Here is a 115343-nt window from a genome sequence, read left to right on the forward strand (position 1 = left end):
ATCAAAATTAAGGTGTTACAATATAAGGTTCCATTTCTTTATAATTTGCATAAGTTGGTCTGGGATCTGCTATTCGGATTGCTTCTCTCGTCCAAGCATAATGTAAATATTTACGAGAAATATTATTTTTTCTCAAATACTCTTTGAATTGCTCATTGTTATCATGAGCTATATCAAAGTCTGTTTGTCCGTGGTAAGCACCTAATCCCCAAACTTTCCCCGCTCTAACATCTTTTGCTTTTTGTTCTAAAACCTTATAGTTACCTGCCTGATAGTTAGCACTGGTTGAGTTATAGTGAGGTCCACCTAACATAGGAGGGTGGCTTCCTGATGTGTTTACACCATTTCTTGTATAATCTTGCATAAAGTGCTTATCAAAGTAAATAGCAAAAGGATTATCAGCTATCAAAAGTGGAATCTGAGAGTTGTGTCCAAATATAGAAGGTACTCCACAAGGAACATCTGCACAAAAGTAATATCTCTTTGTTAGGTAATCAGTAGGTAAAAAAGGTTTAAACTCATCTATAAACTCTTTTTCATTAGGGTGAAATCCTTTAGTTGTAGCATCAAACAATGCTTTCAAGTTAGCTTCTCTCTCTGCTTGAGTTTTCACGTGATGATTTGCTCCCACAGGTCCAAAGTACTTAGCCATTTCCTTTACGAAGTTAGCAATGTTTTCGTAGTTATTATCAGGAATCATCAAAGGAGTTCCTTCTTCACTTACACTTCCGTGATCACCACAAGTTTCCCAATCTACATCATATCCATCTATTCCTAAAGCAATAATATAGCGTGAAAGTTCACGTGCATATATTTGAGGCCATTGGCTATAATTTTCTTTGAAAGGATATTTTTCGCGAAAATAAGTATATCCGTTACTATCCTTATCTCCTTTTTTACCTGGTAAAGCAGTTCCTACGGTTGGTGTTTGCCAACACATAAGTATTTTGCTACCTTTTTTATGAAAAATCTCAAGGTCTTTTTTCATATTTTCGGTAATTTCGTTTGGACGTTTTCCTCCAAGTCCTCCCCAGAAAGAAATACAAGATACTGAGTCAGGTATAGATTGTAGCCAAGTTTTAGCTACCCCTTTTTGAGCAGTCCAAAAATTCCCCGAGAACCAAAAGTAAACCATAGGCTTTTGTCCCACTGCTTCACCTCCATTAAGCCAAGTTTTCTCTTTATACTCTCTGAGTTGAGCCCAATAAACTTCCAAAGCCTTTTTGTTTTCTTCGGTTCTTTCTGCTTCAGCAATCCACTTGAAACCATCTCGTTTTTCTTTTAAGTCACTAAGAGCGACCTCTTCAAATTCAGAAGCCTTTGATTCTGTTTCTGTCCACTCTTTATTGCAAGATGTAAAAGCGATAGAAGCGACAGCTAAAATAGTTATATACTTTTTCATACACATTATTTTTTAGATTTTTTGTCCCACCAAACATTCGTTGCAGCATCATCGTTTCCTCCTAACAAGGCTTTTGCTGCATTCACATTGTCACTATTCAAACGATACTCATTAAGAGGGAAAGGCAAGCGACGCATTCCTCCATCTGTTCCCGATGCGTTAATATCTTTTGCAGATACGTTTGAATTGTTTACAGGCACCTTGAACATGCGAGGATATCCTGTTCTTCTCCATTCAGTCCAAGCTTCTTGACCATCAGGGTATATTGCCAGATATTTTTGAGTAATAATTTGCTCTAACTTTTCTTCTTCTGAATAACTTTTATTCCATTTTTTGTCAACAGTACTTACAGCATCTGCGTTGTAACTATTATTTTTGGAATCTGTATAGTTTGCTGGAGTACCAGATGTAGAGGTGTACAAGTCCACAGGTAATTCATTTTCTTGGAAAGAAAGTGCAATTCCTTTGTTATAAAACTCTTCAGCATCCCCAGAAATAATTCCAAAAAGAGCAGCTTCTGCCAACAAGAATTGTACTTCCGATGCTTTCATCCAGTAAGTAGGAGTACTTTCCTGTATGTTAGGGTTAGAAAAGTCTTTGTAGCGGTTATCTGTAATTTTTGTAATTCCTGAACGTACTGCATAGTAATCTTCTTTGTTACTATCAACTCCTTTTTGGAAATATTTAGCAATACGAGGATCAGAGTACCCTTTCAAATAAGAATAAATGGTAGCTCCCATTTTTACTTCACCATATGTTTTCCATAATAACTCTACAGAGTTGAAGTAAATAAATTTGCCATTTGTTTGCAATTTAGCAATATCCTCTTTTCCTGCCAATAGGCCTCCCTGATTTTCATACGCCTTTTTGATATATTCTTGGGCTAAGGCCGCATCAGCATAACGAACACGCATTGCCAAACGCAACATCAAAGAGTTTCCTAATTTAATCCATTTAGCAGTGTTTCCTTGATAAACAGGGTCGTAATCTGCAATAATTTTCGAACCTCCTGAAGCAAAGTATTCATTCAATGTAGTTACCGCTTCATCTAATTCTTTTAAAAACGAACGATATACATCTTCTTGAGAATCATAAGGAACTGTTAATCTTCCTGCACCAATTTTGCTATAAGGAACTGGTCCAAACATATCTGTAGTTCTATGATATGCCATTATTTTAATGATTTGGGCAACAGAGAAAACACTCTGACTTGCTAAATCTTTCTTATGATATATCAATGACTTATCTTCTGCAATCTCTACATCGTGCATTGCGGCCTTAATCTCCATAAATGGATTAATTATTCTCTCCACCATTGTACTAAATGCATAGTTTGACCATCCATCTATAACATAGTAGTTTGTGTAATTTTTACTGTCATTCCAAGTACTATTTCCTGGAGAAAAATACCCAGACCAGTTGTCACCAGCCAAATTTAAAGCTACTTGATATCTGTTAGGTAAGTCAGTATCTTGCCCTGGACTACGAGTAGGAATTACATTTTGAATGAATCCTGGAAAAAGCCCACCTGAAGCTAATCCATCAAGTGTTTTTTGATGTCCGTCAGGTAGTAATTGATTTGTATTTACTTCTGCAAAATCCTTTGTACAAGAAGAAAGCAGAACCATTGACGATATAGATGATAGTAAAATTGTTCTATATCTATTTATATTTATCATTTTCATCTTCTTTATTTAATTAAAATTGCAATTTAACGCTAAATCCATATGTTTTCATACTTGGGATTTGGAAGAATTCAGTTGCTGCATACGTTCCTGTTCCACTTGTAAGTTGAGGATCGAAAGGAGCTTTATTGTAAATCATCCATAAGTTTGTTCCTGTTAATGAAAACGTTAATCTTTTTATTTTATCATTAAGGATTTTTCCATCTAATGAATAGCTTAAAGAAGCCTCTTGTAAGCGAACGTTTGTTGCATCATAAGTGTAATAACCTAATAAAGCTTCTTCTCCTCCAATACTTTCATAATATTTTTGTGCTGGGTATTTAACTCCATTTACAAGAACTCCCTCATTGTCTCTTGCATCACCAGAAGCTTTAGATACTCCAAAAGCATCTAACATTGGTTGAGTACCAGAAAGAACTACACCACCAAAGTTTCCGTTGAATAAGAAACTAAAGTCGAAGTTTTTGTAAGAAAAAGAGTTTCTCCAACCCATTGAAAAATCAGGAGTTGAGCGTCCTACTTTTATCTCTTGGGTTTTGTCAACTTCGTATTTGCCAGAATTGTTTTCGATTAGTCTTCCGTTAACGTCACGTAATAAAACTCCTGAAACGGTTACATCAGACATACTTCCTCCTTCTTTCAATAAGAATCCTCCTCTTCGTGTTTCTGTGAAATTCATCAACTCTCCAGTGAAAGGGTTTTTGTAATCACGTACTAACTCAATGATTTCATTCACGTTTCTAGTATAGGTAAGTGATGTATTCCAATTGAAATCTTTAACAATGTCTTTATTGAAGTTTACACCTAATTCAACTCCTCTATTTTCAACATTACCAGCTTGTAAGAAGAATTTAGTAAATCCTGAAGAAGCTGATAATTCTTGCTCGAAGAACTGATTATATGTATTAGATTTATAGAGAGTTAAATCAAATCCTAAAGCTCCTCCGAAGAATTTGGCATTCAACCCAGCCTCCAAAGAGCGTGTTCTTTCAGCTTTAAATTCAGGATAAGGATACGTTGAATTTGATTGTAATCCAGCAGCAGTTAACTGATAGGTAATAGTACCAGGAGTAAGACCTGTTCTACTGATAGGAGAACCTACTTCAGTATAAGAAGCACGTGCTTTCAAGTAAGTAATAAATTCAGGAAGTGAAACCATCTCTGAAATTACGCCTGAAAGACCTACTGAAGGATAGAAGAAAGAAGGCTCTACAGAATTTACCAACTGAGAAGACCAGTCATTACGTCCTGTTAATGATAGGTATAACATACCTTTATAGCCTAACTCCGCACTTGCAAAAATAGCAACGTTTTTATTTCTGTCATAAGTTTGCCCTTGACCTGGTTTAGAAGGGTCTAAGTTGTTGGCTGAGAATAAATTAGGAACATACAACAAAGGGCCTCCGATTGAAATTCCGTGGTTGTATCTGTCATTATAACTTGCTCCTAAGTTAGCTGTTAAATTGAAGTTTTCCCCAAAATTTCTGTTCGCATTCAAAATAACATCAGCATAAGTTTGGTCATATTTTAAACTTGAATTAGCATATCGTCCTTTTTCTGAAATAGCCAAAAGAGGAGTAGTACTTGCATATATTTTTTCCTCCAAAGTGTTTTCAGAATTATCAATACGAACGCGTCCAGAAATGTTTAACCAATCCAAAATGTCATATTTCAAACTAGCTGAGAACATATAACGTTTTCTATTAGATAGGAATAGCTCTCTGTTAACAATCCAGTAAGGATTTTCAGCAAAAAGACTTCCTATTTTATCGTTTTCGTCCGTGTAAGGATTTTTGTACTTCTCGTAAATTCCTCTTGATGGATTGTAACGCTCGTAAACTTCAAAATCTCTGTAATCCAAACTTCTAGGCATTAAGTAAAGAGCAAATAGAGGGTTGTAGTACCCACCACCATTTATCATATTACGATCACCTTGTCGGATATAATTCGCACTAATATCTAAATGCAACTTGTCGTTTAAGAAAGAAGAGGTATTTCTAGCACCCACATTGTAACGGTAGTATGCATTGTTAGGGACAATACCTGCTGCATCTGTTTGTGAAAGAGAAACAAAAGTTTGATTTTGTTTATTCCCTGTAGAAAGTGTAAATGAATTATTTATGTTAGTCCCTGTTCTAAAAAACTTCAAGGGGTCGTAACTAGAAGGTGTAGCTAACTTTTCTCCCCAGCTTGATGATGAACCAGAAGCACTTCCATAAGTAGTTTGAAATTCAGGAACAACACCTGTAGTCATAAATTCTACACCACTTGAAAGGTTAACTTCCATTTTACCATCTTTACCTTTTTTAGTGTTGATTAGGATGACACCATTAGCTGCTTCACTACCATAAAGTGCTGCCGCAGAAGGTCCTGTAAGTACGTTAATACTTTCGATATCATCTGGATTAATATCTGAGATACCTTCACCCCCTGTTGGTTTAGCGAATTTTCCATCACCACCTTTTCTTGATTGGAAGTTAAACATCGGCACACCATCAATTACATAAAGCACTCCATTGTTACCATCAAGTGATTTAGAACCTCGCATTACCACTTTGGTAGCACCACCAACACCAGATGCACTCCTTTGAATATTAACCCCAGCAACTTTACCATTCAAACTATTAACAAAGTTTGTTTCCTTAACTTTGGTTAAGTCATCGGATTTTATTTGCTGAACGTTGTAGCTCAAAGCTTTTTCTTGGCGTTTGATACCTAAGGCAGTTACCACGGTACCTTCTAATTCCATAACATCCTCTTGCAGAACAATTTTCAATCCTGATTGTGACTTACTTACTTTGATTGTTTGTTCTTTGAACCCAATGTATGAGAACAATAATTCTGTTTTGTCCTCAGGAACATTAACCTCAAAGTTACCATCAAAATCAGTAGCCACACCAATACTTGTTCCCTTTACTAAAACACTAACTCCTGGTAGAGGAACACCAGAAGCATCAGTTACGACACCGCTAACTTTTTTTGTTTGCTGTTGAACAAGAATGTCTGTTAAAGGAGCCTCAATTTTTTCAGAGGCAGAAACTGTCCAAAATCCTTGTGTGAGTAACGCAAGCAAAATCCATCGCGTACCAGTACGTCCAGATTTTCTTAACAAATTTACCATATCTACGTCTTTAAATTAATAATTTTATTCTTAAAATTTTAAGTTTTTCTTAATTGAATAAGCTTTTATAGTCTTTATTTTTTGTTTCCAAATGTTTTTTCTCGCTTTTTTTATTAAAAACCTAAAATAAGCGGACTACAAATGTACGACATATAAAATCAAAAAACAATTTATTTTTATATATTTTTTTACACATATTTAACGTGTGTTTAGTTATCAATAAGTTAAAGAAAATTTATATTAATGATTACGATTTGTTGCACTTTTCTTTTGTTATATTTTCTTTTGAATGATACAACAACGTGTATGATTTTACAATTTCAGACTTTTCAGTCACTTCATATTCAAGAAATTTTCTAACCATTTTTAAATGTATTTATATTGGGTTGTATTACTTTTGATTTTTTACTCTTAACCAATAGATTTGTAAATACTTATAAAAAAATTTGTCGCTGTTAAAGAATAAATCTAAATTTGCAATCTATAAGATTTAACACTTAAAGAAAAATTTTGATGCTTAGAATCAGAAGATTTGGTAGAATATTATTTCGGTTTGTATGGATTACGCTCCTGATTTTAGGAGTGGTTGCTTTGTTATTAACGTTACCTGTAACTCAAACGTTTATTGCCAAAAAGGTAGTGAATTGGCTCAACACGGACTATGATGTGGACATACAGATAGAGAAGATACATCTGAAAATAAATGGTAAAGTATCTATTAAAGAATTGTTAATCAATGATTTTAGAAAAGATACTTTGATTGCCGCAAAGGAGTTGGAAACGTCAATTTTGAATTTTAAACAACTCACAGAAGGAAATTTGTATTTTGGTAAACTTCAGGCTGATAGGCTGATTTTCAATATGAAAACTCACAAGGGAGATACAATATCAAATTTGGATGTATTTGTTTCCAAATTTGATTCAGATAAGCCCAGTACAGGAGGTTTTGTAATGAAAGCCAAGTCTATTAACTTGACCAATAGTAACTGTTATATTTCTGATGAAAATAAAGAGAATCCTTCTGTTGTAAGAGTTGAAAATATGAATATTAACTTGAAAGATTTCAAGATTTTAGATTCAGAAATATTTTTTGATGTTCAAAAGGCAAACTTCATATATGATAAAAATCTGTATGTTACTAATTTAGAAACAAATTTTGCTTTTACAGATTCACTTATGAGTGTTGAAAATTTAGTTTTTGAAACCGATAAATCATCACTTGAAGGGTATGTAAAGTTATTTCCCACCGAAGAAGGATTTGATGACTTTGAGAATAAGGTTCTTCTTGATGCTAAAATTTCAAAAGCAAGTTTGGAAACCACGGATTTGAATACCTTTTACAATGGGTTTGGGTTGGGTAAGTCATTGAATATAAAAAATTTATCAATAAAAGGTGTTTTAAATGATTTGAAAGTCTCTGAAGGAGAAATTGCTTATCAAAACACAATTGTTGAGGGTAATTTTGCTTTTAAAAATTTACTTGACGACAGAAAAAAAATCATCATAAGAGGAAAAGATGTTTATTTGGAAACCATTTACAATGATTTGGCTACGTTGATGCCTGTGTTGTTGGGGCAAAATATTCCGTCAGAGGTGCAGCGTTTGGAAATGTTTTCTGTTCACGGCGACCTTTTGTACACAACCTCGGCTTTGGAAGCAAATTTGGAATTACGTTCCAACAAAGGAAATGCTTCTGTTGATGGAATGCTCGAAAATTTGGAAGATATAAATAATATGGGATACAAAGGAACCATAGTAACACAAGGGCTTGATTTTGGTGCCTTACTTGCTGATCGTTCTTTTGGAAAATTAACAGCTCATATGACTGTGAAAGGAAGTGGGGTTGATTTGGCTTCTTTGAAAATGCAAGCATACGGAAAAGCAGAAACCTTCCAATTTAATGGGTATGAGTACAATAATATTTCAGTAGATGGAGAGTTTAAAAATAAAGTTTTTAACGGAAGAATTTCAGCCAATGATATAAATCTTAAAATGGATTTTAGTGGTTTGGCAGATTTTTCAAAAAATAATTCGAAGTTTGATTTTCAAGCTAATGTTGATGTAGCAGATTTGTATGCACTCAAGTTTATGGAGTCAGATTCAATTTCTAAACTCAAAGGAAGTATTGTTTTTGATATTCAAGGAAATAACTTAGACGATATTGTTGGAACCATAAGTTTCAAAAATGCACAATATACCAATTCTGCTGATGTGTTTTCGTTTAGTGATTTTGAGGTAACTTCCTCAATTTCAAAGGAAGGAATTAAGAAAATTACCATCAATTCACCTGATATAATCAGTGGTAAATTGGAAGGAAGATTTAAAATGGCAGAAGCTAAAAGAATTCTGCAAAATGCCTTAGGTAGTATTTATACGCATTATAATCCATATAAAATATCTGAAAACCAATATATTGATTTTAATTTTAATATATACAATAAGATAGTTGAGGTGTTTGTTCCTAAAGTTAAAATTGGGAAGAATACAACGCTGAAAGGGAAAATAGTCGCTGATGAAGGAAGTTTTAAAATGCAGCTAAAATCTCCTGATATTAATGCGTATGATTATCAAATTGATAACGTAAACTTGCAAATAGATAATAAAAATCCGCTTTACAATACTTTTTTTGAGGTAGAAAAAGTGGATTTAGGAATGTACACCATAAGTGATTTTAATTTAATTAACGCGACAATTAAGGATACGCTATTTTTCCGTACAGAATTTAAGGGAGGAGACACAGGAAAAGACGTTTACGAACTTAATTTCTATCATACACTTAACAAAAAACAAGAATCTATAATTGGTTTAAAAAAATCCTTATTTAACTTTAAGGAAAGTGCTTGGTTTATCAATCGGGATAATTCCAACAAGCAAAATAAAATTATAATCAATCGTACTGCTGATACTATCAAAATTGATAATTTCAGAATGGCTCACCGCAACCAACATATCAATTTGAGCGGAATAGTGACCAAAAATGATTATAAAAATATTCATATTGTAGCTAATAATGTTTCGTTAGAAAAAGTTACACCCGAAATGAAGGGATTAGATTTGAGGGGAACAATGCACGGACATTTATCATTAGTTCAAAAAGGTAAATTGTTCTATCCATCATCTGATTTGTTTATTCGTTATTTCCGTTTGAATGGATATGATTATGGTGATTTAGAGGCAAGTATCTTCGGAAATGATGATTTATCTTCTTTCGATGTTTCTGCTCATTTTGTCAATGGAAAAACGAGAGGTTTCCAAATGGGAGGCAAAATTAATCTTGACGGAAAAGAAGGAACATTGTTAGATTTGAAAGCTAATTTCCACGATTTTAATTTAGCTCCTTTTAATCCGTTTGCAGAAGGAATTTTATTTGATTTAAGAGGTTGGCTTTCAGGAGGAATTGATATAAAAGGGAAAATTGAAAATCCTAAAATGGACGGAGAGCTTTCAATTCAAAAAGGAGGAATGGGAATCACATATTTAAATTTGAATGCTGATTTTCAGGATAATGCTAAAATAAAAGTTAATAATCAAACTTTTGAACTCAGAAATTGGACTCTTACCGATACGGCTTTCAAAACTCAAGCTTTATTTGATGGTTCGATACGGCACAACAATCTGTCTGATTGGTTTTTTGATTTAACTTTAAAGTCATTAGGGAAGCGATTTTTAGTTTTAAATACGAAATACACCGATGACGCACTTTTCTACGGAACAGGATTTATACAAGGAGAAGCTACAGTTAAAGGAGCTATAGATGAGTTAGTTATATCAGTAGATGCTAAAACGGAGGAAGGAACAGCTTTCAAAATTCCGCTTGCCGATTCAGAAGGGGTAGGAGATGATTCCTTTATAACATTCATTGAAAAAGGAAATAAAAACATTAAGGTAGAACGCACTCTGGAATCGGTTAAAGGATTGGAACTTAAGTTCAATATGGACGTGATGCCTAATGCTGAAGTTGAAATTATTATGGATAAGAAAACAGGTAGTAATCTTGTTGGTCGTGGAGAGGGAACACTTCTTATTGAGATTAATACTAACGGAAAATTCAATATGTGGGGTGACTTTATCACGTATTCAGGGTACTATAATTTTAAGTATGAAAATATTATAGATAAAAGGTTTACGGTTCTTCCTGGTGGTTCTATTTCTTGGAGTGGCGACCCACTAAAGGCGACATTGCGTGATTTGAAAGCGGCTTACACTTTGAATGCCAATCCGTCAGTGTTGTTGGAATCATCACAATATAATCGAAAAATTCCTACACAGGTAGTTATTAAGCTTGAAGGAGAATTGTTGCAACCTGAAACATTATTTGACATTACATTTCCAGATAGCAACCCGAGCTTGGTTTCCGAATTGAATTATCGAATGGCAGACGAAGACCGAAAACGATTACAAGCTTTTTCGTTATTGGCCCAAGGCTCGTTTATGAGTGAGCGAAATACAGATAATCGTTTGGTGGCACATAATCTTTTTGAGACAGCTGCGGGGCTTTTCAATCAATTACTTTCAGATGAAGATAACAAACTAAATTTAGGGGTTTCATACGAGGCTGGAACGATAGATAGTGCTTCGGAAATAAATAATAGCGACCGTTTAGGGTTTACCTTTTCTACACAAATTACAGAATGGGCTTCTGTAAATGCTAAGGTGGGAATTCCTGTTGGGGGTGTAACTCGAACGGCTGTGGCAGGAAATGCAGAGGTTGTACTTCGTTTGACGGAAACAGGAAACCTCACAGCAAAATTCTTCTTCAGAGAGAATGAGTGGCAACAATATTTATTGGACAGAATAGGCTATACTCAAGGTGCAGGTATTACTTATTCAGTTGATTTTAGTACTTTTAAAGAATTGATGCATAAAGTTTTTGGCAAGGGAGGTAAAATTATAGAAGAGCCTTCAACCGAAAATAAATAGAAAAACAAAAAAGCTCAAAAATCATCAGATTTTTGAGCTTTTTTTAATGAGTAATATTCTAAATTACTTGTGTTTAGCGAATAATTCAGCTACTTTTTCCCAATTAATTACATTAAAGAATGCTTGGATATAGTCAGGACGACGATTTTGGTAATTCAGATAATAGGCGTGTTCCCAAACATCTAATCCAAGAATTGGCTTTCCTCCACAACCTGTGTCAGGCATCAAAGGATTATCCTGATTTGGGGTAGAACAAACCTCCAATTTCCCACCTTTGTGTACACAAAGCCAAGCCCATCCCGAACCAAAACGAGTAGCAGCCGCTTTGGCAAATTCTTCTTTAAAAGCATCAAAACTTCCAAATTTTTCGTCAATGGCTTTAGCTAAATCTCCTGTTGGTTTTCCGCCTCCACTAGGGGACATTACTTCCCAAAATAGATTATGATTATAAAAACCACCTCCATTGTTGCGCACGGCTCCGTTACTCATATCCAAATTTTTAAGGATTTCCTCAATGGTTTTTCCTTCCAAATTGGTGCCTGTAATAGCTGTGTTTAAATTAGTTGTATAAGCATTATGATGCTTAGTATGATGGATTTCCATTGTACGAGCATCGATATGAGGCTCTAAAGCATCATAAGCATAAGGTAATTTCGGTAATGTAAATGACATAGTCTTAATTTTTTAGGTTAAAGCACAAATATAAGGAAAAAAATTAAAAATCAAAGTCGAAGTCGTTTAAAGCCTCTAACTTCGAGGTTTCATCTTCCGTTAATTCAGCTTGTAGAGTTTCGGCTGTTGCTTCAGAACCAGTCCCCCAGAGGTCACCCAGTAACTCTGCGATGCTATTTTTTTGATTAGGTTCAAAGTCGGCAAAAGCTCTACGAAGAAATACCGCTGAACGGAGAAATTCATCATCGTCTAATTGCTGTATGTACAAATCGAGTTCTTTCCAAAGTGATATTCTTGAAAGAAGAGCATAACGATTTCTGCCCGAAAGCCCTTCGAACCAACTTGCTCCCAAATCAGCAGGGACTCCAATGGACAGTCTTCGTGAAACTTCCTTTGCACAATCCTCCTCTGAAACTATATTGTGTTCCAATAAGATAGAAAAAGCAACTCCCGAAAGCCGAGTATTTAAATCATCTCTCCAAGCAAGATGTGAAAGTTCTTTTTGCCAAGTTTCAACATCTACTAAATCGTATTGTTGTTGTGAAATGAGCTCCATCGTGTTAATTGCTTGTGCTACATTTTTTGATGCTTTTTCATCACAAGATGAAGCGTCTACTAACAAAAGAGAAGCTCTTAGAAATAATTGTTGCAGTACAGGTTTCAACGGTTCTAAGTCAAATTGCCGAAGGTCGTCATATTGTATTAGTATGGCTAATTCGTGTGCAGCATTTGCAACTTCTGTAAAGCTGTTCGAATCAATGAGTAAATGTTGAAGTGTGCTGAGAGCGTTTTCAAATAAATTTGTAAGATGACACTCACACGCCTGTCGAACAATGGAAGCCACAGTTGAGATATCTTCTGATTCGTTTAGTAGTTCCTTAAGATGAAAAGCTGTTGCAATTTCAATAGTTTCTCCTTTTAAATTGGCCTCAACAATTTGGATTTCCACTTCAGGAGACCATTGTAATGTCCACTTTTCAGCCCAAGTCGCACTATCTTGCGATGTTTTTTGTTTTTCTGCAAAAAGAATTCCCAAAACACTTAAACGATGCAAAAAAATAGAACGATTAAGGTCGATAAAAGCCGCTTCTTTGGTTTTCACTTTCAGATTTTCTCGAAGATCGAGCACCAATTCCTGAGCAACGGCTGATTTATATTGTGTTAGTTTTAGACGTTTTAATTCTTGATTTACATTCTCTTGCACAGGAGTTTGACCAACACCTTCAGGCAAACTTCCGATGGCTGTCCCAATATCAACCCTATTGATGGCTTCTGCAACAGAAAATAATTCTCCTGCTCCAAAACACGTAGTTACAGCATCGTGCAAGTCTTTCAGAACGGGCATTGTACCACCACGCATTGAAGTTAAGGCATTCGCCAAACGAATGGCTTCGATTACACTTGCTGATGAGGCATTATCTCCTTTTTTTCGTAATTCTGAGGCTACTTTAGAAAGATAAATAGCGGACAAATTGCTTAATTCTCCATTTTGCATTGCCTGCCACATTAATTCAAAGTAGTGTGGAGCCTTATTTCCTGCTCCGTATCCCGTTCGGCTACTCAAACGCAAGTAGGAGTAGGGCATAAGGGTAATTTTTGAATTAGCTCGAGGTAGTTTTTTGAGTTCTTCATCGGTCATAGCAGGTAAATTGCTACGGATACCAGCCAAATGATACGCTCCGACAATTACTGCAATTTCTTCAGGTTTGTAATGAATTAGTGCTTTTTGAATTTCTCGTTTCATATAGGATTCCCGAATCATATTGTAGGAAAAATCATAAGGAACCGACTCGTATTCTTTTTCCATGACAAGCTCCCTGATTTGTTCAGATTGATAGTCCAATCCTTGACGAAAAATATCTTCATTTAGGTTGTGTTCAAAATTTCGTTCCCAATAACTTTCATAGTCTGTTTCTTCATATTTTTCAGCAAGTTGGTCGTATAATTTGTTGTGAAAAGAGTAATAATCAGCAGCTTTCTCATCATTTTTTTCGTAAGTACGCTCTTGTTGAAGTTTTAGCATAATTTCCGAAGGCAAATCAATGAAACGAACATCAATTTTTCTTTTTACTCCCCAACAGATTGCTTGATACTCTGGAGAATAACTTGCAAAAGGATATAAAACAGTTTCAATAGGTAGTTCCGTAGTATATCCCAGCATCGCAATAGGAGGCTTTACGTCTTTTTGAGCGATATGTGTAATGAGGGCTGTAGCATCAGAAGGACCTTCAATCAAAATGCATTTTGGTTTGTGTTTTTCCAAAAATTTCAGAAGATGGAAAGAAGCTCCAGGTGATAAATGACGAACTCCAAAAGTATTCATATTGAATTACTTATTATAATTTGTGATTGAAAAATTATCTTGTGAATACAAAATTCTTTAAAAGAAAGTGATTTTTTTATCCATTGATTTCAGTACAATGATTGTAAAGTTCTCGCCACGAAGCTCCTCGTTTTTTCATTACATTTTCGAGATATTCTTTCCAGACGAGTTTGTCTTTATCTTCATCTTTTACGATAGCTCCCTGCAGTCCTGAAGCTAAATCTTCATCTGTTACTGAGCCATTTCCAAAACTTCCTGCAAGAGCCATACTATTGGTGATGAGCGATATGGCTTCTGCTGTGGAAATAACGCCACTTGGAGATTTTAATTTTTGTTTTTCATCAAGAGTCATTCCTTTTCGCAATTCTCTGAAGATAGTAACAATTTTTTCAATGGCTTCATTGGTTGGCAAACTTGCTTTTAACTGATAATTATTAGAAATTTCTGCAACACGTTTTGTAACAATAGATACTTCGGTTTCGAGCGTTGCTGGAGAAGGTAACACAATGATATTGAAACGTCTTTTCAAGGCAGATGACATTTCATTTACGCCTCTGTCACGTGTGTTTGCTGTTGCTATGATAGAAAATCCACGTTGTGCAGAGAGTTCTGTTCCAAGTTCGGGAATTGCAATTGTTTTTTCGGACATAATTGAAATTAAAGCGTCTTGCACCTCTGATGCACATCGCGAAATTTCTTCGAATCGGGCTACGGAACCTGTTTCCATCGCCTTGTAAATAGGACTTTTTATAAGTGCTTCGTTAGAAGGACCATTTGCCAGTAACATTGCATAATTCCACGAATAGCGAATATGCTCCTCACTAGTCCCAGCTGTACCCTGAATTACTTTGTTGGAGTCACCACAGATTGCAGCAGTAAGATTCTCAGAGAGCCACGATTTGGCTGTTCCAGGTTCACCAATAAGCAAAAGGGAGCGGTCAGTAAGTAAGGTAGCAATGGCAATTTCAACCAAGCGATTATGACCAATGTACTTAGGAGTGATGTCTACACCATTTGCTTTTCCTCCGATTATAAATTTTAGTACTGCTTTGGGTGAAAGCTGCCAACCTAAGGGCTTTTCTTCGTTTTTATCTTCTATTTTGAGTGCTTCCAATTCGTGAGCGTATAGCAATTCGGCAGGAAGCCGTAGCACATTTTCTTTCTTATCTGACATATGAATAATTATTTTTTAGTTGATTGATTTAACTTCATCAGGAAAAGGAACTTGTTTCCCAGTTTTCTTATTAATAGGCATTTGTGCATCTACATTTCGTAAATAATCTGAAAGAATTTTTGATAATTCTTTTGTTTTTTCAGGATTTTTGACTGAAATATCATTCTTCTCTCCGATATCAGTAGCTAAATTATAAAGCATTTTCTGTTGTGTGTTATGATAATAGATAAGCTTGTAATCACCCTCACGTACAGCACTTGAAGGAGCAATTGAAAGCTCCATATTGGTATCGAACCATTTGTTAGGCAGATGCCAAAATAAGGGTTTGTTACTAAGAGTTTTAGGTTCTTTTTCAGATAAAATAGGTAACAAACTCTTTCCGTCAATTTTTTGAATTGTTTTGTAATCGTATATTTTTGCGATTTCCAAAATCGTAGGAAAAAGGTCTTCTATAATTACATTTTCGTGAGAAGTTTTGATTCTTATTTCTCCATTCTGTGAAGAAATAATTAAAGGAATTCGTATTCCTCCCTCACGAAGCGTTCCCTTTCCACTGGATAGAGGAGCATTACAACTATTTGGGGGAAGTCCTCTGGCTAGAATATCTAACCCTCCGTTGTCTGAAAGAAAAATAATGATTGTATTTTTATCAAGTTTATTCTTTTCTAAATAATTCATTAAATCGCCGAGACTTTTGTCTACTCCCTCAATTAAAGTTGCATATTGAGCTTCAGTAAGATGCATTTTTTTGTCGAGATATTTCTGCAAAAAACGTTTGTCGCCCATAATAGGTACGTGAACGGCATAATGCGATAAGTGAAGGAAAAAAGGTTTGTCTTTAGGACGTTTGTCCAGAGCCTTTAGAGCTTTTTGAGTGAGGGCTTCTGTTATGAAAATGTCTTTTCCGTAGAATTCTTGAAGTCCTGGAACAGCAAAGTAACTTGATTTATATGGAATATTACCGAAATTGGATTCTCCTTCGTATGATTGCAATCCTCCAGCAGCGTGTCCAGCGATATTCACATCAAATCCGATATTTAGAGGGTCAGCCCCAGGAGTTCCCATTGATGCAAAATGAGCTTTACCAACGTGAATGGTATGATAATTAGCTTGTTGTAAAATTTCAGGAAGTGATGTTGCGTAAAATGTATTTGGGATGTTAGGCTCTGTGGCAAATCCGTTTATATTCCAATTAGGAAATTGTAGGTCTTCGTCCTTTGCGTCAGTGGATTTGTTATATTCTAACGTCCAGTTAGTTACCCGATGACGAGCCATATTGCTTCCCGTTAAAAGGCTAATTCGTGAAGGAGAACAAATAGGCGTAGCGTATGCTTGTGTAAATTTAACTCCTTGATTTGCTAATCGTTCCATATTTGGAGTATGGTATGTATTGTTCAAAGAAGTTTTTTCTTTTGCAAAAGGTACAGAAGTATCTTGCCATCCCATATCATCTACAATAAAAAGAACAATATTTGGAGGTTGTTGTTTGTGCGTAAAATTTTCCTTAGCGGCAGAGCAACCCAAAAGTACAAAGCATAAAAGGAAAAGCCAACGCATAATGAAATCGATTAAAAAGTGTATGTTTGTTTTGCAAAAGTACATTTTTATTTAATTTTGCCTATATAAACTTTTCAGAAATTGAATTTTTTAGCACACATTTATTTATCGGGAAATGACGATTTACTAAAGATAGGAAACTTCATTGCTGATACCATCAGAGGAAAGCAATATTTGGAATACCCAGAAATGATGCAAAAAGGCATTTTACTTCATCGGAAAATTGATACTTTTACAGATGAACATCTCATTTTCAGAAGAAGTAAAAAACGTTTGATTGCTGAGTTTGGGCATTATTCTGGGGTGATTGTTGATATTTTTTACGATTATTTTTTAGCTAAGAATTGGCAAAAATATTCCGAAGAGCCTTTAAATGAGTATGTTCAGGATTTTTATATGTTGTTGCAGCAGCATAAACATTTGCTTAACGAACGTGCTAACTATTTGATTTTTTATATGATAAAGGAAAATTGGTTGGAAAGTTACCAAACTTTGGAAGGGATCGAAAAAATATTCTATCAGATGGATAGACGTACCGACTTCCGTTCCAAAATGCGACTTGCTCCACAATTTTTACAAAATAATGAAACCGATTTTGAACAAGATTTTTTTCAGTTCTTTTCGGATATTTCAAAGGAAATCAATGTTTTATTAACCGATAAGTAAAGAATCTTGAAAAGAAGAAAAAGTCAAATTGGAATTCCAATTTGGCTTTTTTCATTATCTATTTTTGATTTTCAATTTCTTCTGCAATTTCGTTATATACTTCCATTTTTGTTTTCTCGTACAAATTCCTGAATTTCTCGGCGTATTCTTTCGGAAATTGAGTCCAAAAACCAACGTCTTTTATTCTGGAAAAAGCGTAAACGTAAGTATTTTTTGGCACTTTTTCAATAGAATCATAAATCATTTTGAATTTATCTTTAAAATCTTGTTCCATTATGATTTCATACAATGGGACTCGTGCATCGTGTGGCACTTTTGGGAGTACAATTTCAATCAAATCACGCATTTTTTCTTTATCATACTCCATTTTATTAACAATAAAAAGAGCTTGGAGATATGAATAATCCCATTTTTTGATATTTTTAATGTAATTTGAAAAGATTTCTATCCATCTTGGGTCTGTTTTATCTGTGTAAACTTCCAATTCGTTGTAGCCAAAGTTTGCATTATTTGTGAAAAGTCCGTAGAGGTTGCTCATTGAAATGCTCTTTTCAAATTGCGGACTGAATATATCAAAAATCTTTTCTTTTGTATAGAAATTTACAGCCTTACTGAAATAATTATACCAAGCCGAATAATACCAATTCTTTGAAGGTAGATTATTGATATTTCTTTCATAGAAGCTGAGTACTCTGTAAGTATCAAATGTATTAAGAGCTTCAATGATTTTCGAGCGAATTGTGTCATCATAATGATGTAATTTCGCTTTTTTGATAAGCTCTGTGTAAGTTTTATCAGTAAAAATACGCTCAAAGAAGTCATAAACTTCAGGATAATCCTTATTTTTGAATAGTTCCATATCTGTACAGAATCTATCCATTGCATTATCAAGCGCTTTTTTATCGGATTTGTCTATATTTAGTAACTCTTCAAAGTGAATTAACACCAAATTATAAGTTTGTTTGAAGAAAAACGGAATTTTTCCAATAGCAAGAGCTTCTGCCAAAAGTGTTTGATTGGTTTTATTCTTGTTATTGGCGTACAGATTGTATAATTTTTCCAAACTTGAATGCGTACCAATTTTTGCCAATGCACGATAAGCGGCACCTCTGATAGTTTTATTTTTATCGCTTGTCAGATTTGTTATAAATTCCTCATTTTTAGAATCATTACTCAAGATGTTAATCGCTTCTGATTGTAGGTTTGGCAAGTTTTCCTCGAAAATCTTTTCAATTATCATAGCGATTTGGTCATATCCAAAGTGATTTAACAATCGTAGGCGACGTACGTTTTCTGTTTTGTCTTCATATTTGAAACCTTCTACCAAAAAAGGAATAATTGCTTTGCCAACAGACGGAATAATTGTATTTTCGATGTAGTCACATAAATTGGAATATTTATCAGCCAATGCAATATTCAAATAAGGAAACGTGCGTGAATCTTTGAAGATGTTACGTTCAAAAGCATCTGTCAGAATTTCCAAACGACCTGAATTACTTGTGGTTAAAGCCTGAATAACAGGTTTTAATTGTAGGTAAGAGAATTCTGTATTGATTTGTGAAAGAGGAATATTTGGAATTTGCTCTTTTTGTGTTTTATTAGCCTCAATAGTCTGTCCCTGAGTGTATAAGATAGAATACAAAAGTGTTGAAATTTCCATCAATTTTTCTGCCGATTGTTGGCTATCTGTTTGGAGGAGCTGTTCAATATCCTTTGCTAATTTGGTAAACACAGGAGCTTTTTCTCCTAATTTGTTGAGTGTTGGTATGTGCTTTTGCAAACGAGGGTCTGCTTTTGCAAATTTGCTTCCCGCGATGAATAGTCGATTGATTTCCTGTTGTAAATTGTATAATATTTCCATTGTTTCATTTTTTGAGTTTAGTATAACAATCGGATAATTTTATCATTCGTTATTAATGCCATTGGTTGTGCTGAAAGTAGTCCGCTTTGCACATCATTGTTCATCATAATTGTAAGAGCAAAACCTTCTGTATTTGAGGGCAAAATGGCTTTCAGATTTGTTGCTGATGATATTTTTTGATTTTCAATATCTTTGATTGTTAGTTTGTTGCCTATTTTGTCTTCTACAACTAAATTTTCTCCATTCAGATAACATTTGCTTATAGAAATTAATGTTACGGGGTGTTTGTCCATTAACGGATTTTTTATTGTGTTTTTCACTGACTTAATCATATCAGCGTAGTTTTCAGAGGATAACGATACGATAGTTTTAAGGTCTTCGGTTGTTATTTTTCTTTCTGTAACTCCGTCATTTTCCCAGCGAATACGCGGATTTTGATCACCTGGATAAATGTATAAATCTCTGATTTGTAACACATCAAACTGGCTATTATCTTCTTTGATATATTTTGAAGCCTTGTACGGACGATAATTTTTCGTTTTATATATTTTTCCTGTTTTCAAATTTAGCCAAATACCTTCGTCAACGTACTCTCGTCTGGCTTCGTTGTCATAACTATTGAAAGAAAGTTGCACTAACTGAGCATTTTCCTCGTACAATCCGTATTGCATCAATTCCACCAGTTTCCAAACATACCCAATTTGCTCCTCAATGGCAGAGTCCAATTCAGGGTTTCCTTCAGGATTTTCTTTTCGTTTGTTGAGATAATCGGTAGCCTTTTTCAGAAGAGCGAACAAATAATTTATTTGATTTACTACCGATGTATATTCCTCATTAACAATATTTTCTAATTCTAAAAGTAAATCATTGAAAGCCGATTGAATGCCTCCGATATAGTAGTTACCAAGCTCTTTTATTTGAGTTTGTAAGGTGCGGTGTAATTTTGCATCAATTGATGAGAGCCCTGTTTGAACGATATCTTTTAGTATTTTTTGTCCTAATTGAATGCCTGTGAGTTGTGTATCTATCTTCTTTATGATAGAGTTTTTGTTGATTTTCTTTGGTTTTTCGGCTTTTTCTTTGATAGATTCTTTCTCTTGAGCTTTCTTTTCTTGTTTTTTTTCTATTTTTTCTCGTTTTGAAAGAATATCTTCAGGAATTTCAGCAGAAACAAACGCTTTATTATCTGATTCATAGCAATAAAGCAACCCGATGGTGTGTTTGCAAGGAAATTGCCTACTAGGGCAATTACAACGAAATACAGGATTGTTAGCATCAATATAATCTGCTGAACAATAATACGGATTTTTTCCGCTTCCTGCACATTCTCCCCAAATTAGGTTCTTTTCTACTGAAATTTTCAGGTTCGAAAATTTATTCTTTTTTGCCAAATCTCGCCCCTTTTTGGCTGCTTCAGCATTAGGAGCAAGTTCTTCTATTTTTTTCTGTGTAATTTCCATAATTTATGTCGAATTACGATAGTGTTTATTATTTATAAATTTAGTTAGAAATATTGAATTTTATTAAAAATAATTACAATAAATGCTCAGACAATACACGCTCAAGCCTTTGGGTATCTGAGTATGTTCTGAAAAGAATTTTTCCTTCAGGTGAAATCAGTGTGAGTATTGGAAACATTCGTAATCGGTAAACTTCAAGTGCTTTTAAATTTTTTTCATCATCGGTAAAAACCAAATTCCAAGGTTTGTTAAAAGGAGGATCAAGGTATTTTTCTTTCATACCTTCTTCTTTAAAAAAATCAGCTTGCTGTTCTAAAAGTGTTTCTTTTGGTGATGGTGTGATTGAAAGTATGTCTAATTGTTTGGTATATTTTTCATAAATTGCGTCTATTTTGGGGCGTGTGGATATACAAGCCCCACACAGTGGAGCCCAATAGTACATAAGCAGATATTTCCCTTTGTAATCCGAAAGAGAAACTTTTTTCCCAGTTGAGGAAGTTAATGCAAATTTTGGAGCTTGTACACCAGCACTCACTTTTTGTTCTTTTTTTAGAATCTGTGCAAAAAGCTTTCCGTAGTACGAAGATTTTGCTTTGGGATGCAACTGCTGGTAATGTGAATTTCCTTGCTGGTAATTCCAAGAATAACTAACACTTAAATACATAAGTACGGCAAACTCATCATCTTTAACGTTTTTAGCAATGGAATCCATCAAGTTGTGATAGCTAAAATCATTTTGTAATTTGCTGTATTCTTCGTATAACCTATTAGCTGTTTCATCATCATTATTTTTGATTGCCTCTTTTATTTTCTTTAAAACATTATCTTCTTTGTATCCCTTCAAGAAGAAAAGATTAGCTAATCGAGCATACAGAGGACTATCGTAAACACCTCCTTTAATTGAAGAATGAGCTTCTTTTTCCTTTGTTAAGGAAATAGTATCTCCAGGCTTTGCAAAAAAAGAAAAACTATGACTTTCGTTGTCGTTTTTTGATGAAAAAGTCAATCCGTAATATTGCGAGTGCTTTGTAGGAATTGTAAAAGAGAATGTATTTTCTTGATTAGAGATGAGCGTTCTGTGTTCATCTTCTTTTTCGAATTCGGATATTGTAATAGGATAAAGTGACAGAGTATCACCTTTTTGGAGATTTTCAATTTTCCCTTTCAACACAAAAGAATTTTTGTTTTGAGCAAAAGCTCCAAAGCTTAATAAGGTAATGATAATCAGTAAAAAATAATTTTTCATACGTGATATGTTTAATTTAAATTACAGCTTGAAAATAATGGGATATGTAAAAGTCAAAGGTACGTTTTTTCCGTCTTGTTTTGCAGGAATTAACTTAGGGATATAGGAAAAAATCCGACGTGCCTCATATTCAAATACTTTGTGGCGAGTATAGACGTGAAGAATGGTAATGCTTCCGTCTGTGTTGATGCGAAAAGTTACATTTACACGCCCCTGAATTTTTGCTTCAAGAGCTTCTTTAGGATATTTGAAGTAAAATTCAACAGTTTTGTCCAAATTTCTTTTGAAACACTGTACTTCTTCATTCTTTGGGATATTTTTACAAGAAGGAAATAGAACAAAACTATCCAAAGGTCTTGTTTCATCATAAACTTTTTCTTCCTTTTCTTTCGATGCTAAAGCTGACGTTTCCTGAGTGTACAATTCTTGAAATGAGGTAATTAATAAAGCAACAATGTACAAAAAAATTTTCATAAACACATGGTATTAATTATTAAATAAATAACTTTATCGCTTGAGCAAAGTTAATAATTTTTTACAAAATTAATAAAAAAGAAGACCAAAACTTCAGCTAAATAAATTTTCGATGTTACAAATGATAAAAGATAAAAAATCAATTCTGATTTGTAGTTTTTTTACTAATAGACTAATTTTGCTTTTTGAAAAAAGGAAATCTATGACACAAAAAAGTGATTTTTTAAAATATCAGGCTCAAACCTCACCTTCACCGATGTTGCTGGAAGTTTCTCACGCTAGTGGTAGTTACATTTATACTACAGATGGAAAAAAATATCTTGATTTTGTGGCGGGAGTTTCGGCGTGTACACTTGGGCATTGTCACCCTAAAGTAGTAAAAGCTATTCAAAATCAGGTAGAAACCTATATGCACGTGATGGTTTATGGAGAATATGTTCAGAAACCTGCGGTAGATTTTTGTAAGTTATTAGCTGAAAATCTACCTGAAAATCTGGATACTACATATTTAGTGAATTCAGGAACAGAAGCCATTGAAGGTTCGGTGAAATTGGCAAAACGAGCCACTGGACGCACACAAATAATAGCAGCAAAAAATGCTTATCACGGCAATACGCAAGGCTCAATGAGCTTGATGGGATATGAGGAGCGTAAACAGCCCTTTCGTCCGCTTATTCCTGATGTAGATTTTATTGAATTTAATAACGAAGTTGATATCCAGAAAATTACGCATCGTACAGCAGGTGTGGTTTTGGAGAGCATTCAGGGAGGAGCTGGATTTATTGAACCGCAGAACGATTATCTTTTAAAAGTCAAAAAACGATGTGAGGAAGTTGGAGCATTGCTCATCATTGATGAAATTCAGCCTGGATTCGGAAGAACAGGAAAACTATTTGGTTTTCAGAATTATGGTTTTGTGCCAGATATCATTGCAATCGGAAAAGGAATGGCAAGTGGAATGCCTGTGGGAGCTTTTATTTCATCACATAAATTGATGAAATTGCTTTCTCACTCTCCAAAATTAGGACATATCACAACTTTTGGAGGAAATCCTGTAATCGCTGCAGCGTCGTTGGCAACTTTGCAGGAACTTTTATCTACCAATTTGATGGAACAAACATTAGAGAAAGAAAAATTATTCCGAAAGTATCTGCAACATCCACTTATTGAGAGTATTAACGGAAAGGGATTGATGTTAGCTGTTATCGTAAAATCGGCAGAAATTGCTAATCACGTTGTACTTTACTCTCAAGATAAAGGTCTGATTGTGTATTGGTTACTTTTTGAAACACGTGCCGTTCGTCTATCACCACCATTAACTTTAAGTGAAGAAGAAATTAAAGAAGGCTGTGATATTATCATTGAAGCTTTGAATGATTGGCAAAGTAACAACTCATAAATATCTGATTAATAACAAAAAAGATTGAAGTTGATATACAAACTTCAATCTTTTGTTTTTTTTGAGTAATTTTCTATCAAAATTATCTTTCGGTTTTCATCAAGTATTTTTTTGGAGTAATTCCATACTTTTTTTTGAAAGCAGCAATAAAATGACTTGGTGTGCTGTATCCTACTTTTGTGCTTACTTCATTGATATTCAGTTCTTTGCTTTCTAACATTTTTCTAGCAACTTCCATTTTGTAATCAAACAAAAAGGCATAAACAGAGTCGCCATAAATTTGTTTAAAACCTTCTTTCAGTTTCTTGATGTTTAATCCTATTTCATTAGCCAGTTCTTGTAAACTTGGTGGTTCAGCCATTCTATTGATAATTATCTCTTTAGCTCGATGGATTTTTGAAATACTTTCTTCATCAGCCAAAAAAGGACATTGTTCAATATCAGCTTCATTGGAACGATTGAAATAGAGGGCTAACAGCTCATATACCTTGGCTTTTATGTAAAGAGGTTGCAAGTTTTTTTGAAAATTTGCACGTAACATCTGATGCAAAACCACCATCATTGCAGGTGAAATGCTATCTTCATTGTAGTATTTTTTGTCTTTGTTTTCCAAACTCAAAAAATCAATGTATCCAGCTTCATTTGAAAATAAGGAATGGAATTTATGAATTGAAATTAAAAGAGATGCAGTTTGTGATTTTGGAGTCGTGATTTGATGCAAAGGAAGAGCTCTTTGAGGGTTGTAGAGTAACAACATTCGCTCGGTATTTAGTGGTATTTTATAATGTCCTTCGTTGAATAAGAATTGCGATAATCCCTTGACATTGAAGTGTATTTGAATATAATTTTGATTAATGTCTTTTTTTAATTCAAAATTTTCCTGAGTGTCATTTTCCGTTTTGATGAAGATAATATCCTTATCAATGATGAGTACATCTGAGGGACTTTCTGCGGTATTTTTTGAAAATAAAAGCTCTAAATTTTCCATATAAATTTATTTAGATTTATTCTATATTTCATTGTGTGTTTTTTGCGTATTCTTCTGATAATTATGAAGATATGTGCAAATATAAAACAAAAAAATGAAAGACAAACACAAGACGACAAAAAAAGTTCTTTTAGCGTTATTTTTATTTTCCGTATGTCATTATTTTTGCCATTGAAAACGGGAAAAATAGTTATGAATCAGTACAGTGTTTCTAAAAATAAAAGTTTCTATTGCATCGGGTTAAGTTATAAAAAAGCTGACGCTTCAATGCGTGGATTATTTAGCTTATCTGCTGAAAATAAGGAACTTCTATTGGATAAGGCAAAAAACGAAAACATTGAGGAACTTTTGGTTATCTCAACTTGTAATCGTACTGAGTTGTATGGATATGCCGAACATCCTTTCCAATTGATTCAGTTACTTTGTGAGTTTTCGAATGGTTCAGTTGATGATTTCCAAAATGTAGGCTTTGTATTTAAAAACAGAGATGCAGTACAGCATTTGTTTCAGGTAGGAACAGGGTTGGATAGCCAAATATTGGGTGATTTTGAGATTATAGGTCAAATAAAGCAAAGTTTTTCACTTTCAAGAAAGAAAGGATTGGCCAATTCTTTTTTGGAGCGTCTTCTCAATAGCGTGATTAATGCCAGTAAACGAATTAAAAATGAAACAATGCTTTCCTCTGGTGCGGCTTCTGTCTCTTTTGCTGCCGTTCAGTATATTTTAAGGAATGTTCCTGATGTTTCAAATAAGAATATATTGCTTTTTGGAGTGGGTAAAATTGGTAGAAATACGTGTGAGAATCTAATAAAACATACTCATAATAAGCATATTACACTTATAAATAGAACTAAAGAAAAAGCCGAACAATTGGCAGGAAAATTTGATTTGCTTGTAAAAAGTTACGATGATTTAAAGTCCGAAATCGAGAAAACTGATGTACTTGTAGTTGCTACAGGAGCACCACAACCCACTGTTTATAAAGAACTTATTCCCGAAGATAAAGAAATACTTATTTTAGATTTATCCGTTCCTAAAAATGTAAATGAAGATGTCGAGGGAATTTCAGGGGTAACTTTGGTTCATATGGATGCTCTTTCAAAACTTACAGATGAGGCTCTTGAGCGAAGGAAAGAAGCCATACCCGATGCTCTAAATATTATTGAGGAGGTAAAATCTGAGTTTTTCCAATGGCTTGATGGCAGAAAGTTTGCACCAACTATTCAGGCTTTAAAGTCGAAACTGGAAAGTTTAAAATTGGCAGAGTTGGATTTTCAACGCAAAAAAATTCAGAATTTTGATGAGCAACAAGCTGAGATAATTAGTAGTCGTATTATTCAAAAGATAACTACACATTTTGTAAACCATTTAAAAGATTCACAGGCTTCAGAAGAAAGTATTAATTGGATGCAACAAGTGTTTCAATTAGAGGTGGTTGAATAAAAAAATAATAGAATGACAAAAGTAATCCGTATTGGAACTCGTGATAGTGAGCTTGCCCTTTGGCAGGCTCATACTGTTAAAAATAAATTGGAAAATTTAGGATATCAGACGGAAATAATTTCGGTGAAATCTGATGGCGATTTGGTGTTGGATAAGCCCTTGTATGAAATGGGAATTACGGGAATTTTTACCAAAACCTTGGATGTCGCAATGATAACCGGAAAAGTTGATATTGCTGTACATAGTATGAAAGACGTACCAACTTCATTACCAATGGGAATTGTGCAAAAAGCTGTTTTAAAACGTGCTAATGTTCACGATATTTTGGTATATAAAGATAATTTAGATTTTCTGCAAACAGAAGCAATAATTGCCACTGGAAGCCTACGTAGAAAGGCTCAGTGGTTACATAAATTTCCAGAGCATAAAGTAGAAAATTTGAGAGGAAATGTAAATACTCGCCTACAGAAACTACACGAAAATGATTGGAACGGAGCTATTTTTGCCGCGGCAGGATTAGAACGAATTGATAAAAAACCTCAAAATAACATTGTTTTAGATTGGATGATTCCAGCTCCAGCACAGGGGGCTATGGTTGTGGTTGTGAATGAAAAAGATGCTTTTTCTTGTGAAGCAGTTTCTAAATTAAACGACTTGCATACAGATATTTGCACACATATAGAACGAGAATTTTTGAAAACACTCGAAGGAGGATGTACAGCTCCAATTGGTGCATTTGCTCAAATTAAGGAAGGTGAAATCTTGTTTGAGGGAGCCTTATTTTCGTTAGATGGAAGAAAAAAAGTGTATATTTCTGAAAAAACAAATGAGAATAACTTTGAAGAGTTTGGTAAAAAATGTGCTGAAAAAGTTCTTAATTCGGGAGGCAAAGAAATAATGCAGGAACTATCTAATAAAGGTTTGTAATAGTGAAATATATAAAAAAAACTCGCAAAGAAATTGCGAGTTTTTTTATTATAACGAATTGATTATTCTTCCTTAAAGGCTTTTAATTTTTGAATTAATTTTGGAACTACTTCAAAAGCATCTCCAACTATACCGTAATCGGCAGCTTTGAAAAAAGGAGCGTTTTCATCAGTATTGATAACGACTTTTACCTTTGAAGCGTTCACACCTGCTAAATGTTGTATAGCTCCTGAAATTCCGATGGCAATGTACAAATTGGCAGCAATTGGTTTTCCTGTTTGTCCCACGTGTTCTTCGTGAGGTCGCCAATCCATATCAGCAACAGGTTTTGAACAAGCGGTTGCAGCTCCCAGAACTTCAGCTAATTCCTCAATCATTCCCCAGTTTTCAGGTCCTTTTAATCCTCTTCCTCCTGAAACAACAATAGATGCATCATCTAAGGAAACTTTCCCGCTATTTTTTTCAACACCATTTATCGTAATATTGAAATCATTTTCTGTCAATGAAGGAGAAAAATCTTCTACAGAAATAGTTACAGGATTTTCTTTTAGTCCGTAAGCGTTTCCAGCCAAACTAATTACTTTTTTAGCCGTAGTGATTTTTGTCGCTCCAATGGCTTTGTTAGAGAAAATATTACTTCGTACGATAAAATTATCAACATCTTCAGGAAGTGAAATCACATTTGAGATATAACCTGCTTTAAGTGCAACAGCTAAAAAGGGGGCTATTGATTTTGAATTTGAAGAAGAACTCAGCACAATAATTTGGCTATTCTCTTTTTCTGCAACTTGTTTTAAAACAGATGAATAGGCTTTTGAGGAAAAGTGATTTAATTTTTCATCTTTAATGCGTATTACTTTATCCACGCCATAATTTCCTAAAAGAGCTGTATCGTCAGTATTTACCACAACGGCTGTGACAGATGTACTTTGTTTATCAGCAATGGCTTTCGCGTATGAAGCTACCTCAAAGGCAGATTTTTTTAACTTTCCGTTTTCGGAATCGGCATATATTAATATTGACATTTTCTTACTTTTTTAGTTTTTAAATTTTAATATTCTGTAAGTCAATCTGATTGAGGTTATATTACTTTTGCTTCGTTATGCAGAAGATTGATTAACTCATCTAAATTGTCAGGAGAAATCATTTTCACAGGTTGCTTCGCTGGAAGTTTTTCAAAACCAATCGTTTCAGTTTTATTATCAGAATTTTCTGGTTCTAAAATTGTGATTTGCTTAGTTCGGGCAGCCATAAGATTTCTCATATTCGGGATACGCAAATCCTTATCTTGTACTAAACCTTTTTGTCCTGCAATAACAATAGGAAGTTGTGTAGAGATTTTTTCTTTTCCACCATCAATTTCACGTTCAGCAGATACTGAATTTCCATCAATTTCTAAATTGATACATTTGTTAATAAAAGGATAATCCAGAAGTGCTGCAACCATTCCTCCAACCATTCCTCCATTGTAGTCGATAGATTCTTTTCCTGTGATAATCAAGTCATAATTACCTTCTTTGGCAATTTTAGCTATTTGTGAGGCTACAAAAAATCCGTCAGAAGCAACAGTATTGATACGTATAATATCATCAGCACCAAGGGCAAAAGCTTTTCGTAAGGTTGGCTCCGTTTCAGCAGTTCCTACATTGATTAGGGTGATAGATGCTCCGAATTTTTCTTTTAAAATAATGGCTTTGGTAAGTCCGTATTCATCGTTAGGGTTTATGATGAACTGAACACCATTGGAATCAAACTTGCGATTTTCGTCAGTGAAATTTATTTTTGAAGTAGTGTCAGGGACGCTACTTATGCATACTAATATCTTCATAATACTCAAGTAAATTAAATTGAAATACGACAAAGGTCATAAAAAAATAGATATTACACAAGTATTTTCGGTAAGAAAAAGGTTTTCAGACTTGTTTACTCTTGGGATTTTTTGTAGTTGATTTGTGTATTTATTTGCTTTTCGCGTTCTTTGTGAGAAAAATACAGATAATATTTACAAAATCAGTTTGTTTAGTTTCTGAATTTTAAATTCATATATTCTGTATTGTTGGTGTTTTTGTTTAAAAATCAGTTAGTTATGGCTACTAATAAGAATGCACTTATCCGATATAAAACTATTGATGAATGTTTGAGAAATACTGGAAGACGTTGGACTTTGGAGGATTTGATTAATGCCTGTTCTGATGCCCTTTATGAGTATGAAGGTAAAGATGATATGGTGAGCAAACGTACAATTCAGTTGGATATTCAAAATATGAGAAGCGATAAAATGGGATATAATGCTCCTATTGAAGTGTTTGAAAATAAGTATTATAGATATTCCGACCCAGATTATAGCATCAAGAACACTCCAATATCGCAGAATGATATCAAATTGATGGGAGATGCGATACAATTGTTGAAAGAATTTAAAGATTTTTCTTTCTTTAAAGATATGAACGGAATTATTCATCGTTTGGAAGATTCTGTTTTTGGGAAAGACAGCCAAAATTCTACAATAATTCATTTGGATAAGAATGAACTTTTGAAAGGGTTGGAGTACATTGACCCTATTTATAGAGCTATACAACGAAAGAAAGTATTAGAGGTTGATTATAAGTCATTTAAATCTCGGAGAGTAAATGTTTTAGAAGTACACCCACAATTTCTTAAGGAATTTAACAATCGTTGGTTTGTAGTTTGTCACCATAAAACGACATTACTTACATTGGCTTTAGATCGAATAGAAAACTTAAAAGAGATTGATACTAAGTATGTTAGTAGAAATCTCAATCCTGATGAATATTTCAAAGATATTGTGGGAGTGACAGTTTCAGAGGGAAATCCAGTGGAGGAGGTTGTCTTTTTTATAGATAAAGAAAATGCAAACTACGTCAAAACCAAGCCCTTCCACCATTCACAAATTGTTTTAGAAGAGAAGGAAAACGGAACGATATTTAAAATTAAAGTTCGTCATAATTTTGAGTTGGAACGTTTGTTTTTAGGATTCGGAAATTCAATAGAAGTGATTAGCCCTCGTAGATTTCGTCGAAAAATACTTTCTGTTTTGAAAAAAGCAATTGAAAATTATTCTTCTGAAAATCAGTGAATTGTTTTTGTAAACGAAAAATTCCCATACAAAAATAGACTACAATTTCTGTATGAGAATTCTTAAGATTTCTAAAGAAGTTAAATTAAACCTTCTTGTACCAAATTATGCAGATGGATTACACCTATGTATGTATTGTTCTCAGTAACCAATAGTTGGGTGATTTTGTTTGCTTCCATAACATCAAGAGCATCAATAGCTAAGGTGTTCGCTTCAATCGTTTTGGGATTTGCAGTCATAATATCTTTTGCCGTTAGCCCTGTTATGGTATCAGTTTTGCTCAGCATTCTTCGTATATCTCCATCTGTAACCACACCGATGATATCTTGCCCATCAACTACAGCGGTGGCTCCGAGCATTTTTTCTGAAATCTCTACAATTACTTTTTTGATGTCAGTTTCAGGTGAAACTTGTGGTTTTTGGTTATTTGCTACGATGTCTGATACTTTCAAATATAAACGCTTACCTAAAGCTCCGCCAGGGTGATATTTCGCAAAATCACTACTTCCAAATTGCTTCATTTCTAATAGACATATTGCCAGAGCATCTCCTAAAACTAATTGAGCTGTGGTACTTGTGGTAGGAGCTAAGTTGTTTGGACAAGCTTCTTTTTCAACGTGAGCGTACAAAACGCAATCTGCTTGTTGTCCCAAAACTGAATTTTTATTTGATGTGATAGCAATTAACTTATTATTGCCTCTTTTTAGCAGAGGAACGAGTACTTTTATTTCAGGAGTATTTCCACTTTTTGAAATACAAATGACAACATCATCTTTTTGAATGATTCCCAAATCGCCGTGAATGGCATCAGCTGCGTGCATAAAGATGGCAGGAGTACCCGTTGAGTTCATTGTAGCTACAATTTTACTGGCAATAATAGCACTTTTCCCAATTCCAGTGATAACAACTCTTCCTTGTGAATTTAGTATATAATTAACTGATTTTGTAAAATTATCATCTATAAAATCGATTAATTTTAAGATTGCTTTCGATTCTTCCTCAACTGTTTTTTTGGCAATTTCTATGATTTTTTTAGCTTCCATCAATTTTTTTACTTTTTTTATTGTCAATTAAAAAAAATGTTATACTTTTATGTTCGCAAAGTTAGATAAAATATAGATATAATTTAGATGGAAACGGCTAAAAATGATTTACAGAATGCTTTGAAGCACTACTTCGGTTTTGATAGCTTTAAGGGGCATCAACAGGAAATTATACAAAGCGTTATCAAAGGAAAAGATACATTTGTTATTATGCCAACAGGAGGAGGAAAATCGTTATGTTATCAGCTTCCTGCATTGGTTCTGAAAGGCACGGCTATTGTTATATCTCCACTGATTGCACTGATGAAAAATCAGGTAGATGCAATGCGTGGGATTTCATCAACAGATAGTGTTGCACACGTTTTAAATTCATCACTTACCAAAAGCGAGATTCGTGAGGTAATGGATGACATTAGTAATGAAAAAACAAAATTATTATATGTAGCACCTGAATCTTTGATTAAAGATGAATATGCTAACTTTTTGAAAACAATTCCTATATCGTTCGTAGCTGTTGATGAAGCACATTGTATTTCGGAGTGGGGGCACGATTTCCGTCCGGAATATCGTAATATACGAACCATTATCGACCGATTGGGAGAAGATATTCCTGTTGTTGCGTTAACTGCAACAGCCACACCAAAGGTTCAGGAGGATATTCTAAAAAATTTAGGAATGTCCGATGCGAATGTTTTTAAATCTTCATTTAATCGTCCTAATCTATATTATGAAGTACGTCCGAAAACGAAAAATGTAGATGCTGATATCATTCGTTTTGTGAAGCAAAATAGCAAAAAATCTGGGATTATTTATTGTTTAAGTCGAAAAAAAGTAGAGGAACTTGCTCAAACACTGCAAGTTAATGGAATAACAGCAGTTCCATATCACGCAGGTTTGGACGCTAAAACTCGAGCCAAACATCAAGATATGTTTCTTATGGAAGAGGTTGATGTAGTTGTTGCTACGATTGCCTTTGGTATGGGAATTGACAAGCCCGATGTACGATTCGTAATTCATCACGATATTCCAAAAAGTATTGAAAGTTACTATCAGGAAACAGGACGTGCGGGACGTGATGGAGGAGAAGGGCATTGTTTGGCTTTCTACTCTTACAAAGATGTGGAGAAACTGGAGAAATTTATGGTTGGAAAGCCCATTGCTGAGCAAGAAATTGGTCAAGCTTTATTGCAGGATATCGTTGCATATGCTGAAACTTCAAGTTCCCGTCGTAAATTTATACTACATTATTTTGGAGAAGAATTTGATGAAGTAAATGGTGAAGGTGCTGATATGGACGATAATGTCCGACATCCCAAAACTAAAATTGAAGCTAAAGATGATGTTGTTAAGTTGTTGAATGTCATAATATCTACTAAGCAGAAATTTAAAGCAAAAGAGATTGTAAATACGTTGGTAGGAAAAGTAACAGCCCTGATAAAGTCACACAAAATTGATGAACAGCCTTTCTTTGGTATTGGTAAAGAAAAAGACGATTTGTACTGGATGGCATTGCTTCGTCAAGTTATGGTTAATGGGTTGATTCGTAAGGATATAGAAACCTATGGGGTGATGTTTATTACGGATAAAGGACGTAAGTTTCTTGAAAACGTGACATCGTTTATGATGACCGAAGACCACGTTTATGAAGAAGATGTTGAAGATATGAACACTTCAGGGGGAGGTGTTGCCGATGAAGTCCTTTTAGGAATGCTAAAAGATTTACGAAAAAAAGTTGCAAAGAAAAAAGGTGTTCCCCCGTTTGTTGTTTTTCAAGATCCTTCTTTGGAGGATATGGCTTTGAAATATCCTATTACAATTTCGGAACTTACGAATGTTCACGGAGTTGGGGAAGGAAAAGCTAAAAAATACGGAAGTGAATTTATTGAATTGATAGGCAGATATGTAGAGGAAAATGATATTCTTCGTGCTGAAGATTTGATAGTGAAAACAACAGGTTCCAATTCTTCATTGAAATTATATATTATTCAGAATGTAGACAGAAAATTACCTCTACCAGACATTGCCAAAGCCAAAGGTTTGGAAATGGATGAGTTTTTGAAAGAATTGGAACAAATTGTTTATAGCGGTACAAGATTGGATATCAGTTACTATATAGATGAAATTTTTGATGAAGAGCAACAAGAGGAACTCCACGACTATTTTATGGAGGCTGAAACAGACAAAATTTCGGTAGCCTCTAAAGAATTTGATGGAGATTATGAAGATGACGAGCTTCGTATGTATCGTATCAAATTTATCAGTGAAGTGGCTAATTAGTTTATTTTTAGTTGTTTGATGAATTTTGATTGTATTTCTAAAAGAAAATAACAAACTATATTTATAAAAAGGAGTTAAATTTTAAGAAGAAAGATTATTTGTATTTGTGATAACAACCCCTACAAGATAGTATAATTTTTAAAAATTAGCTCAATAAAATAGTGTTAAAAAATAAAAAAAGTTTTTTAATAGTTGTGTAAGTGATATTTTTTTTAGACTTTTGTGGCAACAATGTTAACATATAAATACTAACAAAAAATAAGATTTTATGGAAGAGAAAGAGTTTTTAGACAATGAAGAAATCTTCTCAAAAGTTCTGAGAGCAGGTAGAAGAACTTATTTTTTTGATGTGAGAGCTACACGTGCGAAAGATTATTATCTTACGATAACGGAAAGTAAAAAATTCACTCACGAAGATGGGTCGTTCCATTACAAAAAACATAAAATTTACTTATACAAAGAAGATTTTGAATTGTTTAAGGAAATTTTGAATGAGATGACTAACTATGTTTTCGAAGAAAAGGGAGAGGAAGTTATCTCGGAACGCCATCAAAAAGATTTTAAAAAGACTTTTCATAAAGAAGAAATAGGAGTTGGAGGCTCATTCAAAAACTTCAATTTTGAAGATATAAATTAAAAGTTTTTTGTCTTTTTAATGATTTTTGTAAAGGAGAATTTTTCGCTGAGAGATGTTCTCCTTTACATTGGGTTCATTTTTTGTCGAGGGTGAAATTTTGTAAGCATTTCCCTTAAGTGAGAATTCTCCACGTGAACGTAAATCTCTGTGGTTGTTATGCTTTCGTGACCTAGCATTGTTTGGATAGCACGTAAGTTTGCTCCATTTTCAAGTAAATGTGTCGCAAATGAGTGTCGAAAAGTGTGGGGACTTATCTTCTTTTTCAGGCCTGTATTTTCTGCGACTTGTCTAACAATAGTAAAAATCATTGCTCTTGTTAGTTGTTTTCCTCTTCTGTTTAGAAAAATAAAATCTTCGTGACCTTTAACAACTTTTAGTTTTTTCCGTTGGTGGTTTATGTAATTTTCGATTTGTTTTTGTGTAAATTTTCCAATTGGGATAAGACGTTGTTTATTCCCTTTTCCCATAACTCGAATAAAATCTTCTTCAAAAAACAAGTCAGACAAACGCAATGATATAAGTTCTGATACACGAAGTCCGCAACCATAAAGTGTTTCGATGATAGCTTTATTTCGGTGTCCTTCATCTGTGCTTAAGTCTATTGAAATCAGTAAATTATCAATTTCTTCTAAAGAAAGTGTGTCAGGAAGTTTTAATCCAATTTTTGGACTTTCGATTAGGTTCATCGGGAAATCTTCTCTGCCTTTTTCTGATGTTATAAATTTAAAAAAACTTTTCAAAGCTGAAATAAGACGTGCTTGTGAGCGAGTGTTTAATTCCTTTGAAACTTCGTAGATGAATTGACGTAATGTATCTACCGAAATAGTAATAGGAGTTTCATTTATTCCGTATTTTTCAAGGTAAGATATGAGTTTTTCAATATCCAACCCATATGAAGTAACAGAATTTTTTGACATTCCTCTTTGAAATCGTAAAAAATACTGATATTCAGTTAGGGTAGTACGCCATTTCATAGTTTTTTACAATTTTGAAGTATAAATTTTTATTTTTGAGTTTATTTCGTAGTAAAATTATAGTTTTTCTTTCATTTTTTCTACAACTTTATAAGCTATAGGACAAATTTCCGTGTTTTTTATAGTTAAATTTGCTATTTGATAGATTTTTTTTCGGTCAGTATGTGGATATTCACGACAAGCTTTGGGGCGAACATCATAGATTAAACAATAATTATCTGAAGCCAAAAAAGGACAAGGCATCGACTGAAAGATATAGTCATTTTCTTCATCAATTTTTAAATATTTGGTTATAAAATCTGAAGGTTTTAGTCGTAAGTATTTGGAAATACGTTCAATATCTATATTTGTTAAAAGAGGTCCCGTAGTTTTGCAACAATTGGCACAAGTTAAACAATCTATTTCATTTGTTACTTCATCGTGAATTTCTTGCACTTTATAATCAAGATTTTTTGGAGGCTTCTTTTTCAGTTGAGTAAAGAATCGTTTATTTTCATCTTTCTTTTCTTTGGCAAGTTTTTGTAGTTTGTTAATCTCCATTTTCTTCCATTTTTATCGAAAGTTCAAACCAACGTTCTGTTTTCTCTTCCAAATCACGTATTATTTCCTCCAATTCAGCCGATTTTTTATAAATTTCTTCAGAATTTAAGCTTTCTTCAGAAAATAATGTTTCTAATTGTGTTTTTTTCTCTTCCAATTGAGGAATTTCTTTTTCTAATCTGTTAAATTCTTTTTGTTCGTTGAAAGAAAGTCCTTTTAAGCCATCTTTTCGCCACGTATTTTTGGTAGTTTCTTTCTTTTCAGGAGCTTCTTCTGCAGGAGGTGTACTTTCCTCATACACGCGAAAATCTGTATAATTTCCAGGAAAATCTTCAATCACGCCATTACCTCGAAAAACGAACAAATGATCAACAATTTTATCCATAAAATAACGGTCGTGCGATACAACTAAAAGGCAACCTGGATAATCTAACAAGAAATTTTCTAAAACATTCAGCGTTACAATGTCCAAATCATTGGTAGGCTCATCTAAAATCAGAAAATTGGGATTTTGAATTAAAATAGTGCATAAATACAACCTTTTCAGTTCACCTCCACTCAATTTTTCAACATAATCATATTGTTTTTTACGATCGAACAAGAAACGCTCTAATAATTGGGCTGCTGAAAGTGTTTTCCCTTTGAGCAAGGGAATGTATTCACCGAATTTTTGAATTACTTCTATGACTTTTTCTCCTTCCTTTACTTCAATGCCTGATTGAGTGTAATATCCGAACTTAATTGTATCACCAATAACAATTTTTCCACTATCTGGCTGTATCTTTTGTGTTAAAAGATTTAAAAAAGTCGATTTTCCTGTGCCATTTTTGCCAATGATGCCAATACGTTCGCCACGGATGAAGTTGTAGTCGAACTTATTTAGAATCGTAAGTTCATCAAACTTTTTACTTACATTATGAAACTCTACAATTTTGCTCCCCAATCGTTTCATATTGATTTCCAGTTGAATAACGTGTTCTTTTCTGCGTTTGTGAGCCTGTTCTTTGATTATGTAGAAGTCATCAATACGTGATTTTGATTTGGTAGTTCGAGCTTTGGGTTGCCTTCGCATCCAATCTAATTCTTTAACGTATAAGTTTTTAGCTTTTTCTACACTTGCTTGTTCCTGAGCTAATCGAAGTTCCTTCTTTTCAAGAAAATATGAGTAATTTCCTTTGTAAGTGAAAAGTTCTCCGTTGTCCAATTCTATAATTTCATTACAAACACGTTCCAGAAAATAACGATCGTGAGTTACCAAAAAAAGTGTGATATTTTCTTTAGCAAAAAATTGCTCAAGCCACTCAATCATTTCTAAATCAAGGTGATTGGTTGGCTCGTCTAATATTAATAAATCGGGTTTGCTAATAAGTACATTGGCTAAAGCCAACCGTTTTTTTTGTCCACCTGAAAGGCTTTTTATTTTTAGTTGCAGATTGTCAAGCTTCAGTCGAGAGAGAATTTGCTTGTATTGTGTTTCAAAATCCCAAGCGTTGTACAGCTCCATTTTTTCAAAGGCTTTTTGATAGGCAGTTTCATTTTCAGGATTTTGTAAAGCATTTTCATATTGCTGAATTACTTTCAGAATAGGATTTTCAATTGAAAAAATAGATTGTTCGATGGTTAAATCTTCGTCAAATTCAGGATTTTGCGATAAAAAAGCGATGTGTATGCCATTTCTGGAGACTACTTTTCCGCTGTCAGGTTGGTCTTTACCTGCAATAATATTCAAAAGTGTTGTTTTTCCCGTTCCATTTTTGGCTACAAATGCAATTTTTTGGTCTTTATTGATACCAAACGAAATATTTTGAAATAAAACACGTTCTCCAAATGATTTTGAAATATTTTCTACAGATAATAAATTCATTGATAACAGATTATATTTGATAAAGATACATAACTAAAAGTAAGCAAAGTTTCTAAATACACAGAAAATATTCGGATTATTATTGTTGAAAAATGAAATTTCGAAATATTTTGGTATTCGGATAGCTTTTAAGAGTGTTGGAATAAAGAGAATTATTTTTTTATAAGTCGTTTGTTAATATCTTTAATGAGTTTTGGTCCCTCGTAAATAAATCCTGTGTAAAGTTGAATAAGTGATGCACCTGCCTCAAGCTTTTCTAACGCATCTTCCACAGAATGAATACCTCCAACGCCAATAATAGGAAAAGATTTTCCACTCCTTTCACTTAAAAAGCGGATAACCTCTGTAGAACGTTTTGTTAAAGGTTTGCCACTGAGCCCACCAATTTCATTTTTATCAGGTGATAACAAACCTTCGCGTGAAATGGTTGTATTTGTGGCTATTACACCTGCGATTTTAGTATCTTTAACAATATCAATAATATCTAAAAGTTGTTCATCAGTTAAATCGGGTGCTATTTTTAGTAAAATTGGTTTTTGCTTTTCTTTCTGCAAGTTTAATTTCTGTAAACTATTTAACAGAAGTGTAAGAGGTTCTTTTTCTTGTAAAGTCCTTAAATTAGGAGTGTTAGGAGAGCTCACATTCACCACGAAGTAATCTACATAAGGGAAAAGCTTTTCAAAACATATACTATAATCGTTTGCTGCTTCCTCATTTGGTGTAATTTTATTCTTACCAATATTTCCTCCGATGATTACATTTTTATTTTTTTTAAGTTGCTTAATAGCTTCTTCAACTCCTTGATTATTAAAGCCCATACGGTTGATGATTGCTTTATCCGCTTTGAGTCGGAATAATCGTTTTTTGGGATTTCCAGGCTGTCCCTTTGGGGTAATGGTACCAATTTCAATGAACCCGAAGCCTAAATTGGACAATTCTTTGTATAGTTTTGCTTCTTTGTCCAAACCTGCCGCTAATCCCACAGGATTTTTAAACTTTATTCCAAAAACTTCTCGCTCTAACGAATCGTGCTCAACTTTATATATGGAACGGATAAGAGTCGGGATTCCAGGTATTTTGTGAATAAATTTTAGCCAAGAGAATGTTAAATGATGTGCTTTTTCTGGGTCTAAAGAAAAAAGAATTGGTTGAATAAGCTGTTTGTACATAGTTTCAAAACATATTTTTTCAGATACTCTGCAAAAATAATCACTTTTTTGCAAAATATATTATATAAAAAAAGAGATTTTCATAATTGAAAATCTCTTTCTTGTGGGAAGAGCAGGATTCGAACCTGCGAAGACATAGTCAGCAGATTTACAGTCTGCCCTCGTTGGCCACTTGAGTATCTTCCCAAATGCGGGTGCAAATATACATATATTTTTTTAAAATAAAAGCTTTTTGTGAAAAAAAATATTTATTGATTGAAAGTGAATGGATTAAAAATTATGGAAATAATAATTGTAGTAAATATAATTGTCAATATGATAATTTTATTATGTGTATATTAAAAAAAAGATAATATTTGTTGTTAAGGATAGAATAAAATTAGTACCTTTGCACCCGAAAAAATTTAAAAAACTTTAACATATGGATTGGATAGTAAACCTATTTTCAAACCACGAAAGCGTGGCTTACACAGTGATTATTTACAGTATTGTCATTGCATTAGGAGTAGCTCTGGGAAAGATTCGTTTTTGGGGTATTTCTTTCGGAATTGCTTGTGTTCTTTTCGCAGGAATTGCTGTAGCTCATTTTGGCTTTACGGTAGATGGTCACATTCAGCATTTTGTAAAGGAATTCGGACTTATTTTATTTGTTTATACGATTGGTTTACAGGTAGGACCAGGCTTCTTTGCTTCATTTCAGCAAGGAGGAATTAAGTTGAACAGCTTAGCCGTACTTTCGGTAATTGCCTGTGTTCTTACAGTAATTGGTTTGCATTATGCAACAGGTACAAGAATGGCAGAATTGGTAGGGATTATGTCGGGAGCTGTTACCAACACTCCTGGGTTAGGAGCTGCTCAACAAGCAATTGTTGATGTTTCATTAGAAAGGGGCGTGTCGCAAGAAGCTATTAATGGTATATTATCTAACGTATCTAACGGTTACGCTGTAGCATATCCTTTTGGAGTTCTAGGAATTATTTTAGTGATGATGGTTCTGAAATATGCTTTGAAAGTGAACTTAGACGCAGAAAAGAGATTAAATCAATGGAAAATCAATAAAAATAATTCAACAGTTGATAAGATAGCTGTATATGTTGAAAATCCAATTTTATTCAATAAGCATATTGCTATTATTAAGCAAACTTTAGGAATGGATTTCGTTGTTTCACGTCTGTATCGCGGGGATAACATACTTTTGGTTGATAAGGATACACTCCTTAAAGAAGGTGATATTTTGCTTTTGGTAGGTAATCCGAAAGATTTCGAACGTCTTTCTACTTTGGTAGGGAAGAAAGCTAACTTATCGTTATTTGAGGGTGAGGCAACAAATATCATTTCACGCCGAATGAACGTAACGAACAAACAAGCTTATACAAAAAAATTAGGTGAGATTAATGTTCGTGAAAAGTATGGTGTTACCATCAGTCGTGTGTATCGTGCAGGGATTGAATTTGTTCCAACAAAGGAAACAAAATTGCAATTCGGTGATACTATTACGGTTGTAGGAGATGAGGAACATATCAAATTGATTGAAAAAGTATTTGGAAACTCTAAAAAGCGTTTGCAACATCCGCACATTGCTGAACTTTTCTTCGGAATTGTACTTGGGGTGATTTTAGGTTCTATACCTTTGTACATACCTGGAATGTCTTCACCTGTGAAACTTGGTTTGGCGGGAGGTCCGCTTATCGTTGCGATTTTAATTAGTCGTTACGGAGGTCGTTTTTCAGTTACACACTATGTATCGCATAGTGCTAATCTAATGGTTCGTGAAATTGGTATTGTGCTTTTCTTGGCAAGTGTTGGTTTAGGAGCAGGGCAAGGATTCATTAAAACACTTTCGGAAGGAGATGGAATTCAGTGGATGTTGATGGGTGTTGCCATAACACTTATTCCGCTAATTGTTGTTGCATTAACAGCTCGTTTTTATTTTAAATTGAACTTCCTTGAAATTTGCGGGTTGCTTTCAGGTTCACAAACTGACCCACCTGCTTTGGCTTTTGCTCACGACGTTACAGGGTCAGATGCTCCAGCCGTGACGTATGCAGCTGTTTATCCATTAACGACCTTTATGAGGATTATGGTGGCTCAGTTACTAATTGTTCTCTTTTTATAAGAATTTATCGGAAATAAAATGTTATAATAAAAAACTCAAGATATAATATCTTGAGTTTTTTTGTAAGAGTTATTCATCTAATAATTCAGTAAAACTTCTATTTTCTCTAAACTTTCTTCTAAAGATAAATTATCCATAGTAATAATATAATTTGCTTTTGTGTAGAATATATTTCGCTCAAAGAGGTGTTTTCTGATGAAATCTTCTAAATCTTCATCTTTTAAATCTGAAATTAAAGGGCGATATTCTTTTTCCAAGAGTAAACGTTCTGTTAATGATTTAGGAATATACTTTAAATAAAAGGTGTTTTTAGTTGATTTGGATACTAGGTGCATATTATTTCCAAAGCAAGGCGTTCCACCACCTAAAGCCAAAACAAAATCCTTTTCGGAAAGAAGTAACTCATTCAAATAAAAGGACTCTCTCTTACGGAAGTAAATTTCTCCTTTTGTGTCAAAAATTTCTTTGATAGAAGTGTTTTCTTTCTCTTCAATATATGTGTCTAAATCGATAAATTGGAGATTTTTTCTCTGTGCAAGGGCTTTTCCTAATGTAGATTTTCCACTTCCCATATAACCTAATAAAATTATTTTCATATGTAACTTTTTGTTTATTAGTATTTTTGATAGAAAAATAAAAATATGATGCAAAAATAATTAATTTTTTGTTGCTAAATAAAAAAAAAAGCTATACATTTGCACCCGCATTCAAGAAATGAATGATGACTTGGTAGCTCAGTTGGTAGAGCACAACACTTTTAATGTTGGGGTCCTGGGTTCGAGCCCCAGCCAGGTCACAGGGTTATACAATTTGTTTTTTTATTTTTTAATGACTTGGTAGCTCAGTTGGTAGAGCACAACACTTTTAATGTTGGGGTCCTGGGTTCGAGCCCCAGCCAGGTCACAGAAAAAGTTAAGTTTTTGCTTAACTTTTTTTGTATTAATATGGTTTTGATGCCTACGTGGAGAAATTGGTAGACTCGCCATCTTGAGGGGGTGGTGCTTTCGGGCGTGCTGGTTCGAATCCAGTCGTAGGCACAGAAAATAACCGACTAATAGTAGTCGGTTATTTTTTTGATTATTCAGCCTTAATCATTCTGGTGTTTCCTAACAAATCATTTTTTAGTTCCACTTTTTCAAATCCTTCTTTTATAATTGTATTTTTGGTTTCTTCTGCTAAATACTGGTTGATTTCAAAGAATAATTTTCCTCCTTCATTGAGTGATAATTTTGCCAGTTGAGCGATTTTTTTATAGAAAATCAGAGGCTTTTCATTTGATACGAACAAGGCTAAGTGAGGCTCGTAGTTTAGTACATTGTTACGAACCTCTTTTTTTTCTAATTCTCGTACGTAAGGCGGATTTGAAACAATAATATCATATTTTTCTGGTAGAAAATCGACTTCCAAAATGTTTTTTTTAAGAAAGTGAATGTTTACATTGTTTTCAATTGCATTTTTTTGTGCTATTGCAATAGCCTTTTCTGAGACATCCAAGGCAGTTACTCTGGCGTCGGGTAAAGCTTTAGCAAGGGAAATTGAAATACAGCCACTTCCACACCCAATATCTAAAATACTTATTGGTTTATTGTGAGTTGTTTCAGAAATAATCCAATCGACTAATTCTTCAGTTTCTTGGCGAGGTATCAGCACATTTTCATCAACAAAAAATCGATTTGAAAAAAACTCTGTTTCTCCCAATATATATTGTATAGGTTTTTCGGATTTTAGTTCGTTTACTGCATTTAAAATATTTATTTCCAAAGAGCTATCTAAATCTTTTTCTGAGTAAAGAAGTATGTCTGTCTTGGAAAGATTTCCGTAGAAATTCAACAACATAAAATAAAAAACCTGAATTTCTTCCTTTGGATAAAGAAAATTCAGGTTTTGATATAAATAATTTTTTAAGTCTTTTATTTTCAAAATGTCAGTTTAATTGTAATTTTTGACCTACTTTTATTTCATTACTTGTTTTCTCATTCAAATTATTAAGTTTCATAATTTGCTGAATGGAAACTTGTTGTTCTCTGGCGATTTTGTAAAGTGTATCACCCGATTTTACTATATAATATTTTGTTTTATTCTGATTTTCAGTTGATTTAGGAATTTCTGTAATGTTGGGTTTAGGAGTGCTTGTTACTAGAACTTCTGCTTTTGAAGTTTCTATTGGCGTATTTGTTTTCGGAATACTAGCAACTTTTCCATTAGGATTTAAAACTTGTTGGTCATACTCATATAATTTATGTTTTTTGATGAGCTGAATTAGTTTTTTGGCGTATCCAGGATCTGTTGCGTATCCCGCCTTTTTTAAGCCGTGAGCCCAACCAACGTAATCATCAGGTTCTAAGTCAAATAGAAAAGCATATCGGTTGCGATTTACTAAAAAAGTAGAATGATCTTCAAACGATTCAAAAGCATACTTATATCGACGGAAACATTCCCCTTTTTCATCATCGTCGTGTGTCATCGTTTTACCTTGCCAAGATGAATGGCATTTGATTCCGAAGTGGTTATTGCCGTGTCTTGCCAATTTTCCTTGTCCAGAACCACTTTCCAAAATTGCTTGAGCCAGTGTAATACTCGCCGGAATTTTATAGCGTTGCATTTCCACCATAGCAATTTCTTTATAATCATCGATATATTTTTGCGTTACGGAAGGAGTTACCTGAACAGCAGGAGGGATTTCGTGGTAATATTCTTCTGAATTATGATACTTTTTCGGATTTACGACAGCCGTATTTTTTTTAGGAATTGTATTTGTTGAAGGTCGTTGCCCACGATAGGTTACTCTCTTCGGATTTTTCTTATTTTTATAATATTTTGAAGAACAAGAAGAAAGAACAAATATTGCAAGTAAAAATATGCCGATTTTTTTAATCATAGTTTAATGTTTCTTGATTTTTTTTAGCTCTTTTTTGATTTATCCCTTGAATACCTTGCAAACCACCTGTGTGGATAGCCAATATTTTGGTATTGGGTTTAAAAAAGTTTTTATTTGAAAGTGCAAAAATAGCAAAAATCATTTTACCTGTGTAAATTGGGTCTAATGAAATTCCCGTTTTTTTGTTAAAGTTATTCAAAAAAGATATTAGTTCGTCAGAAACCTTAGCATATCCACCAAAATTATAGTCGTGAATTAGTCGCCAATTGGTTTTGGAGGTATATTGCTTTATCACATCAGAGAGAAACTCGCCTTTCAGAGCAGGGAAACCTAACACTATTTGGTGGGCAAAACTTGAATTGATAAGCCCTGAAATAGTTCCTCCTGTTCCTACAGCCGAACAAATTACGTCAAATTTGCTATCTTGTTCGGTTAAAATTTCTTCACAACCTTTTACAGCAAACTCATTTGTACCACCTTCAGGAACGATGTAGGTATCTGAACCATAATGCTTTTTAAGTTGATGTAAGAATTCATTAGTGTGTTTTAGGCGATAGTTCTCACGAGAAATGAATTGAAAGTCCATTCCGCATTTTTGAGCAAAACTTAATGTTGGATTTTCATCTATTTTTGAGCGTAATTCTTCTCCTCGAATGATGCCAATGGTTTTTAATCCCATTAATTGTCCTGCTGCTGCGGTGGCTGCAATGTGGTTAGAATAAGCCCCTCCAAAGGTTAGTAATTGTGTTTTACCTTCTTTTTGTGCTTGTAGAATGTTGTATTTTAACTTTCTGAGTTTATTTCCTGATACAAAGTGATGGTTTTTGTCTTCTCGTTTGATATGAAGTGAAATTCCATTAGGTAAGGCAATATTTACAAGCTGATTTTCAATATGTAGATTTTTAAATTTAAGAGGCTCCATTGTGATAGAGTTAGGGTTTGTTAATCGCACAAAGGTAGAAAATAATTACAGATTTTTGGTTAGACGACGCTATTTTGTCTGTTAAATTCCACTTCTTACAACTTGAGGTATATCTTCTTCTGTCATTTTGTCAGATTTCTTCCTTTGGCACAATCATTGACTATTAGAAGCACGAAGCCCAAAGCGGAGCATTTCCGCCTAAGGTGATAAATAAATGTTGAATTAAAAATAAATTAAGAATATGAGCAAAATTATTGGAATAGACTTAGGAACAACCAACTCGTGTGTTTCTGTAATGGAAGGTAATGACCCTGTGGTAATTACCAATGCCGAAGGTAAAAGAACCACTCCTTCTGTAGTAGCTTTTGTGGAAGGAGGCGAAATAAAAGTAGGTGATGCTGCCAAACGTCAGGCGGTTACCAACCCAAATAAAACGGTTTACTCAATCAAACGTTTTATGGGGAACAAATTTTCAGAGTCAGATAAAGAGGTAGGTCGCGTACCTTACAAAGTGGTAAAAGGCGATAACGATACGCCACGTGTGGATATCGATGGAAGATTGTACACTCCGCAAGAAATTTCAGCAATGATTCTTCAAAAAATGAAAAAAACTGCCGAAGATTTCTTAGGACAAACGGTAACCGAAGCCGTTATCACCGTTCCTGCATACTTTAATGATGCACAGCGTCAGGCAACCAAAGAAGCAGGAGAGATTGCAGGACTTAAAGTTCGTCGTATCATCAACGAGCCTACCGCTGCTGCTTTGGCTTACGGATTGGACAAAAAGCATAACGACCAAAAAATCGTGGTATTTGACTTCGGTGGTGGTACGCACGACGTATCTATCTTGGAGTTAGGCGATGGCGTATTCGAAGTACTTGCAACTGACGGAGATACACATCTTGGAGGTGACGATGTAGATGAAAAAATCATCAATTGGTTAGCCGAAGAGTTTCAGGCAGAAGAGCAAATGGATTTGCGTAAAGACCCAATGGCGTTGCAACGTCTTAAAGAAGCTGCGGAAAAAGCGAAAATTGAGCTTTCTTCTTCTACACAAACTGAAATCAACTTGCCATACATCACAGCTACGGCAACAGGTCCAAAACACTTGGTACGTACCCTTACTCGTGCAAAATTTGAGCAATTGATTGACGATTTGGTAAAAAGAACCATCGAGCCTTGTCGTACAGCTCTTAAAAATGCAGGACTTTCAACAAGCGATATTGACGAAGTGATTTTAGTAGGAGGTTCTACACGTATCCCTGCGGTGCAAGAAGCGGTAGAAAAATTCTTCGGAAAGAAACCAAACAAGAGTGTTAACCCTGATGAAGTGGTAGCTGTTGGTGCGGCTATTCAAGGGGGAGTTTTGACAGGAGATGTAAAAGATGTATTGCTTTTGGACGTAACTCCACTTTCACTCGGTATCGAAACAATGGGAGGAGTGATGACCAAACTTATCGAGGCCAATACTACCATTCCGACCAAGAAATCACAAGTGTTTTCAACCGCTGCTGACAATCAGCCAAGTGTAGAAATCCACGTGTTGCAAGGAGAACGACCAATGGCAAACGATAACAAAACGATAGGACGTTTCCACTTAGATGGTATTCCACCAGCACCGCGTGGCGTTCCTCAAATCGAAGTAACTTTTGATATCGACGCTAACGGAATTATCAAAGTTTCGGCAACCGATAAAGGAACCGGCAAATCGCACGACATCCGAATTGAAGCCTCATCAGGACTTTCACAAGAGGAAATCGAGAAAATGAAACGCGAAGCCGAAGCCAACGCCGAAGCCGACAAAAAAGCCAAAGAAAAAGCCGATAAAATCAACGAGGCAGACTCAATGATTTTCCAAACTGAAAAACAACTGAAAGAATTTGGCGACAAACTTCCGGCAGATAAGAAATCAGGCATTGAGTCTGCTTTGGAAGAGTTGAAAAAAGCACACCAAAGCCAAGATTTGGGACAAATTCAACCTGCTTTGGACAGAATCAACGAAGCGTGGAAACAAGCCTCCGAAGACCTTTACAAAGCACAACAAGCCCAAAGCGAACCACAACCTAACACAGGCGGTCAGCAACAACAAAACGGCGACAACGTGCAAGATGTAGATTTTGAAGAAGTGAAATAGTCCGTAGCACGGACGGGCATTCACTTTAAAAATGAAGTCACAAATATTTTATATAAAACACGCTCCATACGGAGCGTGTTTTTTTATGGTATAAAGTTATTTTAATTATGGTTCAAGTGATATAACAAAAGTATAATGTTATACAAGTCAAATCACTACTGAAATAGATAAAATAAGATGTTACACGAATTACTTCAGCAGTGAGACAAATAAAATAAAAAGTTTACAGAGGTTTCAAATCATCTAAACTATTAACAGAACCTGATTCTTCATATACTGAATTTACTTTTATTTGAATTATTTTTCTATCTGCTCTAAAACGAATTTCAGTTATAAAACTCAAAGTTTCTAATACTTGTAAATTATCTTTGTCTAAATTATTAGCATATATATTTTTTAATTTTTCATTTTTAGGTAAGTTAATATCTATTATGGAAGCATATATTTTATAATTTTTATCAATTTCTTCTAAATGAAATTTCTCTTTTTCTTCTTCTTTAATATCTTTAAAAGTAAATTTAGGTAAATCTTTTTCTTCTAATATAAAAATTAAATTTCTTAAATCAGTTGAAGGCAAATATATAATTTTGTCTTTATATTTACTTTGCTTAATACTTTGAATAATTTCACATCCTAAATTAAAAGCAATGATACATACATTTTCCTTTTCATCAACAATTTTATTGATTCCTTTAATTAAATCATCTTTACTTAGCAAGTAGCTTTGTGTTCTTGCCATAAGAAAAGCATTAGGAATATATTTTTTTAAATTCCATTGTACTATGCCGTGTGCAAATACACTATCACAATTAACACAAGGAGTATCTCCGTCTGTAAATGATGATTTTGGTGAAAGAGTTTGACTTCCACGTATGAAAGCCTTTACATCTTTATCTGTATTATCAAATCCTTCTTTGTTTCTTATATTTTCATATTGTTTAAATCCATCACCTAATATTTTACTTGATGATTTATAAAATTGCAACTCTTTACTCTTTGAAATTTTTGCATTTTCCTTTTCATTTTGTATAATTGTTTTAATACTTTCTTCTAATTCTATTAAAAAATTATTTATTTCACTTTCTTTTTCAACAAACATTTGTTGCAGATTAAGTCTTCGTAACGCTTCTTCATCTTCTAAAACTTTATTTAAGCAAAATCTGAAATACTCTAAACTTTTTTGCCAATTATATAACTTTTTTAACTCTTGAGGAAGATTAGGTTGTTTAGTAGGATTGTGATAGTGTAATGTTTCAGGAATAGAAAATTGTCTTAAAAATAAAATACAAATATATTTACAAATTTCAAACACTACATATGGTTTATTCCCTAAGTTGTCCAGCTCAGGAAAAGGATATTTTACTAAACCTATAAAGTTACCTAAATGATTATTTTCATTATAAAACCATTCAAACCACTCAAAAATATCAATCATCGAATATGGTAGTAGTTCATATTTTGGTGGTTGAGTTTGTGAAAAAGTAAACATATAATTTAATGCCTCATAATTTTTACTATAAAGCATTAACCCTCCAAAAGCATAATGAAATTCTAAAAATCTGTTTCGTTCTTCCTCTCTTTGTTCGCTAATATCTTTATTTGCATCAATTATTTCACCATTTTCATTCCATTGAGGATTTGGATAAATTTGTCCCAATTCAAAACTAAAGTATTGAGAAGAGTTTTTCCAAAATTCAGCAACAAAATTATAATTATGTCGTATCAAAGTAACATTATACCATAACCACTCATAAGTTTCTTTTGATATTTTTATTTGTTGAAAGTCATTTGGAATAAGAAGACTTCCATTAATAGCACTATGTCTAAGCGGTAATAGATGTTTATGATTTCTTTCTACACATTCATCTACTAAACTACTTACTAAATTATAAAATTCATCATCATATGTAACAGTATTTTTTTTTAAATTATTTCTAAAATTAATAACATATTCAGTATAAAACTTTAGTAGTTTAATTTGTAAATCAACATCTTTTGTGTTAATTGCGTAAATAGCAATATCATTTATTGTCATTAGAGATATTTTTTTTATACTATCTTCCTTTGTTTTTTTATATTTTTCTATTATATGATTTAAAAGATTATCAATATTACCAATATATTTACGTATTTCATTTAACCATTTAAAAAATATAATAATTAGACTGATAGTTAATAATATTGTGATTATTTTCGCTGAATTATTTATTACACAATGATTCCAGCCAAAAAGAGGTTGAAATTTAGTTATATGAAAAAGTAATGATACTAAAGCAGAAATAAGACTTATTTGAAAAATATTTGATTTAAAAAATCTTTTTTTTTGATAATATTCATTATCAAATAAAACTAATAAATATTTAGAGTTATATTTAGCTCCTATTTTAGATATTTGTTCTAAAATAATTGGATAAGCTAAACCGAAGATTGCAACTATTAAGGGCACACATATTGCTATAATATCATTTTCTTTTATATCGTATAAAAAATTACAGTAAATTTCTGAAATATCAATCATTTTTTCCATAAGTAAAAATTCATAATGAACAAAGTGCGAAATTACAAATAAAATTGTGTATAATCTATTTCATCAGTGATTTACCAAAAATAAAATCATACACAACCCATTTCACTCGTGTTTTACTAAAAATACAATTATACATAACCCATTTCATCAGTGATTTACTAAAAATATAATTGTACACAACCCATTTCATTAGTGATTTACCAAAAATACAATTGTACACGGTGTATTTCAGCGATTAGTAAAATAAAAAAATATTTTATATAAAACGCTTTAAGCATAAATTCATTTTGTTTTTTTGAAATGTTAAAATAAATCTAAATCATTGATTATTAAAAACAAATTACATAGCTTTGTAACATCAGTACAAATCTTAAAAACAAAATTAGTTATGTTAAAAATCTTAAAACCTTCCGTTCGCATCACTGAAATGGCAGATACCGCCAAGCAATTGGTGATGCTCTACAAAAGCATTACAAATTTTCTACTTCCCATACAAGTTCTTCATTTGTGGAAAGTGAGCCTTTAAGTTTTTGGTCTTTTTTTAACTTTCCAGATAGAATCATACGTGAAATAGGTCTTCTGAGGTAATTTCGTATAGTACCTGCCACCTGACGAGCTCCATATTTAGGCGTAAATCCTTTGAAAGCCAACATTTTTTTAGCTTGATCTGTAAGTGTTATATCCATTGATTGAGCTTGTAGCAATTTGCGAAATCCTTTAAATTGAATGTCAAAAATTTGCATCAACATTTCTTCTTTGATAGGAGAAAAAGGTACAATTTCGGACAAACGTGCTAAAAATTCAGGACGGAAATAATTTCCCATTATTTCCATCATTTGTATGGTTGTTGGTTGTCTTCCTTCGTTCATCTCCTTGGCAATCCATTCACTTCCCACATTTGAAGTGAAAATAACGATTGCATTTGAAAAATCTCCCTCTTTTCCCAATCGGTCGTGAAGTTTTCCTTCGTCCATTATTTGTAGAAAAATATCATATACAGAAGAATGTGCTTTCTCTATTTCATCAAAAAGGACTACCGAATAAGGCTGTTGACGAATTTTATTAACTAAGAGCCCTCCCTCTTCATATCCTACATAGCCAGGAGGAGCACCATAGAGCAGTGCAGCAGAGTGCTCTTCTTTAAATTCAGACATATCAAAACGTATCATTGCTTTTTCATCATTGAATAACGCTTCAGCTAAGGATTTAGTAAGCTCTGTTTTTCCTGTCCCTGTTGGACCTAAAAAGAAAAATGACCCAATAGGCTGTCCTTGTTTGTTCATTCCGCTTCGGGACTCCAATATGGCATCAACCAATGATTTTATGGCGTGGTTCTGTCCAACAACACGTTTTTGCAATTGGCTTTCCATTTTTAGAAGTCGTTCTTTTTCACCTTCCTGAATTTTTCCTACGGGAATATTCGTTTTGGCAGCTACTACACACGCGAGATGATCTTCGTCAACCTGTTTTATTGGATTTTTTGTAAAATGATGTAATTTATCAACAACTTCGTTTAATAAAGTAAAGACTGCGGAACCAGTAGTGTTTTCATCTATTTTAACTTCTTGATTAATATGTCCTTGTATTATAGGATTCAAATGTGATGAAAAATCTTTCCAAAGTAGCGATACCTTATTTGAAAAGTCTTCTTCCGAAAATTCTAACCGATTTTCCTCTAGTTTACTCAAATTTTCTAGTAGTGAGATATGATCTGAATTAGCTGTTTCATTAGTCATTTTCACGGCAGACATTGTTCTATCTAGCAAATCAATTGCGGAATCGGGCAATCGACGATCTTTTACGTAACGTTTTGCCATTAATACGCATTTTTTCAAAGCTTCCTCACTAACTTCCAATTGATGAAAACCTTTATATTTTTCAAGAACAAATTGTACCATTAATGTAGCATTATCAGTTGTGGGTTCTTCTATTTGCAATACTTCAAATCTACGACTAAAAGCGTGATCGGGCTCAATTAATTTTCGGTATTCGTCAATAGTTGTTACTCCAATAACTGTTAAATTTCCTTTGGAAAGCTCGGGTTTTAAAATATTTGCAGCTCCGGCATTACCTTGTTTAGGATCTAACAAAGTGTGTATTTCATCTATAAATAAAATAACTTTATCCATTTGACGAAGTTCCTTAATGATGTTTTTAAGTCGGTCCTCTATTTCTCCTTTGTAGGTTGCTCCCGCAATTAAAGCTCCATTATCAAGCTCCCAAATGGTTGTTCCAGATAAAAAGGATGGTACTTTTTCATTGATTATATCATATACTAAGCCATCTACCATAGCCGTTTTACCTACACCAGAATCTCCAATAATCATTACATTGGGCTTACTATGTCGTCCTAAAATCTCTAACATTTGTCTATTTTCTTTAGAACGACAAACAATCGGAAATATTTTATTTTCCATCGCCTGAGCTGTTTTATCGATGCAATATTTCAGAAGATTGGTAAGAGGTTTCACAGATGTTTTTTCTATGTCTTGTCCTTCAGCTTGGTGTAGAGAGTGTAGTTGCAAGTTATCTCCCTGCAAGAAAAAATCTAAAATATCTCTTTCTCTAATAGGAAAAGATTTTAATTGATCAGAGGAAAAGCCTACTTCGGGTTTGGCGATAGCCCCTAGTGTACAGATAGGATTTATTTGTAGTAATCCTAACTTCAGTCGTATGTTATCCGCTTCCTCAAAAACTTTATGTATTTTTTTATCCGCTTCTATTTCAGTAATTCCTGAAAATTTCTCACAGTCTTCTATACGGATTTCAGCCCATTCTTCCAAAAATAAAGCATCTTTCCCTAAAGCTGTGACAAAACTTCCTATCCCTACTTCTTTGTGAAGAAGGGCTTTTAGTAAGTGTGCAGGAGTGTAATATTTATTACCGTACTCTCGAGCTATTGACTTAGCTATTTTGATAGCAGATTGAACAGATTCATCTAAATTTAAAAATTCCATTTTGATTTTTGTTTGTGATAGTAATTACCGTTTATTTAGATATATTTTTGTATGTAGATGTTTTGAAGTTTATGGTGTTATGTTAATAAATCTTTGAGCCATTGAAAATGTTTTTTACACAACATCACAATATTCTTCATATAAAATTCATTTTACTTTTTTAGAGCACCTGTGAGCAAATATACAATAAATTTTTAAACTATTTATGTTAAAATGAATTACATTAGTCCAAACGTATGAAATTTTCTAACGCTATTCTTATGAATCTAATAAGTTATTTTTAGGGTTTCGAAGTTTTGTATTTTAATCAGAATCTGTAACTTACTAAAGATTAGAGCAGAAGGAATGGCTGTTTTTAGAGTTTTGATTTTGAGATAGTCCAGAAATAACTATGTAGTTTTAAAAATGCTAATTTTTATTAAATTTTATTGAGATAATTAACTTACATTTGTGATTTAAAAATTTATAGTTTATGGAAAGATTATCTATTTACGAATTGCTCTCCTTTGTAGTTCTGGGAGTCATTATGATTGAGCTAATGAATTTCTCAGCGGAATATGTTTTTGGGAAAGCCCCACTCATTACAGCAGGAAACCTTAGCGATAGTCTGTTGTTTTTTGCCATTGCCCTATTTATAGGATGCCTTATTCATATCATTACATTTCGGTTGATAAAGAGAAAGTGGTACCAAAAATTGGCTTGTACGCCTATGGACAAAATGAAAAACGACGAGTACATCACTGAAATTCTTCCTCATTTAAAAGAGATTTATAGGGCAAATAAAGGAATTTCGGCAACAGAAAATATCAGTAATGGAAGTGTCTTTGATACAGCGTATTATTATTTAGAGGCACAAGGCAAAATATCCCAAGCAAAAAATTTTCAGAGTATTTATTTCTTGTTTCGGAACATTGTAACGCTTTCGCTATTTGTACTTCCCGTGAGTGTTATCTTTTTATTAGCTTCCTTTTTTATGAACGATTGTACGCTGAGTAGCAAAATCATTACAATTGTGATAGGGACTTTGGTTATAGGCGGAATTTCGTCTGTTATAGCCCAATGGTTTCGGGTAAAAATGACAGACAGAATCTTCGGACTTTATTATGCAGAATTAACACATCACAAAAAATAAAAACTAACTATGGAAAATAAAACATCTTTAGGGAATAATATTTATTACAACTCTTTTAAACCACAGGATAAATCTTATTTTGCGGGTTATCTCAATGCAGCAATGGAAAATATGGATAGTGTATTTAGAGAATTGGGAAAAAGATTAAAAGGCAAAGAATACACTTCAGAGAATTTTTTTGATGCTATCTTTAAGGAAAATATTTCATTAGTGGAATACGAAAGGTATGTGAAATTGCTTTCGGATTATTTCCCTATGGTTCGTCTTTTGGATAAAAAAGAAGTTCCTATAAAAGAACGAAAAGAAAATTTTAAAAAGAATTTCAAAGGCATTATAAAAGCCGTAAGGGATTTAAGAAACTTTTATACACATAAGGAACACGGGAAGGTAGAAATTCCAGATGAAATATTTGCTGTATTAGATGAAATGCTGAAAAGCACGGTTTTAACGGTGAAAAAGAAAAAAGTAAAAACCGATAAAACAAAAGAAATTCTGAAGAAAAGCATAGAAAAACAATTGGATATTTTATGCCAAAAGAAATTAAACTATCTAAGAGAAACAGCAGAAAAAATAGAGGAAAAGCGTAGAAACCAAAGAGAAAGAGGAGAGAGAAAATTGGTGCCTCCATTCAAATACAGCGACAAAAGGGATGATTTAATAGCAGCGATTTATAATGATGCTTTTGATTTTTATATCAATAAGAAAAAAGATAGCCTAAAAGAATCGAGCAAAACAAAATACAATACTGAAAGTTATCCTCAGCAAGAAAAAGGTGATTTGGAAATTCCAATTTCAAAAAACGGAGTAGTCTTCCTGCTTTCTTTGTTTCTTACCAAACAAGAAATACACGCATTCAAATCGAAAATAGCAGGATTTAAGGCAACCGTTATCGATGAAGCAACAGTATCTGAAGCAACGGTGAGCCATAGAAAAAACAGCATTTGTTTTATGGCTACGCACGAAATTTTCTCGCATTTGGCTTACAAAAAATTGAAGCGAAAAGTAAGAACGGCTGAAATCAATTATGGTGAGGCAGAAAATGCTGAACAGCTTTCCATTTACGCCAAAGAAACTCTAATGATGCAGATGCTCGATGAATTGAGCAAAGTACCCGATGTGGTCTATCAAAATTTGAGCGAAGATGTACAAAAAACTTTCATCGAAGATTGGAACGAATACCTAAAAGAAAACAATAGCGATGTAGGGACAATGGAAGAAGAGCAGGTAATTCATCCAATGATTCGCAAGCGTTACGAAGATAAATTCAATTATTTTGCCATTCGATTTTTAGATGAGTTTGCTCAGTTCCCTACGCTTCGTTTTCAGGTACATTTAGGGGATTATCTTCACGATTCTCGCCCTAAAGAACATCTGATTTCCGACCGAAGAATAAAAGAAAAAATTACCGTTTTCGGCAGGCTTTCGGAATTGGAACATAAAAAAGCATTGTTTATAAAAAATACCGAAACCAATGAAGATAGAGAACACTATTGGGAAGTTTTTCCTAACCCCAATTATGATTTTCCAAAGGAAAATATTTCCGTTAATGATAAAGATTTTCCTATTGCAGGTAGCATTTTGGATAGAGAGAAACAGCCTACAGCAGGGAAGATAGGGATAAAAGTGAAATTGCTTAACCAAAAATACATTTCAGAAGTAGATAAAGCCGTAAAAGCCAATCAGCTCAAGCAAAGAAAAGCCAACAAGCCGTCTATCCAGAACATTATAGAAGAAATAGTTCCAATCAATGGAAATAATCAAGAAGAAATTATTGTTTTCGGTGGGCAACCCACGGCTTATCTGAGTATGAATGACATTCATTCCATTCTGTATGAGTTTTTCGATAAATGGGAGGAAAAGAAAGAAAAGTTAGAAAAGAAAGGTGAAAAAGAATTAAGAAAGGAAATTGGAAAAGAGTTAGAAGAGAAAATCGTAGGAAAAATTCAAACTCAAATTCAGCAAATCATAGATAAAGATATCAATGCCAAGATATTAAAACCTTATCAAGACGATAATTCTACTGTTATTGATAAAGAGAAATTGATAAAAGATTTGAAGCAAGAGCAAAGCGTTCTACAAAAATTAAAAGACGAACAAACGGTTCGTGAAAAAGAATATAAAGAATGTATTGCTTATCAAGATAAAAATAGGGAGATAAACAAAGTCAGAGATAGAAATCATAAACAATACTTGAGAAATCAACTTAGAAGAAAATACCCTGAAGTTCCTGCACGAAAAGAAGTTCTTTATTATCGAGAAAAAGGAAAAGTAGCGGTTTGGTTGGCGAATGACATCAAACGCTTTATGCCTACCGATTTCAAAAACGAATGGAAAGGGGAACAGCACAGCTTGTTGCAAAAATCATTGGCGTACTATGAACAATGTAAAGAGGAGTTGAGAACTCTTTTGCCTCAAGAAAAAGTATTTAAGCATTTACCTTTTGAGTTGGGGGGACATTTTCAGCAAAAATATTTGTACCAATTTTACACTCGTTATTTAGATAAACGATTGGAGCATATCAGTGGGCTGGTGCAACAAGCCGAAAACTTTAAAAACGAAAATAAAGTCTTCAAAAAGGTAGAAAATGAGTGTTTTAAATTTTTGAAAAAACAAAATTATATTCACAAAGAATTAGATGCTCAGGTTCAGTCCATATTGGGATATCCGATTTTTTTAAAAAGAGGATTTATGAATGAAAAACCTACGATAATTAAAGGAAAAACTTTTAAAGGAAATGAAGCTCTTTTTGCTCATTGGTTTAAGTATTATAAAGAATATCAGAATTTTCAGACATTTTATGATACTGAAAATTATCCGCTTGTAAAGTTGGAAAAAAAACAAGCAGACCGAAAACGAAAAACCAAAATCTACCAACAAAAGAAAAACGATGTGTTTACACTTTTGATGGCGAAACATATTTTCAAATCAGTGTTTAAACAAGATAGCATCGATCGGTTTTCGTTAGAAGACTTGTATCAGTCTCGGGAGGAACGCTTAGAAAATCAGGAGAAAGCCAAGCAAACGGGTGAGCGAAATACCAACTATATTTGGAACAAAACCGTTGATTTAAACTTGTGTGACGGAAAAATTACGGTAGAAAATGTAAAGCTGAAAAATGTGGGTAATTTCATAAAATATGAATACGACCAAAGGGTTCAAGCTTTCTTAACATATGAGGAAAATATAAAATGGCAGGCGTTTCTAATCAAAGAAAGTAAGGAAGAGGAAAATTATCCGTATGTAGTGGAAAGAGAAATAGAACAGTATGAAAAAGTAAGAAGAGAAGAACTGCTGAAGGAAGTCCACCTTATAGAGGAATATATTTTAGAAAAGGTAAAAGATAAGGAAATATTAAAAAAAGGGGATAATCAAAATTTCAAATACTACATTCTCAACGGACTTTTAAAGCAATTTAAAAATGAAAATGTGGATGGTTATAAGGTATTCAACTTAGATACTAAACCTGAAGATGTGGACATTAACCAACTAAAACAAGAAGCAACCGATTTAGAACAAAAAGCCTTTGTTTTAACCTATATTCGTAATAAATTTGCACACAACCAATTGCCTAAAAAAGAATTTTGGGACTATTGCCAAGAAAAATGTGGCAAGATAGCAAAAGGAAAAACCTATGCCGAGTACTTTGCAGAAGTATTTAAAAGGGAAAAAGAAGCACTGATGAAGTAAAATATATGATATTACACTCCTGATTGACAGTTTTATACACTCATTTTTTAGCATTGAGGTTGGAACTGCTCTCATTTTGGAGGGTAATCACAACAAAGCCCCTAAAATCGTGTAAATGTAAATCGTTGGAACTGCTCTCATTTTGGAGGGTAATCACAACACAATAAGCTGATAATAAACATATACAGGTTGTTGGAACTGCTCTCATTTTGGAGGGCAATCACAACACCCAAACCATTGTGTTTCGATAAAAGTTGGTTGGAACTGCTCTCATTTTGGAGGGTAATCACAACGAATATTCTATTAACTAATTCGTTGTTAAAGTTGGAACTGCTCTCATTTTGGAGGGTAATCACAACGAATATTCTATTAACTAATTCGTTGTTAAAGTTGGAACTGCTCTCATTTTGGAGGGTAATCACAACAGAAGCATTTACGATAATTTCTTGAAAAGCGTTGGAACTGCTCTCATTTTGGAGGGTAATCACAACGAACTCGCCACAAAAGTCCTCAAAGCAACCGTTGGAACTGCTCTCATTTTGGAGGGTAATCACAACATAGCGTGTTTCTATGGGTTCATCTGTTCTGTTGGAACTGCTCTCATTTTATTCGTGAGTTTTTATTGTTTTTCAAAAGAACTCATGAATACGAAGTATTTGGAGGGTAATCACAACAAGGGAATGAATATTCATAAATTGCTAATAGTTGGAACTGCTCTCATTTTGGAGGGTAATCACAACTCTGAAATTCTCATAAAAATTGTACTTTTGGTTGGAACTGCTCTCATATTGGAGGGTAATCACAACATTGTATTTAACGCAAAACCTCCCGATGTACTTTATCGGGAGGTCTTTATTTTTCTGTTTTTGTGTGAAAAGTGTTGCAAATTATGTTTTTGGGTTGTATTATTGGGACAACACGTGTGGAAATTAGCAAGAATTTTTTTTGTAATTATTTGATTTTTAGTGTTTTGAGTAAGATGTAACTTGAAGTTTTTAACTCAAAAGTTTAGTTCTGAGCCAATCTGAAAAATTAAAGCCATAAATGTGGGAAAAATATGAAGAATTTGGGGAAGAAATAAGAAATCATTCGATATTTTTGGGTGTAAAAAAGGGTGTAAATCTCGTAACTACTTGATTTATACCCTTTACTGCGGAGAGAGAGGGATTCGAACCCCCGGACCTGTTACAGTCAACGGTTTTCAAGACCGCCGCATTCGACCGCTCTGCCATCTCTCCAATAATGCATCAGTTATTTCACTTATGCGGTTGCAAATGTACAACAATTTCTGACATCTGCAAATTATTTTTTAAAATTTTTATTTCTTTTTTTATGATTCTTATTCAAAAAATTGTAAATCAATGATGTAAAATAATACATTGATGTTTTTTCAAGAATAATCAATTCAATAAAGATGAGAATTATTCGTTTGTATCTGAATAAATCAGGTCATCAAATACAATAAAATTGATTTTCTTATCGTCGTTAATCTGATATTTAATGAGTAATTCTCCCCAGTTTTCACCATCAGAGAAATCACAAATAAGCCACTTATTGTTTAAAACTTTAACTTTGTTTATCTGAAACGAATCATTTTGAGACTTAAACCGAATTAAAGAATGTTGTTTTTTATCTGTGTTTGTTTTCAAAATGGCTGAGGTTACTAACTCCGTCGGATTTTTTATTCCCATTTTTGCAAAATAATCTCGAGCGTAGGTATTATCGTCAAGATTGAAGTACTTTAATTCGCTTTTTTCGATAGTTAATTTTCGGATAGAATCAATCAAAATTTCTTTTTCTTTTAAGGAAAGAGGTTTTTCTAAGTGATTTTCCGATGTTTGTACTTGTTCATTCGTTTTTTTCTGTTTCGTTGTAAGTAAAATCAGGTTCAAAATTGCTGAAAGCACGAATAGTACAATAAAAATATTTTTATTCATTATTGAAAGTTTTTTGTTTATCAAGATTTATGATTTTCAATACGTTGTGATTTCTCAAATAAGAATGCAAAATATGTCTGTTTATCAGTGAATTGGGTAGGGGAGTTATCAAATTTTCTATGATTTCCAATTGTGAAAGCTGATAATTTAGGTTGAAAAAACCATATCCTTTGATATTTCCATCGAGGATAAGAATTATGCTTCTCTCTCCAGTATTTCTTCCCTTATCAACAATAGCAATATTCTGATTTACAAAACCATATTTTTTTAAAACGTTTTTTGCTCTTTCATTATATTGTTCAACAGGTTCAAGTTCCACACAAGCTCCGAAACACTTTCCCACAGTGTAGTTGTAACAATTTTTTCGTGCTTGTGAAAGATTTTGGAATTTAGGACACAATTGAAACTCCTCAGTTATTTGATACAGAAAATTTTGAGCCTGATGTTGTGTTTCAAAAGTGGTAATGAAGTTATCATTGGTTTCAAGCAATTTCGTTGAGAAACAAAGGTAACCCGCTTTGTTAAGATGTGTTGTTAAGATGTAGTTGATATTATCTGTTTTGTACTTATTTCTTCGATTGAATTTTGGGTTGTTTTGCCGAATTTCTTCGATTTCTTTAAGTATTGCAATTAGCTCATTTCCAGTTTCCTCGTATGTTACAGAATACGTGTTTCGTTGTAAAAATTGATTTTTTTTGGTTGCAGAAGTAAATATTTGATTTACTCGTTTTTTTATATTTTTGTGTTTTCCAATGTAAATGATTTTTCCCTCCTTATTGTGCATATAGTACACCCCAATACGTTCAGGTAGTTCGTTTATAATGCGAATATGTCTGGAAGTCATTTCCTGCTGAAAATCATTTCTTAATGAGCTGGTTATGATATTTTTTTTCGAGTCTTTTTCCAGAAGATATTTAAAGAGCTTTATTGTAGCCAAAGCATCTCCCGAAGCTCTATGTTGTTCACTCACAGGAATTCCTAACGAACGAGTCAGCTTTCCCAAACTATAGGATTCTTTTCCTGGAATAATTTGTTGAGAGAGTTCCACCGTGCATAAAGAAGTTCTCGAAAATTCATATCCTAATCGGCGAAATTCGGTTTGCAGTATACGATAATCAAAACTAGCATTGTGGGCTACAATGGTGCAATTCTCTGTGATTTCTACAATTCTTTTGGCAATTTCGTAAAATTTGGGAGCATTTTGTAACATTTTGTTGTTAATTCCTGTAAGTTTTGTAACAAAAGGCTGAATTTCTCTTTCAGGGTTAACTAAGGAAATGAACTGGTCAACCACCTTATGACCATCATAACGATAAATGGCAATTTCTGTAATGCCTTCTTCGTTGTATTTTCCTCCCGTGGTTTCTATGTCCAGAATTGCGTACAAAGATTTGTGAAGATTTCTTGAAATTTAAAAGTTAGTTATTTTAATTACAAAAAGTACGTGCAAATATAGGTAAAAATATTGAAAATGCAGTATTTTGAGGGTTTAGTGGTATTTTTTCATTTTTTAAAGAATTTACTCCATCTTCCATAAAAAATTTTAGATAACAAAAAAGAGCAAGATTTTGTTCTTGCTCTTTGCGTTATTTCTATAGTACGTATTATCTAATTTCTTTAATACGAGCTTTTTTACCAGTAAGTCCTCTGAAGTAATAGATTCTAGCACGTCTAACTTTTCCTCTTTTATTAACTTCAATTTTTTGAAGAGCAGGCATATTGAAAGGGAAGATACGTTCAACCCCAACTGTTCCTGACATTTTACGAATGGTAAAAGTTTCAGTTGCTCCACTTCCTTTGCGTTGAATTACAACTCCTTTAAAAAACTGTGTACGCTTTTTGTCTCCCTCTTTAATTTCATAATACACTGTAATAGTGTCTCCTGTTGAAAATTCAGGAAAATCCTTCTTTGCTACAAAGTTATCCTGTACATACTTTAATAAAGATTCCATAAAAAAATAAAAATATTATTAGTTAACATTGGGCAACATATCACGTCTTTCGCCAGAGGTTACTCCAAATCGGGTGCAAATTTAGATATTATTTTCGGAAAAACAAGTCTTTCTGATTATTTAACTTCTTTAATTTCCATATTTTCGTACTTAACGATGTAAACTCCCTGATTTTCATATCCTCCACCTCTGTAAGGATTTCGCAGATAAGCAAATTTGTTCTCAAGAAAAGAAGTTTCGCCCAATTGATTGTTCGAATCGTTGAAATTGCCCGTAACTCCCAATCTCAGGATAGTGTCCATTGTAATATCAAACCCTCGAATAGCATATTTATTTGGTAAAATTCCATATGTTTTTAAATATCTTTTTGAAAAAGTGTCACCACCATTGGAATATTTGTTGAAAGTAGGAAATGTGAATTGCAGGTCAGATAATTGATTGTTTGACAAACTATTAGAGTCGTAAACACTTCCTTTGTCGGTTGTCATAAGGGTGATTTTGGGAGAAATATTATCCTTTTTGTTTTGCATTATATTATGCAAAACTCTCACCGCATTGGAAACAAAACCAATTTCGTTAGATTGAATAATAGCAATATTTTCACGTGAATAGTCTAACGCATTTGGAATAGAATTCACTGTAATCTCTGTAACTACTTTGGCATGAGGGAAACTTTGTTCCAATTTCTCACGAACAGAAGCATTGTTTGCGTCTGCCAAAATTAAAATATTTGCATTGGCATAATTCTGTGAGATAAATTGTATCATTTTACTTTGTTGAACACTTTCCGTGGGCAAGGTTTGATAAACGTTTGGCTTTAGCTCTATATTTTTGTTAGAAAGTGGAGCCAAAATAGCCACATTGGGGTTTGAAATTGAAGCAGAAATTGCATTGAAAGATTTTGCTGAGAAAGGACCAATAATAACCTGCGATTTTTGGATGTTTTCATTCAAAGCCATTCTTTGTATCTCTTTTTCAGTTTTTTCACTATCAAAAACATTTACACGGAATTTATAGCCCTTTTTTTGCAATGAATCAATGGCAATTAAGGCGCCTGAATAAAAATCTGTAGCAATAGGGGTTACTCTATTATCACTCAAACGTCCTTTCAAGGTAGCCATTTTATCAGCTTCACCAACGATATCAGAAATTCTAAAAGGCAAAATGAAAGAAATTTCCTTTACGTTTTCAGCCGATGAAATGGAAAATATTTTCTGGGTAGAATCTTCAAATAATTGACTTTCCATAGTAAGAATTTCTCCCTGTTTGTATCTTTCAAAATTCGCTTTCGGAATCCAGATTTGAGAATCAGATTTTAACCCATCTTTTAACTCTGGATTAAGTTTGATGATTTCCGCTTCCGAAATTCCAAATTTGCGTTCCAAACTATAAAAACCTTCTGCTTTTTCAACAGAATACAGGACAAGGTCTTGATTGTTAGTGCTTTTTGGAAGAGAAGGAGTGTGTGTTTCCGATGCTGGAACCCAAATCTCTTGTCCTTCACGCAAATTTTCGGCAGTAACTCCAGGATTCATTCGTTCAAGTTCCTCTTGGCTTATGTTGTGATTTTTTGAGATTCTCCAGATTGTTTCTTGAGGCTTTACTACATATTTTTTTTGTCCTTGAATTCCCTTTTGAATCATCTGTGAGGCTTTCTCGAAAATAGGAATGGAAATAGTTTCTCCTTCCAACAATCCTCTGTTGTAAAGGTCGAAATTATAACGTTTTAGGTCATCAATTGAGATATTGTATTTTTGTGACAAACCGAAAAAAGTTTCTTTTGGAGCCACTGTATGTGACTTATATCCCAATGGCTTTTGTGTACTGTAATATTTCACTTTTCCCGATGGAATATAGATAACCATATCTTTCTTCAAGCCGTTTTTTAGCTCAGGATTTTTCTTGATAATGTCAGAAGGTGAAACTCGATACGTTTTTGCAATACTTTCAATATCTTCATTTTCTTTGACATTGTGAGTTTGTTGCTGGGCAAATCCTATACCAAATAAAAAAATAAATCCTAATATCAATAAATTCTTCATAAAGAGCTTATAATTAAATTTTTATGTGTTATTTTTGATTTGAAAAAACAAATAATCCGAACCACAAATATACTAATTAATTGTAAATAGAAGTACTTATCTAAAAAAATAGCATATTTTTAAGTTTTCTGAAGATATAATAAAAAAATAAAAATGAAGGAAAATATTGTTAGTTTTCCTTCATTTTTATTGAAAATTCATTTATTCCCATTCAATTGTTGCTGGTGGTTTCGAGCTGATGTCATAAACTACTCGGTTTACGCCTTTTACTTTGTTTATAATTTCGTTTGAAATTTTCTGTAAGAATTTGTACGGCAAGTCAACCCAGTCAGCAGTCATTCCATCAACACTTTCCACCGCACGTAAGGCTACCACTTTCTCATATGTACGTTCATCACCCATTACACCTACACTATTGATAGGTAGTAAGATAGCTCCAGCTTGCCATACTTTGTCGTACAAACCGTTTTCCTTAAGTCCGTTGATGAAAATTGCATCTACTTCTTGTAAGATACTTACTTTTTCAGGGGTAATATCTCCCAAAATACGAATAGCTAATCCAGGTCCTGGGAAAGGGTGTCTACCCAATAATTCATCATCTATGCCAAGTGCTCTTCCCACACGGCGTACCTCGTCTTTGAAAAGCATACGTAGGGGTTCTACAACTTTAAGTTTCATAAAATCAGGTAATCCACCTACATTATGATGCGATTTGATAGTTGCCGAAGGACCTTTTACAGATAAGGACTCAATTACATCAGGATAAATTGTTCCCTGTCCTAGCCATTTCGCATCTTCTATTTTATGTGCTTCATCATCAAATACTTCTATGAATACACGTCCAATTATTTTTCGTTTTTCTTCTGGGTCAGATTTTCCGGCTAAGGCATTTAAGAAACGCTCAGAGGCATCAACTCCTTTTACGTTCAAGCCCATACCCTCATATTGTTTTAGAACATTCTGGAATTCATTTTTACGAAGTAGTCCATTATTTACAAAAATACAATGCAATTGATTTCCAATTGCTTTGTTTAGCAAAACAGCAGCAACTGTCGAGTCCACCCCCCCTGAAAGCCCCAAAACAACTTTTTCATTACCAACTTGTTCCTTTAAGGATTTTACGGTCATTTCTACGAAATTATCAGAAGTCCAAGTGGGTTTTATTTTTGCAATTTTAATCAAAAAGTTTTCCAAAAGTTTTTTTCCATCAATGGAGTGTGATACTTCGGGGTGAAATTGAATTGCGTAAGTATCTTCGCCTTCAATTCGATAGGAAGCATTTTTTACATCGGCTGTACTTGCTAAGCAAATTCCACCAGTAGGAAGCTCCTTAATTGTGTCGCTATGACTCATCCAAACTTGGCTTCCTTGTGAAATTCCTTCGAAAAGAGGTTCATTCCCTTCAATGAAAGATAAATTTGCTCGTCCGTATTCACGTATTTTTGAGGGAGTTACACTTCCGCCATTGAAGTGTGCCAAATATTGTGCTCCATAGCAAACGGCTAAGAGAGGTTTCTTTCCTCTGATTTGTGATAAATCAGGATGAAGAGCGTCTTCACTTCTTACAGAATAAGGTGAACCCGAAAGAATTACAGCTGAAAATTCGTCTAAATTCTCAGGTAAATGATTAAAAGGGTGGATTTCACAAAAGATGTTAAGTTCTCTTACTCTTCGTGCAATCAATTGTGTATATTGCGAACCAAAATCTAAAATTAAAACACTATTATTCATTGAGTTATAACTTGTCTGTTAAATGTAATTCAGTTAAAATATCGGCAAAAGTATGAATTAATGTTGAATTATGGTAATATCAGACTATTTATTTGTGAGATACTTTCAAGAATGAATGGGATAAATTTTACTTTGAAATAATTTTTGTTTACTTAAAGTGTGTAAAGTTTACACGTTAAAAAATGTTTTATACATTTTTTTACACAGGTGTGTAATTTTTTCGAAAACTTAAAATATTTTATTTTGTTCTGATTATCAGTTTTTTGTGTGTTAATTGTTGAGTTATATCAAAAATGGCACATTATTTTCTATAATGAGAGCGTAACTTTGTTATGATAATGTGAGTTACAACAAAAAATTATAAAACTAAATTATAAATTGCTATAAGAAACATTGTTTAGATGAGATTATTCATTAAAACATAGTTATGAAAAAACAATTACTTTAGGTAAAATCATTTATTAAACTATTCAAAGTCATTAGGACTGAATTTTATGAAAAAAACTTACTTTTTTGAATAGTTAAATGATTAAATGTAAATAACTTTGGAGTTAGTAGTAGTATTTATATGCATTGTGAAAAAGGACTTTTTCGTGAGAAAAAGTCTTTTTCGTTTTAACATACTTTTTGCTTTGAAAGTTGTATATTTGCCTCCAATTAAAAGTCAGAAACTTATAGCAAATTTTTCACACTTAAAAATTTAATGAATATGAATCCTATTCTTTTGGTTGAGGATGATATTACGTTTGCAAAAATGTTAACTCGCTTTTTGGAACGAAATGGATACAAAGTGGAAGAATGTGGCACTTTGGAAGAGGCTAAGAAAAAAATAAGTCCTTTTACAAAAATGGTTTTCACGGATTTGCGTCTTCCTGACGGAGATGGAATTGTTCTGCTCAAAGAAATTAAAGCCTCCTATCCTGAGATTCCCGTGATTGTAATGACAGGATATGCTGAAGTTTCTACCGCTGTTGAAGCTATGAAATTAGGGGCTTTTGACTACATTTCAAAACCTTTTCAACAAGAAGATGTATTAAATGTAATTAAGAATGCAGATAAGTCAAAATCTCCAAAAATAATAACTCCTTCTGTACCGAAAATCAAAGAAGAAAAAGAATTAAAAACTCCTGAAAGAGAAACTTCTTTTGTGAAAGGAGTTAGCCTTGCATCGAAAAAATTAAACGAATTTATCAGTTTGGTTGCTCCCACAGATATGTCAGTTTTGATTACAGGAGAAAGTGGAACAGGAAAAGAGGTTGTTGCAAAGTCAATTCATCTTAAAAGTGAAAGAGCAAACAAGCCTTTTATTGCAGTTGATTGTGGAGCTATCCCTAAAGAAATCGCATCAAGTGAATTTTTCGGACATATAAAAGGTTCATTCACAGGTGCTATTAGTGATAAAAAAGGACATTTTGAGGAAGCCAATGGTGGAACAATTTTCCTTGATGAAGTTGGAAATTTAAGCTATGAAAATCAAATTCAACTATTAAGAGCCTTACAAGAAAGAAGAATAAAACCAATAGGAAGCTCCAAAGAAATTGAAGTAGATATCAGGGTTTTAGCAGCAACAAATGAAGATTTACTCACAGCCGTTGAAAAAGGACAATTCCGTGAAGATTTGTATCACCGATTGAATGAATTTTCCATAAAAGTACCTTCGTTACAAGAGCGTAAGGACGATTTGATGATTTTTGCTTCTCACTTTCTGGAAGTTGCAAATCAAAAATTACGCAAACAAATCTATGGATTTTCTGAAAAAGCAGTGCAAAGAATGCTTTTGTACCCTTGGAATGGAAATTTGCGAGAATTGTCCAATGTGATAAAAAGAGCTACATTACTGGCACAGGGAAATTATATCACAGAAGATGACTTACCAGAAGAAATAGTTTCGGAAACGCATAATGTTATCGCTGAAAAAATATCTTTTTCGACAAAGGACAATGAGAAAGAGTTAATCATAAGTGCATTGAAGGAGTCACAAAATAACAAAACAGAAGCAGCCAAATTGTTAAATATTACTCGTAAGACACTCTATAACAAGCTTAAAGCATACGATATAGATTTATAATGATATAAAATTTAATTCGTGGCATTATTTTTGATAGAGGAGGATTATTATTAATTTGTTTAACTATTTTTTAGAACACTATGATTAAAAAAATTATTGCAATTGCAGCTTTTGTTTTGATAAATGTTAATTTGTTATCTGCTCAAGAAATAAAATGGATGACTTTTAATGAAGCTATTGCAGCTCAGAAAAAGAATCCTAAGAAGATTTTTATGGATGTTTACACAGTTTGGTGCGGACCTTGCCAACAGTTGGAAAAGAAAACCTTTAATAACAAAGATGTAGCAAAGTATATCAACGAGAATTACTATGCAGTTAAATTCAATGGCGAAGGAAATGAAGTAGTAAATTATAAAGGTCAAAAGTTTGAAAATAAAGGATATGACCCCGCTAAAGCTCAACGTAGAAACGCACCTCACCCATTTGCAAGTTATTTGCAAGTTCAGGCGTACCCAACAATGATGTTTTTTGATGAAAAAGGTGAATTTCTTCAGCCTCTTATGGGGTATTTTTCACCAACTCAAATAGAAATGTTCTTGAAGTTGTTTGCTAAAGATGATTTTAAAAACATCAAATCTCAAGAGGATTTCCAAAATTATCAATCCAACTTTAAAGGCACATTTAAAGAATAAATACTTTTTCATAGTTTATTGCAAAAGCCCTTGAACAATTTCGTTTAGGGGCTTTTTTTAAAAATAAAAATCATATACGTTGAAAAAATAGTTTTAATTATCAATATATTGAAATTTTTTTTATCTTTCGCAAAAAAATAGATAGTAGTAGAATATGCCTAAAATATTAATAATTGAAGATGAACCAGCTATCAGAAGAGTACTAAAGAAAATTCTGTTAGATGAGAACAAAGAGTACGAGGTAGAAGAAGCCCCTGATGGAGTAGAAGGTTTGGAAAAAATCAAAAAAGAAGACTTTGACTTAGTTTTGTGCGATATAAAAATGCCAAAATTAGATGGAATGGAGGTACTCACTTCCACAAAGAAAATTAAACCTGAAATTCCGTTTGTAATGATTTCAGGACACGGAGATTTAGAAACTGCCGTCAATACAATGAAGTTAGGAGCATATGATTATATTTCGAAACCGCCAGATTTGAATCGTTTGTTGAATACGGTTCGTAATGCGTTAGATAGAAAAGAGTTAGTTGTTGAAAACAAACGCTTGAAAAAGAAGATAAATAAAAATTATGAAATGATTGGTGAAAGTGATGCTTTGCAACAAATTCGCCAAATTATTGAAAAAGTAGCTCCTACTGAGGCTCGTGTATTGATAACGGGTTCTAACGGGACTGGTAAGGAATTAGTGGCACACGCTTTACACGAAAAAAGTGAGCGTGCGTCTGCTCCAATGGTTGAGGTCAATTGTGCGGCAATTCCTTCTGAATTAATTGAAAGTGAGTTGTTTGGTCACATAAAAGGAGCGTTTACATCAGCTATAAAGGATCGTGCAGGAAAGTTTGAAGCAGCTCATAACGGAACTATTTTTTTAGATGAAATTGGTGATATGAGTTTATCAGCACAGGCTAAAGTGTTGAGGGCTTTGCAAGAAAATAAAATTTCACGTGTTGGAAGTGATAAGGATATCAATGTAGATGTTCGTGTGATTGCTGCTACAAACAAGGATTTGAAAAAAGAAATTTCAGAGGGGCGTTTTCGGGAGGATTTATACCATCGACTTGCTGTTATTTTAATAAAAGTTCCTTCATTGAATGAGAGACGTGATGATATTCCTCTCCTGATAACTCATTTTTCAGAAAAAATCTCTCAAGAACAAGGAATTTCTCCTAAAAAATTCAATAAAAAAGCAATTGAGTTGTTACAAAAACAAGATTGGACGGGAAATATTCGTGAACTTCGAAATGTTGTTGAACGTTTGATAATTCTTGGAGGTAAGGAAATTTCGGAAGATGATGTGAAAAGTTTTGCTGGAAAATAGCCAAAAGTTAGTTTTTCAAAAAGCACAGAATTTTAAAAGTCTTTTAAAATTCTGTGCTTTTTTGATTTATCACTACCAATTATAAATTCGATTGGCATCTAATCTTAGGAAAATAAATAACAAAATCGTAAAAGCCCATAATCCAGAACCACCGTAACTGAAAAATGGAAGAGGAATTCCGATAGTGGGAATCAGACCTATAACCATTCCAACATTCACGCAAAAATGGACAAATAAGATAGAAACTACGCAATAACCATAAATCCTGCTGAAACTTGATTTTTGTCTTTCTGCCAAAAAGATAAGTCGTAAGAGCAAAAATGTGAATAAAGCAATTACAGTTAATGTGCCTACCAATCCCCATTCTTCTCCTAAAGTGGTGAAAATGTAGTCAGTATGTTGTTCAGGAACAAAACTTCCTTTAGTGCGAGTTCCCTCCAAAAATCCTTTTCCAAAGATTCCTCCAGAGGTAATTGCCGATTCTGACATATAAGTATTGTATCCAAAATCTCTCCGCATTTGGCTGATTTTATGTGGGTCTTGTTCCAAACGCAACCATAGACTTAATCTATTTCGATGATGTTGTTTCAGGACATTATCGAAAATAGGTTTCGTTGATAATGAAGTGATTAAGCAAATTAATGATAAAATAAATATATTTTGAAATGGAATTCTGTTGGTATGCTTTTTATGCCAAAATCCGTATAACCAAATTAGTAAAACAGAGGCAATAATAACAAAAATACTTCCAAATTTGAGTGTAGCAACAAAAATTAAAGCAGTGATACTTAGATAAAAAAGCAATGAAGAAGGCATTCCTTCGCGATAAAGAACAAAGACTAATGAGAAGAAAACCAGTAAACTACCAACATCGGGTTGTAGCAAGATTAATATAGCGGGTACAATAAGTATGAGTAAGGCACGAAACAGGTCTTTAACTTGCTTAATATCAGTATGAATATCGCTCAAATATTTAGAAAAAAACAAAGCTGTGGCTACTTTGGCAAATTCGCTTGGCTGAATTGTTACTGAACCTATGGCATACCAGGATTTTGCTCCGTTAGTTTCCTTCCCAAAAACGAACAATCCTGCAAGTATCACAAGACTAGATATGTAAAAAACAATTGAAAAGTTTTCGTAAAATTTTGGGTCGATTGCCAAAATAAATATAATTAGCAAAAAACTAAGCCCTATGAAGAGGAATTGTTTGCCATAGAATTGATTGATGTCAAAAAGAGAAGTAGTATTAATCTCATTATAAGTTGTTGAAAAAATGGCAACCCAACCAATACAAACCAAAAGTAAATAGCACAAAATGGATAACCAATCCAGATTTTTTATAAGGCTTCGCTTCATTATTTGAATTGAAAAATTATATATTGTTTATAATGCAGAAAATTTGATGATTTGAAAAAGTTTAGTTTTCAAACCATCAAATTATTGTTTTAAAAGTTATTATTTATTATCGTTTTCTTCTTAGTAAAAAATATATTGCATAATTCACAATCAGGTTTATCCATCTTGTTTTGGGATTCAAAAAAGAAAAACCTATGTTGGTGAATGTATTTGAAACAATATTTTTTACGGAAAGATTATCCTTAAAATCCGAAACATTGTTCTTCAGATACAATCCATCGATTTGTTTTTTTAGTTTCAGGATTTTAAGGTCGGTTTCAATCTCTTCAAATGATTGATATTTTTTATTCTTCGTAATCATCTTCGTCATCCGATTTAAAATAAGCCTCTGAAAGTCTGTTAAGTAAAGGTTTTTCAATAAGATTTTTCTTAAAAATGAATGCGATAAATGCTACTAAGGAATAAAAAGCTCCCATAGCAAGAAACCCTAACGCAAAACTTTCCAACCAACTCCCGATTGCAAAAGCTGCCGCAAATGATAGGAAAAAAAGTACAAGTAAACTTACCAGACCTATCAAAAAAATATTAATCAAACCATAAGACGACTTCGCTATAAACCTGAAAGCAAATAGCTTATAGTATGATACGTTAGAGTCCAGAGCCTCGCCAGTTCTTGTTGAAATTTCTCTGAAACTTTCTTTGATACTGTTTTTAGACATAATTTATATTTTACTTCTTACAAAGCTCACTGATTGCACAAAAAAATTATGTGAAACTTACTTTCAAAAGTACAATCAGTGAAATGTATGCAAGAATTTTAATTATTTCTGTAATTTAGCGTTTGCTTCTTTTAATGCAGCTAATTTTTTTTCTAAAACAGTAATAACATCTTCAGCTTTGTGGCTTGATTTGGATACTAAGTTCTCAACTTTGTCTTCCAAAGTGCCCTTGAACTCTGAAGATTTTTCTTTCATCTCTTGACTTAAAACGTCGATTTTATATTTCAATTTTGAAGTAGTTTCATCAATAGAATCCTTGATTTTTCTACGAGTATTTTTCCCTTTGTCTGGTGCGAACAAAATTCCAGCTCCAGCCCCGATAGCAACTCCTGTGACTAACGCTAATAAAACATTTCCTGTTTTTGCCATAATTCTGATTTTTTTAGTTTGATAATTTTAATAATAAATGTGAAATTGATAATTAAATCCTTAATTTTTAAGATTTAATATTTTTCTTTAAATCGTTTAGTTTTTTGTCCAAAAGATTGATAACTTCTTCTGTTTTGTATTCTGATTTAGCTAACAAACTTTCGATATTATCTTCTAAAGTACCTTTTATTTCAGAAGATTTTCCTTTCACTTCACGAGCTAACTTGTCCATTTTCTTTTTCAGTTTTGAAGTTTTTTCATCAACTGAATCTTTAATTTTTTGACGAGTATCCTCACCTCTGTTAGGAGCGAATAAAATTCCAGCCCCAGCTCCAATAGCAACTCCTGTTACCAACGCCAATAAAACATTTCCTGTTTTTGCCATAATCTTGATTTTTAATTTAATAATTTAATAATGTTTGAAATTTTAATAAGTCAATCCTTTAGAATTTAGGATTTAACTGTTTTTTTTAAATCGTTTAGTTTTTTGTCCAAAAGTTTAATAACTTCATCTTTTTTGTATTCTGACGTAGCCAACAAGCTTTCGATATTTTCTTCTAAAGAGCCTTTTATTTCAGAAGATTTTCCCTTCACTTCACGAGCCAACTTGTCCATTTTCTTTTTCAATTTTGAAGTTTTTTCATCAACTGAATTTTTAATTTTTTTGCGAGTGTCCTTTCCTTTGTCTGGAGCAAATAAAACTCCAATTCCCGTTCCAATAGCAACTCCTGTTGCTAACGCTAACAAAATGTTTCCTGTTTTTGTCATAATATTACTTATTTTTATGTTTAATAGTTTGATTGTATCCGAATAATTCTTTTTTCATAATGATTTCCGCAACTCCCTCAGGAAGTAACTCTTGCCAACCCGAATCTCCTTTTTCAATCATTGAAAGTATTTCTTTTGAAAATATATTAAGGTGTGTTTCATCATAATCCTTAATATCCACAACTTTTCCGTTAAATTTGAAAAATTTGTACAATTCTTTCATACGTGGGTGAACTTTCAAATTTTCGCTATTTATTATTTCTCCAGTATTCGGGTCTTTCATCGGGAATAGGTAAATCTTTATATCCCGATAGAACAGCTTCCCGAAAGCTTCTAAGATTCCACCACTCAAATGTCGGTAATATTTCTCGTCAAAGATCGCAATTAAGTTGCTCACTCCCATTGCCAATCCCATTCGGGAATTGGTATAATTTGAAAAATATTCAACTACACGATAATATTCTTTAAAATTGGAAATCAGTACCTTTTGTCCCAAAGAGCATAACAATCTGGCTCTGTCCATAAAATCCTGCTCATCAAGTTCGCCTCCAGAAATAAGATTAGAAAGTGTAATTTCAAAGATAACCTCAGTACGTGCTGGATTTACTTTATTCTCACTAAGGAACATTTCTAAGGATTTTTGGTACATATCCATATTCACCTTAGTTACAGGTCTGAAACTACCTCGCAAGGTAAGGATATTTTTCTTGTAAAGTTGTTCCGCTGGGAGAATATTTTTGCCATCAGGACCGAACATCACAGCCTCCGTCATCCCATTTTTAATGAGTTGTAGGCTAATTAACCTATTATCAACATCTTTAAAGTCAGGGCCAGAGAAATTAACCATATCGATTTCAATCAAATCTTTATCGATGTGGTCATATAAATATTTCAATATTTTTTCAGGCTTTGAGGTTTTATAAAAAGCCCCATAAATTAAATTTACACCTAAAATTCCGAGAGTTTCCTGCTGAGCTCGAGCTTCATTCTGATGAAAACGAATGTGGATAATTATTTCATTATATTCACCTTGCGGTTGCGTCTGAAAACGTATCCCAACCCATCCGTGTCCTTTTTTTCGTTTTGAAAAATCAATCGTAGTTACAGTATTGGCGTATGAAAAAAAAACTTTATTAGGGTGATTTTTTCTTGTTAGGCGAGTTTCTATCAACTTGATTTCATAGTCAAGCATCTTCTTTAACCTACTTTCAGTAACGTATCTGCCGTCTTTTTCAATTCCATAGACCGCATCACTTACCTCTTTATCGTAAGCACTCATCGCCTTGGCAATAGTACCAGAGGCTGCACCTGCTCTGAAAAAATGCCGCACGGTCTCTTGACCAGCTCCAATTTCAGCAAAAGTGCCGTATATATTTTCATTTAGATTGATTCTTAAGGCTTTTGCTAAGGTCGAAGGAACATCTTCAATAGGAATATCTCTATCTCCTTGGATAATGACGCTCATAGTGGAATGTTTCGTATTTCGGAAAAAAATTTTTACAAATATAAGCTTTTATTTTTTAAAATCCTAATTTTGCAGAAAAAAAATACTTTGAAAATCACTTTTTTAGGTACAGGAACATCTCAAGGAGTTCCAGTTATAGGGAGTAATCATCCTGTGAGTTTGAGTAAAGATAAGAAAGACAGTAGATTACGTACTTCAGTATTAATTTCGTGGGAAAATACAAATTTGGTTATAGATTGTGGTCCTGATTTTCGTCAGCAAATGCTAACGAACAAGGTTAATCATCTTGAAGCAATTTTGTTTACTCACGAACACGCTGACCACACCGCTGGGATTGATGACATCAGACCTTTCGTATATCAGCAGGGTGATATGCCTATTTATGCGTTGCCTCGCGTAATATCTGAACTCAAAAAACGATTTGAATATATTTTTAGAACAGAAAATCGTTATTTGGGGGCGCCTTCCGTTATTATTAATGAAGTAGAGTGTGAAAGTTTTGACCTTTTCGGAAAGAAAGTTATACCAATTCAGGTGATGCACGGAGAGCTTCCTATACTAGGCTATCGTATTGAAGATATGGCATACATCACTGATGCAAAAACAATCCCAGAAAGTGAGTTCGTTAAACTAAAGAACTTAGATGTATTGGTGCTGAATTGCCTACGTGAGCAAGTCCATCCGACGCATTTGAACCTTGAAGAGGCTCTTGACATTGTAGAAAAAGTAAAGCCGAGGTGTACTTTCTTTACGCACATAAGTCAAACTTTTGGATTTCACGAGGAAGTTTCCAAGAGGCTACCCTCCAATGTTTTTTTGGCATACGACAACTTAGTAATTGATATTCCATAACTTTTGTAGCTGGTTTATCGAATAAAATACATAATTATTTTTTTAAGTAGATTAAACCTTTTAGATGTTTTGACGTCTTAGAGGAATTACAAATAGATTTATACAATACATTATACAGATTTCAAACTATAAAAATCATAATAAAGATGAATAGAATACTATTTTCAATAATTATAGCTGGTTTATTGACAGCGTGTAAGGATTCAAAACAACAAGCACCACAGGGAGTGAAGTCTTATCCTGTAATTACGATAAGCGAGGGTGAAGCAACTTCCTATTTGTCATATCCTACAAATATTGAAGGTAAGGTAAACAGCCCTGTACAAGCAAAAGTTACGGGTTACATCACGCAAGTATTAGTTGATGAAGGGCAATTTGTGACTAAAGGGCAACCTCTTTTCAGGTTGGAGACGCAAACACTCAACCAAACTGCACAAGCTGCCAAAGCCTTAGTAGAAGTAGCTCAGGTGGAGGTAAACAAGCTCCTTCCATTAGTGGAAAAAAACATTGTAAGCCCTGTACAGCTCGAAACAGCTAAGGCAAATCTGCAAAGAGCTAAAGCAGCTTATAGTGAAGTGACATCTAATATGGATTTTGCTATAGTAAAGGCTCCTGTAAGCGGGGTAGTGGGGGCGATACGCTTTCGAGAGGGGGCGTTAGTAACGGCAGGAAATACGATGCTTACCAGCGTTTCTGATGTGAGTGAAGTGTACGCTTATTTTTCTATGAACGAGAAAGAATACATAACCTTTTTGGAGCGTGTGCCTGGAAAAACTACAGCTGATAAGCTCAAAAGTTTTCCGCAGGTGGAGCTGACATTAGCTAACGGAGCTACATACTCCCAAAAGGGTACTATACAAGCCGCTACGGGGCAAATTGATGCTTCTACAGGGAGTATTCGGTTCAGGGCTACATTCCCTAATCCTGATGGGTTATTAACTAATGGCAATAGTGGGACTATACGAATTCCGCAACACTTTAGCGATGCGATTATCATTCCGGAAGTAGCTGCCTTTGAGCAACAAGGAAAAGTATTTGTATATAAAGTTGAAAAGGACACCATAAAGCAATCTGTCGTGAAAGTACGCAACCGAAGTGCTAATGCAATGGTAGTTGAAAGCGGACTAAAAGCAGGAGAAGTTATCGTAGTTCAGGGGATTAATGGGCTTCGTTCAGGAATGGTTATCAAACCAGAAGCTGTACAAATGGATAGCATCATCAAACAGATACAACCTATCTTTTAGAGGATAACTAATACATCACAGAGCTTAATCAGTGTATGATTTTTTATAACTAAAATGAAAGAAATCTATTGAAATTATATCTTTATAATTCTTTTTTAAGTTACGTATCTTTTTTAAAAGTAAATTAACAATGAACATATTTAAAATAATAGGAATTGCGACCACTATGGCACTGCTAACTTCGTGTGCGGCTCGTAAATCGTATGAGAGACCACAGGTGGTAGATAGTAAATTGTTCCGAAGTGAGAACATTTCAGCAGATAGCCTCAGTTCGGCGGTGGTGTCGTGGAAGAACATTTTTACCGACCAAGTGTTGCAGCAACATATTAGCAAGGCTTTGACCAGCAATTTGGATATTAGAGTGGCTATGCAGAATGTAGTTTCAGCACAATCCTATTTAAAACAAAGCAAAAGTGCCTTCTTGCCGTCAATTTCAGCATCAGGAAGCTATACGCATAGCACAGCATCACTCAATGCAAATCCATTGCTAAGGGAAAGAACCTATAACGATTTGTGGGACTTAACAGCCAATGCCTCTTGGGAAGCCGATATATGGGGAAAATTGAATGCACAAGCTAAGGCAAGTTATGCTTCGTACTTGGCTACAACTTCAGCACATCAGGCGGTACAATCCGAAGTAGTGGCTACCTTAGCGACAGCTTATTATCAATTGCTGATGTATGATAAGCAACATAAAATACTTCAGGAAACTATTAAGCTGCGTGAAGCCAGTTTGCAAACTACTCAAGCTCTTAAAGATGCAGGAATTACCACAGAAGTAGCTGTGCAACAAACACAAGCCTTATTATACAATGCACAATCGCAATTAGTTACTATAAAGAATGCTATCTGGGCTTTGGAAAATAGCATAGCTGTGCTACTGGCAGAAAGTCCACAGACTATTGAAAGAACAAGTCTGGAAGAACAGCAGTTTCCTACAGATTTTAAACAAGGATATGCCATCAGTTTACTTGAAAACAGACCCGACGTGAAACGTGCGGAGTACAATTTGATAAATGCCTTTGAGCTAACCAATGTAGCACGTGCAGGATTTTATCCGTCGTTTACCCTTACAGCTCGTGCAGGTATTACAAGTACTGATATTGAGCAATGGTTTTCTGTCAAGTCCATATTCGCAAACTTTATTGCAGGGCTTACGCAACCCATACTCAATCGCCGACAAGTACGCACACAATACGAAGTGAGTGAAGCTAACAGACAAATAGCTTTATTAGGATTTCAAAAAATATTACTTACAGCAGGAAAGGAAGTTTCAGATGCTATGCAGAATTTTACTTCACAAGATGCCTTTATACACCTAAAGCAAAAAGAAATGGAGGCTTACCAGAAGGCAACGGACTATTCAAAAGAATTATTCAATAGTGGAATGGCAAGTTATTTGGAGGTGATAACAGCTGAGGTTAATCGATTGAATGCTGAACTTGCCCTTGCAAATGCTCAGTTTATGCGAATGCAGTACGGAATAGCTCTTTATAAAGCTCTGGGTGGTGGTTGGCGATAGATTTCATAAGTAAATAGATTTGAAATTATAATATCGATATTGCGTAGGAAATGCTAAATAAATTTAGTTAGTGTAGTTAGGTCTTTCTTATAGGTTCAAATTTTTAAAGTTGGTATATTGAGGTCATTTTTACTGGTTTTTTATTTTTTAGTTATTGTATTGAGGTCTTTATGGTAGATGTAAGTTTTTGAAATTATAGTAAAGAGTAATCTATCATAACTCAAAAAATAAAAATTTGTTGTATTGACCTATATCTATCAGCTAAAAATATTTGAAAGTATTGTAAATAGTAATATATATTGATTTTGATTATCAAAAATGAATTGATATAGAAATAATTTATAAATTTTGCTTTTTAGGAAGATATAAACTACATTTGTTTCAGTGAATAATAATTTTAAAAATAGATAGTTATGAGCGTATTAATGGACATTTCGTTGCCGAATCTTGTTAAGTTAAACAATGATGAGTATGCCCAATTTATAAAAGGGGTAGTGAATTTGATAGATGAAAGTGCTTTGGATAAACTGGCTGTAAAGCAAGAGCTATTTGCGTCTATTCAAAAGAATTTGGATTTGCTAACAGAGGCATCTCGCCAAAGTCGTTCAAGCAAAGAGTCTGAAAGTATCAATCGATTGGACAAACAGCGTACCGAGTTGCTATCCTACATAACGTCATCTTTCAGGTTGGCAAGAAAAAGCTCGATGGACTCGCATAAGGAATCAGCTCAGGTGCTTAGCAAGGAGTTTAAAAACTACTCGGGTGTAGCATCATTGCCTACGCGTCAGAAGTCACAAGCTATCGATGCACTGCTTAAAGATTTGGAAAAGGCTGAAATTGCAAAGCATTTGAAGGTTTTGAGCTTATCACACGCGGTCTCTACACTGAAAGAAGTTAATGCAAAATATCAGGAGCTGATAGGAGTGAGGGCAGAAACACAGGCTACAACACCGCTAATCAATGTGAAGAAGGTGCGTAAGGAAACTCATTTGCTTTACAGGGAGTTGGTCAGATATGCTTTCTCCAACAATGTGATTAATCCGTCTGACGAAAGCCAAAGTTTCATCAGGTTGCTTAATAAATTGATGGACGACACGATGAATGCCTATAAACAACGTTTAGGACAGCTTAATGCTAACAAAAATACATCTGCTAAGGAGGAAAATAAACCTGTAATGTAACAGAATGTATTAGTTTTATGATTTATTAGCTTACCGATTTGCATAAAGTTGGTAAGTAGTATTTTTTTGGCTCATTAAAAATAGTACTATCTACTAAATTAAATAGAAAAAAGTTATTGTAAAGTTTGTAATATGAATAGGTTGGCTATTCTTATTCTATAGAAAAATAAAAATTGTTATGCTATGATAATCAAAAACTATTAAAAATAGTTGTGCATTATGATTACATAATGATTTATATATTAGGAATTAAAAAATATGATAAAAAAGTTTATTGACAGACCTGTACTATCAACAGTTATCTCCATCTTGATAGTCATTTTAGGTATTTTAGGGATAATTGCACTACCTGTATCCCAATATCCTGATATTGCACCGGTAACGGTAACAGTTTCGGCAAATTATACTGGTGCAAATGCGGAAACGGTACTAAAATCTGTTGTTATTCCTCTGGAGGAGCAGATAAATGGTGTAGAGAATATGGATTATATCAGCTCTACAGCTAACAATAGTGGTTCTGCGAATATTTCAGTTTACTTTAAGCAAGGAACTGACCCAGATATTGCTGTGGTTAATGTGCAGAATAGGGTTGCACGAGCCAATGCCATATTACCTTCGGAGGTTACGCAATCGGGAGTTATCACTCAAAAACAAAACTCGGGGGCGTTGATGTTCCTAACGTTCTACTCTGAAAATCCTGAGCTTGATGATATCTTCATTCAGAACTATATGAACATTAATGTAGTTCCTGCCATTAAGCGTATCAACGGGGTAGGAGATGCTTCAGTATTCGGAGCGAAGGATTACTCAATGCGGATATGGCTCGACCCTCAGAAACTTTCAGCGTATAAACTAAATCCGTCCGAAGTTATCTCTGCAATTACTAGCCAGAGTAGGGAAGCAGCAGCCGGAACCTTAGGTCAAAATAGTGGAAGCATCTATGAATATACAATTAAGTACAAAGGAAAGTTCAACGAGGTAAGCGAATATGAAAATATAGTCATCAAAGCGATAGATGGTGGTAGGGTACTACGCTTGAAAGATGTTGCAAAGATAGAGTTAGGGGCACTTTCTTATACTGGGTTTGCTAAGAATAACGGAAATCCTGCCGTTTCGATGGGTATTTTCCAGACGCCTGGCTCCAATGCACAGAATATTATCAATGATATTAAGGAATATCTGCAAAATGCACAGCCTACTTTCCCTGAAGGGATAACTTATACTATCAATTACGACACCAATGAGTTCTTGGAAGCCTCCATATCAAAGGTACTTACTACCCTTTTGGAAGCCTTCTTGCTGGTGTTTTTAGTTGTTTATATCTTCTTGCAGGATTTCCGTTCTACGTTAATTCCTGCTATTGCAGTGCCTGTATCTATTGTAGGTACGTTCTTCTTCCTAAATCTGTTTGGTTACTCGATTAATATGCTTACGCTCTTTGCCTTGGTACTGGCTATCGGTATTGTTGTGGACGATGCGATTATCGTTGTAGAGGCTGTTCACGCTAAAATGGAGAATACTGGACGTAAAGCAAGGAATGCAACCATTGAGGCGATGCACGAGATTTCAGGAGCGATTATCTCAGTTACTTTAGTGATGGCAGCGGTGTTCATTCCAGTGACCTTCATAGGAGGAACAACGGGTGTATTCTATAAGCAATTTGGGATTACGCTCATTGTAGCTATTGCAATATCGGCAGTCAATGCCCTTACGCTTAGTCCTGTGTTATGTGCTTTGTTCCTAAAAACACATCAGCATAAAGAATATCAGGATAAATCTTTCGTACAGAAGTTCTTTCATAAGTTCAACATTGCTTTCGATGCAGCTACCAAACGATATGGGCAAACGTTTACTTTCTTTCTACGCCATAAGTGGGTAACTTTAGTATTATTTGCCATAGCTGGAGTAGGGTTTTACACGGCTAATACTAAAATGAAGACTGGTTTTGTACCTACGGAAGATAACGGATTGTTGTTCATAGATGCACAATTGATACCAGGAGCATCAATGGAACGCACAGCAGCTGTAATGAATGAAGCACAGGAGAAGCTACGAAAAATTCCAGGGGTTAGTTCTGTTACAGCTATTACAGGTAGAAGTTTTATTTCAGGGGCAGGAAGTAACTATGGTATGGGCTTTTTGCGATTAAAGCCTTTTGAAGAACGTTTGTCAGACCCTAATCAGTCAATACAAGCTATCACAGCTCAGGCTTTCAGAGCGGTATCGGATATTCCAGAGGCTCGTGTTATCTTTTTCCAACCACCAGCAGTTCCTGGATTTGGTATGAGTTCAGGTTTTTCGATGGTATTGCTTGACAGAGCAGGAGGAGAGATTAAAGATTTGGAGCGAGTATCGCAGGAGTTTATAGGAAAGCTAATGCAACGACCCGAAATACAATATGTACAGACTTCATTCAATGCAAATTACCCACAATATCAAATGACGCTTAATGTAGAACGTGCAGTACAGGCGGGAGTGAATGTAAGTAGTATTCTATCTTCTCTTCAAAGCTATATAGGAGGTGTTTATGCTACTGATTTCACCAAGTACGGAAAGCAATTTCGTGTGATGGTTCAGGCACTTCCTGATGATAGAAAGGATATAAGTAACTTAAATGGGTTGATGGTAAAAACAGCGTCAGGTGAAATGACTCCTATTTCACAATTTGTGAGCTTGGAAAGGACTTTCGGACCTCAGAGCTTAAACCGTTACAATCTTTTTACTGCTGTGAATCTTTCAGGAGCTAATGCCGAAGGATATAGTACAGGTGATGCTCTTCGTGCTGTGGAGGAAGTAGCTGCTGAGAGTCTTGGTGCTAATTACAGCATTGATTACACAGGAATTACAAGGGAAGAGCAAGGTTCTGGCTCACAAACGGCAATCATTTTTGTACTTAGTTTGATATTTACCTATTTCATTCTTTCAGCTCAGTATGAGAGTTATATTCTTCCTTTGGGGGTTATCTTCTCGCTACCCTTTGGAATAATGGGAGCTTATCTGGGACAATGGTTGTTTGGCTTGGAGAATAATATTTATTTCCAGATTTCGCTCATTATGCTAGTTGGACTTTTGGCTAAGAATGCTATCTTGATTATTGAGTTCGCTGAGCAACGCAGACATCATGGCGAAAGCCTGTCGCGTTCGGCTATCAATGCAGCGATGGCACGTTTGCGACCTATTTTGATGACCTCATTTGCTTTCATTGTAGGATTATTACCCTTGGTATTTGCATCAGGCATTGGAGCAGCTGGTAATCGTTCGGTAGCAACAGGGGCGGTGAGTGGTTTGCTTATTGGAACTTTCTTAGGACTGATAGTAATTCCAGTTTTGTTTGTAATCTTCCAGTATTTACAGGAAAGGTTTGTAGGAAGAAAAGTACGATTGTAGTCGTTTCGTATAGCTATTGTTTATTTAAATAGATATAAAGACCTAACTATTATAAATAAAAATCCCAGTAATTAGTGTATTACTGGGATTTTATTAATTTTGGATAGTTGGTTAGAACTTCAATCCAACTCCAACTTGAATTTGTTGTGTTTTAGCTTTTTCCTTTCCAAAGTCGCTAATATCATAGAATCCCCAGACGTAGCGTCCGTAAATGAAAAAAGGCCTTAAGTTAATTTCAGCTCCTGTAACGAAAGAAAAATCAGAGCTTTTGAAAAGTTTTTCTCCATTTTGCCACAAATTATCATTGCTGTTTGTTAAGATACTGAATTGCGGTCCTGCTAACAATGAAATAAATCCATTTTGATTGAATTTTAATAGGATAGGAACATTTAAATAATTAAGTTTCTTTCCTTTATCGAACTTATCATTCCAGATGGAAGTATAAGAATCCTCAAGAGTGGTATTTGTTTGATCGAATAAAATTTCTCCTTGTATTGCCAGTTTATCAAGAAGCCCAACGCTCACGAAACCACCTAATTGATACCCTAATTTGAATTGGTCTTTATAGGCTACACCATCAATTTTACCCAAATTGGCTCCAGCTTTTACACCAATGTTAACTTGTGAAAATGCATTTGCAGAGAAAAGCAAAGCAAAAATGACTGAAAATGTTAAAATTGTTTTTTTCATTTCTGTAAAATTTAAAATTTCCGAAAACGATAGGGCAATAACCATACCAAACTATAAAGCTTGTTATCTGAAAAAGAAAGTCAAAAATATTTATATGTTATAAAATGTAGTTTTTATTTACAAAAAATAAAATTTTAATGTAAAACTTTCATAATATAATATTATCTTGTACTTTTGTATCCCTTTTGTAGAATTAACTTAATAAACAAATAATATATGAACAAACGAGTTTTATGTTTACTTGTGTTACTTGTAGTGAGTTTTCCTCTTTTTGCACAAGTAAAAACCGTAACAGGTACTGTTACAGATGAAGCGGGTAGTCCGTTACCTGGAGTAAGCGTTCTGATACAAGGAACGAAAAAGGGTACATCCACTGATTTTGATGGAAATTATACCTTGCAGGTTAATGAAGGAGGTGTTCTTGAGTTTTCCTATATTGGATTTACAACTCAAACTAAAAAAGTAACAGGAGCTGGTAATTCTTTGAAAATTAATGTGGTAATGAAAGAAGAAGCTCAACAACTTGGAGAGGTTGTGGTTACAGCTTTGGGAATCAAGCGGGAAACTAAAAAACTAGGGTACGCTATGACCGAAATGAAGGGTGAAGAACTCGCTAAGGTTAATACAGTAAATCCTGTATCGGCTTTGCAAGGAGAATCGGCAGGGGTAAGTATTGGAAGCTCTGATGGGGGATTGTTCGGAAATGCAAAAATACAAGTACGTGGTGTTTCTTCATTGAATTCTAACAATAACCAACCTATCTTTGTTATTGACGGTGTGATTTTGGAGAATAATACTTCTGGGGCAAGTGCCGATTGGGAATCAAATGCTAATGATTTTGGTAATATCTTGAAAAATCTAAATCCAGATGATTACAAAAGTGTTTCTGTTTTAAAAGGAGCCGCAGCAACAGCTCTTTATGGTTCACGTGGGATTAATGGAGTGGTCTTGATTGAAACTAAAAATGGTTCGGGAGCAAAAGGACTTGGGGTATCTGTAAAACATTCTTTGGGAGTTGACCACGTGTATGCTACCCCTGAGCTACAAACCGAATACGGGCAAGGAATTATGGCAGGATATATCGACTATGGAAAAACTGATGCTAATGGACGATATTTTCGATTTGATACTGAGCAGTTTTATTACGATGCCAACGGAAATCCATCACGTGTGAATCATCCAAAAGAGGGGTTAGGATACGGACCTAGATTCAATGAAAATACAATGATTGTGGATTATGATGGAAAATTAGTACCTTATCGTCCTTACAAAAATAATCTACTCAAAGCATATAATTTAGGGGTTAGTAATACCACTTCGGTATCCTTAACTGGAGGTAACGAAAAAGGGAATTTTTATCTTTCTGATTCATACAACCAACGCACAGGAGTGCTTCCCAATAATGGATTTTCACGAAATTCACTTTTATTTTCAGGAGCTTATAATCTTGCTACTTGGTTAAAAGCTGAAGCATCAGTCTCTTATACTTCTTCAGAAGGTAAGAATCCACGAAGTGATTTGGCTACTAATTTTTTGACTGGCGTTTGGACTAATGAATACGATGTAGAAAAATATAAACAAAATCAGTATTGGCAAGCAAAACACGGAGGACTTCCAAATTCGAATTATGGTGATGAATATGCGTATGTACCAGGAAATGGTATTTGGTTTGCTTACAACAAAAATAACCAAGTGCGTAATGAAAATGTGGTTCGTCCCATTGTTAAATTATCTGCTGAAATTTTGAAAGGATTGAATGTGCGTTTGGAAGGAAATCTTAATTACTATACCATAAAGCAAGAAAATAAAGAATTGGGTAATGGGTATGCCAATGAGGGGGGCTATTATGCTCTTTACCATTATAGAGATGTAAGTCAAACTGGAAAAATTTCGTTAGATTATACCAAAGATATTACACAAGGTCTTTCTGCTTATGTCGTTGTTGGAGGAGAAATTTGGAATCAGGAAAAGTCTGAAACTCGCGTAAGAACCGATGGAGGATTGGTGGTTCCAGGGCGTTATTATTTGAAAAATTCGAAAAAAACACCTATAGCCGATGCAGGTAGAGTCTTTGGAACAAAGCAGATTAATTCACTCTATTTTTTAACATCATTTTCGTTGAAAGACCAATTATTTTTAGATATAACCGGACGTAATGACTGGTCATCAGCTTTGGTTTATACTGATGGAACAGGTAATTATTCCTACTTTTATCCATCGGTAAGTTCTTCTTGGGTGTTTAGTCAAACTCTTGGGCTTCCGTCTTGGGTTTCTTTTGGGAAACTTCGAGCTTCGTGGGCACAAGTGGGTAGTGATACCGATCCTTATTCTATAAACAAAGGATATTCGCTTGGTTCTTACGAGATGAATGGCGGAAATAATATTTATTTAAATGAAGTTTCAACTACTTTGGTTGATAGAAGCATTAAACCTGAACGTAAGAATTCTTATGAAGTGGGGCTTGATGCACGGTTTTTTAATAATCGATTGGGCTTTGACGTAGCTTATTATGACGAATATATTACCAATCAGATTGGAGATATTCCGCTTCCGAATGCTTCTGGATACAGGAATTTGCTTACCAATATTGGTACTTTACGCAATTATGGTTTTGAACTGAAGGTAGACGCTAAACCAATTCGTACTGATAATTTTGTATGGGATGTTTCCTTTAATTACTGGCGAAACAGAACTCAAGTTACCGATTTACATAAAGATTATGGAGCTTACAAGGTACTGGGAGGAACACCTGCATATGGTAATTTCCGTATAGGTTCAGTGGCTTTTGAAGGAGGAGAGTACGGTGTTTTGATGTCGGACAGTGCTCCTAAAAAATTTCAAGCTAAAGACGCTAACGGAAATAACATTGACGATCCGAGAAACGGAATGCCAGTTTTGAAATGGACTAACAATGGAAGAACGGCTTATTACGAAAGAAGTGGTGAAGTAGAGGAAATTGGGAAAATGCAACCTGATTTTGAGGGGTCTTTAAAAAATACATTCACTTACAAGGGAGTTTCGTTATCTGTGATGTTAGATGCACGTTTTGGTGGGTATATGGCTTCATTCTCAAATAGATATGGTACAGCTAACGGATTTTTAAATACCTCATTAAAAGCTCGTGATGCTCACCACGGAGGAATTACTTGGACGTCACAATACCCTGACACAAAGGGTAAAGTCTTCTCCGATGGTATAATTGTTGATGGGGTCTTTGCTCCTGGAACAAATGTACAAACTCCAGCAGGAACAACTCAAGATGTAGGAGGGTTAACCTACCGAGAAGCAATGGATAAAGGTTACATAGAGCCTTCACACGCAAGTACACACACTTACTTTAAAAATTCGTGGGGACAAGGGGTTGTAAATGATGATTGGTTTCACGAGGTAAATTATGTGGCACTTCGTAACATATCATTAGGGTATACTCTACCAAGTGAAGTGAGTAAGAAGTTGAAAATGAGAAATCTGTATTTAGGGGTAAATTTGCGTAATCTTGGATATTTGTATAATTCTTTGCCTAACAAGTTGAACCCTGAGAGTTTCAGAGGTACAACTAGTACGGAATCTTTTTTTGAGAGAAGTTTTATTCCATATACAGCATCTTATACGTTTAGTGTAGCAATTGATTTTTAAATTTGAACGAAATGAAAAAAATAGTATTATTAATAACAGCTATGTTGGCTGTGGGTTGTAGTCGTGAAGATTTTGCTGATAAAAATACTGATCCATCAACCCTTTCAGAGCCAGATTTGCGTTTTTCAACAGCAAAGGTAATTGAAACAATGTACACCGATGATTATACCATCTGGTTTTATGATAATTTTGATTATATTTTTCCGTGGAGTCAATTGACTACTACTGGTTTGGGTAATGGTTTGAGAATGAATGAAATGGAGAATACGGGTGGGCATAATTTATACGGGGCTTTGTTCCCAAATGCTCGTGATATTCGTGCAAGAATTGATGCGATGCCTAGTGCCGAGAAGGAGAAATATAGAGCCTTACGAGCTATTACTTTTCCAGCTGTAATTCATCCCGCATTAAGTGTAACGGACAAGTATGGTTCTTTGGTGTATTCACAGGCAGCTTTGGCTCCGTACACCACTCCTCCTTTGCTTACCCCTGAGTATGACAATCAAGAACAACTTTTCGATACTTGGTTGAAAGAACTTGACGAGGCTATTGCAGAACTTTCGACAACAAGTGGTCAACTACAGCTTGGAGCTCAGGATGTGGTTTACAATGGTGATTATAAAAAATGGGCTAAATTTTGCAATTTGTTGAAACTGAAAATAGCAGCCCGATTAGTTCACGTAAATACAAGTAAAGCTGTCAAGATAGCCGAAGAGGTTGTAAATTCTCCTGTGGGATATATGAATGAGTTGGCTGATGATTTTGTTTACAGAAGAAGCATTAAATATTATGGTACAGGTAACGGAACACAGCCAGGCTCTGCAGCGGAACCTATAGTTGATTTTATGGTAGCAAATAAAGACCCTCGTCTTCGTTTTATTTTTACTAAAAACCATTTTAATAGTGAGGTGATTGATGCCTTTGCTGAAGCAAAAAAAGAACTCCCACCCCACGTTAAAAAACGCGTAAATTTAAAACCTGACAATAAATTTGATAGCTGGAAGGAACCAGGCGAACCTTGGGTACGTTATGTGGGAGTACCTATTTCTCCTGATAAAACAAATGATGTTGCTTATGATGAATATTTCAAGCAAGGGGAGCGTAACAAGATCAGTTTAGGAGGAGTTGAGAAAACATATGCGTCAACTTCTTCTTACTCAGAAAGAAATACACGTACAGGTTATAATTATTCGTACCCGACCAAGCCGGGAGGACGTGTCATTGAAGTGAAGGATAATTATCCTCCGATTAACATCGTTTTGGGATCATCTGGTGAAACAAATCTATTTTTGGCAGAGTTTAAACTTTTGGGAGCAAATCTTCCTCAATCAGCTCAGGATTATTTCAATCAAGGAGTACGTTTATCGGTTCAACGAATGGATGCTATTGCCAAAAATAATCAATTAGCTTACTATGAGGAAGATCCTGTTTACACTGAGGAGAAGGATAAGAAAGCAGGAAGTATTAAATTAAAAGAAGGAGAAATAGAAAATCTTCTAATGCAACCAGCATATAATGTAACTACTGATGGATTGGAAAAAGTGTATATTCAGCAGTATATCAACTATGCTACAGCTGCTTCAGGAGATATTTGGACAACGGTTCGTCGCTCAGGATATCCTAAAAAGAATAGTGCTTATTTGGCTTGGGGAGAGTTAAAATCTGCTGGAAACGATTTGGTGCTTCCTCGTCGCTTTTTGGTGCGTACGCCAACCGAAGATGACAAAAACTATCAAAACACCAAAAAAGCAATTGATGAGCAAGGATTTACCTCAGGTACAAATGACCCTCAAATTCTCAATACGCAACGTTTGTGGTTCGATAAGCAAAACCCAAATTATGGAGGGAATTAACATAGATTCTAAGTGATTCAAAAGTCAAAGAGGCTGTCCGAGAAAGTATCGGACAGCTTTTTCTTTTCAGAAACATTTTTAAAGCTCAGGATTACACTTGTAAGAATAGATTTTGTTTATTTGGTTCGCTTGGATTATATTTGCACTGATATGAAAAATATGGACTTTGTGTTGGTTTTTTTTAGTAGTTTTGGATAGATTTTTTTGAAGAAAATAAATGAACTGGATTCTTCTGATTGTTGCAGGGTTGTTTGAGGTGGCGTTTACTTTCTGTTTGGGAAAGGCTAAAGTAAGCATCGGAACAGAAACATACTTTTGGTATGGAGGGTTTGTCGTTTGTACCATAATAAGTATGACCTTATTAATGAAAGCCTCACAGCACCTTCCTTTGGGGACAGCTTACGCTGTTTGGACAGGTATTGGAGCAGTAGGAACTGTTTTGGTAGGAATATTTATCTTTAAAGAACCTGCCACTTTTTGGAGGCTATTTTTTATCACAACGCTTATTGGTTCCATTATTGGGTTGAAAGCGGTTTCCAATTAAATTGATGAAATTTTTACATTTGTAACTTAAAATAAAAGACATATAATTATGAAAGTAACCTATTTAGGACACGCTTGTGTCAATGTCGAAATTGAAGGAAAATTTTTCCTTATAGACCCATTTATTTCAGGTAATCCGTTAGCGAAACATATTGATATTAAATCCGTGAAGGCAGATTATATTTTGCTCACACACGCTCATTTAGACCATATTTTAGATGCTGAGGTTATTGCAAAAAATACAGGAGCAAAACTTATTACGAATCCTGAAATAATGGCACATTACAGAGACTTGGGATTAGATGGCTACGAAATGAATATCGGAGGAACGCAACGTCTTGAAAATGGGAAAGTAGAAATTAAAATGACAAAGGCTGAACATTCATCTGCTTTTGCTGACGGAAAGTATGGAGGAAATCCAGCAGGGTTTCTTATAACAAACAAGGGTAGAACAATATACGTGTCAGGAGATACAGCTTTATCTTTAGATATGAAACTTATTCCGTATCAATATAATGTGGACTTAGCAATTCTTCCAATAGGTGATAATTATACAATGGGAGTTAAAGATGCTTTATTAGCTGCAAAATTTGTGGATTCATATCACACATTAGGAGTTCATTATGATACTTTTGATGTTATCAAAATAGATAAAGGGTCTTCTGAAAAAGAGTTTTCAAATTCACATCGTAAGTTACATTTGTTATCCATTGGCGATACAATTGACATTAAATCTCTTAGTTAAAATTATTTCTATAGAAATGGATAGCTATTTTATCCATTTTTTTGTTGTTGAATGAAACAAAAATCGGTAAGTGAGAAATCACTTACCGATAAAAAATTAAACTAAAAAATCGTATAACTAAAAAACCATTAAGCTTTCGCCTCTGGAGCCCAAGAAGAGCATAGCATTTCTGAACTAGCTTTCTGAGGATGAGCACATTTATCAGTTTTAAAACGAACACAAGTTCCGCAGCTGATAGCTTCTTTTGCAGCAACAGTCATATCAAAACTGTCACAAGTGTACTTTGCTTCTACTTTTGTTTTGTGAACGCTACAAATGTTGTCTTTCTCTAAATTTTGGCAGTTTACACAACCGCTTGTTAATCTGATAGCCATAATCGTATATTTTTTTAATTAATAAATTATTTTATTTTTTACACTGCAAAGATAAGGGTAGAAACACTTAGAAACAATTTAAATAGTTGAAAATGAGTTATATGTATTTAGATTAACTCTATTGTGTTGCTATTTGAAATAGGAATAAATTAATAAATTGCCTGTGAAACAAGTCTGTGTAACGTATTTCTATTTTTTTATTTTTATGATTAGATGATTTTAGGAAATTTGTATTTTGAAAATTGAATAAAAAGAGTTTTAAAATAGAAAGCAAAACAGTTTTTGTGCTTTGATTCTTATCTTTATTAGTTTTCAAAATTGATTGAAAACATATCAATCAGTATTACAATTAGTTTTGTCTTCCAATGTTATGTAAGTATTAAATTTTCATTTTTAGGGCAAAAAAAATGTGAATTTGATTTTTTATTTCAAGTTTTATTTGTACTTTTACATCGCCAAATTAAAAAGGGGATTATTTAGAATTAACAATATAATAATTATAAAATCAAAATTATGAGTAAATCAAAAACAATTTCAGTTGAGAATTACGGAATCAAAAATGCAAACGTACGCTACCAACTTTCTGCCGACGAGTTGCACAAAGAAGCTATCGCAAAAGGTGTAGCTGAAGAAGCTAACTCTGGAGCTTTATCTATCAAAACAGGGAAATTTACAGGACGTTCTCCACAAGACCGTTTCATCGTAAAAGACGACATTACAAAAGACCGCGTATGGTGGGGAAAAGTAAATATTCCTTTCGATTCAGCAAAATTTGACGCTCTTTATGATAAAGTAATGGCATATCTTTCTGGAAAAGAATTGTTCGTTCACGACGGATATGTTTGTGCTGACCCTAACTATCGTACAAATGTTCGTACTATTGCTGAACTTCCTTGGAGTGCACAATTCGTTTACAATATGTTCCTTCGTTTGGAAGATAGCGAAGTAGAAAACTTCAAAGAAGAGTGGTTGGTAATCAACGCACCAGGATTCTTGGCTGACCCAGCTGTTGACGGAACTCGTCAATCAAACTTTGCTATTTTGAACTTTACTAGAAAAATCGCTTTAATCGGTGGAACAGGATATCCAGGAGAAATGAAAAAAGGTATTTTCTCTGCACTTAACTTCGTACTTCCTGTATTCAAAAACACAATGCCGATGCACTGTTCTGCAAACGTTGGTAAAGATGGCGATACAGCGATTTTCTTCGGACTTTCAGGAACTGGTAAAACAACGCTTTCAGCTGACCCTAACCGTCACTTAATCGGAGATGACGAGCACGGATGGACACCTGAAAACACAGTGTTTAACTTTGAAGGTGGTTGCTACGCAAAAGTAGTTGATTTGACTCCTGAAAAAGAGCCTGAAATTTTCGCAGCTATCAAAAAAGGAGCTATCCTCGAAAACGTGATTATGCATAACGGAGAGGTTGATTTTGCAGATACTTCAATCACTGAAAATACACGTGTTTCGTATCCAATTCACCACATAGCTAATATTCAACCTGGTTCAATAGGTAAAAATCCTAAAAATATATTCTTCTTAACTTTTGATGCTTACGGAGTATTGCCTCCAATCTCTAAATTGACTCCAGAACAAGCTGCTTATCAGTTCGTTTCAGGATATACTTCAAAAGTTGCAGGAACAGAGGTAGGAATTACTACACCACAAAAAACGTTCTCAGCTTGTTTCGGAGCAGCATTTATGCCACTTCACCCAGCTGAATATGGTAAAATGTTGGCTGAAAAAATCGAGAAATCAGGCGTAAACGTATGGTTAGTAAATACAGGTTACAACGGAAAAATGAAACGTTGCAGCTTGAAAGATACTCGTGCTTTGATTACTGCTGCCCTTACAGGAGCTTTAGACAAAGTTGAGTACAAAGAGTTACCAATTTTCGGATTTGGAGTGCCACAATCTTGCGAAGGTGTTTCTGACCAAGCTATTTTGAATCCTGAAAATACTTGGGACGATAAAGCTCAATTCGCAGCTAAATCAAAAGAATTAGCGGAAGCATTCTTACAAAACTTCAAAGATAAAGGATTTGAAGAAGGAGCTGATGCACAGGTACTTAAAGGAGCACCAAAATTATAATTTAATTAGAGATTAAATTTATTAGGTCATATATTTTGTAAAAGAAGATTATCTATTTTTATAGATAATCTTCTTTTTTATCAATAAATTTTGATTTATTAACATAATTGGGCATAATTTTTGCATTATAAAACATATTAACATTTAAAAACAAATAAAAAATGAAGAAAAAAAATTATTTTGGTTTGCTTTTTATTTTTACAGTACTTTTAGTAGGTTGTAAAGATAATGATGATGTAAAGGAAAGCAACGTTGTTGCTATGCCTAATGCCTCAAGTTTTCAAAATTTGAGAGAGACTGCATTGAATAAATTAACTCAAACAAAAGAATTTGAGGTTGATGGAATGGGTGATATTGAGTTTACATCTGAGAAAGGTGTAAAGGTTCGTATCCCAGAAGGATGCTTGGTAATTAAAGGTAAGCCTGTACAGGGAAAAGTAAAGTTTGATTTTATTGAGTTGTTTGATAAATCTTCATTACTTACTACTAATATTGCTACAATGGGGTGGGATAGTAATGAAAAAGTTGCTAAATTTTTAGTTACAGGTGGAGCGTTTAATTTGAAATTAACTCAAAATGGTCAAGAAATTGAGTTGGTCAATCGTTGTACTTATAATTTGGAGGTGCCTGCAAAATTTACGGGAGGTGCAAAACAAGAAATGATACTTTGGTATGGAAATTTCAATGATAGAGGAGACTTGGTTTGGGAAGAAGCTGTAAATGAGATGTTTCAAGATCCAGAAGCAGGAGAAGGAATTATTGATGGACCTGTAGATGGAATTTCGATTTATAATGATGTATACTACGGAGTTGTGAGTAAGTTTGGTTGGGTCAATTATGATTATTTTTATGGTGATAATCGTGAAAGAACAACTTTAACAATTAAGGTCCCTGCAGAATATGATTATAAAAATTCCTCAGTTTACGTATCATATAAAGATGTACCAGGACTTGCTCGAAGTTTGTATGATGAAACTAAGAAGACTTATGTGGACTCTTTATTACCGATAGGTTTGGATGTTCACGTAATTTTTGCTTCTGAAAGCAACGGAAAATGGGCGTATGCTATAAAGAGTGCAAAGATCACAAAAGACCATCAGGTGGAATTCTTAAAGTCTGAGTTGAAAGAAGCTACACAAGCTGAGTTTGAAGCTGTAATAAAAGCTATTAAATAGTAATAAAAAAGCTCGAAATTCATTTCGAGCTTTTTTTATTGTAAACAAGTAAATTTCTATTCATTTTTATTTCCTCCCAATCCTTTCAAAAAATTGTTTATCTGTTTTTTAGCTTCTTTTTTTACCTCTTCTTTAGCCTTTTCTTTAACTTCTTCTTTCGTTTTGGATATTACACTATCTTTATTACTGATTAATCCATCAACAATTTTACTGGTTTTTCCTGCTGTTGTGGAGTCTGTTTTTGATGAAATTAACGTTTTTAGTGCATCGGTTCCTTTGATTTTCAAATTGTTAATCTGACCTTCTGTTATCTGAGAAACCAAGTTCGTAACAGCTTGTTTCATATCGGTTGATACTTTAGGTGATTTAAAAGTTCCTTCAACAGAGGCAATTACAGGAATATTATTAATTTTTTTCTGGTTTTCAGGTGTCAGTTTTGATAGTAAAGAATTAGCTTCATTTCCAAGCATTTGAGGAGGAACATTGAATGTTAGTTGATAATTCATCGTTTGGTCGAAGCCGTGTGAACCATCTACATTGATAGCTACATCTTTGTATTTCAGAGTGAAAGGTTTGAATTTTACTCTTCCATTTTCAAATTGTAAAGATGTTTTTAAGTCATTCAGATTTAAGTTTGATAAATTCAAACCTGAAAAATGTGAATCTAAAGATGAAAGTAGAGGCGATTCTTCAGTTTTAACTCTGGAATTAATAAGTGAAGCGAATAAACCTCCCGAAATTGTATTCAAATTTGGAGTTAAATCATCGTTTAATTTTCCACTAACATTGATGTCTGTGTTTATAAAACCTTGAACGACATTGGCTATTGGAGCTATTTTTGCCAACATATCAATATTTTTGAAAGCTTCAGGCACATTCAGTTTGTTCATTAATAATTTAACATCAAAATCAGGGATACTTTCTTTCGTTGAAACATTTCCACTTATAGCAATTTTTCCTCCAAAAATATCTGTACTTAAATTTTCTAACGAAACTTTTTCATCTTTGACAATCAATTTTCCACTAACATTTTTCAGTTGTAAATTATCATAAACTACAGTGTTGGCACTAGCAGAAAATGTACAATCCAAGAAAGAAGGAATTTTTAATGTAGCTTTAGAAGAAGTATCCTTAGAATTTTCTGTGGTTTTAGACTCTGATTCTGTGTTTTTTTGTGTAGATGAAGGTTGTAAAAAGTCATTTACAGCTAATTTGTCTGATTTCATAACGAAATTTCCTTCTAAAATTCCTTTTTTAAATAGAAATCCGTAAAGATTATCAAATCTTCCTTTTAAATTGATGTCTGATTCACCTGTTTTTGCTGAAAAATTACTTAATTCAATATGTGAAGGACTGAAATTTAGCCCAGCGTCATTAATATAGAATGGTTTTGCGAATTCTTCCCCATCATACACAAATTGCTGTAAAGAAGCATTTCCTTGACTTTTTATATTCTGGTATTGTTGTTTTTCTACAGAGTTCATATCTAATTGTGCAGAAATATCCATTTTTAATATTCCTGATAATTTTTTATCCAGAGATATAGGGTATGCTTGAGAGAGATTTGCTAAATTTATAACTCCTTTTAAATCAGTATCTATATAGGGATTTTTAATCAGATTAACCACATTTGCTCGTGCAGAAAAATGGTCTTTGTCAATGGTCATCGTGAATTTATTCAGATTAACCTTTGTATCATCCAAAATTCCGGTATCGTTATTTACCTTTAAATCAATATTAATATTTTGTATCGTTTTAGGTAAATTAGGATATTTGAGTGATGCGTTTTGTGAAAACATTTCAATGCCAAAAGTCGGGATTTTCTCTTTTGTGAATTCTCCTTTTACATTCCCATTGACGGTGAAATTTCCTGTAGTTTTCACATTTTCAATACTTTTTGAATATTGCTCTGGAATTAGAGCTAAAAAGTTTTGAAAAGCAGAAGAAGGAGTATTGAAAGTCAGGTCATAACGTTGTCCATTTTCTAGTAATTGTATAAATCCATCAAAAACTAGGTCTAATCGATTAATGACAGCTTTATTTTCTTTGAAAGTATACTTTTGTTGGTTTAAATCAATTCCTAAAATAGCATCTAACGAAACGGGAATTTTATTCATAAAATTGCTTTTATCCATCGAAAAAGAGATATTTGCAGTGGTTTTTGTATCCAAATCCAAAATTTCATTAGAAAAATTTCCTCTCCCTTTATGATTGATTTCATCAAGGGTTAAAAGCATATTTCCATCATCATTTTTAAAAGTAAAATTCATATTTTCGACTGAATAGGATTCTATTTTCAGGTTGAAAGTATTTGGGGCATTGCTTTTACTTGTAGTAGTTTCAGAAGGAATAGCAATATCATAATTTCCCTTTCCTTCTTCATTGAAATGTATCAGAACAGAAGCGTCTTTCAAATCGAACCCAAGAATGTTGTAATTTCCTGAAATTAAGTCAGTAATGCTTACCTTTAAGTTCATTTCTTTGGCGGAAAATAATGTATCTCCTGCAAAAGGTTCTTTGTTGATAATCTGGAAGTTAGTAAGAGCGATAGAAGCTCTTGGAAAGTTTCTGAATAAACTCACAGAAATATCTTCTAAAGAAGCCACCGCATTAATATTTTTATTTACTGAAGCAATTGCTTTTTCTTTGATAGTATCTTTAAAGAGATAAGGAATTGCTATCATTGATAAAATTATGACAATCAGAATTATACTTCCGATTTTGAAAATTTTTTTTGCTGTTTTCATTATAAGGTTTTGTTTCTGGAATTATTTGATTTTTTAGAGAAAGAATACAACGCTATTTGTTTTTTCGGTTTAGAATTCGATATTCTTCATAACAACTGCTGATAGCTTCAAGTATCTGTAAGTCATTGGCTGACAATATGAAATCATTTGAGTAGTTGCACGAACGAATAACATCTTCCAGTTCACTTCGGCTTATTTGGAGTAGCTCTAATAAAGTTTCTCGGTCGTATTTTGTAGCAAGAAGGTCACTTAACTGGTTATCTTCGCGCATTTTTTGTAGTTTTCTCATTTCTCTTCCTTTTGAACCGAACGTTCGATAAAGAAAATCAACAGGATTGAAGATAGATCCAATAACACGATTTATAGCACTTGAGCCTGAACGACTTTCATAGCCAATTTCTAAACCTGAAATACTGTAACGCTTGTTCTCATTTATAGGGATATTTTTTGCGTCAATATCTAAGAAACCTGTTAATTTATAAGGAGTTATAACCACTTCTTCTAATGCGTATGCAAGTTCTGTCATACCAATTTTAGTTCCTGAAAATTTAAGCATATCATTGGTTACCAGTACTTTCATTGATTTATGTCCTAAAAACGAAAAATACAAAGTATCATTTATCGCAGCACGGATTTTAAAATTACCATCGTTGTCAGTAGTTGTTCCTCTAACCTTGTTTAGGTTCAAAATATGTACGTTGGGAATAGGTTTGTTTGTTTGTACGCTGAATACATTTCCTTGAACTTCAGATTCTTGAGCAACTGCAAGATGAACAAATACAATTGTTAGTATGAATAGTATTTTTTTCATATAATGTTTTTTTACTCTGAATTTTAAAATTATTATATAATCAAAGGATAAAGGTATGAAAATAAAACAAATAAATGATAAACTGCTTTGCTTTTTGTTTTTATTTAACAAATTTTATAGAGTATTAAAAAAGAGTGAAGATATCTCTCCACTCCTTAATAATCAAAGCATTATGCAATTATTTTCGTTTTTTTCTTTTATTGAAAGCTTTTTCAAAAGCTTGTGAGGTTTTTTGCTCCCTTTTTCCTTTTGAAGATTGTTTTTCAGAAGAATTACGAGCTTTTTCATTGCGTTTTCTGCCTTTTGAGTCTCTATTTTTTTCTTTCTGACTTTTTCTACCTCGTTCTCTTCCTCTTTCTTGTTTTGATGAAATTTCTACGTTGATAAAGCGACCATCTAATTGAAAATCATTAAATATATTCATCACCAAATCAGTATTTTCTGCTTCAGTATTAAAGAAAGAGAAACTATTTTTTACGTCTACTTTGAAAATATCATCTTTTCCTAAATCAAGAGTTGCTTTTAGGAAATCTTTTAAAGTTTTCCAATCATAACCATCTCTTTCTCCTACGTTTATGAAGAATCGGACTTCATTGTCATTCGAATTAAAGTCTTTTTCTTCTGAGTTATTCAAATCCTTAGAATTTTTATAGTAGTTGAAGAATCGGTTAAATTCCACTGCAACCATTTTTTTAATAAGTTCTTCTCTGTCAACCCCTTGAAGAACATCATTTATTGCAGGTAAATAATCCTCAATAGCTTGATCTACAGTAATATTTTTGATATTATTAGCCAAATGATATAGTTGAATTTCACAGATTTCAATTCCATTTGGTAGTTTTTTCAGTTCAAAAGGTTGCTGAATGATTTTTTCAATGGCTTTTATTTTTTTAACTTCACTTTTAGGAATAATAACCATCGACACGCCCGATTTACCCGCTCTTCCCGTGCGTCCGCTTCTGTGAGTGTATGTTTCGATTTCATCAGGTAGCTGATAATGAATAACGTGAGTTATATCATCAACATCAATTCCTCGTGCCGCTACATCTGTAGCTATTAGCATTTGTATTTGTTTGGCACGGAATGCTTTCATTACTAAATCACGTTGGTTTTGACTCAAATCACCGTGTAGTGCTGCTGCATTATATCCGTCTTCAATCAATTTTTCTGCAACAGATTGTGTATCTTTCTTTGTTCTACAAAAAACAACAGAAAAAATATCAGGATTTGCATCAGCCAATCGTTTTAGGGCTTCATATCTGTGTCGTCCATTTACAACATAGAACTCGTGACGTATACTATTCGAGGCTTGGTTTCTTGCTCCTACTGTAATTTCTAGAGGTTTGTACATAAACTGACGAGCAATTTTGGCTACCTCATTGGGCATTGTAGCTGAGAAAAGCCACGTGTTTTTCGTATCTGGAGTATGTGACAAAATGGAAGTGATATCTTCATAAAAACCCATATTTAGCATTTCATCGGCTTCATCTAAAATGCAAAAGTTTATATTTGAGATGTTTACAAAATTTCTGCGAATCATATCTTGCATACGTCCGGGAGTAGCAACGATAATTTGGGCTCCTTTTTTTACATTACGAGCCTGTTCTTCAATGCTTGCACCACCATAAATAGCAACTACATTTACTTTCGGGATGTATTTTGAATAAAGTTTTAATTCTGATGCTATCTGCAAACATAGTTCACGTGTAGGAGAAAGAATAAGTCCTTGTGTTTCACGATTTTCTGGGTCTATTTTTTGTAAAAGAGGAAAGCCGAATGCGGCGGTTTTTCCTGTTCCTGTTTGTGCCAAAGCAACCATATCAATGTTCTCAGAAAGTAATGAAGGGATTGCTTTTTGTTGTATTTCAGAAGGATTTTCAAAGCCCATATCAGCTACGGCCTTGAGTATAGGTTCACTAAGCCCTAATTGTTTAAATGAATTCATATATAAATTTTACGGGGCAAAGGTAATCAATTAATTGGGAAAAAATCGTTAATTTTTCGTTTTTTATTGTTCTAAATAATTTATTTTTGCAAAAATATCCAACTAAATTTGTATGATTTTTATTATCAAAAAGTTACTTATTTTTCAAAGTATATAAGGTAACGATTTAGCGATGGAAATAATTTCATTGATTCTACTTGTTTTACGTTGTAACTCAATGTAGAAAGGGTACGAACTATTTTACAAATTGGCAAAAAAACTTCTACCTCTTTCAAAAGGTTAATAGTAAGACAATCTCAAGTATCGCCGAACCAAAATGTGAGTATTGAAACGAAAAACATTTATCCTAATTCTTAATATATACACTGTTTACTCTTCATTTTAATGAAATTACTTTGTTCTTAATCGTTAGTTCTTTAGATTCACTCATATTTACGCTTTTTTTTATACAAAGTTCTCCACTTCCGTTTTTCAAGTTCGCGTTTCAGGAGCATCGTAGCGATAACCCTACTGATGGGCGTGTTGTTATTTTCTTGCAAGGCTATTTTGAGTTTTTCTTCCGAGACATCTACCCGATAAAGTATATTAATGAGCTTGTTGAAATCTGTCTGAATCAAAAAATCTACATACGAAACTAAAACTTCAAATTGTTCTCCAAAAGAAATGTTTTTTTCAATACTTACTTCTTTATCTAATTGAGAATAAACTTCTCGAATGGCAAGTTTCTTTTCTTCCAAAGAAGTTATAGAGTCGTTATTTAATTGGTTTTCCATTTTTTATATTGAAAATAAACTTAACTTATCAACTCCCACACGCCAGGCATTCCTCTGGGGTGTCTAGTGAGCAAGCTACTTGTGATTGTCCTGAAAGCATCTGCGTATCTACGGTAAATTTGATGGCATCTACGGCGGCTTTGGTACGGAGGTAGTACATACCCGTTTTCAGTCCGCTTTTCCACGCGTGGAAGTGCATTGAGGTGAGCTTTGCAAAATTCGGCTCTGCCATAAAGAGGTTGAGCGACTGCGACTGACAAATAAAGGCACCTCGCTCCGCCGCCATATCAATAATGGTTTTTTGTTTGATTTCCCAAACGGTTTTGTATAATTCTTTCAGTTCGGTGGGGATTTCAGGAATGTTTTGCACCGAGCCATTTTCGGCGATGAGCTTGTTTTTCATCGTGGGGTTCCACAAGCCCAATTCGATGAGGTCTTTGAGTAAGAATTTATTCACCACCACAAATTCACCCGAAAGCACACGGCGATTATAAATATTACTGGTGTAAGGCTCAAAGCACTCATTGTTGCCCAAAATTTGCGAAGTAGAGGCGGTGGGCATCGGTGCTAAAAGGAGCGAATTGCGTACGCCGTGGGTCATCACTTCGTTGCGAAGTTTTTCCCAATCCCAGCGGTCAGAAGGGGCTATTTGCCATAAATCAAACTGAAATTTTCCTTCCGAAAGAGGCGAACCCGCAAACGAACTGTACGCTCCTTGCTCCTTTGCCAATTCCATAGAGGCTTCCATCGAAGCAAAATAAATGGTCTCAAAAATATCCTTATTGAGCTTTCGTGCTTCTGGGCTTTCAAAGGGCAAACGAAGAAGTAAAAACACATCTGCCAATCCTTGCACACCTAAACCTATCGGACGGTGGCGGTCATTAGAAGTTTTGGTTTCGGGAATGGGATAATAATTTTCGTCAATTATTTTGTTGAGATTTCGCGTAACGATTTTGGTTACTTCATAGAGTTTTTGAAAATCAAAGCCCTTGTCCGAAACATAGCGAGGCAAAGCCAAGGAAGCCAAATTGCACACCGCCACCTCATCGGCGTTGGTGTATTCCATAATTTCGGTGCAGAGGTTGGAGCTTCGTATCGTACCAATGTTCTTTTGGTTTGATTTTTCATTCACGGCATCTTTGTAGCACATATAAGGTGTACCGGTTTCGATTTGAGCTTCGAGAATGGCTGTCCAGAGTTCGCGTGCCTTGATTTGCTTGCGAAATTTTCCTTCGTTTTCGTAAGTGGTATAAAGTTCGTTGAATTTTTCGCCATACACCTCGTACAGCCCTTGTGCTTCGTTGGGGTCAAAGAGCGACCACATTTGGTCGGCTTCTACGCGTTGCATAAAGAGGTCAGGAATCCAAAGGGCAGGAAATAAATCCCTTGCGCGCATCTCCTCCTTACCATGATTTTTACGAATATCAATAAAATCAAAAATATCCGAGTGCCACGGTTCAATATAAACGGCAATAGCACCTTTGCGTTTGCCGCCGCCTTGATCTACATACCGAGCGGTGTCATTGAACACGCGAAGCATCGGAATAATGCCGTTGGAAATTCCGCCTGTACCTTTGATGTAGCTCCCTGTAGAACGAATGTTATGAATGCTCACACCAATACCTCCTGCGGATTGCGAAATCAAAGCACAGCGTTTAAGGGTGTCAAAAATGCCAGCGATGCTGTCTTCGGTCATACTCAGTAGGAAGCACGACGACATTTGCGGTTTGGGCGTACCCGCATTGAAGAGCGTTGGCGTGGCGTGGATAAACCATTTTTCGCTCATCAGGTTGTAAGTTTCGATGGCCGCCTGAATATCCTCTTTGTGAATGCCCAAGGCTACACGCATAAAGAGGTGTTGTGAGCGTTCGGTTACCTTTCCGTTGGTGCGAATGAGGTAGGAACGCTCCAAGGTTTTAAATCCGAAGTAATCAAAATTATAATCGCGGTCGTAGATGAGGCTACTGTCGAGTTCATCGGCGTTTTTACGAATGATCTTATAAATTTCCTCCGAGATGAGAGGTGCGTGGGTTTGGGTTATGGGGTCGGTGTATTCGTAGAGCAATTGAGCGGTTTTTGAAAACGATTTAAGAGTGTTTTTGTGCAAATTGCTCACGGCGATGCGTGCCGCCAAGACCGAAAAATCAGGGTGAATGGTAGTTTGTGCGGCGGCGGTTTCTGCCGCAAGGTTGTCCAGTTCGGTAGTGGTAACATTGTCGTAAATCCCTTGAATGACTTTTTTAGCAATTTCAATTACATCTTTTTCCGAAATTGATAAGCCGTAGATAAGTTTATGGATACGCGCCGTGATTTTATTAAAATGAACGGCTTCTTTTTTTCCGTTTCTCTTTATTACAAACATTTCTTTTTTTATTTGAATTTCATAGCATAAGCAGGAACTAGATTTCCTTTCAATAGTTTTTGGAGTTTGGATTGCATCAGTTTTTTCGCCAAGGGTTTCACTCGGTCAATGTAGAGAATGCCTTCCAAGTGGTCGTATTCGTGGAGAATCACGCGTGCGGTCATTCCGCTAAAAGTTTGGGTGATGGTTTCAAATTGTTCGTTTTGATAGCTCAATTCCACCGACCACGAACGGGCTACTTTTCCTGATAAAAAGGGCAAACTCAAACAGCCTTCTGCTTCTTCCCATTGTTCTTCGGAAAGATTTTTTATTTGCGGATTGATAAACACCCGCCGAATACCTGTATCGTTGGGTTCAAAAAGTTCGGCTCGTTCGTCCTCGTTCATCACATCGTAAAGCACCTTTGAATCGGCAACGAACAACCGCAAAGATTTACCCACTTGTGGTGCTGCCAATCCACAGCCATTGGCTTTTTCCATCGTTTCCCACATATTGTCGATGAGTTCGTTCAAATTGGGAAAATCGGGTGTTACAGCTTCTGCCTTAGTCTTCAGTACATTGTTTCCGTAAGCAAAAATGGGGAGTTTCATTTTTTAATGGTTAATGATTAATTGTTAATTAACAATTACTTAAAAATCTTCATCCAGTGAAAAAGCGTTTTGTTCGCTACTGCTTTGTGCTACGCCTGTTTTTTGATATTCACCCACACGCCGTTCAAAGAAATTGGTTTTTCCTTGCAAAGAAATAAGTTCCATAAAATCAAACGGATTGGTGGCGTTCCATACTTTATTACAGCCCAAAGCAACGAGCAATCTATCGGCAACAAACTCAATGTATTGGCACATCAGTTCGGCATTCATCCCAATGAGTTTCACAGGGAGTGCATCGGTAACAAATTCTTTTTCAATGGCAACGGCATCTACGATGATTTCTCTTACGGTTTCTTCTGAAAGTTTGTTTTGTAGGTGATTGGCATAGAGTAAGCAAGCAAAATCGCAGTGCAAACCTTCGTCCCGACTGATGAGCTCGTTAGAAAAGGTGAGTCCCGGCATCAATCCGCGTTTTTTGAGCCAGAAAATAGAGCAAAAACTTCCTGAAAAGAAGATACCTTCCACGGCAGCAAAAGCGATGAGCCGTTCGGCAAAACTTCCTTTGGTAATCCATCGCAACGCCCATTTTGCTTTTTTGGTAACGCACGGAATGGTTTCGATGGCACGAAGCAAATAGTCTTTTTCGGTAGGGTCTTTTACATAAGTATCGATGAGGAGCGAGTACATTTCGGAATGAATGTTTTCAATCATAATTTGAAATCCGTAGAAACATCGTGCCTCAGGATATTGCACCTCTTGGAGGAAGTTGATAGCAAGGTTTTCATTGACGATGCCATCGCTGGCGGCAAAAAACGCCAACACCCGCGAGATGAAAAATCGTTCGTTATCATTGAGTTTGTTTTGCCAATCGTGGAGGTCGGGTGATAAATCCACTTCTTCTGCCGTCCAGAAACTGGCTTCGGCGTTTTTGTAGAATTGCCAAATATCGTTGTGCTGTATAGGAAAAATGACAAAGCGGTCTTTGTTTTCTATTAAAAGAGGTTCGGTAATCATTTTTTAGCTTCTTTTAATTTCACAGATGCTTGTATATCAATATTTTCCCATACTTTACTTATTCCATCAGCACCTTTATGCAAATCGAAACAAACTGAGTTAAGCACTTCTAAGGCTTTCAAAGCTTCAAATTCTTTTAAATAGATGGAAGATTTGACCTTCAATAAATTATCTTTGAATTGAATTTCTGCTGGAATATTATTTACACTAATCCCATTCATTCTTAGCTTTATAGTCCATTGATGATTTTCAAAAATGAATTTTCCCGATATTTTTCCTGCTTCATTCATCAATCCGAAGAAAAAATTTTTAATTTTTTCATCTCTGGAAAGGTCTCCTGTTGACAACTTTAAGGCATTAATAGAAAACTCGGCATTGTTTAAAAAATTTTCAACGGATTTTCCCTCAGAAAGATTAATTAAATCCACCGATTCAAAAGTTCCTTTTACAGGTAATTTGTCGGTAGTTTTATATGCTGTCCATTCTACTTTTACTGAATTTTCAACGGGTTCAAAAGATGATTTTTCATTTTTACAAGAGTACAACAATGTACCTCCTATACCTAATAATACGATGAATAAATTTTTGATTTTCATTAGCATTTACTTTTTACAAATTCATATATTAATCTTACGGGAACGGCGGTTGCTCCGCTTTGTTTATAGCCTTTTTTGTCTTTGAGAAAAGCTGCTCCTGCAATGTCGAGATGCACCCAAGGGTAATCGGTAAAATGTTCCAAAAATTTAGCTGCTGTACTGACTCCGCCAATTGGTCCGCCAATGTTTTTAAGGTCGGCAATATCAGATTTTATGAGTTCGGCATATTCTTTCCAAAGAGGGAGCTGTACAATGCGTTCATAAACCTCTTCGCCTATGGATTTTAGAGCATCGATACTTTCTTGATGGTTGGAAAGTCCTGCAATACCAAAACTGCCCGTGATTGCTGCCGAAGCTCCTGTGAGCGTAGCCATATCAATCACCAATTCGGGGTTGAATTTTTTCGCATAGCACAGAGCATCGGCGAGTACAAGCCGTCCTTCGGCATCGGTATTTTGGACTTCTACCGTTGTGCCGTCCATTATGGTAATCACATCATCTACCACTAAGGCATTGGAGCTGATTTTATTATCCGTAGCGGGTACAATACCGATGACATAATAAGGTAATTGATTGCCTGCAATGGCACACATCGCTCCTAGAACGGCTGCACCACCTGCCATATCGCATTTCATTGTACTCATTACGCCACCCACTTTGAGTGAGTAACCGCCCGTATCGAACATTACGCCTTTGCCTACCAAAACTAATGGCTGACTATTTACTGCATTTTTCGGTTTGTAGTGCATAATATTAAAAGTGGGTGGTATTTCCGAACCTTTATTTACCCCAAGCAAACCGCCCATTTTCAGGGTTTCGATTTGCTTTTTATGAAGAATTTCCGTTTCAAAACCGAATTTTTCACCTGCTTCTTGTGCCCATTCTGAAAATTTGAGTGCGTCCATATAATTAACAGGTTCATTCACTGCGTTTTTGGTGAGGGAAATGGCTTCGAGAAGTATATTAAGTTCCTTGTATTGCTGTTCTGAAACTGCGGTTTCTGAAATAAATAGCGTGATTTTGCCTTCCCTTTTTTGGGATAGATATTTATCAAAATGATAACTGCTAAGCAACATACCTTCCAAGAGAGCGTATTTTTCTTTTTCGGAAAACATTTCTAGATTTTCGAATACCACTTCTGTAGAGGGAGAGGCAGCGTAAGGCTGTAATGAGCCTATAACATTCGCACCTATTTGTCTTAAATCTTCTAATTCATCTTTAGAAACGGCTACCAGCAGACTTTTTTCTTCTTGCCAAAGACACCAATGTTTATTCTCTTTCTTGTCGAATGATTGACGAATTTCTGATTTTAAATTTTCCTGAATATCAATCTTATGCAAATCTTTTTCGTTACGAATAAATCGGATTATTGCGCCTTTTTCAGATGGTGAATTGTGGGTATATCGTTTGAGTTCTGTATAAAGGTTATTATCGGTCATTTTATTGATTTTTTAATTGTTGGGAGAGTGTTTGTTCTCCTGCTTTCCATCCACAGGCAGTTAATTCTTCCGTTTGGAGAGCATCTAATACACGAAGTACTTCCTCTACATTTCTTCCTACATTCATAGGATAAACGCTTAGCCATTGTATAATTCCTTGTGGGTCAATGATAAAAGTAGCTCGATAAGCAACTTTTTCTTCGCAGTTTAAAATTCCCATTTCTTCGGATAAAGATTTGGAAGTATCAGCAAGCATTGGGATAGAAAGGTCTGCTAATTGGGGATGATTTTGTCTCCACCCTAAATGTACATATTCAGTATCAGTTGAAGCACCAATCAGCAAAGCATTTCTCTCTGCGAATTTTTCGTTGTTTTTGTTGAATTCTACAATTTCTGTTGGGCAGACAAAAGTAAAATCTTTGGGCCACCAAAAAAGCACCATCCACTTTCCTTGCTCCGTTGCATAGTTATTTGTAATTTCAGAAATTTCTATGCCTTGTTTTGTAGAAATAACGGCTTTTTTAGTAAATTCAGGTAATTTGTCCCCAATACTTAGTATTCCTTTTTGAATGAGTTGTAATTGTTCTCTCTGAATCAGTTTTTTAATTGAATTGCACATAATCAAATGTTTTTATATTTTGTAAATTATTTTTTGTTATTTGATTTTTTAAATAAGTTAAGAAAGCATCTGTCTTTGATGTTCTAACATTACTTTTTTGAGTAAAACTAAGGTAATTGAGAATAGATTTTCTTAATTCTTTTTCAATGATTTCCTTTTGATAATCCTTCTGATAGAAATGCAAAAGAAAATGTATTGCTTTTTGCAATATCTCTTCGGCTCTGTTCAAATCCTTAACTTCTTGATAACAATTTGCCAAATTGTAACACGAAATGGTATATACTTGTATGAAAGGCACTTTTAATCGCACACAATCTGGCAAATTGCTATTCAATACTTCTGCTCTATATAAGGCGTTTAGGTAGCCATCTAAAGCAAGTTCGTAATTTCCTTCATCGAAAAATTTATTAGCTTCTTCTGTCAAAAATTTCCAATAATTTTCGATATGATTTACACAAGTATCACTCATATTATTTTAGATTTTGGTTAGCAAAATTCCAATTGACCAATTCCCAGAAGCCTTCTACGAATTTGGGTCTTGCATTTCGGTAATCGATATAGTAAGCGTGTTCCCATACATCAAGGGTGAGAATAGGCGTTTTGTTTTCGGTAAGAGGAGTGTAGGCATCTTTCATTGAGAGGATTTCTAGTTTTCCTTCCTGATTTTGAGCCAGCCAAGCCCAACCAGCACCGAATAATTTTACGGCAGTGGTAGAGAATTGTTCTTTAAAATTTTCAAAATTTCCGAAATCACGGTGGATGAGTTCGGCTATTTTTCCCGTAGGATTTTTTCCGCCATCGGGCGACAGACAATTCCAAAAAAAGGAATGATTCCAATGTTGAGCCGCATTGTTGAAAATAGCTACATTGTTTTGTGCGTGGCTTTTTCGGATGATGTCCACGATGTCTTTTTCTACCCATTCTGTATCTTTTACCAATCCAGCAAGGTTGTTTACATAGGCAGCGTGATGCTTGCCGTAGTGATAGTCAAAAGTTTCCTCCGTAATAATCGGGTTTAGAGCGTTTTTATCATATGGAAGCTCTGGAAGTGTGTGATTGATTTTCATTTTACTTATAATTAAATTAGTTAGTTTATTGGTTTTTAGTTTTTTAATATTATCAGTCTCTTATCTTGTTTAGATTAGCAAAAATAATAATTTAGACTTGTCTAAAAAAATAAATCGATAAATTTTTTGTCTATTTTCATAATGTACTTTTTAATAAATTGTAAATCAAATGTATAAAATGAAGTTTGATATTTTACACGTTATTTATTTTTTGTTTTTTTAGTGAGATACTATTCTATTCTATTTTTTGAGAAAGTGCCATAATTTCTTTACAGAAAGCCACTCCTGGTAAAAATAAAGTCTCTTATAATGTGTATATTACAGCTTTTTGCTTAATTTTGCCGTTTGGTTTTATTTTTTGCAAAAAAACGAAAATGATACAATTTTTACGCTATTTGCTTTTTCCAATTTCCATTTTGTATGGAGCGGTAGTTCGTTTACGTCATTTGTTGTACGATTATGGGATATTTAGTTCTACAACATTCAATGTTCCAATTATCTGTGTAGGAAATTTGAGTGTTGGAGGTACGGGAAAAACTCCAATGATAGAATACTTGATAAAGAATCTTCAATCTTATAAAAGAGTAGGAGTTATCAGTCGTGGTTATAAACGAAAGACAAGAGGCTTTATACTTGCAAATGAAAAATCTACAGTTCTTGATTTGGGTGACGAACCATTTCAATTTTGGAGAAAATATCCTGAAATTATTTTGGCAGTTGATTCTGATAGAGTTAGAGGTGTTGAAAAATTGCTAAAATTGCAAAATCCTCCTGATGTTATTTTGCTTGACGATGCTTTTCAGCATAGGAGGATAAAAGCTCAAAAGAATATTGTATTAACTTCGTATAACAACTTATATTCAGATGATTATCTTTTGCCAACAGGAAATTTGAGAGATGTTGTTTCAAGAGTTAAAAAAGCAGATGTGGTTGTTGTTACTAAATGTCCGACCAATATTTCGGAGGAAAAGCGTAAAGAAATTACAGAAAAATTGAAAAGAAATGTAACACAAAAGGTGGTTTTAACAACAATTTCTTACTCTAAAAAGATATATTCACAAAAAGAAACGATTAATTTGTACGATTTTTTGAAAATGCCTTTTGTGCTTGTTACAGGAATTGCAAATCCTCTTCCGTTAATTCAGTTTTTAGAGGATAATCAGGCTAATTACAAACATTTACAATTTCCTGACCATCATAATTTTACAAATTCAGAAATAGAAAAATTGAAAAGAGAATCACGAATATTAACTACGGAAAAAGATTTTGTTCGTTTGCAAAATCAATTAATTAATATTTATTATCTGCCCATTGAAACTGAGTTTATAAGTAAATCTGAAGAAAGTGTTTTTTTGGAAATATTAAACATTTAGTTTGTTGTTTTATTAGTTTGCCACTAAATATGAATATTATTAAACTTGATACTATAGATTCCACCAATAATTATTTAAAAAAATTAGCAAATTCAGAAGAAAAATTGCCAAATTTTTTAGTTGTCTGGACTCCAAATCAAACTAATGGAGTGGGGCAGTATGGAGCCAAGTGGGTAACTGAATCTTTTAAAAATCTGACTTTTAGTGTTTTATTTTTACATAAGAAATTTGATTTAACACAATATTTCCTACTGAATATGCTCACAGCCATAGCGGTTGCGAAAACTATTGAAGAAATGGCAATTTCAAATGTAAAGATAAAATGGCCTAATGATATTTTGTTAGAGAAACACAAAATAGGTGGAATTTTAATTGAAAATGTGATTAGAGGTACGAATATAGAAAAAAGTATTATAGGAATAGGTTTGAATATTAATCAGACGGATTTTTCTGAATTGCCAAGAGCCTCATCTCTTCAAAAAATCACTAGAAAACAATATGATATAGAGTCTGTTATGAAATCTATTCTTTTCAATTTACAGAAAGAATTCACAAAGTTGGAAGAATCGCAATTTGCAGATATTTATCCAATTTATCAAAAATACCTTTTCCAGTTGAATAAAATTTCTGCTTTTCGTCCGAAAAATGGAAAAGATTTTTCAGGAATCATAAGAGGTGTACTTCCTTCAGGGGAGCTTCTTGTTGAAACAGAAAATGATGAAATCAAACAATTTGCTTTAAAGGAGATACGACTATTGTATTGATTTTTAGTGCTTTGATTTATAAAAGAAAATCGACCTCAGAAAAGAGGTCAATATGAAAAAGAAAATATTGATAATTATTATTTTTCAATCATTTGCTGAAAATCAGTTTCGCTAATCATTGGGATACCTAATTTTTCTGCTTTTTCTTTTTTACTTGGTCCCATATTATCCCCTACAATTACGTAACTAGTTTTAGATGAGATAGATGAACCTACTTTTCCGCCGTTTTGTTCAATCAGATTTTTAATTTCATCACGAGAGAAAATCTGGAAAACTCCTGATACTACAATAGTTAAACCTTTTAGTTTGTCGGTTTGATTTTGTATATTTTCTTCTGAAACTGAAAATTGCAATCCGTGATTTTTTAATTGCTCTATAAGAAGTTGATTCTGTTCATCACTAAAGAAAGAAATAATACTTTCTGCAATCCGATTCCCAATTTCATCTACTTGTGTAAGTTCTTCTAATGTAGCATTTTGTAAGTTATCAATATTTTTATAATGACGGACTAATTTCTTTGCTACGGTTTCCCCTACATAACGTATTCCGAGAGCAAAAAGCACACGTTCAAACGAAATTTCTTTTGATTTTTCAATGCCTTTAACTATGTTTTCAGCACTTTTTTCAGCCATACGTTCCAAAGGTAACAACTGCGGAATAGTGATTTCGTACAAATCTGCATAATTTTTTATAAGTCCTTCTCTAAAAAGCAACTCCACTGTTTCCCCACCTAAACCTTCAATGTCCATTGCTTTTCGGGAAATAAAATGTTGTATTTTTCCCGTAATTTGAGGCGGACAGGCATTGGTATTAGGGCAGTAGTGTTGTGCTTCTCCTTCATTGCGAATTAAATCTGTTCCACACTCTGGACAATTTGATATATAGATAGTTGGGTTGGAATTTTCAGGACGTTTTTCAAGATTTACACCTATAATTTTTGGAATGATCTCACCTCCCTTTTCTACATACACTGAGTCGCCAACACGAACGTCTAATTTCGCAATTTGGTCTGCATTATGCAATGAAGCTCTTTTCACGATGGTTCCAGCCAGTAAAACAGGTTTCAGATTGGCAACGGGTGTAATGGCTCCCGTACGCCCAACCTGATAGGAAATGCTTTCCAATATTGTACTTACTTGTTCAGCTTTGAATTTATAAGCAATTGCCCAACGTGGTGATTTTGAGGTATATCCTAATTCCTCTTGTTGTTGAATATCGTTTACTTTTACTACCACTCCGTCAATTTCATAAGGTAAATCGTGACGATGTTCGTCCCAATAGTTTACAAAATCCATTACCTCTTGTGTAGAATGGCATAATTTGGATTCTTTAGGAACTTTAAATCCCCATTCACGTGCTTTTTGTAGTCCTTCATATTGTGTTGATATTCCAGTATTTCCAATCAAAGAATAGAGTAAACAATCAAGTGGACGTTTAGCCACCTCGGCTGTGTCTTGTAATTTGAGGCTTCCACTGGCAGTATTTCGAGGATTCATATATGGGTCTTCACCTGCATCTACACGCTCTTTATTCATTTGCTCAAATCCTTTTTTAGGTAAGATAATTTCTCCCCGTATGTGAAATTTTTCAGGATAGTTACCTTGTAATTGTAAAGGTACACTTCTGATGGTACGTACATTAGCCGTAATTTCATCTCCCTGAAAACCGTCTCCTCGTGTGGTTGCTTGTATCAACTTTCCATTTTCATAATATAGACTTACCGAAGCCCCATCATATTTTAACTCACAGGTAAAGGCAATTTTATCGGTGCCGATCGCTTTGATAACTCGTTTTTCCCAATCTTCTAAGTCTTCTTTAGAATATGAATTATCAAGCGAATACATCCGAAATTCGTGTGCAATAGTTTTGAAATTTTTGGTAATAGTCCCACCTACACGAACCGTTGGAGAGTTTTCATCATAAAATTCAGGATAAGTTTTCTCTAACTCTTGTAACTCTCTTAGTTTCAGGTCAAATTCATAATCTGAAATAGTCGGATTATCTAAAATATAGTAGTTGTAATTATGTTGATTGAGTTCTGCTCTGAGTTGCTCAATTTTAATTTTTATACTCATAACATTGAATTTATAAATCAAAAAAAGCTATCTTTTTCGATAGCTCTTTTCTAATTTTTTTAAGTTTTACTTTTCGTAAACTCCTTCTTTTTTGAAATGCTTTGCCAACAGATAGTAAACAACTGCACGATGTTTACTTTTGTTTGATTTTCCGTACGTTTCGATTACAGATTCAATGGCATTATCTAATTCTGGACCATCTTTCAAACCAAGTTTTTTGATTAAGAAATTTTGCTTTACACGATCCAATTCAGTTTTGTCTGAACCTGCAACTGTTGATGAATCAGCATTATAGATTGAAGGTCCCAAACCAATCGTTACTTTTTTTAAGAAGTCTAAATCAGGTGTTACACCACATTTCTCCTTTAAATCTTTGGCATACAATTCAATAAGTTCGTCTCTTTTACTCATATTGACTTTTGTTTTAATAATTAAAGCGTAAAGCTAAATCAATTTTTCAAGAAATGAAAATAGTTTAACAAAACTTTATCGTTTTCTAAACGAGGAGTGTTGATTTCTAATAGTTTAGGACGTTCAGAATCATTAAAGAAAGTTTTTAATTCAATTTTTAAAGACTCTAAATCATTTGTTTGAGAATAGCCCCACTGATACATTTTGCATAAATGTTCTGCAGTAAGTTGGTGAGGGGTTTCAAAATATGTTTCAAAATTTTTATCAGATTTGTCTCCTGGCAAAATTCGGAAAATTCCTCCTCCTTGATTGTTAATCAGTATGATACGGAAATTTTTTGGAGTATATCTGTTCCAAAGACCATTACTATCGTAGAAAAAACTTAAGTCTCCAGTAATCAGTAGAGTAGGGGTTTTACTTCCTACTGCGGCACCAATTGCAGTTGATACACTTCCATCAATACCGCTTGTACCTCGATTACAAAAAATTTTCCAAGAAGGATTTAGTTTGAAAAGTTGAGCATAACGAACTGTGGAACTGTTACTTAATTGAACTAATTGGTTATCAGGTATTTTTCTAAATATTTCTTTATATATTTTTAAATCAGAATACGGAATTTCAGAAATATATTCTAAATGTTTTTTATGTATTTCTTCATTGATTGTGAGCCATTTACGTTTGTATTCTGAATCATTTTTTTGTAATTCAGAACTTAAAGAATCAAAAAAGAAATTTATATCTGTTTGGAAATGATTTGTTAAGCAAAAGTAGGAATCATAACCTTTGTATAAATCAATGTGATAGTGATGTTTAGGTTGAAATTTTCGTAAAAATTCCTTTATTTTTTTTGAAACAACCAAACCTCCAAAAGTAAGTAATAATTCTGGACGTAATTCTTCTTTCAGAGTTTTATCTTTTTCTGTGAAAGTCAATAATTTATCAATATAAGGGATAAAATTATCATTATGAAGATTTGAGGTCGTTTCAGTTAAAATCAAAACAGAAGGGTCGTTGGCTAAAAGTTCTATGTGCCTTTTTTCCAGACTATTAGGAGCTAAAACACCAACCAAAACCATTTTTTTTGCCGATTTGTTCCAATTTTTAACAAAATCCGCTTTTTCTTTCGGATTTATATAAGGCTCTAGTTTTTCAATAATTTGATTTTCAAAAGAATATGATTTTTCTGTAGTTAGATACAAAGGTTCTTCGAAAGGTACGTTTATATGAACAGGAGCTTGTTGTTTTATAGCTGTATTTAAAGCCCTATTTAGCTCATATTCATTACTTTTATTATTTGATGTTTTGTCAGATAAATTTGCGTTATAAGCACTATGATTGGCAAAAACATTTTGCTGACGAATGGTTTGTCCATCTCCAATATCAATTTTATCCAAAGGGCGATCAGCAGAAATTACAACTAAAGGAATATCGCTATAAAAAGCCTCACTTACAGCAGGATAGTAATTCAACAGAGCTGAGCCAGAGGTACAGACAACTGCTACAGGACGCTTGATTTGCTGAGCAATTCCCAATGCAAAAAATGCAGCACAACGCTCGTCAACAATGCTGTAACAGGTAAAAAAGAAATCGTTTGAAAACCCGATAGTTAGGGGAGCATTTCTGGAGCCAGGCGATATTACAATATGGTTTATATTTTTCGCTTTACAAGCCAGAATAACCATTTGTGCGAGTTCTATGGCAGGTCGCTTCATAATGAGTTTAATTGTTTAATCTTGAATGGATTCTTGTTCTGTGTTTTTTAAAATATCAGCAGGAATTTTCCTATTTAATTTTCTTGTCTTATCAAAAAATAGAAAATATACACAAGTTATAAACCAACTTAGCCAAAATAAATAAAACCCAGAATGGAAGCTGAATTTCATCATTTTATGATTGGTAGTCGTAAAATCAATATATGTAAGGTATGTTCCTGCTATTCCTATGATAATAAACAGAATACAAATTGAAATTTTAACTTTTGGATTTATTTTTTTTGAAAGTTGTATTATTAAAATTAATACAATTTGTATAGTAAAAAGTAACAAAGCTGTTTTCCACCACGTTTTGAAAATCAAGTATTCACGATACATCGTGCTGATACCAACACGCCCAATAAATGACATTTTTGAAATTAAAACGCTTGAAATAACACTTGATAGAGCTTGGAAAAGTGTCAGGGAGATTAAGTTTTTCATATCTATTTTACAATTTTCCAACCAGAGTTTTCATCATATTTTAGCTTAAATTTACGACTGATAAACATTAATTTTGGATTTGGGTCTTTACCAAAGTGATAAAATGGAGTTTTTTCCTTATCCAATATGGCAGTGCAAATAGCTGTTTTCTCGTTATTTTTTTCTATATTTATTTGCTCTTCATTTAGTTTGTAAATGATTGTTTTTACGATAGAAGTTTTTTTATTGTGACTTACGATGTAGGGTAAGGATGACTTCGTCAGTGTAGGTTCAACTATGTACACACTATCCTTTGAGAACCATTTCTTTCTGACTTTTTCATTGTTAATTTCGACGTATCCATCATCAACTAAGTTTTCAATAGCCTCAATGAGTTCTTTATCTTTCTTAGCTTCAAGACGTTGTTTGTCAGTGCTGAACTTTCCAGTTTCGTATAAAGGTTTTTCTTCTAAATATGCTGAAATGAGATGTTTTACATCGTTAGGGCTTAGTTCTTTATCCGATTTGCACGAAGCAAAAAAGAATACTACCAAAATTATTGAAAAATATGCTTTCATAATGTTTTAAATTAGTTTTAAAATTCTTATAAACAGATAGTTATTGGTTATTTTCCAAACCAGCCTTCTCTATCCAAACTTCGATATTGAATTGCCTCTCCGATGTGATGTTGTTTTACGTTTTCGGATTTTTCTAAATCAGCAATGGTTCGGGCTACTTTCAGAATTCGGTCGTAAGCACGTGCCGAAAGGTTGAGCCGTTGCATTGCATTTTTGAGGAGTTCTAACGAAGCCTCGTCCAATTTACAATATTTTCGGATTTGTTTGGTGTTCATTTGTGCATTGTAATGAATATTAGGATATTCACTAAATCGTTGTGTCTGAACATTTCGTGCTTCAATCACTCGTTGGCGAATAACATTGCTACTTTCAGCTTTTTGCTCACACGAAAGTTTTTCGAAAGGTACAGGATTTACCTCAATATGAATATCAATTCGGTCTAACAAAGGTCCTGAAATTTTGCTTAGATAACGCTGCATTTCGGCAGGTGTTGAGGTAACAGGAGCGTCGGGGTCGTTAAAATAGCCACTTGGACTCGGATTCATACTCGCTACCAACGTAAATGAAGCAGGATATGTAACCGAAAATTTAGCTCTTGAAATGGTTACTTCTCTGTCTTCCAAGGGCTGACGCATCACTTCTAATACAGAACGCTTAAATTCAGGAAGTTCGTCAAGAAAAAGAACGCCATTATGAGCCAACGAAATTTCACCTGGCTGCGGATAAGCACCTCCTCCTACCAAAGCGACATCTGAAATGGTATGATGCGGACTGCGAAATGGGCGATGGCTCATCAATCCACTCTCTTTAATTCGCCCCACTACACTGTGTATCTTGGTGGTTTCCAACGCTTCGTGTAAGGTCATTGGTGGAAGAATACTGGGTAATCGTTTGGCTAACATTGTTTTACCTGAACCAGGAGGACCAATCAAAATGATATTATGCCCACCTGCCGCTGCAATTTCCATACATCGTTTTATGGATTCTTGTCCTTTAACATCTGCAAAGTCAAATTCAGGA

Annotated in this window: 86 protein-coding genes and 5 tRNA genes (1 of these 91 running past the window's edge); 31 read left to right on the plus strand and 60 right to left on the minus strand. The window is 34.1% G+C overall.

What is annotated here, in order from left to right; translation table 11 throughout:
* Positions 1 to 7 precede the first annotated feature (7 nt).
* The 3 genes from CGC48_RS09525 to CGC48_RS09535 are packed head-to-tail and all read right to left on the minus strand — an operon-like array spanning position 8 to position 6208.
* Positions 8 to 1402: a glycoside hydrolase family 18 gene (locus CGC48_RS09525; protein ID WP_098029819.1), complete on the minus strand. Its 1395-nt coding sequence runs from the start codon at positions 1400 to 1402 to the stop codon at positions 8 to 10.
* Positions 1403 to 1407: 5 nt separating this feature from the next.
* Positions 1408 to 3081, minus strand: coding sequence for a SusD/RagB family nutrient-binding outer membrane lipoprotein (locus tag CGC48_RS09530; RefSeq protein ID WP_232780493.1), 1674 nt, complete (start codon positions 3079 to 3081; stop codon positions 1408 to 1410).
* Positions 3082 to 3100: 19 nt separating this feature from the next.
* Positions 3101 to 6208, minus strand: coding sequence for a SusC/RagA family TonB-linked outer membrane protein (locus CGC48_RS09535; RefSeq protein ID WP_232780494.1), 3108 nt, complete (start codon positions 6206 to 6208; stop codon positions 3101 to 3103).
* Between the two features lie 570 nt (positions 6209 to 6778).
* Here CGC48_RS09535 and CGC48_RS09540 point away from each other — a divergent pair.
* Positions 6779 to 11128 (plus strand): translocation/assembly module TamB domain-containing protein, encoded by a 4350-nt coding sequence (locus CGC48_RS09540; protein ID WP_098029821.1) that lies wholly within the window; start codon positions 6779 to 6781, stop codon positions 11126 to 11128.
* 63 nt (positions 11129 to 11191) lie between these two features.
* Here CGC48_RS09540 and CGC48_RS09545 read toward each other — a convergent pair whose 3' ends face one another.
* From CGC48_RS09545 to CGC48_RS09560, 4 genes are all read right to left on the minus strand, one after another.
* On the minus strand, positions 11192 to 11800 hold the full coding sequence (locus tag CGC48_RS09545) for a superoxide dismutase (RefSeq protein WP_098029381.1): 609 nt from the start codon (positions 11798 to 11800) through the stop codon (positions 11192 to 11194).
* A gap of 43 nt (positions 11801 to 11843) precedes the next feature.
* Complete coding sequence (locus CGC48_RS09550; protein ID WP_098029382.1) at positions 11844 to 14123, minus strand: DUF5682 family protein; 2280 nt, start codon at positions 14121 to 14123, stop codon at positions 11844 to 11846.
* Between the two features lie 76 nt (positions 14124 to 14199).
* Positions 14200 to 15297 carry an ATP-binding protein gene (locus tag CGC48_RS09555; RefSeq protein WP_098029383.1) on the minus strand — a complete coding sequence of 366 codons (1098 nt, stop codon included), beginning with the start codon at positions 15295 to 15297 and terminating at the stop codon, positions 14200 to 14202.
* Between the two features lie 15 nt (positions 15298 to 15312).
* Positions 15313 to 16854 carry a sulfatase gene (locus CGC48_RS09560; protein ID WP_098029384.1) on the minus strand — a complete coding sequence of 514 codons (1542 nt, stop codon included), beginning with the start codon at positions 16852 to 16854 and terminating at the stop codon, positions 15313 to 15315.
* A gap of 81 nt (positions 16855 to 16935) precedes the next feature.
* On the opposite strand from CGC48_RS09560, the gene CGC48_RS09565 reads away from it, so the two are divergent.
* Positions 16936 to 17520: an acyl carrier protein phosphodiesterase gene (locus tag CGC48_RS09565; RefSeq protein ID WP_098029385.1), complete on the plus strand. Its 585-nt coding sequence runs from the start codon at positions 16936 to 16938 to the stop codon at positions 17518 to 17520.
* A 58-nt stretch (positions 17521 to 17578) separates the two neighbouring features.
* Here CGC48_RS09565 and CGC48_RS09570 read toward each other — a convergent pair whose 3' ends face one another.
* From CGC48_RS09570 to CGC48_RS09585, 4 genes are all read right to left on the minus strand, one after another.
* The gene (locus tag CGC48_RS09570) at positions 17579 to 19381 is read right to left on the minus strand and encodes a HEAT repeat domain-containing protein (protein WP_098029386.1); all 1803 of its coding nucleotides are present in this window, start codon (positions 19379 to 19381) and stop codon (positions 17579 to 17581) included.
* Between the two features lie 17 nt (positions 19382 to 19398).
* The gene (locus tag CGC48_RS09575; protein ID WP_098029387.1) at positions 19399 to 20844 is read right to left on the minus strand and encodes a hypothetical protein; all 1446 of its coding nucleotides are present in this window, start codon (positions 20842 to 20844) and stop codon (positions 19399 to 19401) included.
* A gap of 70 nt (positions 20845 to 20914) precedes the next feature.
* Positions 20915 to 22087 carry a TlpA family protein disulfide reductase gene (locus CGC48_RS09580; protein WP_098029388.1) on the minus strand — a complete coding sequence of 391 codons (1173 nt, stop codon included), beginning with the start codon at positions 22085 to 22087 and terminating at the stop codon, positions 20915 to 20917.
* Positions 22088 to 22108: 21 nt separating this feature from the next.
* Positions 22109 to 22561, minus strand: coding sequence for an energy transducer TonB (locus CGC48_RS09585; protein ID WP_098029389.1), 453 nt, complete (start codon positions 22559 to 22561; stop codon positions 22109 to 22111).
* Between the two features lie 202 nt (positions 22562 to 22763).
* On the opposite strand from CGC48_RS09585, the gene CGC48_RS09590 reads away from it, so the two are divergent.
* Positions 22764 to 23960 carry an aspartate aminotransferase family protein gene (locus CGC48_RS09590; protein WP_098029390.1) on the plus strand — a complete coding sequence of 399 codons (1197 nt, stop codon included), beginning with the start codon at positions 22764 to 22766 and terminating at the stop codon, positions 23958 to 23960.
* Positions 23961 to 24042: 82 nt separating this feature from the next.
* Here CGC48_RS09590 and CGC48_RS09595 read toward each other — a convergent pair whose 3' ends face one another.
* Positions 24043 to 24948 (minus strand): AraC family transcriptional regulator, encoded by a 906-nt coding sequence (locus CGC48_RS09595; protein WP_098029391.1) that lies wholly within the window; start codon positions 24946 to 24948, stop codon positions 24043 to 24045.
* Positions 24949 to 25140: 192 nt separating this feature from the next.
* Here CGC48_RS09595 and hemA point away from each other — a divergent pair, with 192 nt between their 5' ends.
* A complete protein-coding gene (hemA, locus tag CGC48_RS09600; RefSeq protein ID WP_026193776.1) occupies positions 25141 to 26391 on the plus strand; it encodes a glutamyl-tRNA reductase in 1251 nt (416 codons plus the stop codon).
* Between the two features lie 12 nt (positions 26392 to 26403).
* The gene (gene hemC, locus CGC48_RS09605) at positions 26404 to 27318 is read left to right on the plus strand and encodes a hydroxymethylbilane synthase (protein WP_098029392.1); all 915 of its coding nucleotides are present in this window, start codon (positions 26404 to 26406) and stop codon (positions 27316 to 27318) included.
* 62 nt (positions 27319 to 27380) lie between these two features.
* On the opposite strand, the gene CGC48_RS09610 is transcribed toward hemC, so the two are convergent.
* On the minus strand, positions 27381 to 28343 hold the full coding sequence (locus tag CGC48_RS09610; protein WP_098029393.1) for an electron transfer flavoprotein subunit alpha/FixB family protein: 963 nt from the start codon (positions 28341 to 28343) through the stop codon (positions 27381 to 27383).
* 56 nt (positions 28344 to 28399) lie between these two features.
* A complete protein-coding gene (locus tag CGC48_RS09615) occupies positions 28400 to 29146 on the minus strand; it encodes an electron transfer flavoprotein subunit beta/FixA family protein (RefSeq protein WP_098029394.1) in 747 nt (248 codons plus the stop codon).
* A 258-nt stretch (positions 29147 to 29404) separates the two neighbouring features.
* Here CGC48_RS09615 and CGC48_RS09620 point away from each other — a divergent pair, with 258 nt between their 5' ends.
* On the plus strand, positions 29405 to 30415 hold the full coding sequence (locus CGC48_RS09620) for a helix-turn-helix transcriptional regulator (RefSeq protein WP_098029395.1): 1011 nt from the start codon (positions 29405 to 29407) through the stop codon (positions 30413 to 30415).
* 80 nt (positions 30416 to 30495) lie between these two features.
* Here CGC48_RS09620 and CGC48_RS09625 read toward each other — a convergent pair whose 3' ends face one another.
* On the minus strand, positions 30496 to 31458 hold the full coding sequence (locus CGC48_RS09625; RefSeq protein ID WP_098029822.1) for a KpsF/GutQ family sugar-phosphate isomerase: 963 nt from the start codon (positions 31456 to 31458) through the stop codon (positions 30496 to 30498).
* Between the two features lie 87 nt (positions 31459 to 31545).
* On the opposite strand from CGC48_RS09625, the gene recQ reads away from it, so the two are divergent.
* On the plus strand, positions 31546 to 33735 hold the full coding sequence (gene recQ, locus CGC48_RS09630; protein ID WP_098029396.1) for a DNA helicase RecQ: 2190 nt from the start codon (positions 31546 to 31548) through the stop codon (positions 33733 to 33735).
* 268 nt (positions 33736 to 34003) lie between these two features.
* A complete protein-coding gene (locus CGC48_RS09635; RefSeq protein ID WP_098029397.1) occupies positions 34004 to 34372 on the plus strand; it encodes a PUR family DNA/RNA-binding protein in 369 nt (122 codons plus the stop codon).
* 62 nt (positions 34373 to 34434) lie between these two features.
* Here the strand turns inward: CGC48_RS09635 and xerD are convergent, their stop codons facing one another.
* From xerD to CGC48_RS09660, 5 genes are all read right to left on the minus strand, one after another.
* Positions 34435 to 35346: a site-specific tyrosine recombinase XerD gene (xerD, locus tag CGC48_RS09640; protein ID WP_098029398.1), complete on the minus strand. Its 912-nt coding sequence runs from the start codon at positions 35344 to 35346 to the stop codon at positions 34435 to 34437.
* A 57-nt stretch (positions 35347 to 35403) separates the two neighbouring features.
* Positions 35404 to 35886, minus strand: coding sequence for a YkgJ family cysteine cluster protein (locus CGC48_RS09645; protein WP_098029399.1), 483 nt, complete (start codon positions 35884 to 35886; stop codon positions 35404 to 35406).
* Complete coding sequence (locus CGC48_RS09650; protein WP_098029400.1) at positions 35876 to 37750, minus strand: ABC-F family ATP-binding cassette domain-containing protein; 1875 nt, start codon at positions 37748 to 37750, stop codon at positions 35876 to 35878. Before CGC48_RS09650 ends, CGC48_RS09645 begins: the two co-directional genes overlap by 11 nt.
* Before the next feature lie 152 nt (positions 37751 to 37902).
* Complete coding sequence (locus CGC48_RS09655) at positions 37903 to 38919, minus strand: quinone-dependent dihydroorotate dehydrogenase (RefSeq protein ID WP_098029401.1); 1017 nt, start codon at positions 38917 to 38919, stop codon at positions 37903 to 37905.
* Between the two features lie 104 nt (positions 38920 to 39023).
* Positions 39024 to 39105, minus strand: a tRNA-Tyr gene (locus tag CGC48_RS09660).
* A 235-nt stretch (positions 39106 to 39340) separates the two neighbouring features.
* Between CGC48_RS09660 and CGC48_RS09665 the strand changes: the two genes are divergently transcribed.
* Entirely contained in the window at positions 39341 to 41035 is a 1695-nt protein-coding gene (locus CGC48_RS09665) for a putative transporter (protein ID WP_098029402.1), read from the plus strand.
* A 77-nt stretch (positions 41036 to 41112) separates the two neighbouring features.
* On the opposite strand, the gene CGC48_RS09670 is transcribed toward CGC48_RS09665, so the two are convergent.
* Positions 41113 to 41631: a shikimate kinase gene (locus CGC48_RS09670; protein ID WP_098029403.1), complete on the minus strand. Its 519-nt coding sequence runs from the start codon at positions 41629 to 41631 to the stop codon at positions 41113 to 41115.
* Positions 41632 to 41758: 127 nt separating this feature from the next.
* Between CGC48_RS09670 and CGC48_RS09675 the strand changes: the two genes are divergently transcribed.
* The 3 genes from CGC48_RS09675 (at position 41759) to CGC48_RS09685 (ending at position 42072) form a co-directional block, all read left to right on the plus strand.
* A tRNA-Lys gene (locus CGC48_RS09675) sits at positions 41759 to 41831 on the plus strand.
* Between the two features lie 34 nt (positions 41832 to 41865).
* Positions 41866 to 41938 (plus strand) — tRNA-Lys (locus CGC48_RS09680).
* A gap of 52 nt (positions 41939 to 41990) precedes the next feature.
* Positions 41991 to 42072, plus strand: a tRNA-Leu gene (locus tag CGC48_RS09685).
* A 40-nt stretch (positions 42073 to 42112) separates the two neighbouring features.
* On the opposite strand, the gene prmC is transcribed toward CGC48_RS09685, so the two are convergent.
* The 3 genes from prmC to CGC48_RS09700 are packed head-to-tail and all read right to left on the minus strand — an operon-like array spanning position 42113 to position 44835.
* Positions 42113 to 42955 carry a peptide chain release factor N(5)-glutamine methyltransferase gene (gene prmC / locus CGC48_RS09690; RefSeq protein WP_098029404.1) on the minus strand — a complete coding sequence of 281 codons (843 nt, stop codon included), beginning with the start codon at positions 42953 to 42955 and terminating at the stop codon, positions 42113 to 42115.
* Positions 42956 to 42959: 4 nt separating this feature from the next.
* The gene (locus tag CGC48_RS09695) at positions 42960 to 43913 is read right to left on the minus strand and encodes a glucosaminidase domain-containing protein (RefSeq protein WP_098029405.1); all 954 of its coding nucleotides are present in this window, start codon (positions 43911 to 43913) and stop codon (positions 42960 to 42962) included.
* Entirely contained in the window at positions 43906 to 44835 is a 930-nt protein-coding gene (locus CGC48_RS09700; RefSeq protein ID WP_098029406.1) for a 1-aminocyclopropane-1-carboxylate deaminase/D-cysteine desulfhydrase, read from the minus strand. The genes CGC48_RS09695 and CGC48_RS09700 overlap by 8 nt, the downstream gene beginning before the upstream one ends.
* Before the next feature lie 241 nt (positions 44836 to 45076).
* Here CGC48_RS09700 and dnaK point away from each other — a divergent pair, with 241 nt between their 5' ends.
* Positions 45077 to 46969, plus strand: a complete 1893-nt coding sequence (gene dnaK, locus CGC48_RS09705) for a molecular chaperone DnaK (RefSeq protein ID WP_041989532.1) — start codon at positions 45077 to 45079, stop codon at positions 46967 to 46969.
* A gap of 223 nt (positions 46970 to 47192) precedes the next feature.
* On the opposite strand, the gene CGC48_RS09710 is transcribed toward dnaK, so the two are convergent.
* Positions 47193 to 49487, minus strand: coding sequence for a hypothetical protein (locus CGC48_RS09710; RefSeq protein WP_157909902.1), 2295 nt, complete (start codon positions 49485 to 49487; stop codon positions 47193 to 47195).
* Between the two features lie 479 nt (positions 49488 to 49966).
* On the minus strand, positions 49967 to 52453 hold the full coding sequence (locus tag CGC48_RS09715; protein WP_098029408.1) for an ATP-dependent Clp protease ATP-binding subunit: 2487 nt from the start codon (positions 52451 to 52453) through the stop codon (positions 49967 to 49969).
* A gap of 472 nt (positions 52454 to 52925) precedes the next feature.
* On the opposite strand from CGC48_RS09715, the gene csx27 reads away from it, so the two are divergent.
* Both csx27 and cas13b read left to right on the plus strand, forming a co-directional pair.
* Positions 52926 to 53585: a type VI-B CRISPR accessory protein Csx27 gene (csx27, locus tag CGC48_RS09720; protein ID WP_098029409.1), complete on the plus strand. Its 660-nt coding sequence runs from the start codon at positions 52926 to 52928 to the stop codon at positions 53583 to 53585.
* A 9-nt stretch (positions 53586 to 53594) separates the two neighbouring features.
* A complete protein-coding gene (gene cas13b, locus CGC48_RS09725) occupies positions 53595 to 57272 on the plus strand; it encodes a type VI-B CRISPR-associated RNA-guided ribonuclease Cas13b (protein ID WP_098029410.1) in 3678 nt (1225 codons plus the stop codon).
* A gap of 137 nt (positions 57273 to 57409) precedes the next feature.
* Here the strand turns inward: cas13b and CGC48_RS11975 are convergent, their stop codons facing one another.
* From CGC48_RS11975 to guaA, 7 genes are all read right to left on the minus strand, one after another.
* Positions 57410 to 57826 carry a hypothetical protein gene (locus CGC48_RS11975; protein WP_449384839.1) on the minus strand — a complete coding sequence of 139 codons (417 nt, stop codon included), beginning with the start codon at positions 57824 to 57826 and terminating at the stop codon, positions 57410 to 57412.
* Between the two features lie 599 nt (positions 57827 to 58425).
* Positions 58426 to 58510, minus strand: a tRNA-Ser gene (locus CGC48_RS09735).
* 183 nt (positions 58511 to 58693) lie between these two features.
* Entirely contained in the window at positions 58694 to 59209 is a 516-nt protein-coding gene (locus tag CGC48_RS09740) for a hydrolase (protein WP_157909903.1), read from the minus strand.
* Complete coding sequence (locus CGC48_RS09745; protein ID WP_098029413.1) at positions 59202 to 60620, minus strand: exonuclease domain-containing protein; 1419 nt, start codon at positions 60618 to 60620, stop codon at positions 59202 to 59204. Before CGC48_RS09745 ends, CGC48_RS09740 begins: the two co-directional genes overlap by 8 nt.
* Positions 60621 to 60813: 193 nt before the next feature.
* Positions 60814 to 61161 (minus strand): 50S ribosomal protein L19, encoded by a 348-nt coding sequence (rplS, locus tag CGC48_RS09750; RefSeq protein ID WP_018278940.1) that lies wholly within the window; start codon positions 61159 to 61161, stop codon positions 60814 to 60816.
* Between the two features lie 116 nt (positions 61162 to 61277).
* The gene (locus CGC48_RS09755) at positions 61278 to 63203 is read right to left on the minus strand and encodes a LysM peptidoglycan-binding domain-containing protein (RefSeq protein WP_098029414.1); all 1926 of its coding nucleotides are present in this window, start codon (positions 63201 to 63203) and stop codon (positions 61278 to 61280) included.
* Positions 63204 to 63404: 201 nt separating this feature from the next.
* Positions 63405 to 64934 carry a glutamine-hydrolyzing GMP synthase gene (gene guaA, locus CGC48_RS09760; RefSeq protein WP_098029415.1) on the minus strand — a complete coding sequence of 510 codons (1530 nt, stop codon included), beginning with the start codon at positions 64932 to 64934 and terminating at the stop codon, positions 63405 to 63407.
* 709 nt (positions 64935 to 65643) lie between these two features.
* Here guaA and CGC48_RS09765 point away from each other — a divergent pair.
* From CGC48_RS09765 to CGC48_RS09775, 3 genes are all read left to right on the plus strand, one after another.
* On the plus strand, positions 65644 to 67002 hold the full coding sequence (locus tag CGC48_RS09765) for a sigma-54-dependent transcriptional regulator (protein WP_098029416.1): 1359 nt from the start codon (positions 65644 to 65646) through the stop codon (positions 67000 to 67002).
* Positions 67003 to 67082: 80 nt separating this feature from the next.
* Positions 67083 to 67634 carry a thioredoxin family protein gene (locus CGC48_RS09770; protein WP_098029417.1) on the plus strand — a complete coding sequence of 184 codons (552 nt, stop codon included), beginning with the start codon at positions 67083 to 67085 and terminating at the stop codon, positions 67632 to 67634.
* 154 nt (positions 67635 to 67788) lie between these two features.
* Positions 67789 to 68952 (plus strand): sigma-54-dependent transcriptional regulator, encoded by a 1164-nt coding sequence (locus CGC48_RS09775; protein ID WP_098029418.1) that lies wholly within the window; start codon positions 67789 to 67791, stop codon positions 68950 to 68952.
* Between the two features lie 72 nt (positions 68953 to 69024).
* Here CGC48_RS09775 and rodA read toward each other — a convergent pair whose 3' ends face one another.
* The 7 genes from rodA to CGC48_RS09810 all read right to left on the minus strand — a co-directional run bounded on the left by rodA (position 69025) and on the right by CGC48_RS09810 (position 73689).
* Positions 69025 to 70308: a rod shape-determining protein RodA gene (rodA, locus tag CGC48_RS09780; RefSeq protein ID WP_098029419.1), complete on the minus strand. Its 1284-nt coding sequence runs from the start codon at positions 70306 to 70308 to the stop codon at positions 69025 to 69027.
* A 106-nt stretch (positions 70309 to 70414) separates the two neighbouring features.
* Complete coding sequence (locus tag CGC48_RS09785) at positions 70415 to 70669, minus strand: DUF6327 family protein (RefSeq protein WP_198537137.1); 255 nt, start codon at positions 70667 to 70669, stop codon at positions 70415 to 70417.
* Entirely contained in the window at positions 70653 to 71027 is a 375-nt protein-coding gene (locus CGC48_RS09790) for a hypothetical protein (RefSeq protein WP_018278949.1), read from the minus strand. The genes CGC48_RS09785 and CGC48_RS09790 overlap by 17 nt, the downstream gene beginning before the upstream one ends.
* Positions 71028 to 71129: 102 nt before the next feature.
* On the minus strand, positions 71130 to 71456 hold the full coding sequence (locus tag CGC48_RS09795; protein ID WP_098029420.1) for a YtxH domain-containing protein: 327 nt from the start codon (positions 71454 to 71456) through the stop codon (positions 71130 to 71132).
* Between the two features lie 67 nt (positions 71457 to 71523).
* Positions 71524 to 71841: a YtxH domain-containing protein gene (locus tag CGC48_RS09800; RefSeq protein WP_018278951.1), complete on the minus strand. Its 318-nt coding sequence runs from the start codon at positions 71839 to 71841 to the stop codon at positions 71524 to 71526.
* A 65-nt stretch (positions 71842 to 71906) separates the two neighbouring features.
* Positions 71907 to 72224 (minus strand): YtxH domain-containing protein, encoded by a 318-nt coding sequence (locus CGC48_RS09805; RefSeq protein WP_098029421.1) that lies wholly within the window; start codon positions 72222 to 72224, stop codon positions 71907 to 71909.
* 4 nt (positions 72225 to 72228) lie between these two features.
* Positions 72229 to 73689, minus strand: a complete 1461-nt coding sequence (locus CGC48_RS09810; RefSeq protein ID WP_018278953.1) for a hypothetical protein — start codon at positions 73687 to 73689, stop codon at positions 72229 to 72231.
* Between the two features lie 87 nt (positions 73690 to 73776).
* On the opposite strand from CGC48_RS09810, the gene CGC48_RS09815 reads away from it, so the two are divergent.
* The 5 genes from CGC48_RS09815 to CGC48_RS09835 all read left to right on the plus strand — a co-directional run bounded on the left by CGC48_RS09815 (position 73777) and on the right by CGC48_RS09835 (position 81875).
* Complete coding sequence (locus CGC48_RS09815) at positions 73777 to 74541, plus strand: MBL fold metallo-hydrolase (protein WP_098029824.1); 765 nt, start codon at positions 73777 to 73779, stop codon at positions 74539 to 74541.
* 146 nt (positions 74542 to 74687) lie between these two features.
* Complete coding sequence (locus CGC48_RS09820; protein WP_098029422.1) at positions 74688 to 75785, plus strand: efflux RND transporter periplasmic adaptor subunit; 1098 nt, start codon at positions 74688 to 74690, stop codon at positions 75783 to 75785.
* 130 nt (positions 75786 to 75915) lie between these two features.
* A complete protein-coding gene (locus CGC48_RS09825; RefSeq protein WP_098029423.1) occupies positions 75916 to 77307 on the plus strand; it encodes an efflux transporter outer membrane subunit in 1392 nt (463 codons plus the stop codon).
* A gap of 413 nt (positions 77308 to 77720) precedes the next feature.
* Positions 77721 to 78488 (plus strand): DUF6261 family protein, encoded by a 768-nt coding sequence (locus CGC48_RS09830; RefSeq protein ID WP_157909904.1) that lies wholly within the window; start codon positions 77721 to 77723, stop codon positions 78486 to 78488.
* Between the two features lie 258 nt (positions 78489 to 78746).
* A complete protein-coding gene (locus CGC48_RS09835; RefSeq protein ID WP_098029425.1) occupies positions 78747 to 81875 on the plus strand; it encodes an efflux RND transporter permease subunit in 3129 nt (1042 codons plus the stop codon).
* 111 nt (positions 81876 to 81986) lie between these two features.
* On the opposite strand, the gene CGC48_RS09840 is transcribed toward CGC48_RS09835, so the two are convergent.
* Positions 81987 to 82565 carry a porin family protein gene (locus CGC48_RS09840; RefSeq protein WP_232780496.1) on the minus strand — a complete coding sequence of 193 codons (579 nt, stop codon included), beginning with the start codon at positions 82563 to 82565 and terminating at the stop codon, positions 81987 to 81989.
* Positions 82566 to 82781: 216 nt separating this feature from the next.
* Between CGC48_RS09840 and CGC48_RS09845 the strand changes: the two genes are divergently transcribed.
* The 4 genes from CGC48_RS09845 (at position 82782) to CGC48_RS09860 (ending at position 89342) form a co-directional block, all read left to right on the plus strand.
* Positions 82782 to 86201, plus strand: coding sequence for a SusC/RagA family TonB-linked outer membrane protein (locus tag CGC48_RS09845; RefSeq protein WP_098029427.1), 3420 nt, complete (start codon positions 82782 to 82784; stop codon positions 86199 to 86201).
* Between the two features lie 11 nt (positions 86202 to 86212).
* Positions 86213 to 88054 carry a SusD/RagB family nutrient-binding outer membrane lipoprotein gene (locus CGC48_RS09850; RefSeq protein WP_232780497.1) on the plus strand — a complete coding sequence of 614 codons (1842 nt, stop codon included), beginning with the start codon at positions 86213 to 86215 and terminating at the stop codon, positions 88052 to 88054.
* Positions 88055 to 88271: 217 nt separating this feature from the next.
* Positions 88272 to 88598, plus strand: coding sequence for a DMT family transporter (locus CGC48_RS09855; protein ID WP_098029429.1), 327 nt, complete (start codon positions 88272 to 88274; stop codon positions 88596 to 88598).
* Positions 88599 to 88646: 48 nt separating this feature from the next.
* Entirely contained in the window at positions 88647 to 89342 is a 696-nt protein-coding gene (locus tag CGC48_RS09860) for a metal-dependent hydrolase (protein ID WP_098029430.1), read from the plus strand.
* 128 nt (positions 89343 to 89470) lie between these two features.
* Here CGC48_RS09860 and CGC48_RS09865 read toward each other — a convergent pair whose 3' ends face one another.
* Complete coding sequence (locus CGC48_RS09865) at positions 89471 to 89716, minus strand: hypothetical protein (protein ID WP_018278964.1); 246 nt, start codon at positions 89714 to 89716, stop codon at positions 89471 to 89473.
* A gap of 513 nt (positions 89717 to 90229) precedes the next feature.
* Between CGC48_RS09865 and pckA the strand changes: the two genes are divergently transcribed.
* Both pckA and CGC48_RS09875 read left to right on the plus strand, forming a co-directional pair.
* A complete protein-coding gene (gene pckA, locus CGC48_RS09870; protein WP_041992786.1) occupies positions 90230 to 91810 on the plus strand; it encodes a phosphoenolpyruvate carboxykinase (ATP) in 1581 nt (526 codons plus the stop codon).
* Between the two features lie 161 nt (positions 91811 to 91971).
* On the plus strand, positions 91972 to 92985 hold the full coding sequence (locus tag CGC48_RS09875; protein WP_098029431.1) for a hypothetical protein: 1014 nt from the start codon (positions 91972 to 91974) through the stop codon (positions 92983 to 92985).
* Positions 92986 to 93041: 56 nt separating this feature from the next.
* On the opposite strand, the gene CGC48_RS09880 is transcribed toward CGC48_RS09875, so the two are convergent.
* The 12 genes from CGC48_RS09880 to CGC48_RS09935 form a co-directional block, all read right to left on the minus strand.
* Positions 93042 to 95732 (minus strand): AsmA family protein, encoded by a 2691-nt coding sequence (locus CGC48_RS09880; RefSeq protein ID WP_098029432.1) that lies wholly within the window; start codon positions 95730 to 95732, stop codon positions 93042 to 93044.
* 52 nt (positions 95733 to 95784) lie between these two features.
* On the minus strand, positions 95785 to 96543 hold the full coding sequence (locus tag CGC48_RS09885; RefSeq protein WP_098029433.1) for a carboxypeptidase-like regulatory domain-containing protein: 759 nt from the start codon (positions 96541 to 96543) through the stop codon (positions 95785 to 95787).
* A 178-nt stretch (positions 96544 to 96721) separates the two neighbouring features.
* Positions 96722 to 98488 (minus strand): DEAD/DEAH box helicase, encoded by a 1767-nt coding sequence (locus CGC48_RS09890; protein ID WP_098029434.1) that lies wholly within the window; start codon positions 98486 to 98488, stop codon positions 96722 to 96724.
* A gap of 422 nt (positions 98489 to 98910) precedes the next feature.
* Entirely contained in the window at positions 98911 to 99261 is a 351-nt protein-coding gene (locus tag CGC48_RS09895) for a hypothetical protein (RefSeq protein WP_232780499.1), read from the minus strand.
* 28 nt (positions 99262 to 99289) lie between these two features.
* Positions 99290 to 101623, minus strand: coding sequence for a ribonucleoside-diphosphate reductase subunit alpha (locus tag CGC48_RS09900; RefSeq protein ID WP_098029435.1), 2334 nt, complete (start codon positions 101621 to 101623; stop codon positions 99290 to 99292).
* An 8-nt stretch (positions 101624 to 101631) separates the two neighbouring features.
* Positions 101632 to 102213 carry a peptide deformylase gene (gene def, locus CGC48_RS09905; RefSeq protein WP_002686967.1) on the minus strand — a complete coding sequence of 194 codons (582 nt, stop codon included), beginning with the start codon at positions 102211 to 102213 and terminating at the stop codon, positions 101632 to 101634.
* Between the two features lie 39 nt (positions 102214 to 102252).
* Entirely contained in the window at positions 102253 to 103227 is a 975-nt protein-coding gene (locus CGC48_RS09910; RefSeq protein ID WP_098029436.1) for a ribonucleoside-diphosphate reductase small subunit, read from the minus strand.
* A complete protein-coding gene (locus CGC48_RS09915; protein ID WP_098029437.1) occupies positions 103224 to 103823 on the minus strand; it encodes a hypothetical protein in 600 nt (199 codons plus the stop codon). The genes CGC48_RS09910 and CGC48_RS09915 overlap by 4 nt, the downstream gene beginning before the upstream one ends.
* Positions 103823 to 105262, minus strand: a complete 1440-nt coding sequence (locus tag CGC48_RS09920) for a leucyl aminopeptidase family protein (RefSeq protein ID WP_098029438.1) — start codon at positions 105260 to 105262, stop codon at positions 103823 to 103825. The genes CGC48_RS09915 and CGC48_RS09920 overlap by 1 nt, the downstream gene beginning before the upstream one ends.
* A gap of 1 nt (position 105263) precedes the next feature.
* Positions 105264 to 105881 carry a peroxiredoxin gene (locus CGC48_RS09925; protein WP_098029439.1) on the minus strand — a complete coding sequence of 206 codons (618 nt, stop codon included), beginning with the start codon at positions 105879 to 105881 and terminating at the stop codon, positions 105264 to 105266.
* Positions 105865 to 106350 (minus strand): tetratricopeptide repeat protein, encoded by a 486-nt coding sequence (locus CGC48_RS09930; RefSeq protein WP_098029440.1) that lies wholly within the window; start codon positions 106348 to 106350, stop codon positions 105865 to 105867. The genes CGC48_RS09925 and CGC48_RS09930 overlap by 17 nt, the downstream gene beginning before the upstream one ends.
* Position 106351: 1 nt before the next feature.
* On the minus strand, positions 106352 to 106948 hold the full coding sequence (locus CGC48_RS09935) for a superoxide dismutase (protein WP_098029441.1): 597 nt from the start codon (positions 106946 to 106948) through the stop codon (positions 106352 to 106354).
* 374 nt (positions 106949 to 107322) lie between these two features.
* On the opposite strand from CGC48_RS09935, the gene lpxK reads away from it, so the two are divergent.
* Together lpxK and CGC48_RS09945 are read left to right on the plus strand one after the other, a co-directional pair.
* Positions 107323 to 108321, plus strand: a complete 999-nt coding sequence (gene lpxK, locus CGC48_RS09940; RefSeq protein ID WP_098029442.1) for a tetraacyldisaccharide 4'-kinase — start codon at positions 107323 to 107325, stop codon at positions 108319 to 108321.
* 29 nt (positions 108322 to 108350) lie between these two features.
* The gene (locus CGC48_RS09945; protein WP_098029443.1) at positions 108351 to 109085 is read left to right on the plus strand and encodes a biotin--[acetyl-CoA-carboxylase] ligase; all 735 of its coding nucleotides are present in this window, start codon (positions 108351 to 108353) and stop codon (positions 109083 to 109085) included.
* Positions 109086 to 109162: 77 nt separating this feature from the next.
* Here the strand turns inward: CGC48_RS09945 and ligA are convergent, their stop codons facing one another.
* From ligA to CGC48_RS09975, 6 genes are all read right to left on the minus strand, one after another.
* On the minus strand, positions 109163 to 111154 hold the full coding sequence (ligA, locus tag CGC48_RS09950; protein ID WP_098029826.1) for an NAD-dependent DNA ligase LigA: 1992 nt from the start codon (positions 111152 to 111154) through the stop codon (positions 109163 to 109165).
* A gap of 72 nt (positions 111155 to 111226) precedes the next feature.
* The gene (locus CGC48_RS09955; RefSeq protein WP_098029444.1) at positions 111227 to 111571 is read right to left on the minus strand and encodes a DUF2853 family protein; all 345 of its coding nucleotides are present in this window, start codon (positions 111569 to 111571) and stop codon (positions 111227 to 111229) included.
* 38 nt (positions 111572 to 111609) lie between these two features.
* Positions 111610 to 113283, minus strand: a complete 1674-nt coding sequence (menD, locus tag CGC48_RS09960) for a 2-succinyl-5-enolpyruvyl-6-hydroxy-3-cyclohexene-1-carboxylic-acid synthase (protein WP_098029445.1) — start codon at positions 113281 to 113283, stop codon at positions 111610 to 111612.
* 15 nt (positions 113284 to 113298) lie between these two features.
* Positions 113299 to 113766, minus strand: a complete 468-nt coding sequence (locus tag CGC48_RS09965) for a hypothetical protein (RefSeq protein WP_098029446.1) — start codon at positions 113764 to 113766, stop codon at positions 113299 to 113301.
* A 2-nt stretch (positions 113767 to 113768) separates the two neighbouring features.
* On the minus strand, positions 113769 to 114323 hold the full coding sequence (locus CGC48_RS09970; RefSeq protein WP_098029447.1) for a hypothetical protein: 555 nt from the start codon (positions 114321 to 114323) through the stop codon (positions 113769 to 113771).
* 47 nt (positions 114324 to 114370) lie between these two features.
* Positions 114371 to 115343 carry the 3' portion of a YifB family Mg chelatase-like AAA ATPase gene (locus CGC48_RS09975; protein ID WP_098029448.1) on the minus strand. The gene runs 566 nt beyond the window's last position, so 973 of the gene's 1539 nt are visible here — the last part of the coding sequence; the start codon falls outside the window, past its right edge — the gene reads right to left on this strand; its stop codon occupies positions 114371 to 114373.

The organism is Capnocytophaga cynodegmi (genome assembly GCF_002302475.1).
Taxonomy (GTDB): domain Bacteria; phylum Bacteroidota; class Bacteroidia; order Flavobacteriales; family Flavobacteriaceae; genus Capnocytophaga; species Capnocytophaga cynodegmi.

What these genes read in the sequence shown, in the direction of transcription:
- dnaK (WP_041989532.1), top strand. Translation starts at nt 45,077, where the DNA reads ATGAGCAAAATTATTGGAATAGACTTAGGAACAACCAACTCGTGTGTT.
- CGC48_RS09860 (WP_098029430.1), top strand. Translation starts at nt 88,647, where the DNA reads ATGAAAGTAACCTATTTAGGACACGCTTGTGTCAATGTCGAAATTGAA.
- xerD (WP_098029398.1), bottom strand. Translation starts at nt 35,346, where the DNA reads ATGAAATGGCGTACTACCCTAACTGAATATCAGTATTTTTTACGATTT.
- CGC48_RS09890 (WP_098029434.1), bottom strand. Translation starts at nt 98,488, where the DNA reads ATGAATTCATTTAAACAATTAGGGCTTAGTGAACCTATACTCAAGGCC.
- lpxK (WP_098029442.1), top strand. Translation starts at nt 107,323, where the DNA reads ATGATACAATTTTTACGCTATTTGCTTTTTCCAATTTCCATTTTGTAT.
- CGC48_RS09835 (WP_098029425.1), top strand. Translation starts at nt 78,747, where the DNA reads ATGATAAAAAAGTTTATTGACAGACCTGTACTATCAACAGTTATCTCC.
- CGC48_RS09805 (WP_098029421.1), bottom strand. Translation starts at nt 72,224, where the DNA reads ATGACAAAAACAGGAAACATTTTGTTAGCGTTAGCAACAGGAGTTGCT.
- CGC48_RS09710 (WP_157909902.1), bottom strand. Translation starts at nt 49,487, where the DNA reads ATGATTGATATTTCAGAAATTTACTGTAATTTTTTATACGATATAAAA.
- CGC48_RS09695 (WP_098029405.1), bottom strand. Translation starts at nt 43,913, where the DNA reads ATGATTAAAAAAATCGGCATATTTTTACTTGCAATATTTGTTCTTTCT.
- CGC48_RS09770 (WP_098029417.1), top strand. Translation starts at nt 67,083, where the DNA reads ATGATTAAAAAAATTATTGCAATTGCAGCTTTTGTTTTGATAAATGTT.
- menD (WP_098029445.1), bottom strand. Translation starts at nt 113,283, where the DNA reads ATGAAGCGACCTGCCATAGAACTCGCACAAATGGTTATTCTGGCTTGT.
- CGC48_RS09875 (WP_098029431.1), top strand. Translation starts at nt 91,972, where the DNA reads ATGAAGAAAAAAAATTATTTTGGTTTGCTTTTTATTTTTACAGTACTT.
- CGC48_RS09530 (WP_232780493.1), bottom strand. Translation starts at nt 3,081, where the DNA reads ATGATAAATATAAATAGATATAGAACAATTTTACTATCATCTATATCG.
- CGC48_RS09665 (WP_098029402.1), top strand. Translation starts at nt 39,341, where the DNA reads ATGGATTGGATAGTAAACCTATTTTCAAACCACGAAAGCGTGGCTTAC.
- CGC48_RS09785 (WP_198537137.1), bottom strand. Translation starts at nt 70,669, where the DNA reads ATGATTACGAAGAATAAAAAATATCAATCATTTGAAGAGATTGAAACC.
- CGC48_RS09955 (WP_098029444.1), bottom strand. Translation starts at nt 111,571, where the DNA reads ATGAGTAAAAGAGACGAACTTATTGAATTGTATGCCAAAGATTTAAAG.
- CGC48_RS09800 (WP_018278951.1), bottom strand. Translation starts at nt 71,841, where the DNA reads ATGGCAAAAACAGGAAATGTTTTATTGGCGTTGGTAACAGGAGTTGCT.
- CGC48_RS09900 (WP_098029435.1), bottom strand. Translation starts at nt 101,623, where the DNA reads ATGTTTGTAATAAAGAGAAACGGAAAAAAAGAAGCCGTTCATTTTAAT.
- CGC48_RS09635 (WP_098029397.1), top strand. Translation starts at nt 34,004, where the DNA reads ATGGAAGAGAAAGAGTTTTTAGACAATGAAGAAATCTTCTCAAAAGTT.
- CGC48_RS09545 (WP_098029381.1), bottom strand. Translation starts at nt 11,800, where the DNA reads ATGTCATTTACATTACCGAAATTACCTTATGCTTATGATGCTTTAGAG.
- hemC (WP_098029392.1), top strand. Translation starts at nt 26,404, where the DNA reads ATGACAAAAGTAATCCGTATTGGAACTCGTGATAGTGAGCTTGCCCTT.
- CGC48_RS09775 (WP_098029418.1), top strand. Translation starts at nt 67,789, where the DNA reads ATGCCTAAAATATTAATAATTGAAGATGAACCAGCTATCAGAAGAGTA.
- hemA (WP_026193776.1), top strand. Translation starts at nt 25,141, where the DNA reads ATGAATCAGTACAGTGTTTCTAAAAATAAAAGTTTCTATTGCATCGGG.
- CGC48_RS09855 (WP_098029429.1), top strand. Translation starts at nt 88,272, where the DNA reads ATGAACTGGATTCTTCTGATTGTTGCAGGGTTGTTTGAGGTGGCGTTT.
- CGC48_RS09845 (WP_098029427.1), top strand. Translation starts at nt 82,782, where the DNA reads ATGAACAAACGAGTTTTATGTTTACTTGTGTTACTTGTAGTGAGTTTT.
- CGC48_RS09590 (WP_098029390.1), top strand. Translation starts at nt 22,764, where the DNA reads ATGACACAAAAAAGTGATTTTTTAAAATATCAGGCTCAAACCTCACCT.
- CGC48_RS09935 (WP_098029441.1), bottom strand. Translation starts at nt 106,948, where the DNA reads ATGAAAATCAATCACACACTTCCAGAGCTTCCATATGATAAAAACGCT.
- rodA (WP_098029419.1), bottom strand. Translation starts at nt 70,308, where the DNA reads ATGAAGCGAAGCCTTATAAAAAATCTGGATTGGTTATCCATTTTGTGC.
- CGC48_RS09615 (WP_098029394.1), bottom strand. Translation starts at nt 29,146, where the DNA reads ATGAAGATATTAGTATGCATAAGTAGCGTCCCTGACACTACTTCAAAA.
- CGC48_RS09585 (WP_098029389.1), bottom strand. Translation starts at nt 22,561, where the DNA reads ATGAAAATTTTTTTGTACATTGTTGCTTTATTAATTACCTCATTTCAA.
- CGC48_RS09970 (WP_098029447.1), bottom strand. Translation starts at nt 114,323, where the DNA reads ATGAAAGCATATTTTTCAATAATTTTGGTAGTATTCTTTTTTGCTTCG.
- CGC48_RS09595 (WP_098029391.1), bottom strand. Translation starts at nt 24,948, where the DNA reads ATGGAAAATTTAGAGCTTTTATTTTCAAAAAATACCGCAGAAAGTCCC.
- CGC48_RS09580 (WP_098029388.1), bottom strand. Translation starts at nt 22,087, where the DNA reads ATGAAAAATTATTTTTTACTGATTATCATTACCTTATTAAGCTTTGGA.
- CGC48_RS09650 (WP_098029400.1), bottom strand. Translation starts at nt 37,750, where the DNA reads ATGAATTTATTATCTGTAGAAAATATTTCAAAATCATTTGGAGAACGT.
- CGC48_RS09945 (WP_098029443.1), top strand. Translation starts at nt 108,351, where the DNA reads ATGAATATTATTAAACTTGATACTATAGATTCCACCAATAATTATTTA.
- rplS (WP_018278940.1), bottom strand. Translation starts at nt 61,161, where the DNA reads ATGGAATCTTTATTAAAGTATGTACAGGATAACTTTGTAGCAAAGAAG.
- CGC48_RS09570 (WP_098029386.1), bottom strand. Translation starts at nt 19,381, where the DNA reads ATGGAAATATTATACAATTTACAACAGGAAATCAATCGACTATTCATC.
- CGC48_RS09865 (WP_018278964.1), bottom strand. Translation starts at nt 89,716, where the DNA reads ATGGCTATCAGATTAACAAGCGGTTGTGTAAACTGCCAAAATTTAGAG.
- CGC48_RS09550 (WP_098029382.1), bottom strand. Translation starts at nt 14,123, where the DNA reads ATGAATACTTTTGGAGTTCGTCATTTATCACCTGGAGCTTCTTTCCAT.
- CGC48_RS09765 (WP_098029416.1), top strand. Translation starts at nt 65,644, where the DNA reads ATGAATCCTATTCTTTTGGTTGAGGATGATATTACGTTTGCAAAAATG.
- cas13b (WP_098029410.1), top strand. Translation starts at nt 53,595, where the DNA reads ATGGAAAATAAAACATCTTTAGGGAATAATATTTATTACAACTCTTTT.
- pckA (WP_041992786.1), top strand. Translation starts at nt 90,230, where the DNA reads ATGAGTAAATCAAAAACAATTTCAGTTGAGAATTACGGAATCAAAAAT.
- def (WP_002686967.1), bottom strand. Translation starts at nt 102,213, where the DNA reads ATGAAACTCCCCATTTTTGCTTACGGAAACAATGTACTGAAGACTAAG.
- CGC48_RS09895 (WP_232780499.1), bottom strand. Translation starts at nt 99,261, where the DNA reads ATGGAAAACCAATTAAATAACGACTCTATAACTTCTTTGGAAGAAAAG.
- CGC48_RS09795 (WP_098029420.1), bottom strand. Translation starts at nt 71,456, where the DNA reads ATGGCAAAAACAGGAAATGTTTTATTAGCGTTAGTCACAGGAGTTGCT.
- CGC48_RS09535 (WP_232780494.1), bottom strand. Translation starts at nt 6,208, where the DNA reads ATGGTAAATTTGTTAAGAAAATCTGGACGTACTGGTACGCGATGGATT.
- CGC48_RS09560 (WP_098029384.1), bottom strand. Translation starts at nt 16,854, where the DNA reads ATGCGTTGGCTTTTCCTTTTATGCTTTGTACTTTTGGGTTGCTCTGCC.
- csx27 (WP_098029409.1), top strand. Translation starts at nt 52,926, where the DNA reads ATGGAAAGATTATCTATTTACGAATTGCTCTCCTTTGTAGTTCTGGGA.
- CGC48_RS09555 (WP_098029383.1), bottom strand. Translation starts at nt 15,297, where the DNA reads ATGTCAGATAAGAAAGAAAATGTGCTACGGCTTCCTGCCGAATTGCTA.
- CGC48_RS09850 (WP_232780497.1), top strand. Translation starts at nt 86,213, where the DNA reads ATGAAAAAAATAGTATTATTAATAACAGCTATGTTGGCTGTGGGTTGT.
- CGC48_RS09840 (WP_232780496.1), bottom strand. Translation starts at nt 82,565, where the DNA reads ATGAAAAAAACAATTTTAACATTTTCAGTCATTTTTGCTTTGCTTTTC.
- CGC48_RS09755 (WP_098029414.1), bottom strand. Translation starts at nt 63,203, where the DNA reads ATGAAGAATTTATTGATATTAGGATTTATTTTTTTATTTGGTATAGGA.
- CGC48_RS09645 (WP_098029399.1), bottom strand. Translation starts at nt 35,886, where the DNA reads ATGGAGATTAACAAACTACAAAAACTTGCCAAAGAAAAGAAAGATGAA.
- CGC48_RS09810 (WP_018278953.1), bottom strand. Translation starts at nt 73,689, where the DNA reads ATGAGCGTCATTATCCAAGGAGATAGAGATATTCCTATTGAAGATGTT.
- CGC48_RS09525 (WP_098029819.1), bottom strand. Translation starts at nt 1,402, where the DNA reads ATGAAAAAGTATATAACTATTTTAGCTGTCGCTTCTATCGCTTTTACA.
- CGC48_RS09880 (WP_098029432.1), bottom strand. Translation starts at nt 95,732, where the DNA reads ATGAAAACAGCAAAAAAAATTTTCAAAATCGGAAGTATAATTCTGATT.
- CGC48_RS09655 (WP_098029401.1), bottom strand. Translation starts at nt 38,919, where the DNA reads ATGTACAAACAGCTTATTCAACCAATTCTTTTTTCTTTAGACCCAGAA.
- CGC48_RS09700 (WP_098029406.1), bottom strand. Translation starts at nt 44,835, where the DNA reads ATGGAGCCTCTTAAATTTAAAAATCTACATATTGAAAATCAGCTTGTA.
- CGC48_RS09740 (WP_157909903.1), bottom strand. Translation starts at nt 59,209, where the DNA reads ATGAATAAAAATATTTTTATTGTACTATTCGTGCTTTCAGCAATTTTG.
- CGC48_RS09825 (WP_098029423.1), top strand. Translation starts at nt 75,916, where the DNA reads ATGAACATATTTAAAATAATAGGAATTGCGACCACTATGGCACTGCTA.
- CGC48_RS09625 (WP_098029822.1), bottom strand. Translation starts at nt 31,458, where the DNA reads ATGGAAGCTAAAAAAATCATAGAAATTGCCAAAAAAACAGTTGAGGAA.
- CGC48_RS09910 (WP_098029436.1), bottom strand. Translation starts at nt 103,227, where the DNA reads ATGATTACCGAACCTCTTTTAATAGAAAACAAAGACCGCTTTGTCATT.
- recQ (WP_098029396.1), top strand. Translation starts at nt 31,546, where the DNA reads ATGGAAACGGCTAAAAATGATTTACAGAATGCTTTGAAGCACTACTTC.
- CGC48_RS09715 (WP_098029408.1), bottom strand. Translation starts at nt 52,453, where the DNA reads ATGGAATTTTTAAATTTAGATGAATCTGTTCAATCTGCTATCAAAATA.
- CGC48_RS09920 (WP_098029438.1), bottom strand. Translation starts at nt 105,262, where the DNA reads ATGACCGATAATAACCTTTATACAGAACTCAAACGATATACCCACAAT.
- guaA (WP_098029415.1), bottom strand. Translation starts at nt 64,934, where the DNA reads ATGAATAATAGTGTTTTAATTTTAGATTTTGGTTCGCAATATACACAA.
- CGC48_RS09610 (WP_098029393.1), bottom strand. Translation starts at nt 28,343, where the DNA reads ATGTCAATATTAATATATGCCGATTCCGAAAACGGAAAGTTAAAAAAA.
- CGC48_RS09930 (WP_098029440.1), bottom strand. Translation starts at nt 106,350, where the DNA reads ATGAGTGATACTTGTGTAAATCATATCGAAAATTATTGGAAATTTTTG.
- CGC48_RS09915 (WP_098029437.1), bottom strand. Translation starts at nt 103,823, where the DNA reads ATGAAAATCAAAAATTTATTCATCGTATTATTAGGTATAGGAGGTACA.
- CGC48_RS09820 (WP_098029422.1), top strand. Translation starts at nt 74,688, where the DNA reads ATGAATAGAATACTATTTTCAATAATTATAGCTGGTTTATTGACAGCG.
- CGC48_RS09830 (WP_157909904.1), top strand. Translation starts at nt 77,721, where the DNA reads ATGAGCGTATTAATGGACATTTCGTTGCCGAATCTTGTTAAGTTAAAC.
- CGC48_RS09965 (WP_098029446.1), bottom strand. Translation starts at nt 113,766, where the DNA reads ATGAAAAACTTAATCTCCCTGACACTTTTCCAAGCTCTATCAAGTGTT.
- CGC48_RS09670 (WP_098029403.1), bottom strand. Translation starts at nt 41,631, where the DNA reads ATGAAAATAATTTTATTAGGTTATATGGGAAGTGGAAAATCTACATTA.
- CGC48_RS09925 (WP_098029439.1), bottom strand. Translation starts at nt 105,881, where the DNA reads ATGTGCAATTCAATTAAAAAACTGATTCAGAGAGAACAATTACAACTC.
- CGC48_RS09885 (WP_098029433.1), bottom strand. Translation starts at nt 96,543, where the DNA reads ATGAAAAAAATACTATTCATACTAACAATTGTATTTGTTCATCTTGCA.
- CGC48_RS09620 (WP_098029395.1), top strand. Translation starts at nt 29,405, where the DNA reads ATGGCTACTAATAAGAATGCACTTATCCGATATAAAACTATTGATGAA.
- CGC48_RS09790 (WP_018278949.1), bottom strand. Translation starts at nt 71,027, where the DNA reads ATGTCTAAAAACAGTATCAAAGAAAGTTTCAGAGAAATTTCAACAAGA.